The 112,609-nt window shown below is 61.2% G+C and carries 112 protein-coding genes and 5 pseudogenes (1 of these 117 cut by a window edge); 54 read left to right on the forward strand and 63 right to left on the reverse strand.

From position 1 onward, the window contains the following. A partial coding sequence (locus NKI31_RS11615) for an aldo/keto reductase (protein WP_352651536.1) occupies positions 1 to 291 on the forward strand: 291 nt, incomplete at its 5' end. Between the two features lie 455 nt (positions 292 to 746). On the opposite strand, the gene NKI31_RS11620 is transcribed toward NKI31_RS11615, so the two are convergent. From NKI31_RS11620 to NKI31_RS11630, 3 genes are all read right to left on the reverse strand, one after another. Then, positions 747 to 1,943, reverse strand: coding sequence for an ROK family transcriptional regulator (locus tag NKI31_RS11620; protein ID WP_352651537.1), 1,197 nt, complete (start codon positions 1,941 to 1,943; stop codon positions 747 to 749). A gap of 125 nt (positions 1,944 to 2,068) precedes the next feature. Next, positions 2,069 to 3,091 carry an SIS domain-containing protein gene (locus tag NKI31_RS11625; protein WP_352651538.1) on the reverse strand — a complete coding sequence of 341 codons (1,023 nt, stop codon included), beginning with the start codon at positions 3,089 to 3,091 and terminating at the stop codon, positions 2,069 to 2,071. Beyond that, a complete protein-coding gene (locus NKI31_RS11630; protein ID WP_352651539.1) occupies positions 3,088 to 4,014 on the reverse strand; it encodes a BadF/BadG/BcrA/BcrD ATPase family protein in 927 nt (308 codons plus the stop codon). The genes NKI31_RS11625 and NKI31_RS11630 overlap by 4 nt, the downstream gene beginning before the upstream one ends. A gap of 152 nt (positions 4,015 to 4,166) precedes the next feature. Here NKI31_RS11630 and NKI31_RS11635 point away from each other — a divergent pair, with 152 nt between their 5' ends. From NKI31_RS11635 to NKI31_RS11655, 5 genes are read left to right on the forward strand one after another with little or no spacing between them, the layout of a single operon-like run. Next, positions 4,167 to 5,417, forward strand: coding sequence for a sugar ABC transporter substrate-binding protein (locus NKI31_RS11635; RefSeq protein WP_352651540.1), 1,251 nt, complete (start codon positions 4,167 to 4,169; stop codon positions 5,415 to 5,417). Between the two features lies 1 nt (position 5,418). After that, positions 5,419 to 6,354: a carbohydrate ABC transporter permease gene (locus NKI31_RS11640; protein WP_352651541.1), complete on the forward strand. Its 936-nt coding sequence runs from the start codon at positions 5,419 to 5,421 to the stop codon at positions 6,352 to 6,354. Next, positions 6,351 to 7,199 (forward strand): carbohydrate ABC transporter permease, encoded by an 849-nt coding sequence (locus NKI31_RS11645; RefSeq protein ID WP_352651542.1) that lies wholly within the window; start codon positions 6,351 to 6,353, stop codon positions 7,197 to 7,199. Before NKI31_RS11640 ends, NKI31_RS11645 begins: the two co-directional genes overlap by 4 nt. Before the next feature lie 31 nt (positions 7,200 to 7,230). Next, positions 7,231 to 8,163, forward strand: coding sequence for a 3,5-dioxohexanoate:acetyl-CoA acetone transferase (kce, locus tag NKI31_RS11650; protein ID WP_352651543.1), 933 nt, complete (start codon positions 7,231 to 7,233; stop codon positions 8,161 to 8,163). Positions 8,164 to 8,173: 10 nt separating this feature from the next. Beyond that, the gene (locus NKI31_RS11655) at positions 8,174 to 8,359 is read left to right on the forward strand and encodes a hypothetical protein (protein ID WP_352651544.1); all 186 of its coding nucleotides are present in this window, start codon (positions 8,174 to 8,176) and stop codon (positions 8,357 to 8,359) included. A gap of 77 nt (positions 8,360 to 8,436) precedes the next feature. Here NKI31_RS11655 and NKI31_RS11660 read toward each other — a convergent pair. Beyond that, a pseudogene (locus NKI31_RS11660) lies at positions 8,437 to 8,577 on the reverse strand (transposase); the annotation flags it as partial. Positions 8,578 to 8,870: 293 nt separating this feature from the next. Between NKI31_RS11660 and NKI31_RS11665 the strand changes: the two are divergent. Then, positions 8,871 to 9,065, forward strand: a complete 195-nt coding sequence (locus NKI31_RS11665) for a hypothetical protein (RefSeq protein WP_031244300.1) — start codon at positions 8,871 to 8,873, stop codon at positions 9,063 to 9,065. A gap of 43 nt (positions 9,066 to 9,108) precedes the next feature. Beyond that, entirely contained in the window at positions 9,109 to 9,303 is a 195-nt protein-coding gene (locus tag NKI31_RS11670) for a KTSC domain-containing protein (RefSeq protein ID WP_352651545.1), read from the forward strand. Between the two features lie 1,089 nt (positions 9,304 to 10,392). Here the strand turns inward: NKI31_RS11670 and NKI31_RS11675 are convergent. From NKI31_RS11675 to NKI31_RS11690, 4 genes are all read right to left on the reverse strand, one after another. Continuing rightward, complete coding sequence (locus NKI31_RS11675) at positions 10,393 to 11,010, reverse strand: outer membrane protein (RefSeq protein WP_352651546.1); 618 nt, start codon at positions 11,008 to 11,010, stop codon at positions 10,393 to 10,395. A gap of 145 nt (positions 11,011 to 11,155) precedes the next feature. Then, positions 11,156 to 11,938, reverse strand: coding sequence for an alpha/beta fold hydrolase (locus NKI31_RS11680; RefSeq protein WP_352651776.1), 783 nt, complete (start codon positions 11,936 to 11,938; stop codon positions 11,156 to 11,158). Positions 11,939 to 12,077: 139 nt separating this feature from the next. Continuing rightward, positions 12,078 to 14,462, reverse strand: a complete 2,385-nt coding sequence (locus NKI31_RS11685; RefSeq protein ID WP_352651547.1) for a thiamine pyrophosphate-binding protein — start codon at positions 14,460 to 14,462, stop codon at positions 12,078 to 12,080. Positions 14,463 to 14,514: 52 nt separating this feature from the next. Further along, a complete protein-coding gene (locus NKI31_RS11690; protein WP_352651548.1) occupies positions 14,515 to 15,534 on the reverse strand; it encodes a 1-aminocyclopropane-1-carboxylate deaminase in 1,020 nt (339 codons plus the stop codon). A gap of 141 nt (positions 15,535 to 15,675) precedes the next feature. Here NKI31_RS11690 and NKI31_RS11695 point away from each other — a divergent pair, with 141 nt between their 5' ends. Beyond that, the gene (locus NKI31_RS11695) at positions 15,676 to 16,152 is read left to right on the forward strand and encodes an Lrp/AsnC family transcriptional regulator (RefSeq protein ID WP_352651549.1); all 477 of its coding nucleotides are present in this window, start codon (positions 15,676 to 15,678) and stop codon (positions 16,150 to 16,152) included. Between the two features lie 29 nt (positions 16,153 to 16,181). Here the strand turns inward: NKI31_RS11695 and NKI31_RS11700 are convergent, their stop codons facing one another. The 4 genes from NKI31_RS11700 to NKI31_RS11715 form a co-directional block, all read right to left on the reverse strand. Beyond that, positions 16,182 to 17,333: a helix-turn-helix domain-containing protein gene (locus NKI31_RS11700; RefSeq protein ID WP_352651550.1), complete on the reverse strand. Its 1,152-nt coding sequence runs from the start codon at positions 17,331 to 17,333 to the stop codon at positions 16,182 to 16,184. A gap of 362 nt (positions 17,334 to 17,695) precedes the next feature. Next, positions 17,696 to 18,547: an alpha/beta fold hydrolase gene (locus NKI31_RS11705; protein ID WP_352651551.1), complete on the reverse strand. Its 852-nt coding sequence runs from the start codon at positions 18,545 to 18,547 to the stop codon at positions 17,696 to 17,698. A gap of 80 nt (positions 18,548 to 18,627) precedes the next feature. Further along, positions 18,628 to 20,265 (reverse strand): GMC family oxidoreductase, encoded by a 1,638-nt coding sequence (locus NKI31_RS11710; RefSeq protein WP_352651552.1) that lies wholly within the window; start codon positions 20,263 to 20,265, stop codon positions 18,628 to 18,630. A 402-nt stretch (positions 20,266 to 20,667) separates the two neighbouring features. Then, positions 20,668 to 21,582 carry a LysR family transcriptional regulator gene (locus NKI31_RS11715; protein ID WP_352651553.1) on the reverse strand — a complete coding sequence of 305 codons (915 nt, stop codon included), beginning with the start codon at positions 21,580 to 21,582 and terminating at the stop codon, positions 20,668 to 20,670. A 166-nt stretch (positions 21,583 to 21,748) separates the two neighbouring features. On the opposite strand from NKI31_RS11715, the gene NKI31_RS11720 reads away from it, so the two are divergent. The 3 genes from NKI31_RS11720 to NKI31_RS11730 all read left to right on the forward strand — a co-directional run bounded on the left by NKI31_RS11720 (position 21,749) and on the right by NKI31_RS11730 (position 23,466). Beyond that, positions 21,749 to 22,528 carry an SDR family oxidoreductase gene (locus tag NKI31_RS11720; RefSeq protein WP_352651554.1) on the forward strand — a complete coding sequence of 260 codons (780 nt, stop codon included), beginning with the start codon at positions 21,749 to 21,751 and terminating at the stop codon, positions 22,526 to 22,528. A gap of 45 nt (positions 22,529 to 22,573) precedes the next feature. Further along, on the forward strand, positions 22,574 to 23,044 hold the full coding sequence (locus tag NKI31_RS11725; protein ID WP_352651555.1) for a hypothetical protein: 471 nt from the start codon (positions 22,574 to 22,576) through the stop codon (positions 23,042 to 23,044). Between the two features lie 92 nt (positions 23,045 to 23,136). Then, positions 23,137 to 23,466 carry a nuclear transport factor 2 family protein gene (locus NKI31_RS11730; RefSeq protein WP_352651556.1) on the forward strand — a complete coding sequence of 110 codons (330 nt, stop codon included), beginning with the start codon at positions 23,137 to 23,139 and terminating at the stop codon, positions 23,464 to 23,466. Between the two features lie 314 nt (positions 23,467 to 23,780). Here the strand turns inward: NKI31_RS11730 and NKI31_RS11735 are convergent, their stop codons facing one another. Beyond that, positions 23,781 to 24,686, reverse strand: a complete 906-nt coding sequence (locus NKI31_RS11735) for a LysR family transcriptional regulator (RefSeq protein WP_352651557.1) — start codon at positions 24,684 to 24,686, stop codon at positions 23,781 to 23,783. A 156-nt stretch (positions 24,687 to 24,842) separates the two neighbouring features. Between NKI31_RS11735 and NKI31_RS11740 the strand changes: the two genes are divergently transcribed. The 5 genes from NKI31_RS11740 to NKI31_RS11760 all read left to right on the forward strand — a co-directional run bounded on the left by NKI31_RS11740 (position 24,843) and on the right by NKI31_RS11760 (position 28,550). After that, positions 24,843 to 25,469: an FMN-dependent NADH-azoreductase gene (locus NKI31_RS11740; RefSeq protein WP_352651558.1), complete on the forward strand. Its 627-nt coding sequence runs from the start codon at positions 24,843 to 24,845 to the stop codon at positions 25,467 to 25,469. Positions 25,470 to 25,895: 426 nt separating this feature from the next. After that, positions 25,896 to 26,726, forward strand: a complete 831-nt coding sequence (locus NKI31_RS11745) for an SDR family NAD(P)-dependent oxidoreductase (protein WP_352651559.1) — start codon at positions 25,896 to 25,898, stop codon at positions 26,724 to 26,726. A gap of 28 nt (positions 26,727 to 26,754) precedes the next feature. Beyond that, complete coding sequence (locus tag NKI31_RS11750) at positions 26,755 to 27,135, forward strand: SDR family NAD(P)-dependent oxidoreductase (RefSeq protein ID WP_352651560.1); 381 nt, start codon at positions 26,755 to 26,757, stop codon at positions 27,133 to 27,135. Positions 27,136 to 27,199: 64 nt separating this feature from the next. Continuing rightward, positions 27,200 to 27,949 carry an SDR family oxidoreductase gene (locus NKI31_RS11755; protein WP_352651561.1) on the forward strand — a complete coding sequence of 250 codons (750 nt, stop codon included), beginning with the start codon at positions 27,200 to 27,202 and terminating at the stop codon, positions 27,947 to 27,949. Between the two features lie 172 nt (positions 27,950 to 28,121). Further along, positions 28,122 to 28,550 carry a DoxX family protein gene (locus NKI31_RS11760; protein ID WP_352651562.1) on the forward strand — a complete coding sequence of 143 codons (429 nt, stop codon included), beginning with the start codon at positions 28,122 to 28,124 and terminating at the stop codon, positions 28,548 to 28,550. A gap of 402 nt (positions 28,551 to 28,952) precedes the next feature. Here the strand turns inward: NKI31_RS11760 and NKI31_RS11765 are convergent. Next, positions 28,953 to 29,400, reverse strand: a pseudogene (locus NKI31_RS11765) (TIM barrel protein); the annotation flags it as partial. Between the two features lie 79 nt (positions 29,401 to 29,479). Between NKI31_RS11765 and NKI31_RS11770 the strand changes: the two are divergent. After that, positions 29,480 to 30,069: pseudogene (locus NKI31_RS11770) on the forward strand (ATP-binding cassette domain-containing protein); the annotation flags it as partial. On the opposite strand, the gene NKI31_RS11775 reads toward NKI31_RS11770, so the two are convergent. The 3 genes from NKI31_RS11775 to NKI31_RS11785 are packed head-to-tail and all read right to left on the reverse strand — an operon-like array spanning position 30,053 to position 32,769. Then, a complete protein-coding gene (locus NKI31_RS11775; protein WP_352651563.1) occupies positions 30,053 to 30,571 on the reverse strand; it encodes a DUF5943 domain-containing protein in 519 nt (172 codons plus the stop codon). The pseudogene NKI31_RS11770 and the gene NKI31_RS11775 sit on opposite strands and share 17 nt — an antisense overlap. 12 nt (positions 30,572 to 30,583) lie before the next feature. Then, positions 30,584 to 31,858, reverse strand: a complete 1,275-nt coding sequence (locus NKI31_RS11780) for a metal-dependent hydrolase family protein (RefSeq protein WP_352651564.1) — start codon at positions 31,856 to 31,858, stop codon at positions 30,584 to 30,586. 26 nt (positions 31,859 to 31,884) lie between these two features. Continuing rightward, positions 31,885 to 32,769, reverse strand: a complete 885-nt coding sequence (locus tag NKI31_RS11785) for a fumarylacetoacetate hydrolase family protein (protein ID WP_352651565.1) — start codon at positions 32,767 to 32,769, stop codon at positions 31,885 to 31,887. 145 nt (positions 32,770 to 32,914) lie between these two features. On the opposite strand from NKI31_RS11785, the gene NKI31_RS11790 reads away from it, so the two are divergent. Next, positions 32,915 to 33,616, forward strand: coding sequence for a GntR family transcriptional regulator (locus tag NKI31_RS11790; RefSeq protein WP_352651566.1), 702 nt, complete (start codon positions 32,915 to 32,917; stop codon positions 33,614 to 33,616). Positions 33,617 to 33,686: 70 nt separating this feature from the next. On the opposite strand, the gene NKI31_RS11795 is transcribed toward NKI31_RS11790, so the two are convergent. The 10 genes from NKI31_RS11795 to NKI31_RS11840 form a co-directional block, all read right to left on the reverse strand. Then, positions 33,687 to 34,733: an extracellular solute-binding protein gene (locus NKI31_RS11795; RefSeq protein WP_352651567.1), complete on the reverse strand. Its 1,047-nt coding sequence runs from the start codon at positions 34,731 to 34,733 to the stop codon at positions 33,687 to 33,689. 32 nt (positions 34,734 to 34,765) lie between these two features. Continuing rightward, positions 34,766 to 35,569: an ABC transporter permease gene (locus tag NKI31_RS11800; RefSeq protein ID WP_352651568.1), complete on the reverse strand. Its 804-nt coding sequence runs from the start codon at positions 35,567 to 35,569 to the stop codon at positions 34,766 to 34,768. After that, positions 35,566 to 36,435, reverse strand: a complete 870-nt coding sequence (locus NKI31_RS11805) for an ABC transporter permease (RefSeq protein ID WP_352651569.1) — start codon at positions 36,433 to 36,435, stop codon at positions 35,566 to 35,568. The genes NKI31_RS11800 and NKI31_RS11805 overlap by 4 nt, the downstream gene beginning before the upstream one ends. A 1-nt stretch (position 36,436) precedes the next feature. Next, the gene (locus NKI31_RS11810) at positions 36,437 to 37,435 is read right to left on the reverse strand and encodes an ABC transporter ATP-binding protein (RefSeq protein ID WP_352651570.1); all 999 of its coding nucleotides are present in this window, start codon (positions 37,433 to 37,435) and stop codon (positions 36,437 to 36,439) included. 179 nt (positions 37,436 to 37,614) lie between these two features. Continuing rightward, a complete protein-coding gene (locus NKI31_RS11815; protein WP_352651571.1) occupies positions 37,615 to 38,706 on the reverse strand; it encodes an ABC transporter ATP-binding protein in 1,092 nt (363 codons plus the stop codon). A 4-nt stretch (positions 38,707 to 38,710) separates the two neighbouring features. After that, positions 38,711 to 39,640, reverse strand: a complete 930-nt coding sequence (locus NKI31_RS11820; RefSeq protein WP_352651572.1) for an ROK family protein — start codon at positions 39,638 to 39,640, stop codon at positions 38,711 to 38,713. Further along, entirely contained in the window at positions 39,640 to 40,683 is a 1,044-nt protein-coding gene (locus NKI31_RS11825; RefSeq protein WP_352651573.1) for an SIS domain-containing protein, read from the reverse strand. Before NKI31_RS11825 ends, NKI31_RS11820 begins: the two co-directional genes overlap by 1 nt. A gap of 32 nt (positions 40,684 to 40,715) precedes the next feature. Next, positions 40,716 to 41,573 carry a carbohydrate ABC transporter permease gene (locus NKI31_RS11830; RefSeq protein ID WP_352651777.1) on the reverse strand — a complete coding sequence of 286 codons (858 nt, stop codon included), beginning with the start codon at positions 41,571 to 41,573 and terminating at the stop codon, positions 40,716 to 40,718. Between the two features lie 26 nt (positions 41,574 to 41,599). Beyond that, entirely contained in the window at positions 41,600 to 42,484 is an 885-nt protein-coding gene (locus NKI31_RS11835) for a carbohydrate ABC transporter permease (protein ID WP_352651574.1), read from the reverse strand. Between the two features lie 98 nt (positions 42,485 to 42,582). Next, a complete protein-coding gene (locus tag NKI31_RS11840; protein WP_352651575.1) occupies positions 42,583 to 43,845 on the reverse strand; it encodes an ABC transporter substrate-binding protein in 1,263 nt (420 codons plus the stop codon). Between the two features lie 177 nt (positions 43,846 to 44,022). Between NKI31_RS11840 and NKI31_RS11845 the strand changes: the two genes are divergently transcribed. After that, a complete protein-coding gene (locus tag NKI31_RS11845) occupies positions 44,023 to 45,057 on the forward strand; it encodes a Gfo/Idh/MocA family protein (protein ID WP_352651576.1) in 1,035 nt (344 codons plus the stop codon). 5 nt (positions 45,058 to 45,062) lie between these two features. After that, positions 45,063 to 45,824 (forward strand): GntR family transcriptional regulator, encoded by a 762-nt coding sequence (locus NKI31_RS11850; RefSeq protein WP_352651778.1) that lies wholly within the window; start codon positions 45,063 to 45,065, stop codon positions 45,822 to 45,824. A gap of 356 nt (positions 45,825 to 46,180) precedes the next feature. Here the strand turns inward: NKI31_RS11850 and NKI31_RS11855 are convergent, their stop codons facing one another. From NKI31_RS11855 to NKI31_RS11895, 9 genes are all read right to left on the reverse strand, one after another. Further along, entirely contained in the window at positions 46,181 to 46,429 is a 249-nt protein-coding gene (locus tag NKI31_RS11855) for a hypothetical protein (protein ID WP_352651577.1), read from the reverse strand. Beyond that, a complete protein-coding gene (locus tag NKI31_RS11860; RefSeq protein WP_352651578.1) occupies positions 46,429 to 47,433 on the reverse strand; it encodes an ABC transporter permease in 1,005 nt (334 codons plus the stop codon). The genes NKI31_RS11855 and NKI31_RS11860 overlap by 1 nt, the downstream gene beginning before the upstream one ends. A gap of 25 nt (positions 47,434 to 47,458) precedes the next feature. Continuing rightward, positions 47,459 to 48,985 (reverse strand): sugar ABC transporter ATP-binding protein, encoded by a 1,527-nt coding sequence (locus NKI31_RS11865; RefSeq protein WP_352651579.1) that lies wholly within the window; start codon positions 48,983 to 48,985, stop codon positions 47,459 to 47,461. A 111-nt stretch (positions 48,986 to 49,096) separates the two neighbouring features. Next, entirely contained in the window at positions 49,097 to 50,191 is a 1,095-nt protein-coding gene (locus NKI31_RS11870; RefSeq protein ID WP_352651580.1) for a substrate-binding domain-containing protein, read from the reverse strand. A gap of 244 nt (positions 50,192 to 50,435) precedes the next feature. Beyond that, positions 50,436 to 51,146 carry a ribose-5-phosphate isomerase RpiA gene (rpiA, locus tag NKI31_RS11875; RefSeq protein WP_352651581.1) on the reverse strand — a complete coding sequence of 237 codons (711 nt, stop codon included), beginning with the start codon at positions 51,144 to 51,146 and terminating at the stop codon, positions 50,436 to 50,438. A gap of 38 nt (positions 51,147 to 51,184) precedes the next feature. Continuing rightward, positions 51,185 to 52,018, reverse strand: a complete 834-nt coding sequence (locus NKI31_RS11880) for a MurR/RpiR family transcriptional regulator (RefSeq protein ID WP_352651582.1) — start codon at positions 52,016 to 52,018, stop codon at positions 51,185 to 51,187. 14 nt (positions 52,019 to 52,032) lie between these two features. Continuing rightward, entirely contained in the window at positions 52,033 to 52,728 is a 696-nt protein-coding gene (locus tag NKI31_RS11885; RefSeq protein WP_352651583.1) for an HAD family hydrolase, read from the reverse strand. Then, positions 52,728 to 54,248: a xylulokinase gene (gene xylB / locus NKI31_RS11890; protein ID WP_352651584.1), complete on the reverse strand. Its 1,521-nt coding sequence runs from the start codon at positions 54,246 to 54,248 to the stop codon at positions 52,728 to 52,730. The genes NKI31_RS11885 and xylB overlap by 1 nt, the downstream gene beginning before the upstream one ends. Before the next feature lie 5 nt (positions 54,249 to 54,253). Continuing rightward, positions 54,254 to 55,717: an aldehyde dehydrogenase family protein gene (locus tag NKI31_RS11895; RefSeq protein WP_352651585.1), complete on the reverse strand. Its 1,464-nt coding sequence runs from the start codon at positions 55,715 to 55,717 to the stop codon at positions 54,254 to 54,256. Between the two features lie 307 nt (positions 55,718 to 56,024). Here NKI31_RS11895 and NKI31_RS11900 point away from each other — a divergent pair. Next, a pseudogene (locus tag NKI31_RS11900) lies at positions 56,025 to 56,803 on the forward strand (SDR family NAD(P)-dependent oxidoreductase). Positions 56,804 to 56,820: 17 nt separating this feature from the next. Then, positions 56,821 to 57,853 (forward strand): annotated as a pseudogene (locus NKI31_RS11905) (NAD(P)-dependent alcohol dehydrogenase). 384 nt (positions 57,854 to 58,237) lie between these two features. Here the strand turns inward: NKI31_RS11905 and NKI31_RS11910 are convergent. The 18 genes from NKI31_RS11910 to NKI31_RS11995 all read right to left on the reverse strand — a co-directional run bounded on the left by NKI31_RS11910 (position 58,238) and on the right by NKI31_RS11995 (position 77,524). Continuing rightward, positions 58,238 to 59,143 (reverse strand): LysR substrate-binding domain-containing protein, encoded by a 906-nt coding sequence (locus NKI31_RS11910; protein WP_352651586.1) that lies wholly within the window; start codon positions 59,141 to 59,143, stop codon positions 58,238 to 58,240. 81 nt (positions 59,144 to 59,224) lie between these two features. Then, entirely contained in the window at positions 59,225 to 60,610 is a 1,386-nt protein-coding gene (gene argH / locus NKI31_RS11915) for an argininosuccinate lyase (RefSeq protein WP_352651587.1), read from the reverse strand. A 28-nt stretch (positions 60,611 to 60,638) separates the two neighbouring features. Beyond that, on the reverse strand, positions 60,639 to 62,009 hold the full coding sequence (locus NKI31_RS11920; RefSeq protein WP_352651588.1) for an MmgE/PrpD family protein: 1,371 nt from the start codon (positions 62,007 to 62,009) through the stop codon (positions 60,639 to 60,641). Continuing rightward, positions 62,006 to 62,890 carry a polysaccharide deacetylase family protein gene (locus NKI31_RS11925; protein WP_352651589.1) on the reverse strand — a complete coding sequence of 295 codons (885 nt, stop codon included), beginning with the start codon at positions 62,888 to 62,890 and terminating at the stop codon, positions 62,006 to 62,008. Before NKI31_RS11925 ends, NKI31_RS11920 begins: the two co-directional genes overlap by 4 nt. Continuing rightward, on the reverse strand, positions 62,887 to 63,768 hold the full coding sequence (locus NKI31_RS11930) for a polysaccharide deacetylase family protein (RefSeq protein ID WP_352651590.1): 882 nt from the start codon (positions 63,766 to 63,768) through the stop codon (positions 62,887 to 62,889). Before NKI31_RS11930 ends, NKI31_RS11925 begins: the two co-directional genes overlap by 4 nt. 158 nt (positions 63,769 to 63,926) lie before the next feature. Continuing rightward, a complete protein-coding gene (locus NKI31_RS11935; protein WP_352651591.1) occupies positions 63,927 to 64,754 on the reverse strand; it encodes an ABC transporter substrate-binding protein in 828 nt (275 codons plus the stop codon). A 38-nt stretch (positions 64,755 to 64,792) separates the two neighbouring features. Next, on the reverse strand, positions 64,793 to 65,554 hold the full coding sequence (locus NKI31_RS11940) for an amino acid ABC transporter ATP-binding protein (protein ID WP_352651592.1): 762 nt from the start codon (positions 65,552 to 65,554) through the stop codon (positions 64,793 to 64,795). Continuing rightward, positions 65,554 to 66,432, reverse strand: coding sequence for an amino acid ABC transporter permease (locus NKI31_RS11945; RefSeq protein ID WP_352651593.1), 879 nt, complete (start codon positions 66,430 to 66,432; stop codon positions 65,554 to 65,556). The genes NKI31_RS11940 and NKI31_RS11945 overlap by 1 nt, the downstream gene beginning before the upstream one ends. Before the next feature lie 270 nt (positions 66,433 to 66,702). Next, entirely contained in the window at positions 66,703 to 66,864 is a 162-nt protein-coding gene (locus NKI31_RS11950; RefSeq protein ID WP_352651786.1) for a hypothetical protein, read from the reverse strand. Positions 66,865 to 66,868: 4 nt separating this feature from the next. Further along, positions 66,869 to 67,807, reverse strand: a complete 939-nt coding sequence (locus NKI31_RS11955; protein ID WP_352651594.1) for a phosphotransferase — start codon at positions 67,805 to 67,807, stop codon at positions 66,869 to 66,871. Positions 67,808 to 67,818: 11 nt separating this feature from the next. After that, positions 67,819 to 68,748 carry a phosphotransferase gene (locus NKI31_RS11960; RefSeq protein WP_352651595.1) on the reverse strand — a complete coding sequence of 310 codons (930 nt, stop codon included), beginning with the start codon at positions 68,746 to 68,748 and terminating at the stop codon, positions 67,819 to 67,821. Beyond that, entirely contained in the window at positions 68,738 to 70,003 is a 1,266-nt protein-coding gene (locus NKI31_RS11965) for a Zn-dependent hydrolase (RefSeq protein ID WP_352651596.1), read from the reverse strand. The genes NKI31_RS11960 and NKI31_RS11965 overlap by 11 nt, the downstream gene beginning before the upstream one ends. Then, on the reverse strand, positions 69,996 to 70,754 hold the full coding sequence (locus NKI31_RS11970; RefSeq protein WP_352651597.1) for a DeoR/GlpR family DNA-binding transcription regulator: 759 nt from the start codon (positions 70,752 to 70,754) through the stop codon (positions 69,996 to 69,998). Before NKI31_RS11970 ends, NKI31_RS11965 begins: the two co-directional genes overlap by 8 nt. Next, positions 70,744 to 72,552 carry a dipeptide ABC transporter ATP-binding protein gene (locus NKI31_RS11975; RefSeq protein WP_352651598.1) on the reverse strand — a complete coding sequence of 603 codons (1,809 nt, stop codon included), beginning with the start codon at positions 72,550 to 72,552 and terminating at the stop codon, positions 70,744 to 70,746. The genes NKI31_RS11970 and NKI31_RS11975 overlap by 11 nt, the downstream gene beginning before the upstream one ends. After that, complete coding sequence (locus NKI31_RS11980; protein WP_352651779.1) at positions 72,552 to 73,460, reverse strand: ABC transporter permease; 909 nt, start codon at positions 73,458 to 73,460, stop codon at positions 72,552 to 72,554. The genes NKI31_RS11975 and NKI31_RS11980 overlap by 1 nt, the downstream gene beginning before the upstream one ends. 10 nt (positions 73,461 to 73,470) lie before the next feature. Beyond that, a complete protein-coding gene (locus NKI31_RS11985; RefSeq protein ID WP_352651599.1) occupies positions 73,471 to 74,451 on the reverse strand; it encodes an ABC transporter permease in 981 nt (326 codons plus the stop codon). Between the two features lie 66 nt (positions 74,452 to 74,517). Beyond that, positions 74,518 to 76,083 carry an ABC transporter substrate-binding protein gene (locus NKI31_RS11990; protein ID WP_352651780.1) on the reverse strand — a complete coding sequence of 522 codons (1,566 nt, stop codon included), beginning with the start codon at positions 76,081 to 76,083 and terminating at the stop codon, positions 74,518 to 74,520. After that, complete coding sequence (locus NKI31_RS11995; protein WP_352651600.1) at positions 76,073 to 77,524, reverse strand: amidase; 1,452 nt, start codon at positions 77,522 to 77,524, stop codon at positions 76,073 to 76,075. Before NKI31_RS11995 ends, NKI31_RS11990 begins: the two co-directional genes overlap by 11 nt. A gap of 427 nt (positions 77,525 to 77,951) precedes the next feature. Between NKI31_RS11995 and NKI31_RS31850 the strand changes: the two genes are divergently transcribed. Further along, on the forward strand, positions 77,952 to 78,230 hold the full coding sequence (locus NKI31_RS31850) for an N-formylglutamate amidohydrolase (protein ID WP_502899119.1): 279 nt from the start codon (positions 77,952 to 77,954) through the stop codon (positions 78,228 to 78,230). A gap of 803 nt (positions 78,231 to 79,033) precedes the next feature. On the opposite strand, the gene NKI31_RS12000 is transcribed toward NKI31_RS31850, so the two are convergent. Continuing rightward, the gene (locus NKI31_RS12000) at positions 79,034 to 79,414 is read right to left on the reverse strand and encodes a YybH family protein (RefSeq protein WP_352651601.1); all 381 of its coding nucleotides are present in this window, start codon (positions 79,412 to 79,414) and stop codon (positions 79,034 to 79,036) included. A 57-nt stretch (positions 79,415 to 79,471) separates the two neighbouring features. Here NKI31_RS12000 and NKI31_RS12005 point away from each other — a divergent pair, with 57 nt between their 5' ends. The 16 genes from NKI31_RS12005 (at position 79,472) to NKI31_RS12080 (ending at position 93,349) form a co-directional block, all read left to right on the forward strand. Next, entirely contained in the window at positions 79,472 to 79,852 is a 381-nt protein-coding gene (locus NKI31_RS12005; RefSeq protein WP_352651602.1) for a winged helix-turn-helix transcriptional regulator, read from the forward strand. Between the two features lie 315 nt (positions 79,853 to 80,167). Continuing rightward, positions 80,168 to 81,310, forward strand: a complete 1,143-nt coding sequence (locus NKI31_RS12010; RefSeq protein WP_352651603.1) for a pyridoxal phosphate-dependent aminotransferase — start codon at positions 80,168 to 80,170, stop codon at positions 81,308 to 81,310. Positions 81,311 to 81,316: 6 nt separating this feature from the next. Next, complete coding sequence (locus NKI31_RS12015) at positions 81,317 to 82,498, forward strand: monodechloroaminopyrrolnitrin synthase PrnB family protein (protein WP_352651604.1); 1,182 nt, start codon at positions 81,317 to 81,319, stop codon at positions 82,496 to 82,498. A gap of 71 nt (positions 82,499 to 82,569) precedes the next feature. Beyond that, positions 82,570 to 83,538, forward strand: a complete 969-nt coding sequence (locus NKI31_RS12020; RefSeq protein WP_352651605.1) for an ABC transporter substrate-binding protein — start codon at positions 82,570 to 82,572, stop codon at positions 83,536 to 83,538. 109 nt (positions 83,539 to 83,647) lie between these two features. After that, positions 83,648 to 84,571 (forward strand): ABC transporter permease, encoded by a 924-nt coding sequence (locus NKI31_RS12025; RefSeq protein WP_352651606.1) that lies wholly within the window; start codon positions 83,648 to 83,650, stop codon positions 84,569 to 84,571. Continuing rightward, positions 84,568 to 85,362 carry an ABC transporter ATP-binding protein gene (locus NKI31_RS12030; protein ID WP_352651607.1) on the forward strand — a complete coding sequence of 265 codons (795 nt, stop codon included), beginning with the start codon at positions 84,568 to 84,570 and terminating at the stop codon, positions 85,360 to 85,362. Before NKI31_RS12025 ends, NKI31_RS12030 begins: the two co-directional genes overlap by 4 nt. A 95-nt stretch (positions 85,363 to 85,457) precedes the next feature. Further along, the gene (locus tag NKI31_RS12035; protein ID WP_352651608.1) at positions 85,458 to 86,177 is read left to right on the forward strand and encodes a GntR family transcriptional regulator; all 720 of its coding nucleotides are present in this window, start codon (positions 85,458 to 85,460) and stop codon (positions 86,175 to 86,177) included. A gap of 192 nt (positions 86,178 to 86,369) precedes the next feature. Beyond that, positions 86,370 to 86,789 (forward strand): cupin domain-containing protein, encoded by a 420-nt coding sequence (locus tag NKI31_RS12040; RefSeq protein WP_352651609.1) that lies wholly within the window; start codon positions 86,370 to 86,372, stop codon positions 86,787 to 86,789. Then, positions 86,786 to 87,847 (forward strand): Ldh family oxidoreductase, encoded by a 1,062-nt coding sequence (locus NKI31_RS12045; RefSeq protein WP_352651610.1) that lies wholly within the window; start codon positions 86,786 to 86,788, stop codon positions 87,845 to 87,847. Before NKI31_RS12040 ends, NKI31_RS12045 begins: the two co-directional genes overlap by 4 nt. A gap of 10 nt (positions 87,848 to 87,857) precedes the next feature. After that, entirely contained in the window at positions 87,858 to 88,259 is a 402-nt protein-coding gene (locus NKI31_RS12050) for a RidA family protein (protein WP_352651611.1), read from the forward strand. 5 nt (positions 88,260 to 88,264) lie between these two features. Next, complete coding sequence (locus NKI31_RS12055) at positions 88,265 to 89,167, forward strand: fumarylacetoacetate hydrolase family protein (RefSeq protein WP_352651612.1); 903 nt, start codon at positions 88,265 to 88,267, stop codon at positions 89,165 to 89,167. Next, the gene (locus NKI31_RS12060) at positions 89,164 to 89,901 is read left to right on the forward strand and encodes an SDR family NAD(P)-dependent oxidoreductase (protein ID WP_352651613.1); all 738 of its coding nucleotides are present in this window, start codon (positions 89,164 to 89,166) and stop codon (positions 89,899 to 89,901) included. Before NKI31_RS12055 ends, NKI31_RS12060 begins: the two co-directional genes overlap by 4 nt. A 1-nt stretch (position 89,902) precedes the next feature. Continuing rightward, positions 89,903 to 91,462 (forward strand): FAD-dependent monooxygenase, encoded by a 1,560-nt coding sequence (locus tag NKI31_RS12065; RefSeq protein ID WP_352651614.1) that lies wholly within the window; start codon positions 89,903 to 89,905, stop codon positions 91,460 to 91,462. A 3-nt stretch (positions 91,463 to 91,465) separates the two neighbouring features. Then, positions 91,466 to 92,446, forward strand: coding sequence for an amidohydrolase family protein (locus tag NKI31_RS12070; RefSeq protein WP_352651615.1), 981 nt, complete (start codon positions 91,466 to 91,468; stop codon positions 92,444 to 92,446). Between the two features lie 4 nt (positions 92,447 to 92,450). Next, complete coding sequence (locus tag NKI31_RS12075; protein WP_352651616.1) at positions 92,451 to 92,765, forward strand: cupin domain-containing protein; 315 nt, start codon at positions 92,451 to 92,453, stop codon at positions 92,763 to 92,765. A gap of 110 nt (positions 92,766 to 92,875) precedes the next feature. Continuing rightward, positions 92,876 to 93,349, forward strand: a complete 474-nt coding sequence (locus tag NKI31_RS12080) for a nuclear transport factor 2 family protein (protein ID WP_352651617.1) — start codon at positions 92,876 to 92,878, stop codon at positions 93,347 to 93,349. A 314-nt stretch (positions 93,350 to 93,663) separates the two neighbouring features. Here the strand turns inward: NKI31_RS12080 and NKI31_RS12085 are convergent, their stop codons facing one another. The 7 genes from NKI31_RS12085 to NKI31_RS12115 form a co-directional block, all read right to left on the reverse strand. Continuing rightward, the gene (locus tag NKI31_RS12085) at positions 93,664 to 94,758 is read right to left on the reverse strand and encodes an LLM class flavin-dependent oxidoreductase (protein ID WP_352651618.1); all 1,095 of its coding nucleotides are present in this window, start codon (positions 94,756 to 94,758) and stop codon (positions 93,664 to 93,666) included. Positions 94,759 to 94,827: 69 nt separating this feature from the next. Then, entirely contained in the window at positions 94,828 to 95,499 is a 672-nt protein-coding gene (locus tag NKI31_RS12090) for a GntR family transcriptional regulator (RefSeq protein WP_352651619.1), read from the reverse strand. Between the two features lie 218 nt (positions 95,500 to 95,717). After that, positions 95,718 to 97,019, reverse strand: a complete 1,302-nt coding sequence (locus NKI31_RS12095) for an NAD(P)/FAD-dependent oxidoreductase (protein WP_352651620.1) — start codon at positions 97,017 to 97,019, stop codon at positions 95,718 to 95,720. Continuing rightward, the gene (locus NKI31_RS12100) at positions 97,016 to 97,990 is read right to left on the reverse strand and encodes a branched-chain amino acid ABC transporter permease (protein WP_352651781.1); all 975 of its coding nucleotides are present in this window, start codon (positions 97,988 to 97,990) and stop codon (positions 97,016 to 97,018) included. The genes NKI31_RS12095 and NKI31_RS12100 overlap by 4 nt, the downstream gene beginning before the upstream one ends. Then, a complete protein-coding gene (locus NKI31_RS12105) occupies positions 97,987 to 98,895 on the reverse strand; it encodes a branched-chain amino acid ABC transporter permease (RefSeq protein ID WP_352651621.1) in 909 nt (302 codons plus the stop codon). Before NKI31_RS12105 ends, NKI31_RS12100 begins: the two co-directional genes overlap by 4 nt. A gap of 9 nt (positions 98,896 to 98,904) precedes the next feature. Continuing rightward, complete coding sequence (locus NKI31_RS12110) at positions 98,905 to 99,630, reverse strand: ABC transporter ATP-binding protein (RefSeq protein WP_352651622.1); 726 nt, start codon at positions 99,628 to 99,630, stop codon at positions 98,905 to 98,907. Then, positions 99,627 to 100,418 (reverse strand): ABC transporter ATP-binding protein, encoded by a 792-nt coding sequence (locus NKI31_RS12115; RefSeq protein ID WP_352651623.1) that lies wholly within the window; start codon positions 100,416 to 100,418, stop codon positions 99,627 to 99,629. The genes NKI31_RS12110 and NKI31_RS12115 overlap by 4 nt, the downstream gene beginning before the upstream one ends. 117 nt (positions 100,419 to 100,535) lie before the next feature. Between NKI31_RS12115 and NKI31_RS12120 the strand changes: the two genes are divergently transcribed. From NKI31_RS12120 to NKI31_RS12175, 12 genes are all read left to right on the forward strand, one after another. After that, positions 100,536 to 101,261 (forward strand): GntR family transcriptional regulator, encoded by a 726-nt coding sequence (locus tag NKI31_RS12120; protein ID WP_352651624.1) that lies wholly within the window; start codon positions 100,536 to 100,538, stop codon positions 101,259 to 101,261. Positions 101,262 to 101,263: 2 nt separating this feature from the next. Next, positions 101,264 to 101,749: a DUF3830 family protein gene (locus tag NKI31_RS12125; protein ID WP_352651625.1), complete on the forward strand. Its 486-nt coding sequence runs from the start codon at positions 101,264 to 101,266 to the stop codon at positions 101,747 to 101,749. Then, a complete protein-coding gene (locus tag NKI31_RS12130; RefSeq protein WP_352651626.1) occupies positions 101,750 to 102,172 on the forward strand; it encodes a DUF4440 domain-containing protein in 423 nt (140 codons plus the stop codon). Between the two features lie 33 nt (positions 102,173 to 102,205). Then, the gene (locus NKI31_RS12135; protein ID WP_502899120.1) at positions 102,206 to 103,462 is read left to right on the forward strand and encodes an ABC transporter substrate-binding protein; all 1,257 of its coding nucleotides are present in this window, start codon (positions 102,206 to 102,208) and stop codon (positions 103,460 to 103,462) included. A gap of 114 nt (positions 103,463 to 103,576) precedes the next feature. Further along, a complete protein-coding gene (locus NKI31_RS12140) occupies positions 103,577 to 104,098 on the forward strand; it encodes a VOC family protein (protein WP_352651628.1) in 522 nt (173 codons plus the stop codon). Then, on the forward strand, positions 104,095 to 104,499 hold the full coding sequence (locus NKI31_RS12145) for a RidA family protein (protein ID WP_352651629.1): 405 nt from the start codon (positions 104,095 to 104,097) through the stop codon (positions 104,497 to 104,499). Before NKI31_RS12140 ends, NKI31_RS12145 begins: the two co-directional genes overlap by 4 nt. A 7-nt stretch (positions 104,500 to 104,506) precedes the next feature. Beyond that, positions 104,507 to 105,445 carry a dihydrodipicolinate synthase family protein gene (locus NKI31_RS12150; protein ID WP_352651630.1) on the forward strand — a complete coding sequence of 313 codons (939 nt, stop codon included), beginning with the start codon at positions 104,507 to 104,509 and terminating at the stop codon, positions 105,443 to 105,445. Beyond that, positions 105,442 to 106,644, forward strand: coding sequence for an NAD(P)/FAD-dependent oxidoreductase (locus NKI31_RS12155; RefSeq protein ID WP_352651631.1), 1,203 nt, complete (start codon positions 105,442 to 105,444; stop codon positions 106,642 to 106,644). Before NKI31_RS12150 ends, NKI31_RS12155 begins: the two co-directional genes overlap by 4 nt. Continuing rightward, positions 106,641 to 106,925: a (2Fe-2S)-binding protein gene (locus tag NKI31_RS12160; protein ID WP_352651632.1), complete on the forward strand. Its 285-nt coding sequence runs from the start codon at positions 106,641 to 106,643 to the stop codon at positions 106,923 to 106,925. The genes NKI31_RS12155 and NKI31_RS12160 overlap by 4 nt, the downstream gene beginning before the upstream one ends. Further along, positions 106,922 to 108,388 carry an FAD-dependent oxidoreductase gene (locus NKI31_RS12165; protein ID WP_352651633.1) on the forward strand — a complete coding sequence of 489 codons (1,467 nt, stop codon included), beginning with the start codon at positions 106,922 to 106,924 and terminating at the stop codon, positions 108,386 to 108,388. The genes NKI31_RS12160 and NKI31_RS12165 overlap by 4 nt, the downstream gene beginning before the upstream one ends. A gap of 285 nt (positions 108,389 to 108,673) precedes the next feature. Continuing rightward, a complete protein-coding gene (locus NKI31_RS12170; RefSeq protein WP_352651634.1) occupies positions 108,674 to 109,204 on the forward strand; it encodes a flavin reductase family protein in 531 nt (176 codons plus the stop codon). 91 nt (positions 109,205 to 109,295) lie between these two features. Continuing rightward, a complete protein-coding gene (locus NKI31_RS12175) occupies positions 109,296 to 109,934 on the forward strand; it encodes a hypothetical protein (RefSeq protein WP_352651635.1) in 639 nt (212 codons plus the stop codon). A 125-nt stretch (positions 109,935 to 110,059) separates the two neighbouring features. On the opposite strand, the gene NKI31_RS12180 is transcribed toward NKI31_RS12175, so the two are convergent. Continuing rightward, positions 110,060 to 111,019: a cyclase family protein gene (locus NKI31_RS12180; protein ID WP_352651636.1), complete on the reverse strand. Its 960-nt coding sequence runs from the start codon at positions 111,017 to 111,019 to the stop codon at positions 110,060 to 110,062. Positions 111,020 to 111,219: 200 nt separating this feature from the next. Between NKI31_RS12180 and NKI31_RS12185 the strand changes: the two genes are divergently transcribed. Both NKI31_RS12185 and NKI31_RS12190 read left to right on the forward strand, forming a co-directional pair. Further along, positions 111,220 to 112,047: an ABC transporter substrate-binding protein gene (locus NKI31_RS12185; RefSeq protein WP_352651637.1), complete on the forward strand. Its 828-nt coding sequence runs from the start codon at positions 111,220 to 111,222 to the stop codon at positions 112,045 to 112,047. Between the two features lie 71 nt (positions 112,048 to 112,118). Beyond that, on the forward strand, positions 112,119 to 112,609 hold the 5' portion of the coding sequence (locus NKI31_RS12190; RefSeq protein WP_352651638.1) for an amino acid ABC transporter permease. The gene runs 187 nt beyond the window's last position; only the first 491 of its 678 coding nucleotides appear in the window; it begins with the start codon at positions 112,119 to 112,121; its stop codon lies beyond the right edge, outside the window.

Consider the following 112,609-nt stretch of genomic DNA (forward strand, 5'->3'; position numbering starts at 1 on the left):
GCCTTCGATGTCGGCGAGACATTTTCGGGCGTGCCCTATGACGTCGGGCTGGCGGCGGTCGAGAAGGTGCGGCCGCTGGTGTCAGGCGACACCACCATGGCGAAATTCGCGCTGCGCTGGATCCTGATGTTCGACGCGGTGACGGTTGTCATCCCCGGCGCCCGCAATCCGGCGCAGGCGGTTTCCAATGCGGAAGCGGCGAACCTTGCGCCGCTGTCGAACGAGCTGATGGGCAAGGTGAAGGCGATCTACGACCAGCACATCAAGCCCTACGTGCATCAGCGCTGGTGACCTACCGATGCTATCGAGCCTGTCATCCTTCGCGCTGCCTTGATGGTTTCTGGCAGCTCTTGCCACCACAATCCGCGACAAGTCAAGGCAGGCTTTGTTCAACCGCACGGCAGCTGGTCGGCGGGTTGAGGCGACGATAGATAAGCCGAGCGAAGCGCCTTGACTGACACAGACGCACTCAGTGCTTGGCATCATCACGCCCTTCGAATTCGTTATCAAATGGCGCTGAAAAACAGGCAGCATGAGGCCAACAATCAGCTCAGGACTTTTCGTTGAACTGGCGAGAACAAGGCTCTCAGCTGAACGCGCCGCGCTTCGCCACGGCCACTGCGCATCACCTTCTCCGCCTTCTGAGAGCCAACAAGTATCCTGCTTCCTTGCATCCGAGTACCTCCGGTAACAAGGAATTAGACACTGACATCGACAGCAGCTAATTGAGTTTCGAGCCCAAATCGCTATTTGACACCCTCAAACTCTGACAATGGCGGTAGCACCACAGCCGGGTGCCGGCCTTCGTGCAGCATCAGCCCGAGACTATAATCAACCGCTAGCTTCATGGCACCGAGCGCAGTCCCGTCATCCCCGAGAGAACTGACGGCAATATTTGTAGGCCAAGCAAGCTCTGCCGCTACTCGTTCGACGGTTTCGGTCATTAGCGGATTCCTGCCGACGCCGCCCCCAAGGACGATCAGGCCGGGGTCAAGCATGCCGATGCAGCCGGCTGCCAGCCTGCCAATATCAGCGGCATGGCGCGCGACCGCCGCCCCCGCCGGCGTTGAGTTTTCCAAAGCACGCGCGAACAGATCCTTGGCCGAGTCCGGCGGTGCTCCTTCTTGTGCTGGCCAATCGAGTCGGCAACGCTCGATCAGCGCCCGTGAGCCGAGATAATGTTCGAGCCCTTCACGAGAGGGAGTCTCGCTTGCCGACCACGGAAACGGCATGCGGCCAATCTCGCCGGCAGCACCGCCGGCGCCACGAAACAAGCGCCCTTCGGTGATGAAGCCGAGGCCGACCCGGACTCCAACCTGCAGAAAGGCGAAGGTCTGGTGGCCTTGAGCGGCGCCAAAATGCATCTCGCCGATAGCCGCGCAATTGACGTTGTTTTCCAGGATAATCGGAACGTCTACACTGCGACGCAGCAGGCCAAGCACGGCGGAGGGTCCGCCCGGGCGGTCAAAACTGTCATTGGCGACGATGCGCGGCACAGCAACCGCAATGCTACGTAGCGCGCGAAAATGCCTCCCAACCCTGGCCATGGTGGCACGCGCCACCGACAACACGACGGCGCCCAACTCGTCGGCATCACCAGCGATCGCTTCCGGTATCGGCCCTTCCGCCGACGCCAGCTTCTCGGCATCCATCGAATAAGCGACGGCGCGCACCTGGGCGGCGCCGACATCGATGCCGATCGCGTAGCCCGCACCTGGACCGATGCCATAGACAGTCGCCGTGCGGCCAATGGCGCCGCGTTCCAGCCCACGCGAGGCGACGAGGCCGAGCGCGCTCAACTCCGACACCGCCGCAGACATGGTCGGCTTCGAGAGGTCGAGCATGGCGCCGAGCTTCGGCCGCGTCACCGGCCCATGCGCGGCGAGCACGCGCAGCACAGCGCGGGCGCTGTCGGTCAGGTTAGGGATTTCCGCAGCCGCCATCTATTGCCCTGAAATCCTGTCTCCAGTCGGAAAGCGCAATCGCCGCCCCGACTCGAAAGCCGCATCCTGTCCTCAATGCCTCATGGACAGGCGGTTTGGCAATTTCCGCGATCCGTACACAGGCGTCAGACTTCAGTCCGCGACCATGGCTTGAGCTTGGTGTCCGTCTGCCGGTAGCGGAACACGATGTCGCTCAGGCCAGCGGCATCCTGCATGTCGCCGACGACGAGCTGGATGGCGATGATATCCAGTATGGCATCGGCGATGGCGTTGCCAAGCGCCGGAAGGGAGATCACCACCAGCCTGTCGGCTGGAGCGGCATCGCTGCGCCGCGTCACCAGCACGGAGGGGCAGCCTAGGGCGGCAACATCCTGCGCGATCTTGACCTCACGGCCATCGCCGATCGCGATCAAGCCGGTCGCCGCATCCTGCGATTCCATCGGCCCGTGCAGATAGTTCAGCGTGTCCCATCCCGATGCCGGTACACGAACGGCCTCGCGTATCAGCATCGCCGCCTCGCCGGCATTGGCGAAACCGACACCGGCGCCGACGATATCGATGGATGTTCTGCCCTGCAGCAGCCGTGCCGCCTGTCCGGCAGCCTTTTCCGCACCGGAAAGCACGGTGGCGACCGCAGGTGGCAAAGTCGTCCAATCGAAGCTGTTGCCGGCAAGTCTGTCGATCAGCATGCCAAGCGCCAGCAAGGTTCCGGTATAGCCAGTCGAACTGGCGCCATTATCGGCGCCCGAATCCGTGGCAAGCACGGCGCCGGTGAGAGACGCCAGCGGATTGTCGCTGCCACGGCAGATCGCCAAGCGTGGCGAGGCCGATGCTTCCTGCATGACATCGGAGATTTCGCGACTCTGCCCGGAGGCCGACAGCGAGATGAACGCATCGGCGGCGGCATCCGAGCGGCCATAAAGATCGGTCGGCGTATATGCAAAAGCCCTGATGCCTGAGGCGCGCAGATAAAGCGCGCCGGCCAGCGCCGCCTGATAGCTGGCGCCGATGCCGGCAAGCCCGATCGTCTTGCCGGCAAAAGCGCCGAGATCGAGGTCGTCAAGCGACGAGGCCACCGAACGCCGGCCGATTTCGAGACTTTCCGTTTGGCGCGCCACCGCCGGGCGATAGCCGATACGCTTCATCATTCAAACCGCTCCAATTTCCGAAGATTGGCCTGACCGACCAGCAGTCGTCTTGCCAAGGCGACCGCACCCAGCACCGGCGGCTCGCGCAGCAGCAGCACCTGGCTCGACGGCGAGACCTTTGCCATGGCCTCGACGAATGCCGCCATCAACATCGGCTGCTCCGAGATGACACCGCCACCAGCCACGACAAGGGCGGGATTGGCGCCGCGTTCGATCAAGAGTTCGACCAGCGCTGCCAATCCTGCGCCGCCTTCCCTGATGACGCGGACAGCCAGAGCCGAGCCGGCGATCGCTGCGTCGAACACGGCATTGGCATAGCGGCCCCAGACCGCCGCGCCGCGCGTTTCGTTGAGCAGGATGCCAAGCTTGGTCTGGTCGTCTGTACCCAGTTCGCGCATCAGTGCGGCAATCAGCGGATCGCCATCCTGGCCCCGGTCGAGGCTGTGGCGGATCGCCTTGGCCGCCTCGCGCACCAAGGCCGGCGCGCTGCCCTCGTCGCCCAGGATCCAGCCCCAGCCGCCGGCGGCCAGCATCTTGCCATCGGCCGTGCGTGCCACCGCGATGGAGCCTGTGCCGGAGACGACGCCGATGCCATCAATATAGCCGGCGGCGGGAACCATCAGCTCGGCATCATTGACCACCCGCACCGCACCGCTGGTCCTGCTGCCCAACAGCGCTTGGAAGCGAAGACATTGCTCACCCGTGTCGCAGCCATGCGCGCCAACGGCCAGCGCAGCGGGCGCGACACCACCGCACAATCCGGCGACGATGCTGGCCAGTGTCGTGGCATCGGCCTCCATCTGGCGAATGCGCCAGCTCTCCGTCACCAGCACCTCGTCGGCGATCATGCGCTCGCCCTGGCACGCCATGATGCGTGTCTTGGTGCCGCCTATATCCACGCCTGCAATGATTTTCTGGGTCACCGATATCCACCGCGCAAGCCGGGACGAAGCCGGGCTGCCGCGTCCACTCCACGTTAGTTAGGAAACTTTACAAACTATCTTTCCAGACGGCAAGAACTATGATTTGATAATCGTCGTAAAAAGCGCATCAAGCGCGATTGGGAGATTGCAACATGAGCAGGAGAAGGATTGGGCTGGCCCTCGCGGCCGCGTCTTTCGCATGGGGATTGGCAGCCGGCGTGGCACATGCCACCGACATATCGTTCTGGACCTGGCGCCAGGAAGACAAGGCCGCCTACAACGAACTTTTCGCCGATTTCACCAAGGCCAACCCGGACATCCATGTGAAGTTCGAGTCGTTCCCGGACGAGAACTATCCGACCATCGTCTCGACTGCGCTTGCTGCCGGCAAGGGTGGCGACGTCATCCATACCCACGCCTATGGCTGGCTCGAGCAGTTCGTGAAGGCTGGCTACTTCGAGCCCCAAGACTTGACCACGGTGCCTTCGCTCGCCAACCAGCCCGCCGACGCGCTGGTGGCCGGCACCTACCGCGCCGACAAGAAGGTCTATTCCCTGCCCTTCGCCTCGCAGACGCTCGGCCTGTTCATCAACAAGGACGTCTTCACCAAGGCCGGGCTGACCCCGCCGACCACCTGGGGTGAGTTCATAACCGTCAGCAAGGCGCTGAAGGAAAAGGGCATTTATCCCTTGGCCAACGGCATGGGCACCAGCTGGTTCAACGAGATGTTCGTGGCCATCTTCACCAACCCGTTCCTCGGCCAAGACTTCGTCAGCGACCTGACGGCGGGCAAGACCACCTTCAAGGATCCGCGCTATGTCGCGGCACTTGGCAAGCTGCTCGAATTGCGCGACTACATGCCGCCCGGCTTCGAAGGCATCGACTATGACACCGCCGGCCAGCTGTTCATCAGCGGCAAGGCGGCGATGCTTGCCGGCGGCAGCTTCGATATCGCCAGCTACCGCACCCAGAACCCGGCTATCAACATGGACTTCGTCGCCCCGCCCATGGCCAAGGCCGGCGACACACCGCAAGTGACCAAGTTCTTCGACGGCGGTTATGCCGTCAACGCCAAATCGGCCAACAAGGAGGCCGCGCTCAAGCTGGTCAACTGGATGGGCACCAAGGAGTTCGGCGACAAGTTCTCCGCCCTGCTCGGCAACATCTCACCGATCAAGGGCGTCGTCATCAAGGACGAGCTTCTCGCCCATGTCGCCAAGTTGAACGAAACCGCCATGCCGCATATCAATGTCGTCTACTTCCGTTTCGAGAAGCCGACGGGATCGGAGCTGCTGCAGGGCGACATCACCAAGATGATGTCGGGTTCGATCACCCCGGACCAGCTGGCCGCCGACCTGACCGACGGCCTCGCCAAATGGTACCAGCCTTTCCAGGGCAAGTGACATGAACAGCGGCCGGCGCCACACCACAAAAACCTTTCCGTGGCGCCGGTCACTCTGGATCGCGTCCCTGCTGACACCGGCCCTGGTGGTCATGGTGCTGTTCGTGCTCTGGCCTCTGCTGTCGGCCTTCCGCCTTGCCTTTTATGAGTTCAACGGCTTGCAGCCGGCCGGATTCATCGGCTTCGAAAACTTCCGCAAGGTGCTGTTCGAACGGCCTTATAGCGACTGGACCTACAATGCATTGAAGCACAACATCATCGCCTTCGTGGTGCTGATGGTGTTCGAGAACGGCACCGCCTTCCTGCTCGCCTACGCCTTGCTGAAGGCTCTGCCCGGCCACCGCATCCACCAGGTCATCGTCTTTCTTCCCGTCGTGCTGTCGGCAGTCATCGTCGGCTTCCTGTGGAAACTGTTCCTGCATCCGCTGTTCGGACTGGTGAACCAGACGCTGGCGCTGATGGGTATCGGCGCCATCCCGTGGCTCGGCAATGAACACACGGCGTTGGGCAGCGTCCTGTTCGCCAATGTCTGGCACTGGCTCGGCTTCCCGACCCTGGTGCTTTTGGCCGGCATGCAGCGCATCAGCAAGGACGTGATCGAGGCCGCCCGTCTCGACGGAGCGGGCGATTATGTGCTGATGACAAAGATCATCTGGCCGCTGATCGCGCCGAGCGTCACCATCGTCACCATTCTGACCTTCATCGGCAGCTTCAACTGGTTCGAGATCCCCTATGTCATGGCCGGCCTCACCGGTTCGCCCGGCGGCGCGACAGACGTGCTCGGCCTCTATTTCTACCGCACCGCCTTCGGTTCGACGACGACCGGCATCCAGGATTTCGGCCAAGGCAGCGCGCTGGCCGTGATGATGTTCATCATCGTTGCCGGCGTCACCGCAATCGCGCTTCGCTACCTGCGCCGTCGCGAGATCGAACTGTGAGCGCGACAGCCCGCACCGGGCAACCCGCGGAGTTGCTGAAGAATGGTGCCATCCAGCTGATGCTGGCGATCAACGCCGTCATCATGATCTATCCGCTGTTCGTCATGGTGATGTCGTCCTTCAAGACCAATGCCGAGATCTTCAGCTCGCCCTTCGCCCTGCCGGCGCACTTCTCGCTGGCCAATGCCGAGCGGGTGTGGAGCGAAACCAACTTCGTCCGCTACCTCGCCAATTCGGTCGGCATCACAGTTGCGGCGGTTGCCCTGATCCTTCTGTTCAGCACCATGGCGGCTTACGCGATTGCCCGCTACCAGTTCAGGCTGAGCGCGGTGGTGCTGATGTTTTTCCTGAGCGGCATGACCGTGCCGCTGAAACTGGCGATCATTCCGCTGTTCATCCAGCTGGATACGCTTGGCCTGGTCGACAGCTACGCCGGCCTGGTGCTGGTCTATGTCGCCATGGGAATTCCTTCGGCCGTGTTCATCATGACTGGCTTCCTCAGGACCTTGCCGCGCGAACTGGAAGAGTCCGCACGCATGGATGGCGCCAGCGAATTTCGCATCATGCGCTCGATCATGCTGCCGCTGGCGCGCCCGGCGCTGGTCATCGTCGCCATCCAGAACGCCGTGCCGATCTGGAACGACTTTTTCTTCCCGCTGGTGCTTATCACGTCGGACGAGCTCAAGACCTTGCCGCAGGGCCTCACCGTCTTTGTCGGCGAGTTCACCACCGACTGGGGCGTGCTGTTCACCGGGCTGACGCTGGCCGCGCTGCCGATCACCCTGCTTTACATCGTGCTGTCGAAGCAGTTCATCTCCGGCATCACCCAAGGCGCGGTGAAATAAGCCGCGGTCAAATAGACGAGGATTCATTCAAGTGGCGAACCACAACAAGATCATTATCACCTGCGCGGTCACCGGCTCGATCCACACGCCGTCAATGTCGCCGCATCTGCCCGTCAGCGCGCAGGAGATCGCCGATGCCGCGATCGGAGCGGCCGAGGCCGGTGCGGCCATCGTCCATCTGCATGCGCGAAATCCCGCCGATGGCCGGCCCGACCAGTCGACCGAGGCCTTCGCGCCCTTCCTGAAGGTGATCAAGCAACGCTCGAACTGCGTCATCAACATCACCACCGGCGGCGCCGCCACGATGAGCGTCGAGGAACGGGTCAAGCCGGCCGCGACCTTCGCGCCGGAGGTCGCCTCGCTCAACATGGGCTCGATGAATTTCGGCCTCTATCCGATGCTGGAGCGCTTCAAGAGCTTCGAGCATGACTGGGAACGGCCCTACCTCGAAAGCTCACGCGACCGCATCTTCCGCAACACTTTTGGCGACATCGAGCACATCCTGCGCACCTGCGCTGAGAACGGCACGCGTTTCGAGATCGAATGCTACGACATCGGCCATCTCTACACGCTCGCCCATTTCGTCGAGCGCGGCCTGGTCAAGGCGCCGTTCTTTGTCCAGAGCGTGTTCGGCATACTAGGCGGCATCGGCACCCACCCAGAGGACGTCGCGCATATGAAGCGCACTGCCGACCGCCTGTTCGGCAACGACTATCACTGGTCGGTGCTGGGCGCCGGCCGCTGCCAGTTGCCTATCGCTACCCAGGCGATCGCGCTCGGAGGCAATGTGCGCGTCGGGCTGGAGGACTCGCTGTGGATCGGCAAGGGCCAGTTGGCGAAATCCAATGCCGAGCAGGTGAAGAAGGTCCGCCAGATCATCGAGGGGCTGGGCGCCTCGGTGGCCACCCCTGATGAGGCGCGGCAGATCCTGCAGCTCAAGGGTGGCGACAAGGTCGCTTTCTGAGGAAACGCTAATGAGTGCGGCCACCATATCGGGCGTCGAGAAAGGCTATAGCAAGGCGAAGGTTATCCAGGGCGTATCTGTCGACATCGCGTCGGGTGAGTTCGTCGTCGGGCCGTACGGCTGCGGCAAGTCGACCTTGCTCGGGATTACCGGGCCGAAGGACACCAGTGCCGGCGAGATCGCGCTCGAAGGCTAGGTCATCAACGAGATCGCGCCGAAATCGTGCGACATCGCCATGGTGTTCTAGGATTATGCGCTCTACCCGCAAATGAGGGCGCAACCCAGCGCCTCGTCCATCTCGGCCTCAAGCACCTCCTGCATCACCGCACGGAGCACTTCGTGCAATCCATCCGGGTTCGAAAGCAAAATGTCTTTGACGGCAGCGCTGGCGGTCTTAACTTCAGTCTTGGTCATGGTGGCGTTCCTTCGCGGGAATCAGGTGACGTGAACAATCACCAGCCTGCCATGACCGCCCCCTCTCAGCGAATTTGCAGAACTCTCAGCACACTACCTTCGTTCGAGCATGACCAGAATAGCCGACCTTGGCCCACTCATCCCCGGCAAACTACATTCGCCGGCAGACGGACACGACCGTTCCACCTATGCCCGATTTGCGGACAGCAGGTTGACCGCCGCGATTTCCGGCAGGTGATGTGGCACGAGCAGCGGGATCACCAGCCGCTTGAATTAGACGCTTAGGAACAAAAGTGCCGAAATACCACGTTGAGGAAATGGACGGCGATACTGTGACGGCTACCCACATCGTCCACGCGACAACGCCGATCAGGGCGGCGCGGGAAGCGACAGAGCGCGACGTCACTCTGCGCACCAGCGAGCCCATCTGGATCAGGGTTGCCGACGAAAAGCGCGGCCACATATTCGAATACAGTTTCAGCCTGTAGCTGGCGATCCAACTCGGCTAGCTGAGTTTTTGAATGGCATACCATGCCGTCGACCTCGATACGCAAGTTCGACTATGACCCCAACACGGTTTGGTTTGTAGCGAGCGGGAAGCATTACGAGTTTTTGGACGTACCTGCTGAGGCCGTTGCCGCGTTCAAAGCTGCCTTTGCCAAGGGCGTCTATTTCAACACTCAAATCCGGAACCGTTATGCATTCCGGCTCGCGCCAAAGCGCTGACATCTGGAGATGCCGGGCTTGTGCGGGGACGGCCCGCGCCTGCTTCCGAGCGCGGGCCGACCATGATTAGTGAGGGGCCATCTTGGTCACCGGCAGGACCGCTGAGACGAGCCGGGTGTGACCGAACAGCCTCGGAGCGAGGATGTTCCCGGCTGACGCAAAAAGGCCGAAGGGCGCAATTAGCACCGACTTAACTAGGTCCGACATTTTAACGGTTCGTTGACCGCGCTGTCCCAGAATAGGACGGCGCGGTCAAACCCCAACCTTGGCTGCGCAGGCGGCTTCGGCACTCAGTTCCACACCCGAGCTGTCGGAGCCGCCACCCACCCCACACTTATACCAGCAATGGTTGAATCAACCGTTACTGCACGTGCTTTCCATGGCGCTTCCCTGATCGTTAGACTTTGACGGAACAAACAGGGGATTCTCAGATTCGGCTTTCGATCTTGACTCGACCGATGGAAACGATCTTCGATGACATCGCCAACGCCCTCAAGGAGCCCCGCCAGGACGTTTGGCCCCCTGTTCGCCCTCGATATCGCCAGCAAGCTGTTCCTTGGCCCTCACTATCGGCCTTGGTGTTGGCATTGGAATGGCGCTGGCTCGTTAGCTGCCCTTCGCCTTGCCATAGGCGTTCGGGCTGGTGTCCGGCGAGTAGATCAGCCCCACTTTGTTACTGCCGCACTTGGCGCATTTCAGCTTGGGAATGAGGTCATCGGTCATGGCCGGCGCGCCTCTTGGCTGAAAGGTCGCGGAGCTTCACCAGTTCAAGCTCCCTGCTTATGATGGCTCGCTGGGGTGTGGCAGTACGCCGTGACCGTCATCTTTTTGTCGATCAGCGATTGGAACGTCCATCCTTTTCCCATCCGGCCGATATAGAGCTAATGCAGTCAATCCGCCAAGCTGGACGCACGAAGGAGCTCGGAATGTGGCGGTAAACAGAACTTATGTTGCCACGGGGCCCGGGGAGGATGGACCGCCAGCGACAGCCGACAGTTTACCGCGCTTCGCCAACGTTGGCTTCAAATAGATTTTCTTCACCAAGGTTTTCTCCTTCAAAATAAACGGACGACAGAAAGGCGTAGAGCCTCAGAAATGATAGTTGATGCCTACGCGCACCGTGTCGAAGTCGATATTGTCAGTCGATGGGACAGAAGAAGGCGTGTTGAACTCGGGAGTGCCCAGGTCGACGTGCATATACTCAGCCTTGAACGACAGCTGCTGGTTCAGCGCCCATTCAAGTCCTGCGCCGGCCGCCCAGCCCCACCTGGTCTCGTCATAGCCGCATGTTGGCGTAAAGCCGCAGGCTCCCAGGTCAGCCGTGCCCTTGACCTTACCGACAGCAAAGCCGCCCGTGAGATATGGAAGGAAATTCTCGAACGCATAGCCAACGCGCACGCGGCCCGTCCCGTACCAGTCGACATCGGCTGTACAGCCTTCATTGCCGCATGGCGGCACAAACGGAACCTCAAGGGCGCTACCGTGAATATTGGCGTATGACACGTCGCCCTCAACGCCGGACACGATCTGGCCCCGCTGCCAATTGTACCCTGCGGTCAGGCCGCCAATGAAGCCATCCGAATCAATATCGACACCGGGGGGCCGAAATCGTAGTGATCGCTGTTCCGACCATATCCGGCTACGGCTGTGGGACAAGATTTGCAGTAGGCTCTGGCCGGAGGCGATGTGCGACCGACGCAGGGACACGGCCCCGGATAGGGCGGCGTCCCTCGCCCGCCTCTTCGGACTTTCAAAAGGTAAACAAATCCTTTAAGGGCAGCCTTCCACGGGCATCTGCGACCCGACGCGTGTTTGCCACTCGCCTGTTGGTTCTGCTAGCCTCGCAACACAATCACTGCGCCGCTGCCTGCGTGCTCCTGGCGGCGTCGTCAATTACATCGGCGACGACCTTAGGCTGGGTCATGAAGAGCGCGTGGCTGGCGTCGACCTCGGTAACCTTCGCACCGATTCTCTTGGCCATATGCTGCAGCATGCGGGCGTCGAAGGCCTTGTCTTGCCGGGCGATCACAGCCCAACTCGGCTTAGTCCTCCATGCTGCGTTCTCGAGTTTGGTGGCGAAGGCCGACAAGTTGATCGGAACCTGGGAATCGCTCAGGAAAGCAGCATCGGCATCGGTCGTGTCGGCAGCGAAGCCTGCTTTGAAATTCTCTGGCTTCACGAAACCAAAGCCATCGGATGTCGGGTCGATCACAAATTCAGGCGGGCTCGTAAAACCTTCGTATTGCTGGGCCGTCGTCTCACCGGCATCTGGCGATAGGGCCGAGACATACACGAGGCCTTTGACTTTTGCGTCGACGCCCGCCTCGGTAATCACCACGCCACCCCAGGAATGGCCAACGAGTACAGTCGGGCCGTCCTGACGATCAAGCGCTCGTTTGGTCGCAGCAACATCGTCAGCAAGTGACGTCAAAGGATTTTGTACGATCGTCACCTTATATCCACGCCCAGTCAGTTCCTCATAGACACCGCGCCAGCCTGAACCGTCGGCAAAAGCACCGTGGACGAGGACGACATTCCTGACGGCTTGGTTATCTGGGATCTTATCGGCGGCGTAAGCAGAGGCGGCGGTTGCGATACCTGCTGCGGCTGCCAGGATAATTTTTGACTTTGTCATTTTGTTTTCCTTCGGAATTCCACGATACTTGCTATCGCGATAATTTTTCATTCGATGGATCTGATCGTTGAGAGGAACGGCTCGTTGTTGATTTGTTAAGCCATGACAATCTCCTTCCCTCATGGTTTGGACCTCGACGTCAGGGAAAGAGGAGTGTCTCGGATAACATCGCCCGCTTACCGGATGTGAGCGCCATCACCGAAGCCGCGATAGCGTTCCGGTCGATCCGGAAGTGTCGATATAGATCGTTGATCATTCCGGTCTGGCCAAAATGCTCGACACCGTGCGGGATCGTCCTGTGGCCCGCCACAGCGCCAAGCCAGGAGAGCGTCGCGGGATGGCCGTCGATGACGGTGACGATGGCGCAATGACCCGGCAGCGGATCAAGCAGGCGTTCGACATGACTTATCGCGCGCGGATTGCCACGGGCGCGCTCGCGCTGCGCCGCCGTCCATCCGGCATTGAGCCGATCGGCAGAGGTCACTGCCAAAACACCGATATCTCGACGATATTCGCCGAGCATGCCGGCGGCGGCGATGGCCTCGTCGGCCACTGCACCCTGATAGGCGATGACGACAGAACAATTTGGCCCTGGCTTTCGGAGCCAGTAGGCGCCGTCGATCGCCCCCTGTCTGAAATCGTCGTCGACACGTTTCAGAGGCTGTTCGAGCGGCTTGGTCGTAAGCCGGAGGTAGACCGAACCGCCGGTCTCGTCGCGCAGCCAGGTTCGCTCGTCGGGGTCGTTTCCGCCGTCGCGCTGAAGATAGCCAAAGGCCCATTCCATGATGATGGCGAGTTCGTCGGCGAAGGCGGGTTCGAAGGCCGCCAGCCCGTCCTGGCTCATACCGATCAGCGGAGTGCCGATCGATTGATGCGCGCCACCCTCCGGCGCCAGCGTCACGCCAGAGGGCGTGCCGACGATCATGAACCGGGCGTCTTGGTAGCAGGCATAGTTTAGCGCATCGAGACCACGACAGACGAAGGGATCGTAGACAGTGCCGATGGGAATCAGCCGCTTGCCGAACAGGGAGTGACTGAGCCCTGCCGCGCCGAGCAGGAGGAAGAGATTCATCTCGGCAATGCCGAGTTCGACATGCTGTCCGTCGGGCGTGAATTCCCATTTCGCTGTCGACGCGATGCGGTGCTCGATGAACGCGTCGGCGGCGGGCTTGCGGGCGAAGAGTTTGCGCCGGTTGACCCAGGCGCCAAGGCTGGTGGTGCCGGTGACGTCGGGCGACGTCGTCATGATCCGCTCAGAAAGCGAAGATCTGCCCTTGGCGAGATCGTCGAGGATTTTGCCGAAAGCAAGTTGCGTCGAGATTTCCCGGTTGGAGTCGAATTCTATACGCGGCACTTCAAGCTGGCGGTCGGAATAGCGCCGCGCTCCCTCCGCGAAGAACGGTGTCAGGGCCAGAAACGCCTTGAGCGCGGCAGGGTCCGGCACGCTCGCAAAGGGCTCCCATTCCTCGCCTGCCGCGATGCCCATCTCGACTTGCCAGTCGGCGAACTGCTTGGTCGTCATCAACCCGCCGTGATTGTCCTTATGCCCAGCGATCGGCGTGCTCCATCCCTTGATCGTGTAGGCGAGAAAGCAGGTAGGCCGGTCGTGGCCGATGGCCGCAAAAACCTCCGCCATAGTCGCTACGCAATTGCCGCCGAGATTTTCCATTAGTGCCGCGAGCTCGGCGTCGCTCCGCCGTCCAATCAGCGCCGAGACGTCGCCCTGATCGCCGAGATCGTCCATCAGCCGCTTGCGCCACACGGCGCCGCCCATGAAGGTCAGCGCGGAATACTCCTGGTTGGAGCAGCTATCGATCCAGTCTCGTAGCTTGGTCCCGCCGCTCTCATTGAAAGCCGCGCGTTGCAGAATACCATATTTGACCCGGACGACATCCCAATCAAAGGCCTCGAAAATCTTCTCGACGCGTTCGAAGAGGCCCTCGCGCACGATGCCGTCGAGCGACTGCCGGTTATAGTCGATGATCCACCAGCAGTTCCTAAGCTCGTTCTTCCATCCCTCTTGCAACGCCTCGTAGATGTTGCCCTCGTCGAGTTCGGCATCGCCGACCAGTGCGATCATACGGCCCACCTTTCCTTGCCCCCAGGCTTTGGCTCGGACGAAATCCTGCACGATCGAAGCAAGCGCGGTAATTGCCACGCCGAGGCCCACCGACCCCGTCGAAAAGTCGACGTCGTCGATATCTTTGGTCCGGCTGGGATAACTCTGCACGCCGCCTAGCCCGCGAAAATTCTCCATCTTCTGGCGCGTCTGCCGGCCCATAAGATACTGGATTGCATGGAATACCGGCGAGGCATGCGGCTTCACCGCGACGCGATCCTCCGGCCGCAGCGCAGAAAAGTATAGCGCCGTCATGATTGACACCATGGAAGCCGAACTCGCCTGATGTCCGCCGGTCTTGATGCCGTCGACCTTTGGCCGGATGTGGTTTGCATGGTGGATCATCCAATGGGAGAGCCACAGTAGGCGCTGTTCAATTGTCTTGAGATGCCTCGTATCGGTCATCGTCAGGTTCCGTTGCGGAAGGGCAAAGGGAATGGCTGGGCGATGGAGGGGCTCAGCCATCTTTGTAAAAATAGCTGTAGCCATTGAGCGCCGGCGCACCGCCAAGATGGGCGTAGAGAACCTTCGATCCTTCAGGGAAGAAGCCCTTGCGTATGAGGTCGATCATCCCCTGCATCGACTTCCCCTCATAGACGGGGTCAGTGATCATCGCCTCGGTGCGCGCAGCAAGCCGAATCGCCTCATTGGTGTCTTCGGATGGGACCCCATAGGCCGGATAGGCATAATCCGGGTTGATGACGATCTCGTTCTCACGAACCGCGCGGCCGAGTTCGACGAGTTCCGACGTCGCGTTGACGATCTTCCGTACTTGATCGCGCGTCTGCTGGACTGTACCCGAGGCATCTATGCCGATCACCCGGTCTGCGCGATCCTGCGCCGCAAACCCCACGATCATGCCGCCTTGGGTCGATCCGGTGACGACGCAGACTACGATGTAGTCGAAGGTGAAACCGAGTTCTCCTTCCTGTGCCGCGACCTCTTCGGCAAATCTGACATAGCCGAGTGCACCGTATTTGTGCACGGATGCGCCTGCCGGGATTGGATAGGGCTTGCCACCCGCATCTTTCACCGACTGGATAGCGTCTTCCCAGCTCTTGCGGATGCCGATGTCGAAACCGTCATCGACCAGCCGGCTGTCAGCGCCCATTAGCCTTGTCATCAAGATATTACCAACGCGGTCGTAAACCGCATCGTAATGCGGCACCCACTTTTCCTGGATGACGACACATTTCATGCCGATTTTGGCGGCCGTCGCCGCCACCATGCGCGTGTGGTTGGACTGCACGCCGCCGATCGACACCAACGTATCCGCACCGGAGGCGATTGCGTCAGGCACGATATACTCGAGCTTGCGGAGCTTGTTGCCGCCCATGGCGAGACCGGAATTGCAGTCCTCGCGCTTGGCATAGATCTGCACCTTGCCGCCTAATGCATCTGTCAACCGAGGAAGATGCTCGATCGGCGTCGGGCCGAAGGTAAGCGGATAGCGTTCGAATTTTTCCAACAGTGTCATTGACAGGGCCTCGGTGCCGATTTGCGATCAGAGGCTAGTCGAAAACCGATGAAAGGTGCTCTCTAAGCTGACTGATGAATCTCCCATCTTTCGACTGAATTTAATGATAGACCCCAAATCTTCGACATTGCGAGGCCAAAAATGAAAGATTCTTCCGTCGGGGATTTTGACCGTATCGACCTCAAGATACTACGCGCCCTGCAATCCGAGGGCCGGCTTAGCAACGCCGATTTGGCGGATCGCGTGAATGTTAGCGCCGCGACCTGCCACCGGCGGACTCAGCGGCTCTTCGAGGAGGGTTATATCACCGGCGTGCGGGCGGAAGTCGCGCCCGCCGCCGTCGGCCTCGGCGCGCTGGTAATGGTCGGCGTGGTGCTTGATCGCTCGACACCGGAGAGCTTCGGCGCCTTCGAGGGCGCGGTCATGGAAATGAAGGAAGTGCTAGACTGCAATCTGGTCGCAGGCGACTTCGACTATCTTCTAAAAATCCGCGTGCGCGATATGGCCGACTTCAACAAACTGCACGGCCAGAAACTAATCGCCCTGCCCGGTGTCCGACAGACGAGGACCTTCTTCGTGATGAAGGAAGTCAAGGAAAACGCGCGATTGCCGTTCTAGCGTGCCGACAGACATCGCTGTTATGGCGTCTATTGTTCGCTTCTGCGCAGATTTTGCACTTCGTGTTCCAAAACTCTGGTGCGAACTAGGCTTGAGGCCGCATCAGCAATCGTCGTCAATGCTTCGCGTTCGGCTCCACTTAATGTTCGCGGCACCATGTCGATGACGCAGATTGAGCCGAGGACAAAACCGAGGGGGTCGCGAACTGGGGCACCGGCGTAGAACCGAAAGCCATACGGTGCGCACAGCGTGGGGTTCTGGGCCAGATTTTCGAGTTTCGTGAGGTCTTCGAGTACCGTTAACTCGTTGGCGATGAGCGTCTCATTGCAGAATGCCCAGTCTCGTGGTGTTGCGTTCCCGTCGAAACCTACACGAGATTTGAACCACTGCTCGGTCTGTGTGATTAGCGTGAACATGGCAATGGGGGCGCTGGTGGAGTGCGCTGCCAGTCGAACGAGGCGGTCGAATGCGAGATCCGGCGCGGACCCGACCAAGCCCATAGTCGCCACGGCTTTCAATCGTGCGTCTTCATTCCACGGCGTTCGGAATGCCAGACGCTCCGTCGCCCCACCGCCGTTCGACAGCAGGTACCCGACAATCGTAGCCGATGTCGCCGAGACGTCGGGCAACATTTTGGTCCGAATACGGTTCGCACCAACCGCGACTGGATTAAGAGCGTTTCGAATGCTTGAGCTGATGATAACAGTATTCTTGAATCGGACATCATGCTCAAGAGAATAAGCCAATCTCCTGCGAGACTTTTCATCTGTGTTTTCGATGATGACAAGCATGGGCGGGATAGATGCGAGCGAAGTGCGCAAAGTCTCGATGTTTTCCGAAACATCGACGATTAGACCCAATGCCGGCAGACCGGCAGCGCGCCACCGCTCGCCCCGGCCTTCACCAGCAAATATCATCGCGTGCGCTCGGACACCAAGATCCTCGTGGACGGCATCTTCTATCAAATCCAATACCGCTTGACGTGGTATCCGCCGATGTCCACCGGGTGTCTTCCAGGACGGCAGTTGGCCACTTTCCACCCATAGCTGCGCAGTTCGGGTTGACACACCCAGCAACTCCGCAGCGTTGGCTGTCGTCAAAACCTCTTTCACGTCATCGTCCACTTTTGCAGCAATGATATAGTAAAAATGGTAAATTTGCAAGAAAATGCAATTGCTCACAGGGCCACCAAGTGCTCATTCGTCGCTACGGTGCTCGACGCGCAATGCGTCCGGAGCGACGATAGATGGACTCCTTGTGCCTTCAAACCGCGGCAGCCCGGTTCTCCAGGCTCGGACAACCAACGCAACTTATCGCGAGCGGAACCCCGCGACGGACCCATCCGACACGCTGCTTCCGCCTTGCCTCGTAGCGAGCGAGTGCTGATGTCTTCCGTCCGCGCCAGTTCGTCGGCGAGAAGGATGGCGTCTTCTACTTGCATCCCCGCCCCCGCCATGTTGGACAGGCGATGCGTGGGGGGCTGTCTTTTTGCAGTTCTGAATCCTTGGTCCACGCCACTCGCTCAAGGAGTGGCGATTCCTATCTAGACTTTTTCGTGAGACCGGGCCGCAGGCTCACGCGGCGAGTCGACCAAATCCGTCAAGAACTCCGACAAAAGGATGTTGACGACGTCAGGCGCTTCCCAGAATGGCGAGTGCGATGCGTCGGCAATCCGGTAGCATTTCCCGCGCCAAAGACTTGAGTAGGGAACACTTTCGATGTAGTCGAGGTTGACAATTCGGTCTTCAACGCCGTTGACGATGGCTGTTGGCACGTTGGTGCTGGTCAACATCTCGCGTTGATTTGCCCCTGCACCTCGCGCTGCTCCAGCAAATAGCGTGCCCCTGAATTCCCGGTCAGTTCGTTCGACTGCACGCTGCATGAAGGGCTCGTAGTCGGGACCGAAGACAGTTTTCGCAAATCTTTCCGCTTGCTCTACGGTAATCACAGGCTGTGAGCCTAGCCCATCCAAAGGCTTGCCAAGGAAACCGTCGCCCATATTCGTTCCCACAGCTGGCGTGCCCATAAGAAACAGCCCTTGGGGGATCGTCGACTGAGCAAGCAACTCAATCGCCAAATGCCCGCCAAGGGATGCACCGACGATGGCAGCAGTGCCTACACCCATCTTATCGAGAAGTTCAATGACGAGATCGGCGAGGCCAGGAAGGGTGTAGGTTCGCACCGGATCGGTCGCATCGCTTGAATCGCCATGGCCTGGTAGGTCGAACGTGATCAGGTGGTGGTTACCGAGCAATGGGGAAGTGAGCTGTTTGCGGAAGACCTGCCTGCAGGCCGAATTTCCATGGATGAAGACGACGGCTTCGCCCTGCCCTTTGCTCTCGACGGCAATCCTGCCATGGGATGTTTCGACGTCCTGACGCTTTGTAGTTTGCATAACTATGATCTCCTCAAGCCAATCCTGTCGCGCTGGAAGTTGCGATGGGGCGGAGCCTCCCCCGCAAAAACGAACAGTTTTCAAGGGTGAATTTCGCGGCCGGGGCCACTAGCGACTGCGACGTCGTGCGTCTGCGTCATGCCGTGTTGCGCGCGGATCAGATCCGCGGCCCGCTCCCCTATGACCACACACGGCGCCATCGTGTTTCCGATGGTGATGCGCGGCATGATGGAGGCATCCGCGATGCGGAGGCCATGTATGCCATAGACCCTGAGTTCGCTGTCGACCACCGACATGCTGTCGAGACCCATCTTAGCCGTGCACGATTGATGCCAATAGGTGACCGCAGATTTGCGAATAAAATCGATCATCCCGGCCCGATCACGCGGACCCGGCGCCACTTCGCTGGCAACCAGCGGGGTGAAAGCCTGACTGTTTCCGACTTCACGGCACAACTCTACTGCCGTCAGGGCCGCGACCATGTCTTCGGGCTCGCTCAGCGAGTTAGGCTCAATGGAAATCGGGGCTCCCGCGTCGGGCCCTGAAAGACGCAGGCGTCCGCGGCTCTTAGGCTGCGCGAGGCCGGCAAACATTGTCCAGCCATACTCCGGCGTGGCTATCTGCGCCTCTGCAGGCGCCGGTACAGGGAACTCGAGCTGGCATTGCAGGATGTCCGGGTGCCTAAGGCTGGCATCGCTCTTCCAATAAAGCGTTGCCTCGCAGCCACCGCCGCCGACTCCCTGCGGCTCGCGGTATGCCCAAGTGCAACCGAAAGCGAGATGATCCTGATGGTTACGACCAACACCGGGAAGGTGCTGGATAATAGAAATCCCATGGGCTCGTAGTTCATCCTCAGGGCCTATGCCGGACTGCATCAGAACCTTCGGCGTATGCACGGCCCCGAGGGATAGGATCGTCTCGTATCGCGAACGGAATCGGCGACGCTTACCGCCGACGAAGGCCTCAACCCCGACCACCGTCCGGCCCTCAAAAAGAAGCCGTGTGACCAGCGCGTCGGTGAGGACTGCCAGGTTCGGATGCGTCATCATTGGCGAGACGTATGATCGGAACACCGATTCCCGCTTGCCACCGTTTATGCGCAGTTCTGCGATGGAAGCACCACCTGTCCCCTCCATCATTTCTCCATTGGGGCTGTCGAAAACAGGTATTCCTGCGAGGTCTGCTGCATTGACAAGCGCCTGTGCGACCGGCTGGGGCGCGCTTGGCTGCGCGACATGGACCGGGCCACCGGTGCCCCGGCGGAACGGATCGGGCGCACCCTTCCAGTCTTCGATCCTGCGGTAGTAGCCGAGGACCGATTTGTAACCCCAACGCTCGTCACCTGACTCCGCTGCGAAATGGTCCCAGTCTTCCCTATGGCCACGCGCCCACACCATGACATTGATGCTCGAGCCGCCGCCAAGGCCCTTTCCCATACTTAGCGGCAGACGTCGGCCGGCAAGTTCCGGCGCGGGTTGGCCGACAAAACCCCAATCGCGCTCGCCGCCGAGATTGAGCGGCCATTGCAAGGGGTCCGAGACTGTCTCGGCGACGTCGTCTCCCCCTGCCTCCAGCAACAGCACCCGCGCATTGCCGTCTTCGGCGAGGCGAGCTGCGACCACCGATCCGCTGGAGCCGGAACCGCAAATGATGAAGTCGAATTCCTGGTGATCATGCACGGTGGGTGTGCGGGTCAGCTGCTGTGTTTTCTGTTCCAAAGGTCTCTCTCGATGTTCATGTCACGGGGTCGCTAGATAGCCGCACTAAGTTTCAAATACAACAGGATTATCAAATCTATCATATTTTACGAGTTTGCGAGTTCGCTAACTCGGGTCATCGCTCTGTCTAACGACGACACGAGGCTATCTGGAGTGGAGGATTGCGACACCCCCGCGGCTTTGGTGTGTGGCCTGTGCCAAGCGGGCCCGCAATCCGCGGGATGAAAGCAGAGAACGCGACTCATAGATCGGCCCAAACCAGTAAGAACCACGGAGAATGGCATTTGGCCGAATCCAACCCACATACACTTTGCCATTTGAGATCTGAGACCGGCAACGCCAAGCGTCGCAGAATGAATCGGACATGAGGCGCCTGAGCTTCGGTTTATGCTCGTCCCAGGGTCAGTCGCTATTCCTGGATCGGGCCGCAGCATGGACCCTGGCCATTGCCAGGAATGCTTTCACACCCGCCGACAGGTTTCGGCGACCCGGGTAGTAAAGGCAGAGTCCGGGAAACGGTGGCGTCCAGTCTTCAAGCACGCGAATGAGGCTCCCGGCCTCGATATCCTCGATGACACTTTGTTCCATGAAAAATCCGATGCCTGTGTGTTCCAGGACGGCCACCCGTGAGAGGTTTGCCTCATCGAGGATTATGGAGCCCCGGACATCGATCTGCGCCGACTCTCCGTCCTTCTCGAAGCGCCAGCGGAAGAGCGACCCATCCGGCAACCGGACTCGGATGCATTGGTGATTGAGGAGATCCGGCGGCACCAGCGGAGTACCATGCGTGTCGAGGTATTGGCGAGAAGCGACGGTGGCATATCGCTGCGGACGTCCGAGCGGGACCGTAATCATGTCAGTGGGGACGAGACCCGCGACCCGGACACCAATATCGAAACCGTCAGCCACAATGTCGACCAGCCGGCCTTCAGTCACGATATCGACGACCATGTCCGGATATCGACGAAGGAACTCGAGGACCAGCGGCGAGATGACGTCTCGCGCGGCAAATGGGGCTGCGTTGATTCTTATCGTGCCCGACGGCGTGTCACGCTCCGAACGCACCGCCTCAAGCGCGCCCTCAATGTCCCGGAGGGCGGGACCGACCTGGTCCACAAACAGTCGGCCTGCGCCGGTCAACGAAAGGCTGCGGGTTGTGCGATTGAACAGACGTACGCCCAGGCTGGCTTCGAGCTTTCCTATCGCGAGGCTCAGCGCAGTCGTGGACATATTGAGATCGATAGCCGCCGCCCGAAATGTGCCCCGTCGCGCGATGGCGATCACGGCATTAAGTTCGGTCAAGCCAGCTTTCTCCATTGTCCCGCCTTTCGATATTCCTCATCCCGCTTTGTCCCACTTATCTGCATAATTGTCGAGTGCTACCTTCCTTCATGAACGAACGATCCATGAGGAAGACAAACATGAATATCCACGATGCAGGTCACTTCGCCTTCGAGCGCGACATCGCGTCGGGAGCACGGTGATGGCCGATTTTCTCAACCTCAAAGGCAAACGTGTGCTTGTCACGGCCGGCACCAAAGGGACCGGCAGAGCCACTGTCGATCTGTTGCGTAGTCTGGGTGCCCAAGTGATGGCGACTGCGCGTTCGAGACCGGACGGCTTTCCGGAGAACCTTTTCACCGGGGCCGATCTCACCACTGCGGAGGGTGCTTTGAAAGTGTCGAATGCAGTTCGAGAACGCCTCGGCGGTCTCGACGTCATCGTGCATATGCTCGGTGGTTCATCCGCCCCCGGCGGCGGCTTTGCCGCGTTGGACGACAGCCAATGGGAAAATGAGCTGAATCTGAACCTGTTTCCGGCCGTCCGTCTCGATAGAGCACTCGTGCCAGACATGGTCGCTCAAGGCAGCGGTGTCGTGATCCACGTCTCGTCGATCCAAAGGATGTTGCCCCTGCCGGAGTCAACGACCGCTTACGCTGCGGCGAAGGCCGCTCTGTCAACTTATAGCAAAGCCCTGTCGAAAGAGGTTTCGCCGAAAGGCCTGCGGGTGGTGCGCGTCTCGCCAGGGTGGATTGAAACTGAAGCTTCGGTTCGCCTCGCCCAGCGCCTGGCCGAACGGGCTGGTAAAGATTACGAGGCCGGAAAGCAGTTGATCATGGATGCACTGGGCGGCATCCCCCTCGGCCGCCCTGCGAAACCCGAGGAGGTCGCAAATCTGATCGCCTTCCTGGCCTCCGACCGCGCCGCGTCGATCACAGGCACCGAATACATCATCGATGGCGGGACCGTCCCGACGGTGTGAGCAGGCGATTTCTCAAGAAACCTTAACAGAGCGAAGGAAAAACACATGCAGTACTATCAAGTCTTGATCAGTGCCGAGCAGACCGTTCAGGCAAACCGAATTCTGGACGCGTTAATGGCCAGGCAGCTGGTGCTCGGCGGTCCGGTCGTTGGCGGCCCTGCCAAGTTTCTCTGGAACTTCAATGAGAGCGATGTTGCGGAGGGCCTGCGTGAGCACAAGCTATTTACGGTAGAGCAGGATTACAACTACATTATTACCTATACTCGCGAAGACCTGAAAGACGAGTTGATCGATGTCGCTGAGTCTGCATCGCTCGAAGAAGTCTGCATGATCTCGTTGATGCCGATGGAGATGAACAGGGCACTGCGCAACCTCCTCGACAGCACATTCGAGGGTCGCGGCCACGGCGGCAACCCTGATCCGGTCGATGCGGTCGCGGCGCTGACCTTCGTGGCGAAAGACATGGTTTCATCGCGCACCAAGAGCTCGACTGGTGAGCTGGGTAGCCGTCGCTAGGCTTCCCTTTAACCTGAGGCGCGATGGCAGTTTGCGTTGCCGCCGCGTCCCTCGCGTCCACCCATCCAAACACGTCATCGAGGAGAATGATCATGGCTATCGAACTGCCAAAAGCGATTGCAACCTATTTTGCGGCGGACGAGAAAAACAACGCCGACGAGGTCTCGCGGTGCTTTGTCGAGACCGCTTTCGTCAAGGATGAAGGTAATACCTATCTGGGGCGGGATGAGATCCGAGATTGGAAATACAACTCATCCAAGAAGTACGAATACACGGTCGAGCCGTTCGAGATCACGACTGACGGCAGGCGGACGGTGGTCACAAGCCATTTGACTGGCAATTTTCCCGGCAGCCCAGTGGACCTACGTTACTTTTTCGTCATCGACGGCGACCTTATCCAAGAGCTGGAGATCACCACATAGTCTAACGCGGTTGATGTCACACCAGAATTTGGGCGAGACTGCCAAACAATCGGTCCGCACTCTGAAGTCCGAAGGAGGAGTGCCATCCTCCGGACTTCGCTCTAAAATCGCTTGAAAGCCTTGTCATCTAAAACGACAGAAGACATCCTTGGTGGTAGTGACCCATCGCTAGGTTCAACAGCTTGAATTGGGCTACCGGAAAAGGTCCGCTGGGGCCAATTCCTGAGCTTGGCGTGGAGTACCCAAAATGTCCGCTGTTTCGTTGGGTATATGCTGACCCGCCGCTCCGTTAGGGCTCGGTCTGCCAGACGCGGTCACGGCGCGGCCGGGACGGTTTCGTCGACCGCCGAGTGTCGCGCCGCTAGATGCCGGATGAGAAAATTCGTCATCACCGCCACTTTACGCGGTGTGTTGCCGCCGCCCGCGCGCACTACCTGGAGGGGCGTGGGAGGCGGCTCATTGGCGGGAAGCAATCTGACCAACTCCCCTCGGCTGATGTGATGATCTGCCAAGAAGTCGGGCAGCATGGCAATACCCATACCCGCGACCGCCGCTGATAGTATGGCAAGGCCGCTGTCCGCTTGAAATCTGCCATGGGGATGCAGTTTCTTGACCTTTCCCCGGTATTTGACGTACCAGGCGCTCGTCCCCAGCAGCAGCGCGTCGTGGTGCTGTAAGTCATCCAGCGACTCCAACGTACGGTGCTGGGCGAGATAGTCCGGGCTGGCGACGATCCTGCCTTCGACTTGGCCAATGCGCCGGGCGACCAATGTCGAATTCGGCATCATGCTTATGCGCACAGCAGCATCATACCCGCCCCCGACCAAATCCACGAGCGCGTCGCTGAAGGATACTTGAAACTGAAGCTTGGGATGGGCTCGTACCATTTCAGCCATGACCGGCGCCAGCGTCGAGCCGAACGACAGGGGCGCGGCGAGCCTTAGAAGTCCCCTAAGCTCGCCGTCCGATGAGACCGCTTCTCGAGCAGCTTCCAGTTCGGCGATGACACGGGCGGAATGATCGCGAAAAGTAGCCCCCGCCTCCGTCAAGGTTGCGCCGCGGGTCGTTCGACGAAGGAGTTGAGTACCGAGTTCTTGTTCGAGTCGAGTAAGCCGCCGGCTTACGATCGATTTCGACAGCCCGAGGTGACGTGCACCCGGCGTTATCCCGCCATATTCGGCGACGGCGACAAAGCTGCGCAGTTCCTCAAAATCGAACATGGGGGACGCCTGAAGAGGTTGCCAATTCTCGCCCTCTGAAGCGTCGCTCTTACTTCAGCGTTGCCGAAATTGCAACATTGAAAGCGGAATCCTGGGGCTAACCTGCTGAGCTCGCCTTCCTTACGTCTGCTCTGACATCTGACAAAGGAGGCTCTCATGCATAATATTCTTGTTATCAATAGCAGCGTGTCGGGCAACGACAGCGTTTCTCGCCTGCTTGTCGCCGACGTTGTTGCGGCGGTTACCCGGCTCAATCCCGGCGTCCGCGTAACGGAACGCGACCTAGGCGCGAAGCCTGTTCCGCATCTCACGGCCGATAATGTCGAGGGGGTGCGTGGTTCGCCCGCCACGGACGAAGAGCATCAGAGCCGAAAACTTTCAGACCAGCTTCTTGGGGAACTGCGCGCCGCCGATACCATCATCTTTGGCGCGCCCATGTATAATTTCGGGCTGCCAACCGGCCTACGCGCCTGGTTCGATTATGTGCTCCGGGCGGGCGAGACTTTTTCTTATTCCGAAGCGGGCCCGAAGGGCCTCCTGGTAGGTCGGCGAGCGATCGTGGTCGAGAGCCGGGGCGGCTTCTATTCGGACGGTCCTAGCTCGGCGATAGATTTTCAGGAGCCCTATATCCTGCATTTGCTCGGCTTCATGGGCATCACCGACGTCACCTTCATCAGGGCCGAAAAGATCGGCTTCGGGCCCGAGGCCCGCGAGGAAGCCATCGCTGGCGCGCGCGAGGAAATCGTGAGGCTCGCCCGGCGAGTGGCCGCTTTGGCGGCTTAACTCCAATGGAGAAAACCATGACACGAACGCCATACGGGTACGTGGCGCCGCCCAACCCCACCTCGCGCGCAAATCCCGAGCGTGGTCGCCTTCACCCGATTTTTCGGCACCGGGTCTCCCATCAGCAACACGAACGGACCCCTGTCCTCCGGTCGCCGGGGCGTAACGATCTCGACGATGGTGTAAGAGCTGGCGACCAGGGTGCGCGCGTCGTGCTCTGTGCCGGTCAGCGGCTTCACGAGCGCGTCCTGGAACGGCCCGTTCGTACCCAGATCACTGGCGAAATCGCCGCCTCTATCTTGAATATCGCGAGGCTCGTTTCAAGCAGCGAGGTGGCCGCGAGTTCTATGCGTGCTCCGCGCGAGCGCGGCTCGGGCGATCTCGCGCCCGCTTGTGGGCATGCATTTTTATCCAAGGAGTAGAAAGATGAGTAAGATTTGGCTTGTTACGGGGGCTGCCTCTGGGCTTGGCCGAGAGATAGCGCGAGCAGCGCTGGAACAGGGTGACACCGTGTTGCTGGCCGACCGTCGTACTGATGGCGCTGCCGAACTTGTCACCACCTATTCAGATCGCGCCATTGCGGTAGAGATGGACGTCACGAACCAGTCGCAGGTCGATAATGTCGTTGCCGATGCGATCAATCGGTTCGATCGGATCGACGTTCTGGTCAATGCAGCAGGTCGTGGGCACATCGGCTCAGTAGAGGATACGCCCGAAAGCGACCTTCGATCGCTTATCGAGTTGGTACTCTTCGGTCCGGTGCGCCTTACCAAGGCCGTCCTGCCTCACATGCGGAGTCGTCGCACCGGTGCCATCGTTCAGATCAGTAGCCAGGCGGGCCAGATGTCGGTGCCAGGTATGTCGAGCTACTCCGCTGGCAAGTTCGCCCTGGAGGGCCTGTCCATCGCGTTGGCGCAGGAAGTCTCGGCGCTGGGGATCAAGGTGATGATCGTTCAGCCCGGAGCGATGAGGACCAATTTCGCCGGACCCGCCATCAGTGAATCGCCCATGACACCGGATTACCGCGATAGCGTAGGCAAGCTGCGCCAGCATGTGGACGAGGTCGCTGGCAAGGAGCCCGGCGATCCGGTGAAGATCGCACATGCGATCTTGGCTGCGCTTGCCGCTGAGAACACTCCGGTGCGCCTTGCGATGGGCAACAGCGCGCTCGACACGCTGCTCGCTGCAGATCGGCAGACCCATAACGAACGCATCAAGTGGGAAGGCCTGAGCCGAAGCACCGACTTCACGGCCTGACCGTCGTACCAACAAAAGGAGACCTGAGATGACGCGCATGGAAGGAAAGACTGCGATCGTCACCGGCGGCGGCAAAGGCATGGGCGAGGCCGCGGTCCGCCTCCTTGCCGCCGAAGGCGCCAACGTCGTTATCGCCGTTGTCGATGCTGACGCTGCCGATGCTCTCGCCTCGGAGCTCGGCCCGAAGGCGCGGTTCGAGAGACTGGACGTCCGATCGCCGGAGCAATGGGATGAAGTGGCCGATAACACCGAAAGCTTCTTCGGCTCGGTCGATGTCCTGGTCAACAACGCCGGCATCGCGATCCCTTCAATTCACGTGTCGGGGGACGCCTTGATCATAAGCGAACGCCGCGGGGTGACCCGCACCCTCACCACAATGAGGATCGCTGAGCCATCACAGTGCACATGAAAACCAGCCTGCAAGGCGCCACTAGCCGCGCCTGGCGGCAAGAGATACGCAAAAGGAAATAACCATGGGACGTGTAGCCGGAAAAACAGCGATCGTCACGGGCGGCGCGATGGGCATGGGCGAAGCCTCGGTCCGGCGCCTCATCGCCGAGGGCGCGAACGCAATCATCGCCGACGTGGACGCTGATGCAGGGAGCAAGCTTGCGTCCGAACTGGGACCAAATGCCGTTTTCGAAAAGCTCGATGTGCGATCGGCCGAGGAATGGGTCGGCGTCGTCCAGCGCACGGGGAAGCGGTTCGGCACCGTGGACATTCTCGTCAACAATGCAGCGATCGCGGATCCCGCGCCGCTAGAGCAATGGGACGTCGCGCGGCTGCAGCGCACCTTGGACGTGAATCTGATCGGGGTCTTCAACGGCATCCAGGCCGTGGTCCCGGCGATGAAGCGGGCTGGCGGCGGATCGATCGTCAATATCGGCTCCGTCGGCGCGCTGCAGGGCATTCCCAGGATGTCCGGCTATGTCATGTCTAAATGGGCGGTCCGTGGGCTGACAAAAGTCGCCGCGCTTGAACTCGGCGCGTACGGAATCCGCGTGAATGCGGTGCATCCCGGACAGACCAATACGCCGATGACCCGCGGCGTCACGTTTGACGTAAGCAATATTGCGCTCGGTCGCGTGGGCGAGCCCGACGACATCGCCGCTATCGTCCTATTCTTTGCTTCCGACGATTCCCGCTTCGTCACCGGCGACGAAGTGGCCGGCGACGGCGGCCAATCGGCCGGCCCGGCCGGCTATCAGGGCCTACCCAAGTGATCAGCGCAGGCCGGTTGCATCGTCCCGTACGAAAATAGAAAAGAGGTTCCCATGCGACAGCGCTTTGCACGAACCCCGGTTCGTGCCGGCGTGCTTTCTCAGCGCACGCAAGCACCTCGCCACCATTTTGGAATAATGACGACCCGGTCGTCCCGTTCAAAAGGAGTATCCAATGAAGTTTCTCTATAGATTCGGTGAACCCGCTTATGCGCTGGTCCGCGTAATGAGCGGTCTGATGTTTCTAGCTCATGGCGTCCAGAAATACTTCAATTTTCCAACTGACTACCCCTATCCGCCGCTCAATCCGTTATTGTATTCCGCAGGCGCGATTGAATTGGTCGCAGGCAGTCTGATCGTGCTCGGACTGTTCACTCGGCCTGCCGCGTTCTTGGCGAGCGGAATGGCCGCAGTCGGCTATTGGTACGGTCACGGTCTGAACAGCTTCTCTCCAATTGTGAATGGCGGCGAGACCATCGCACTATATTGCTTCATCTTTCTTTATATATCCACGGCTGGGGGCCGACGTTTCAGTATTGATGCGATGATTGGGAGAAGCTCGAAGGGATCAGGACTGCCTTCAACTTCAATCGGAGGGGCGTGATGGCTAAGGACAAAATGGCTCGCCACTGGATTGACGAAGAGTGGCATAACGGCGGAGACTTGGAGCAGTGCTCCGATCGATAGTCGAAGTCCGGCAAGCCGGCGACCAGCGGGTCATCCAAGGTGGTAGCCAGGCAGCCGTGGTAGCCGCCGAGGCCGAGGCCGCGGCGCACCGCGTCCCCAGATTGTGCGCAGGCATCCCGCACGAGCGTCTCGCCGGTGATGATCGGCAACACTAGGTCGGCATCGTGTAGCGTCTTCGACGCAAGATGTTGAGGTCGTTGGCGCGCCAGTAGTTCGCTGACGATGTGGGCACTGGCTTAAGGCTCGTGTCGTTTCCACCGCCCCAGACGATGATGGCCTTGCGCATGGGTTGACCCTGCCTGCCGGAAATGTTGCCTCGACATACCGTGCGGAACTGCTCAACGCAAGGGTCGAGCGCCTTCGCCGCCCTGCCGTTTCCAGCAGTCCTCCGCTGAGAATATCTCGACTTCCTGCGGTCCGTGATAGCCGGCCTGTTCGATCAGCGCGCGGATGCCTTTCAGGTCGATGATGCCGTCGTCCATCATGCCGCGGTCGAGCAGGAGATCACGGGTCGGCACCAGCCAGTCGCAAATATGGTGAGCCAAGATTTCCCGGCTGCGCCGCCCTTGGCCTTGCGCTGCAAGCTTCGGGGTCCCACCAGACATGGTAGACGTCGAAAACGACGCCGATGCCGTCGCCGAGCTGGTCGCAGATGTCGAGCGCCTGCTCTAGCGTGTTCACGCAGGCGCGGTCGGCTGTACAGATGGGTGCAGCGGCTCGATGGCCAGCCGCATGCCCGCCGCGCGGGCGAAAGACAGCAGCTCCGCGGAAAGCGCCGACTTTGATTTTTCTTCTCCCATGGCTTCAAGACCTCCAATGCCTGGATCGCAAAGCCGGGCAGCATTAGTTGCGCTGGTCGGGCCGACCGGATCGGGCGAGTCGAGCTGCATGGCGCTGGTGCACCGCTTCTACGGTGTCTGGTCGGGCGAGGTGCGGGTCGGCACGCGAGGAAATGGTGCGCGCCGCGCAGGCTGTCGGCGCGCACGACTTCATCGAGCATCTGCCGGACGGCTACGACACTGAGCTCGAGCAGCGCGGCGGCAATCTCTCGCTCGGTCAGCGCCAGCTCATCAGCTTTCGCGCGCGCGGGTGGCGGATGCAAAGATCCTGGTACTCGACGAGGCTACGGCCAGATCGATTCCTACACCGAGATGTTGATCCAGAACGCGCTGGTCACGCGGCTGGAAGGCCGCGCTGGGCTGGTGATCGCCCACCGGCTTGCGACCATACGCGGCGCCGAGCGCATCATCGTGATGCAGAACGGCGAGATCGTCGAAAGCGGCAGCCACGACCAGCTGATGGCCAACAAAGGCCTCTATGCGCGCCTCTACAACATGAATTACGCTCGTTTGACGACACAGCCGCGCCTGCCGGCAAGGCGACGTAAAGGCACGCAGGTTGAACCACTGCCCCCTATCCTCAGGCCGCGAACTTGAAACGGCAACGGTCATGCCGACCATCGCAGGCGCAGTAAGTCTCCTCGCAGTCAACTGCTGTCGGGTCCGCAAGGCCGAGCAGGAAGGAGAAGGCGCCGGTGACAAAGCCTTCGAACATGTAGCAGACGAGCTGTCTGCGCTGCTGCCCCGCTTCGAGGGCGAAGATCGAATTCCTGAGGCTGATGCTGCCGCGACGGCCGGCGACATCCAGCACATCGATCGAGAACTGACCCCAGCCGCGCTGCGACAGGCGCTGAAAATAGTGGCGAACCGTCGCCTCACGGTCGAGGCCCTTGTCGCGCACCTGCGCCTCGCACCATTCGGCTGCGGATTTGGCGGTCGCCGGCCGCAGGATGGCGCGATAGGCCTCGCGGCCGAGGGCTGCCTCGACCGCGAGATGATTGTTCACCAGGAAATGCCTGGGCAAATAGACCATCGGCAGCCCGTCGGTCCGCCAGATGCCGCTTAGCTCATCGACATCGATCGGAACCACGGGCTGCATGGCGGCTGCCGATTAAGCCGCTTGCCGCTGCGAGGCGACCGAGGCCGACTGGTCCTTGTAGAGCTCGCCGTCCTTCATGATGACGATGAGGTTCTTCTCATGCACCATCATGTCGACATCCTTCAGCGGGTCACCATTGACCAAGAGAAGGTCGGCGATGAAGCCTTCCTTGACCATGCCGAGTTCGTCGCCAAGCCCCATCACCTGGCCGCCGAGCCGCGTGCCGCACTGCAGCGCTTCGCTGGGCGAATATCCCAAGAGGTCGACGAAGTGCTTCAGGTCGCGCGCATTGGTGCCTTGCGGCGTCTGCGCGAAACCATAATCGCCGCCGATCAGCGCGCGCACGCCGCGCTTGCGCAGTTCGGTGTAGACCTTGCGGCTGTCATCGAGGATGCGCTGCATGCCGAACTTCACCGCCATCTCATGCGTGAAGCCGAAGGGCTCGCCCTCATAGAGCGTGCCGTAGATGATGCCGATCGCCGGGCCGACGAAGATACGGTCCTTGGCCGATTCCAGCGCATCGAGTGCTTCCTCGTCGGCGGACTCGCAGTGGTAGATGACGTCGACGCCGCACTTCACCGCGCGCTTCACGGAACCGGCGGCGCGGGCATGGCAGTTGATCTTCTTGCCGAAGTCACGCGCCACCGACACCGCCGTCATCACTTCGGCCTCGCTCATGACGGTCAGGCCGCCGTGTGCTGCGGGGCTGAGGTCGTCACCGGAAATGTTGATCTTGATGTTGTCGGCGCCTTCGCGGCAGCACAGCCGCACCGCCTTGGTGATCTCCTCGACACCGTCGGCGATCATGCCGAAGCTCTCGTGATACATGTGCTGCTGGCGCTCGTCGCCGAGACCTCCGGTGACCGTGATCTCGGGGCTACCGGCGCGCATGCGCGGCCCCGGCAAGCGGCCTGCGTTGATCTCGTTGCGGATGACGATGTCGAGCCTGAGTTTCGAGGTCGCGGCGCTGTAGGCGCTGGTGAAGCCGTGATCGAGCAATGTCTTGGCGTTGCGCATGGTGAGCAGCAGATGCTCCTCGGGCGGGATCAGGCCAAGATCGGAATCCTTGATCGCGCCGCCGAAGGAGATATGGGCATGGCCTTCGACAAGGCCCGGCATCAGCGTCATGCCGCGGCACTCGACGGTCGTTGCGCCCTCGCCCGACAATTGCCCGGGTGTGCGCGCGATGGTGACAATGCGGCCATTGTCGACCAGCAGATCGGCCGGATAGGCGTCAGCCCCCGTGCCGTCCCAGATCATGGCATTTCGAAACATCACTCTTGTCATGACATCGTCCTTTCGCGTTTGGCGGGTTACTGATTGACGGCTTGCCGGGCGGCGACGTCGTCGGCCACGACATTGGACAGGATGCCGACGCCTTCGAGCTCGATCTCGCAGACATCGCCATGCTTCATGAACAGCTGCGGCTTGCGCGCCATGCCGACGCCGGCCGGCGTGCCGGTGACGAGGATGTCACCAGGCTCCAGTGTGATCGCTTCGCTGATGATCGAGATCAGTGAGGCGACGTCGAAGATCATGTCGTTGGTCGAGGCGTTCTGGACGACCTCGCCATTGAGCCGCGTCTGGATGCGCAAGCCCTTGCCGCCCGGCGGCAATTCGTCCGCCGTCACGAAGATCGGTCCGAACGAGCCGGTGCCGTCGAAATTCTTGCCGACGGTCCATTGCGGCGACTTGGTCTGGAAGTCGCGGATCGAGGCGTCGTTGAAGATGGAATAGCCGGCGACGTGGCTGAGCGCCTGGGCCAAGGGAATGTGGCGGCCGGCCTTGCCGATGATGGCAACCATCTCGCCTTCGTAGTCGAGCTGAATGGAGGCTTCCGGGCGGCGGATTGCCGCGCCATGCCCGATCAGGCTGCTCGAAAAACGCGCAAACAGCGTCGGATAGGCCGGCGGCGTAAAACCGCTTTCGATCGAGTGGTCGACATAGTTGAGGCCGACGCAGATGATCTTGCCCGGGGTCGCGATCGGCGGCAGCCATTCGACCGTCTTCGCATCGATCTTGCGACCGCAGGCCAGCTTCTCGCCGGCGGCGTGGAGCGCTTGCCCGCCTTCGGCGATCAGTTCGTCCAGCCAGCCCGGAAACATCGCATCGCTGGCGTCGATGCCGCGGAACTCGCCTGCCGGCAAGGCGATCGCCAGCCCAGGTCCCTGCGACGATTTATAGACTGCAAATCGCACTGGCCACATCCTCGTTTGTGAAGGCTGGACTTTGTTGAGAAATTATATATCTGTCAACAGAGAATATATTATTTTGCATTCTGATTTCTGGCTGAGATAATGTATCAAGGCTCCTCAAGGAACGGATTCGGCCGCGGGCAAGCGAATGGCTAGGGAAGGCTCGATCAATCTCACCCAGGGCGCGTATGAAGATTTGCGCGCCGACCTGTTGTCGTGCCGGATCGCGCCGGGCAGCCGGCTCAAGGTCCAGGAGCTCTGCGACCGCCTGTCCGTCAGTCTCGGCGCCATCCGCGAGGCGCTGTCGCGGCTGACCTCGGAAGGCCTTGTCGTGGCCGAACCGCAGCGCGGCTTTCGCGCCGCTCCGATCTCGGCCGAGGACCTGCTCGACCTCACCAAGACGCGCATCCAGATCGAGACGCTGTGCATCCGCCGCGCCATCGAGGTCGGCGATGTCGCTTGGGAATCGCAACTGGTCGCCGCACTCCACCGGCTGTCGCGAACGCCCGAGCACACGCCCGACGATCCGGTGCATTCGAGCGACGAATGGGCGACCGCGCACGCGACCTTCCACAAGGCGCTGGTGGCCGGCTGCGACAGCCACTGGCTGCTGCGCCTGCGCGACCAGCTTTACGACCAGAGCGAGCGCTATCGCCGCCGCTCGGTCTCGCTGGCGCCAAAGGCGCGCAACATCATCAAGGAACATCAGGACCTCGCCGCTGCCGTGCTCGACCGCAATGCCGAGAAGGCCGCCGAATTGCTGGCGGCGCATCTGGCTGTCACCACCGATATCCTGCTGGCGGCGGAGGCCTCCGACCTGCCGGCGCCAAAGACGAAGGTGCGGGCGTAGCGCTGCATTTCCAAATCCCTCCGGCAACAAAACGCCGCCCGTGCAAACGAGCGGCGTTTTGCGTCACTGGTTACTGGCGCAGATTGGTCCAGATCCGGTCATAGGCGCGGATCGCCTTCTCGTCGCAGGACGGCGCGAAGGTGATCTTCAGGTGGGCCGGCGGATTGAACTCCGGCGAACCGCCAATGTCGGGCGCCAGGAACTTGTTGGAGCCGGCGATCGCGCTCTGGTAGCCGGTGTATTTCTGCTGCAGCGCGATGTTTTCGGGATCCATCAGGAAGTTGAGAAATTTTTTCGCGTTCTCGACATTGGGCGCGCTGGTCGGCACCGCGACATTGTCCATCCAGCCGACAACGCCTTCCTTAGGATAGACGTATTTGACCGTCGATTTCTGCTGCCGTGTTGCCAGCGCCTTACCGGACCACTGCTCGTGCATGACCGTCTCGCCGGCAACCTGGCGCTCGACGATGCCGTCGGAATTGTAGACTTTGACGAAGGGCTTCTGCGCTTCGAGCAAGGCGTTGAGCTCCTTCAGATCGGCCGGATTGCTGTTGCACTGATCCTTGCCGAGATAGACCAGCGCCAGCGACATCACCTCGGTCGGCGAGCCGAACATGCCGACCTTGCCCTTGAGCTCCGCCGGTGGATCGAACAGCGGCTTCAAACTGTCGGTCGGGCCTTTATAGACGGCGGTGTCGACGGAATAGGAGGTCGTGCCCCACACCCACGGCACGGTGTATTTCGCATCGGGATCCCAGGGCCGGTGCTGCCATTCCGCATCGACGTTCTTGAAGTTCGGCATAGCGCCTGCGTCGACTTCCTGGAACAGCTTCTGCTTGACGAAGATCGGCACGAAGTCGTTACTGATGATCATCACGTCATAGCCGGCGGCGCCGGAGCTGAGCTTGGCGAGTGCGGTCTCGTTGGAATCGTAGGTATCGATGGTGACCTTGATCCCGGTCTCGGCCTCGAACTTCTTGATCATTTCGTCCGACGTGTAGTCGGTCCAGTTGTAGATGTGCAGCTCGCCGGCATCTGCGAGTGCCGTGGTGGTGATTGCGCCGAGCATGGCGGCGGCAAGCGCGATCCTCGAAAGTCCTTCTTTCCATTTGGTCACGGTCGTTCTCCTCTGGTCTGTTTTCTTGTTTTCTAGGCAAATCTGTTGCGCCGTCCGACGAGCAGCGCCGCGGCGACGAAGACGATGGAAACGGCAAGCAGGATGGTGGAGATGGCGTTGACCTCCGGCGTCACGCCAAGCCGCATCATGCCGTAGATGTAGACAGGCAGCGTGGTCGATCCGGCGCTCGACACCATCATCGAGATCAGGAAATCGTCGAGCGAAACGACGAAGGCCATGATGGCGCCGGCAGAGATCGCAGGCAGCAGCAGAGGCAGTGTTATCAGGCGAAACAGCCGCCACTCATCGGCATAGAGATCGCGTCCCGCCTCCTCCAACGTGCCGCCCATGTCGCGCAGCCGCGCCTGGATCGGCAGCAGCGCGAACGGGATGCAAAAGACGGTGTGGGCGATCATCAGATTGAGCAACCCGTGATGCATGCCGAGGCCGGAAAAGAAGATCAGCGTGGTGATCGCCACGACGATCTCCGGCACCACCAGCGGCATCGCGATCAGCGCAGTTGCCGCCCCGCGCCCGAAACGCAACCGGCCGCGCTCCAGCGCAATCGCGCCGGCCGTGGCAATGGCCGTCGAAGCAATGGTCGCGACAACGGCGACGATGACGCTGTTGTAGGCGGCGTCGCGGATCGCACCATTGTTGGCGACCGCGACGAACCATTTGAAACTGAAGCCCGCCCACACCGTGACCAGCCGGCTCGAGTTGAAGGCATAGATCACCAGGATCAGCAGCGGCGCGTAGAAGAACAGAAAGATCAGCGCGGTGTAGGCTGACAGGCCGGGCGTGTGGCGCCAGTCGAAAGGCTTTGCGCCGGTCATCGCTGGTCCTCCTGTGCACGGCGCGAGCGGATGACGAAGACCGTCAGCACGACGACCGTCACGACGGTCGAAAGGGCTGCGCCAAACGGCCAGTTGCGCGATGAGGTGAACTGCATCTGGATCAGGCTGCCGATCAGCAGCTTCTTGCCACCGCCGAGCAGGTCGGGCGCCAGGAATGAGCCGAGCGCCGGCGCAAACACCAGCGTGGCGCCGGCCAGCGCGCCGGGCCGCGCCAAGGGCCAGACGATGCGGCGGAAGACGGCGGCGCGGCTGGCGTAGAGGTCGTGCGCAGCCTCGATCAGCCTGATATCGATGCGCTCCAGCGTCGAATAGATCGGCAGCACCATGAAAGGCAGGAAGGTGTAGACGAGGCCGAGCAGGATCGAGCCGTCATTGTAGAGCAGCGGCAGCGGATCGGAGATGATGCCGGCATGGCGCAGCGCACCATTCGCCAGCCCCTCGTCGCGCAGGATCAGGATCCAGCAATAGGTGCGGATCAGCGTGTTGATCCAAAACGGCAGCGTGACCGCGAACAAAAGGATCCGCCGCCGCTCCGGCGTCTGGCAGACAATATACCAGGCAACCGGCAGGCCGAGCACGAGGCAGATCAGAGTGGTGGCGACGGCGAGATAGATCGAGCGCAGGATGATCAGCGCATAGCTCGGCGAAAACACCAGGCTGTCGTCGAAATCGCGCTGGTAGAGGAACTGCAGATAGGCGTCGAAGGTCGCCGGCTGGGTGACGCCGCCATAGGGATTGGCGGTCATGAAGGAATAGCCGACCGCCAGCAACAGCGGCAGCACCATGAAGATGCCGATCACCAGCATGGCCGGCGCAATCAGGAGCCAGGTGCGGTTCGGACCCATCTCAGTTGGCCAGCTCGCGTTCGGCAGCCCGCGCCCAGTCGACGACGACCCTGTCGCCTGTCGAAAGTGCTGCACCACCGCGCGAGCGCGAATGCAGCTTCGCCCCCTCCTCCAGCACGACCTCGTAGAGCGTGTCGGAGCCGAGGAAAGTGATGGCCGAGACCGCGCCCCTGGCGTGCCCCTTGGTGCCGTCTGATGCAGGCGACACCACGATGTGCTCCGGCCGCACGACGATGGTCTTCGCCGGATCCCGGCCAAGCGCAGCGCCCGGCAAGAGGTTGGACTCGCCGATGAAGTCCGCGACAAAACGGTCCTGCGGATTGTCGTAGATGTCGCGCGGCGTGCCGACCTGTAGCACGTCGCCGCTGCGCATCACCGCGATGCGGTCGGACATGGCGAGCGCCTCTTCCTGGTCGTGTGTGACCAGCACGAAGGCGATGCCCGTCTCGCGCTGCAGCCGCTTCAGCTCGCTCTGCATGCCCTTGCGCAGTTTGAGGTCGAGCGCCGACAGCGGCTCGTCGAGCAAAAGCACGCTCGGCTTCGGCGCCAACGCACGCGCCACCGCGACGCGCTGCTGCTGGCCGCCTGACAATTGCGCCGGGCGCCGTGTGGCGAAGCCTTCGAGCCGCACCATTTCCAGCGCTTCCTTGACCCGCTCGTCGATCAGCGCGTTCGGCGCGTTCTGCATTTGCAGCCCGAACGCGACATTCTCGGCGACGCTCATATGCGGGAACAACGCGTAGCTCTGGAACACCGTGTTGACCGGCCGCTTCTGCGGCGGCAGCGCGGCGACATCATTGCCGGCGATGCGGATGGCGCCCGTGCTCGGCGCCTCGAATCCGGCGATCAGCCGCAACAGGGTTGTCTTGCCGCAGCCCGACGGCCCCAGCAGCGTGAAGAACTCATTGTCGTAGATTTCGAGGCTGACTTCCTTCAGCGCGTGGACGGGCTCGGCATCCCTGGGCACGAAGGACTTTGACACGCTGTGGATGTCGATCATGACCGGCACATTCCTGGACTGCGTTTGAGATGGCCTTGAGGGCCATCACGGTCGTCTGGCGCCGCATCTAAAAATTCGCTCCAAAATTATATTTGTCAACGGATAATATATTGTTTTTGCGGTTCGACAGGCGAATGTGTGGCGGACACCGTTCTGACCTGCCCCAGAGCCCTTTGCGCTCAGAGCACCTTGCCGCTTTCAGGGTCGAGCAGGTGCATGTGACCCATGCCGAGCGACAGCGTCGCCATCTCGCCGGGCTTCGGCGTCGCTGCCGGATCGATGCGCGCCGTTGCCTCGGCACCGGCGACCAGCACATGCAGCAGCGTCTCCATGCCCATCGGCTCGACGACCTCGACCGGCACCTTGATGTCGACGCTATCGGGCCGCTCGCGTTGCTCGGTGATGTGCTCGGGACGCAGGCCGAATTCGAGCTCGCGGCCGACATGGGAGGCATAGCGCGCGGTGCGGGAAGCAGGCACGGCGAGCGCAGTGCCATCGCCGAGCACCACCGCTTGCCTGTCGCCACGCGCTTCCAGCCGGCATTTGAAGAAGTTCATGCCGGGGCTGCCGATGAAGCCGGCGACGAAGCGGCTGGCCGGCTCATGATAAAGATCGTTGGGCGGCCCGATCTGTTCGATGCGTCCCTTGTTCATGACCACCACACGGTCGGCGAGCGTCATCGCCTCGACCTGGTCGTGGGTGACATAGACCGTGGTGGTGGCGACCATCTGGTGCAGCTTCTTGATCTCGGCGCGCATCTTGACCCGGAGCTTGGCGTCGAGATTGGAAAGCGGCTCGTCGAACAGAAAGACCTTTGGTTGGCGCACCATGGCGCGGCCCATGGCGACGCGCTGGCGCTGGCCGCCGGAGAGCTGGTGCGGCTTGCGGTGAAGAAGCTCGCTGAGGTCGAGAATGTCGGCGACACGGGCGATGCGTTGCTTCACCTCGGCATCCGGCACTTTGCGGATGCGCAGGCCGAAGGACATGTTCTGCGCCACCGTCATTTGCGGGTAGAGCGCGTAACTCTGGAACACCATGGCAATGTCGCGGTCGCGTGCCTGGACGTTGTTGACGAGCTTGCCGCCGATAAGGATCTCGCCGCCGCTTGGCCGATCAAGCCCCGCCACCATGCGCAGCGTCGTCGACTTGCCGCAGCCGGACGGACCGACGAGGACGACGAACTCGCCTTCGGCAATGTCGAGGTCGATATCGTGCACGACCTTCAGGTTCTGATAGCTCTTGGAAATCTTGCGCAGTTCGACATCGGCCATGGCGCTATTCCTTTGCCGTCGGCGCGAACATGTCGAGCGCCAGTGCCGCAGTGCCGATCACGCCGGCATCGTTGCCATGCTCGGCCGCCACGATCACCGGCGGCCGGCCCGGCTTGAGCAGCACGAAATCCCGAACGTTCTTGGCAATGCGGTCGGTGAAGAACGGGCCGGCCAGCGACAGGCCGCCGCCGATGATCGCCGCCTCGATGTTGAGCATGTTCGACATGATGCCGATCATCTGGCCGAGCCAGCGCGCCACTTCGTCGACGACCTGCAGCGCGATCGCATCGCCTTGCTTGGCGAGATCGACGACGGTCTCGGCGTCCTTGGCATCGGTATCAGGCTTGAGCTGACGGTAGCGGTTGACCAGCGCGCGGGCACTGGCGAGGTTCTCGACCATGCCCGGCACCGGGTCGGCGATGTCGGTGCGGGCCGGGTCGAGCGAGATGCAGCCAAATTGCGGCGGCAGGCCATCCGGGCCATCAATGACCTTGCGGTCGATGACCATGGACCCGCCAATGCCGGTGCCGAGCGTCAGCAGCGCAAAGCGTGAGAACGGACGCCCGGCGCCATGGCGCATTTCGCCATGCGTGGCGCTGACGGCATCGTTGCTGACAACGGCCGGCACGCCGAACCGGATGGAAAACAGTTTCGACAGCGATCCTTTCAGCAGCGCCGGGATCGCCGGGCAACGGCCGTTGAGCGTGCCGGTCACGGGATTGGGCGTGCCCGGCACGCCGATGCCGATGGCCGCGATGTCGGGATAGGCTTTTCTCAGCGTCTCGGTCGCTTCTGTGACCAGATGGACGAAATCCGCGAACTCGATATCGCGGTGTACAGGCACGGCACCACGTGCCAGCACCTTGCCTGAACCGTCGACGGCGCCGAGCTTGACCAGGCTGCCGCCAATGTCGATTCCGATCGCGGTAACCATCACGCCTCCTTGCGGATGCGCACGTTGAGCCGCCGTCCGAGGTTGGGGTAGATCATCTTGTCCGGGTCGATGCCGCGCGCGATCGCCAGCTCGCAGCCATACCATTGCAGCGGCATCGGCGCCCAGCTTCCGGCGAGCCACTGTTGTTCCGGCGCGGTCGGCCAGCTGACATCGAGGTCGAAACGGGTCGGGTGGCCGGAGAGGTTGAGGACGACCGTGCGCGGTCCAAGCTCGGCCAGCGCTTCGCCGAGATTGGCGGCAACCTTGGCCTCGGTTTCGGTCTGCGCGATAGCGATCACCAGGCTGTTGTCCGTCGTGCCGTAGACATGGCCGTGCAAGGCCTCTTCGGTGTCGAAGGCAGAGGTCGGCACGCCACTGATCTCGGCGATCTTGAGCGATGCTTCGAGCGCGGTGCCGAGATGCGTCGCCTGGCCTGCGACCAGGATATAGTCGGGTACGCCGAAGCGAGTGACCAGATCCTTCGCCGCGGCAAGACCGGTTTCAGCCGTCTGCTCTAGTTGCGTGAGCAGGCCCGACACATCGAGCTTCTTGCCGGCGAGCTTCGCCGCAACCGCCAGCACCGAAATGACCGTGGCGGTGTAGCCCATGGTCTTGGGGCCGACCGTCTCCGGGCCGATCGGCATGACGATGATCTCGGCCCCGGTTTCGGTAATCAGGCTGCCGGCCTCGCCGGTGACGACGAGCGTTGGAAATCCCAGCTCCACCGAGAGACGCACCGCTTCGATCGTGGTGATGCTCATGCCGGACTGCGACGCCGCCAGGACCAGCGTGCGCTGGTCCGATGCCATGGGCGGCAGGCGAAGGAACGCTTCCGGCTCCTTGGCGATCACCGATGCGCCCGTGCCCTCTTCCAGCGCCTCGGCGCCGGCCAGCAGCGCATTCATCGACGAGCCGGTGCCGAGCAGCACGATCCGCTGCGGCGCCTGGCGCAGGCTCGCAAAACCGTCGAGCTCCGCGCCGATCGAGGCGGGCAGGCTGGTGAGCGTCGCGGGCTGCCGGCGGATGTATTTGCCTATCTGCATCTCAATGTTCCATCAGTTCGAAATGTCGGAAATTACTTGCTGTAGCCCTTGCTCAGGCCGCTGATGAATTGCCGCGAGAACAGGGTGAACAGCAGCACCAGCGGCACCGCGCCAAGCGTCAGCGCGGCAAGTAGCGCCGGATAGTCGTTCATGAATTGGCCGACGAATTGCTGCACGCCGAGCGTCACCGTCTGGTTCTGCCGGCTTGGCGCCAGGATCAGCGGAAACCAGAGGTCGTTCCAGACCGGCAGCATGGTGAGTGCCGCGACCGCGGCGAGGCCAGGCCGGACCAGCGGCAGCACGATCCAGAACGTGCGCAATTCGCTGGCGCCGTCCATGCGCGCCGCCTCCTTGAGATCGGTCGGCACGGTGCGGAAATAGGTGACCATCAGCGTCACCGCGATCGGGATACTCATGGCGGTGTAGACGAGGATGAGCGCGGCCAGCGTGTCCATCAGCCGCCAGGCGAGCATCATCTGGATCAGCGGGATGGTGCCGAGCCGGATCGGCAGCATGATGCCGAGCACGAACAGACCGCCAAGCAGCGACGCCAGCCGCACCCGGTATTCGACCAGCGCAAAAGCGGCGAGCGTCGACAGCACCACGGTCAGCCCGATCGTCGTCACCGTGACGATCAGGCTGTTGCGGTAATTGACGATGAAATTGCCGCGGGTGAAGACGCGCTTGTAGCCCTCGAGGCTGAAGGTTTTGGCCGTCGGCAGATCGAACGGCCCGCCAAAAATCGCCGGCGTCGTCTTCAGCGAATTGATGATGACGATCAGCACCGGCCCGATGGCAAGCAGCACGAAGACGATCAGCAGCGCATGCACGATGATGCGCTCGACCGTCCAGGGTTCGCGGTCCTGGCGGCGGCGGGTGGCGCGTATCATGAGGTCCGGGGCGCTCATCTCAGCTCCTAGACCGAATAGGATTTCAGGCGGCGCTGGATCAGCCAGAAATAGGCTGCGGTGACCAGCAAGACCGTGAGGAAGATGACCGTGGCGACCGCCGCACCCAGATCGAGATCGGCAAGCTGCCCGCTCGAGCCGAAGAAGGTGCGGTAGAAATAGGTGCCGAGAATATCGGTGCTGTAGTTCGGCCCGGGCGCCGAGCCGTTGAGCGCGAACACCAGGTCGAAACCGTTGAACGTCCAGATGTAAGTCAGGATCGCGATTAGCCCGAATTGCGGCGCAATCAGCGGGAACTTGATCTTCCAGAAGGTCGTCCAGCCATTGGCGCCGTCGATGTTGGCCGCTTCGACCAGCTCGTTGGGCACAGCCAGCAGCGCGCTGTACAGGAACACCATCGGGATGCCGAAATACTGCCAGACCGACATCAGCGAGATGGTGGTGAGCGCGGTCCATTCCGTGCCCAGCAGCGGGAAGCCGACCAGTCCCCAGAGCGGGTTGATGATCAGCCGCCAGACGAAGCCGACGATGACCACCGACAGCGTCGCCGGGATGAACAGCAACGTGCGATAGATGCCTTCCGAGCGCGCCAGTTTGCCCGAGGTCAGCAGCGCCGCCAGCAGCAGGCCCATCGGCACTTCGACGATCAGATGGATGGCGAAATATTGCATGTTGTTGAGCAACGCATTCCAGAAGCGGGCGCTGATGGTCGGGTGCGTGAACAGGCGCTCGTAATTGGCGAAGCCGACAAAGACGTCACCCGCGCCGCTGGTCTGGAAAAAGCTCATGACGATCGACGTCGCCAGCGGCAGCACGGCAAAAACCAGATAGACGGCCAGTGCCGGCAGCACGAACAGCAGCAGGTTTCGATAGGCGGCAGCGGGAGATATCAACGTAAAACCTCATCTTCACGCCGACCATCATGGCCGGCGTGCCGTCAGGCTTGCGCATGCCCCGCCTCGTGGCAAGGCATGCGCGAAGCGGTGCCGGATTACTTCTTCTGCGGTCCGTACCAGGAGGCGAGGCCGGCCTGGAGTTCGGTCGCAACCTGCTGCGGCGTGACATCGGACTTGGTGAACATCACCTGCAGCAGGCGCCAGGTCTCGTCGTCGAGCGGCGGCGTGCCGGCGCTCAGCCGATCCAGCGCCAGGCGCGGCGTCAGCTCGGCGCCCTTCTTCAGGTTGGCGAAGTCCTGCGCCAGCTTGTTCTTGTAGGTCACCGGCTTCGAGCTCATGGCAAAGAAACCGGGGGCGGCGTTGACATAGAGTTCCTGGAATTCCGGTCCGGCGACCCAGTCGAGGAAGGTCTTCGCCGCATCCTTGTGCGCGCTCTTGGCGTTGATGCCGATGCCCATGTCGGGCATTTCCTGGAGATAGCGCTTGTCGCCGGCCTTCGGCACCGGCGGACCGAACACGCCGACATTGAGGCCGGTCGAAGTCGCCTGGTTGATGTCCCATGAACCATCGGGAAGGATGGCCGCTTTGCCGAGCGTGAACAATTGCGTCATGTCGGCATAGTTCAGGCTTTCCTGGCCGGATGGCAGGAACGGCTTCCAGGCTGCGAAGGCGGCGATGGCGTCGACGAATTCCGGATCGGTCAGCTTCTTCTTGCCGTCGATCAGGCCAAGCCGACCCTCCTCGCCTTTCCAGTAGGCCGGACCGATCGAGTAGAGGCCGTTATAGGCGAGCTGCCAGGATTCGGCCGAGCCATAGGCGAGCGGCGTGTAGCGGCCGTCCTCCTTGATTGCGGTCAGCACATCGATGAACTCGGCGCTGGTCGTGGGAACCTTGAGACCCAGTTCCTTGAAGATGTCGGCATTGTAGTAGAAGCCGGCGAGCACGGCGGCGACCGGCAAGCAGTAGGTCTTGTCGTCGGCGCCGGTCCAGGCTGCGCGGGACGTCTTGTCGAAGTTTTCCAGGCCCGCCAGGCCGTCAAGCGATTCGAAATAGCCTCGCTTGATCCATTCGCGGTTCACGTCGAACGGCCGGCAGGTGATCAGGTCGCCACCGGCGCCGCCTTCGATCTGCGACTGGACAGCGGCATTGTATTCATTGGTGTTGATCGGCGCGAACTCGACCTTGATGTCGGGGTGCTTGGCCTCGAAGGCCGGCAGGATGGTGTCCTGCCACACCGCAATGTCCTCGGTGCGCCAGCTGTTCAAGGTGATGGTGACCGGGTCGGCATAGGCCATGCCGGTGGAAAACATCGCGCTCAGCGTCGCTGTCAGCGCGATCGATATATGCATCGAACGCATTCGGGGCTCCTCCCTCAACACGGTGCCTCGTGTGGATTCACGAGTTTGCACTGTTGCCTCGGACCATACCTACTGATACATCTTGTGACAAGTGGTATTGTGTTGTCTTTTCCTATCAAGAAGCCTGTTCGCCTCGGGCACAGCCAAATTGATGGCAGGAAATCTGGGAGGATTTGAATGATTGGAGTTGGAATTCTGGGCTCGGGCTTCATCGCCGAGACCTATGCGGACTCTCTACTCGACGTGCGCAATGCCAAACTCGTCGCCTGCTCGTCGCGCAGCTTCGAGCGCGCCACGGCCTTCGCGACGAAGTGGGGACCCAAGGTTACCGCGCACAGGGATATCGACGCGCTATGCGCCGATCCTAAAGTCGAGCTGGTGGTGATCGCGCTGCCCAACGAAATCCATCTCGAAGCCGTCAGGACAGCAGCGAAACACGGCAAGGCCGTGATCTGCACCAAGCCGCTGGCGCGCACCGGCAAGGAGGCGCAGGACATCCTCGACATCGTCCAGCGCGCCGGCATCTGGCACGGCTATGCCGAATGCGCGGTCTTCTCCCCCAACATCGCCAAGGCCCACCAGATGGTCCAGGCCGGCGGCATCGGCGATCTCTTGACCATGCGCGCCCGCGAAGCGCATTCCGGCCCGCACGCACCGCATTTCTGGAATGCCGAGCTTGCCGGCGGCGGCGCTTTGCTCGACATGGGCTGCCACACCGTCGAAAGCGCCCGTCACTTCTTCGGCAAGGACAATGCGATCACCGAGGTGTTCGCGTGGGGCGCGACGCTCGTCCACGGTGATAAGACAACTGGGGAAGATACCGCCATCGCACTGTTGAAATTCGCCGGCGGCCAGCTCGCCACGATCGAATCGTCGTGGATCGAAAAAGGCGGCATGCAGTTGCGCCACGAACTGGTCGGCTCGGCCGGACGCATCGTCACCGACACTTCGGTCGGACCGGTCTGGGGTTTTATCGAGAAGCCGGTGGGCTATCTCGTCGAAAAGGCCGATTCCGAAACCGGCTGGGTCTACCCGGTGCCCGAGGAAACCCGTGCCTATGGTTTTTCGCAACAGATGCGCCATTTCGTCGACCATTTCGCGGCCGGGACGACGCCGCTGGAAACCTTCGAGGACGGCGTTATCGTCAACCACATAATTGACGCCTGCTACCGTTCGATGCGAACGGGCATGTGGGAAAGGATCAAGGGGTGACCACGATGGAGGGCTCGCCACTGCAGTCGGACGGACCCGAACCACTCTGGCGGCAGGCCGCCGATGCGATCCTGCAGGAGATCGCCTCAGGCAAGCTTGCCTCTGGCGCGCGCCTGCCAGCCGAGCGCGACCTGTTTACACGCATGTCGATATCGAGGGTCACCTTGCGCCGGGCCTTGCAGAGCCTGGTCGAGGAAGGCGTGCTAACGCCCTCGCACGGGCGCGGCTGGTATGTCTCGACCAAGGTGCCGAAGGAATTTCCCAACACGCTGGAATCCTTCAGCGAGACCGCCAGGCGCCTTGGCCTGACGCCCTCCTCCGACGTGTTGCGCGCCGAGCATGCGCCGGCCTCGCTGGACGAGGCCGAGGAGCTGTCGATCGCGCCGGGTGCTGCCCTTTTCCACCTCGAGCGCATCCGCCGCCTCGACCAGGTCCCGGTCGCCGTCGACACCTCGTTCTTTGCCGCGAGCCTCGTTCCGGATCTCAGCCACATCGACTTTAGCAATGCCTCGCTGTTCGGCCTGCTGATCGATGCCGGCGTCGACCTGGCGCACGCCGAAACCACGATCGAGGCGCATGATGCCGATGCTGTTCTGGCGCGGCACCTCGACATCGATGTCGGCAAATCCACTTTGGTGATGCGCCAGCTCATTGTCGACACCGCCGGCCGGCCGCTGCTCTCCTCGACGATCCGCTACGCCGGCGATCGCTACCGCCTGCGCACATCATTTTCGCGCACAGGGCGGGCCTCGGGCCGCAGTCCCTGAACAGTGGCCTCGTTGCCTGGTTCCTCTTGAGCCGACGCGACGGCGCAGACCACCGCGACCGTCGCCCATGCTGTGGCAGAGGGCCGCCTGGTCAGAGCGAGGGTCGTCGATCAGGGTGCCCGTTTTCTGCGGGCGATGTCGTCAACGAGATCAATCCGATCGCGGTCGCATTCGGGCCGCGCCATCGCGGCAACCGACATGCACAATTATCTATCCGACGCCGACAGAAATTGAACGCGTAATTTTGGCCGAACGTTTCTGCTGGTCGTCAAAGGCGAGGCCATTAGTGGGCCGGGCATGCCGTTACGTCCCGATCAAGGAACCTTTCCGATGCTTCATCCTTTTCCACGTGCGATTCACATTTCTGTGAAGGGCAGCCGCTGCAACATTCGCACCAACGGAGAGATGCGTACCAGCGCCTGCACCTCCTCGACCGATCTCGGCCGTAGGATGGCAAGCGCCGTGGCCCGATAGTCGTCCGTCCAGTCATGCAGGTAACGCTCGGCCTCCAGCGCCGATCCGTCGATGAACCCTGCGGCATCGAGAGCCCCGCGAAGGGCTTCAATCGCGGCGCCAGTGGCGATTGGTAGCGCGGCGGGTGACATCAGCCGAAATAGCGCACGCGGATCGCGTCGATGGCGACGGCGATAAAGATCATGAAGCCGCCGATCATGCCGACATAGAAGGACGGCACGGAGATGATGGCGAGGCCGACCTGGATGACGGTGAGCAGCAGCACGCCGCCCAGCACTCCGATAATGTTGCCGCGCCCGCCAAACACGCTTACGCCGCCGATTATCGGCGCGGCGATGGCGTAAAGCAGGTAGCTGGATCCCTGGTTGGAGGTGATGGCCATCTGCCAGGAGGCGAGCAGAAAGCCCGCGATCCCGGCGAGGAAACCAGCGATGGTAAAGGTGATGATTTTGATCCGGTCGACGCGGATGCCGGCCGAATTCGAGGCGACGGGATTGCCGCCCACCGCATAGATGCTGCGGCCGAGCACGGTGTTGCGCAGCAGCACGGCCATGGCGACGAGCGCCGTGATGAAGACGACCGGCATGATGGGCCAGCCGCCGCCGATGGCGGCCTGGCCGATCCACACATAGGCGTCCGGCAGGTTGGTGATGGTGCGGCCCTGGGTCAGCGCCAGAAGACCGCCCTGCAGGATGATCATCATCGACAGGGTCTGGATGAGCGAGACCATCTTGAGCTTGGTGATGCACAGGCCATTGAAGAAGCCGATCAAGGTGGCGACCGCGATCCCCACCGGCATCGCCAGCGGCCACGGCAGGCCGAGATCGGAATAGGCCATGGCGCCGATCGCCGAGGAGAAGCCGAGGTTCGCCGGAAGCGAAAGATCAATCTCGGCGACCAGCAGCGGAAGCGCAACCGCAAGCCCGATCATGCCCAGCACGGTGGCCTGTACCATGATGTTTTGCAGGTTGAAGGTGGTAAAGAAGAACTCGTTGAACAGGCCGAAGATCACAACCAGCGCGATCAGCCAGATCCACACGACGTTGTGCAGCACCCAGCCCAGCACCGACTTCCCGCCTTGCCGCGGAGCGGAGGGCGTGGTCGGCGAAGCAGCGGCTGCGGTCGTTTGGCTCATGGTGTCTTTCCTTGTCCGGTGGCTGTCATCCATCCGCCCGCTCTTTGGTTCCCTGGCGCAGGCGCTCGCTGGAGATCGCCTCGCCTGAAAATTCTTGGCGGATCGCGCCGTCCTCGAACACGCAGACCCGGTCGACGGCGCGCACGATCTCGTCCGTATCGGTCGAGACGATGATGACGGACACGCCGCTGCGGGCGAGCTCGTCGATGATGCGCAGCACGTCCTGCTTGACGCCTATGTCGATGCCGCGCGTCGGCTCGTCGAGAATGAGCAAGCGCGGCTTCGTGGCCAGCACACGGCCAAGACAGACTTTCTGCTGGTTGCCACCGCTCAGCGTGTGGACCACCGCCGCGGGGCTCGCGGCCTTGATACCCATGGCACGGAAGTAGCGGTCCGAGAGCAGCTTCTCAGCCTCGGACCGCAGGAAACCGGCGCGCGCGACGACCGAGAGCGACGACAGCGAGATGTTCTCCCCGATCGTCATCTGCGCCACGAGACCATCGCGATGCCGGTCGTCGGAGAGAAAGGCGATGCCCATGTCGAAGGCGTCACGCGGGGTGGCGGGCAGCGGACGCGGCGTTTCCGTCCCGAACGCAATGGTTCCGGACTGGGTGGGCGCGAGCCCGAAGATCGCGCGCGCCAGTTCCTTGGCGCCTGCTCCCGGCAGTCCGGTGAAGCCGACGATTTCGCCGGCACGCAGGTCGAACGCCTTGACGCTGATCGCGCCGCTGGACACATCGCGCAGTCGAACCGCAGGCTCCTCGGCCGCGAATGTGCGGCGTTCGCGCTGAAACAGCACCAGTCCCCGGCCAAGCACCAACTCCGAAAGCTGCTCGGACGTCAGGCTGCCGACATCCTCCATACCGCCGGCCAGCGCCCCGTCGCGCAGCACCGAGCAGGCGTCGCAGATTTCGAGGATCTCGTCATTGTAGTGCGAGATGAAGATGAAGGTGACGCCCTGCGCCTTCAGATCGCGCATGAAGGTGAAGAGATGGTCGCGGTCCTCGACCGTAAGGGCGGCGGTCGGCTCGTCGAGGATGATCACCTTGCCGCCGCTGAACATGGCGCGCAGGATGTTGAGCTTGCGGCGGGCAACCGCGTCCAGCCTGCCAGCCATCACCTGCGGATCGATGCCCGTGCCCTCCAGCATGCGCGAAGCATCGGCCTTGAGCTTGCGCCAGTTCACGAAACCGATCCTGCTCGGCCAAATGCCTAGCATCAGGTTTTCCGCCGCCGTTATATGATCGATGATCATCGGCTCCTGGGTGACCAGGAACACGCCGGCTTTCTCCATCTCCTTCACGTCGACATTCTCGATTGGCCGGCCGTCGAGATAGATGGTGCCGCTGGATGGCACGCGTTGACCGGAGATCAGTCCAACCAATGTGGACTTGCCGGCACCGTTCTCACCCAAGAGCCCATGGATCATGCCGCGCCGGATAGCGAGCGACACGTCGCGCAGCGCGAGGGTTGAACCGTAGCGCTTGCTGAGGTTCTCGACCCTGAAGATAAACGGGTCCTCGCCGGGCTGTCTGGCGGAATCGGCTGTCAATACGAACTCCCGATCGGTCGGGCTGCTATCATGCGGAGCGATCCCTCACGCCACAAGTGCCACGCCGGCAGGAACCGGCGTGGCACGGGGAGGACGCCTTTGCGCAGTTGATCAAGTGTAGGGAATGCCCCATTCCTTTTCGGAGATCGCACCCCAGTGACGCGCGTCGCCGGAATTGGACCCGTCGATGACGAAAGGCGGGATGATGAGCGTCGGGCCAGTCGCGCCGGCGACGATCTCACCCTTCTCCCAAAAGTATTTCTTGTTCTCATAGGTGCCGATCGGAACGGCTTCGCTCTTGAGGGAGTGCTTGACGAGCATCTCGACCGCAATTTCGCCGTAGGCGATCGGGTCCTGCGACACGCAGGCGTCCATGAAGCCATCCTGGATCCACTTCAGCGCCACCGGCTCGCCGTCGATGTTGATGAAGATGACGTGACCGTCTTCGCCGACCTTCTTCCAGCGACTTTTTTGCTGAAGCGCGGTGACGATGCCGCGCGAGGGCGAGTCCGACGGCGCATGGACAGCATCGAGATCGGGGAATTCGGAGAGCGTCGAAAGGGTTACGGCCAGCATCTGATCGAGCTGTCCCTCGGTCGGACGCGCCAGATACTTGATGTCCGGATATTTCGCGAATTCCTCGTCCATGCCTTCCTTGCGCAGACGCCAGGCCACACTCTGGAGTGCGCCGAAGCAGTTGAGCACGGTGCCCTTCGGGCTGCCATGCCTCTCGGTCAAGCGCTTGATGATCTCTTGCGCGGCCATGACGCCGCCGAGCTTGTTGTCGAAGCTGACGGTGATCGCCACGTCGCCGCCATCGGACGGGGTGTCGATGATCGCGACAGGAATCTTCTTTTGGTTGTAGCGGCGGATCGCCGAGACGATCGCCTGGCTGTCGATCGGATCCGATACGATCGCCAAAGGCTGGTTCAGCATGAGGCTCTGCCACTGCTCGAGCTGACGCGTATTGTCGAAGCTGGCGTTGGTCGCCTGGAACTTCATCTTGTTCGCCCCGACGGCCCTCTTCACCGCCTCCTCCTGGATGACGAAGAAGTAGTAGTCGAGGCTCTTGTTGCTAAACGGGATGAAGCCTGCATCCTGCGCCCAGGCCGGCCTACCCACAAGCGCGCTCGCGCCCATAGCCACGCCGAGTGCGCCGCCCGCTTTTAGCAAGCCGCGCCGCGTCAGTCCGTTCAATCGACCCATCTATTTTCCTCCCAAGATGTGATTTATCTAGCAATACTAGCTTTTCGAGCTCAATACAAGAGGCAAGCTTGCCCTATCTTGGAGATTTCCGATCATTGAGCTTGGCTTCAAGGGTTCCGGAAATCCATAAAAACCCAAGTATTTCATATTGTTAGGTCAATTGCCAAAATGATACAGACCTCTGCGTGGTCGATCGCGCCCGATCCGACGCTTGTCGATGGCATTGATCAAAATATAGGCTTCACTACGCGACACGCATCACAATGTCGGTCGTACCATCGAGGCGGCCGACAACCATTCCTCGCGACTCGCGCGTGAACAGGCCGTTCTCCACCACGCCGGGAATGCGGTTCAATTCCGTCTCCAGCCTGGCCGGCGACGGGATGGCACCGCAGCGGCAATCAAGGATGAAGTTGCCACTGTCGGTCACGACCGGCTGGCCGTCGCGCATGCGACGCTCGATGACCGCATTCTTGATGCGGTGGTCGGTTAGCGCCTCAGCAACCATTCGCTCTGTCTGCTTCCAGGCAAACTGCACGACCTCCACCGGCAACGGAAAGCCGCCGAGCCGCTGCACGATCTTGGACTCATCGCAGATGGTGATCATGCGCTTGGACGCATGGGCAATAATCTTCTCCCACAGGAGGCAGGCCCCGCCGCCCTTGATCATGTTGAATTCGTGATCGATCTCGTCCGGACCGTCGATCGTCAGGTCGAGCTCGCCGATCTCGTTGGGATCGGTAAGCGCAATGCCGACCTGGCGGGCAACGTCATTGGTGGATCGCGAGGTGGTCGTACAGGTGAGTTTCAGGCCGTTCGCGACATGTTTGCCTAGCTCGCGAACGAAGAAATGCGAGGTCGTCCCGGAGCCGAGGCCGAGCTTCATGCCGTCCCTGACGAACTCCTCGATCACACGGCGTCCCGCCGCCTTCTTGGCTTCGTCCTGTGCGCTCATTGTCGTCTCTCTTTCGTCGGCTCGCATGCTGGTGTCGTTCAGATCTTGTCCGTCTGCCAGGAATCGAGAGCCGGCAACTGATCAGGGAACTCGCTGCCGCTCGTCATGGCGATCGCCGTCACCAGCATGTTGACGACGAGGTGGTGGTTGAGACGCGACGCCAGCGGCGTCATGATCTCGGTCCGATCGTAAGGCAGCACCGCAATCAGCACGTCCGATACGTGCGCGAGCGGGCTCCCCGCGGCGGTGACCGACAGCACGCGCGCTCCCTTGGCGCGAGACGCCGTCGCAACGTCGACCATCTGCTTGGTGTGCCCCGACTGGGAAAAGATCAGCGCGACCTCGTTCGGTCGCGAGGTCTCCGCATGCAGCCATTGCTTCTTGCGCCCGATGAGGGCCGCGCAACGCATACCGAGGCGCTGGAACTTGTGCTCGGCGTCGAGCGCCGTGATCTCGGAAATTCCGCTGGCATAGATGCCGACCCACGAAACGGCAGACAGCAGTTTCGCGCCCGCTTCGACTTCGCCGGGATTGAGGTCTTCCAGCAGCCGCTGAATGGCGTTTAGCGAGTTGCGCGCCGTTTTCCGCACGACGTTCTGGATCGAGTCGCCTGGAACGATCTGCTCGTAGGCGAAGGGCGCCGAGGGCACCAGGCTCTGGGCGAGGTTGAGCTTGAAGTCCTGGTAGCCCTGGAAGCCGAAGCGCCGGCAGAAGCGCATGATGGTCGGATCGCTTACCGCGCACTCCTCTGAAAGGCGCGCCATGCTCATGTGGATGACGTCGCTCGGATTGGCGCTGACGAAGCGGGCCACCCTGAGCTCTGCCGAGCCCATCTCCCCGCTCTCCTGCACGATGCGTTGCAACAAGCTCATCGCCGCTGGCCTCCCTACCTGCCCTGAACAGAATTGCTTGCCAGATCGATCAGGCGGTCAAGGCGCCAATCGGATTCCACGGCGACCTCTCCGCCGCATCCCCAGGAAACGGCATAGAACGGCACGCGAGCCGCGGTGGCGGTCGCCTGATCGACGGCGGTGTCGCCGACATATGCCCAGGCGTCACCAATGATGCCCATGCGCTCGGCGACCGCGAGCAGATGGCTCGGGTGCGGCTTGCATGCGGGCGCCGCATCCGCGCCCACGACCGCCTCGAACAGCGGCGCGACGCCAAGGATTTCTAGCACCTTCAGCGAAAGCCCTTGCGGCTTGTTGGTGCAGATGCCGAGGCGCACGCCCGCACCATGGAGTGCCTCCAGATCCTCGCGGACATGTGGATAGAACAGCGTGCGTTCGGCAGGCTCTTGGTTGTAGTTGTCGAGATACTCTTTCACCGCCTCGTCCACCGTCGCATCGTCGCTCGGCAGGCCGAGGGCCACGAGCATGTCGAGCAGCAATCTGCGCGGCCCAAAACCGATGAACTTCTCGACGAAGGCGACGCTCTGTGTGGGCCAGGCGCGACGTTCCAGCACCTTGTTTACGGCGGCGGCGATGTCGGGCGCGCTGTCGATAAGCGTGCCGTCAAGGTCGAAGACAAGCGCCTTGTAGCTGTCCTTGCGTGGGCTCATGCGACGCCGTCCTTCCGCCATCAACGGTCAAGTCCAGCCTTGCCGATCGCGGCAAAGCTTGGAGCCAGCGCGCCATAGAGGCCGCCATAAATCTCGAAGGCCTTGCGGAGCAGTTCGCCCGCGGCCTGATCCGCTGTCTCGCGGGTGACCGGACGACACACTCGTGCCGCCTCGATTGCGCTCGGCCAGACGCCCACCCCGACCCCCGCAATCAGAGCCGCACCAAAGGCGCCGCCTTCCGCCGCCCCTTCCGTCGTCACCACGTCGCAGCCAAAGAGATCCGCCTGCATCTGCCGCCACAACGCCGAGCGTGCGCCGCCGCCTGAGGCCTTGATCACGGCACGGCCGATGTCGACCCCCTTCATCAGCGCATAGATGTCGAACAGCGAATGAGTCACGCCTTCCATGACGCTGCGGGCCATGTCCGCCGCGCCGTGGCGTGCTGTCAGCCCGACAAAGCCGCCACGCGCGGAGGGGTCGGGATGCGGACAGCGCTCACCATTGAGATAGGGCAGGAAAAGGAGGCCTCGCGACCCGGCCGGCGCGCCGGCCGCAATCGCTACCATCCGCTCGGCGGACGGTGTATCGCCGCCCGCGAAACCGCCGAGCAACGCCCGGAGCCACTCGATCGCGCCGCCGGCGTTGAGCGAAACGCCCATGCAGTGCCATTTGTCCGGCGCCACGTTGCAGAAGACCTGCAACCGGCCGTCGGGATTGGCCACCGGCTCGTCGAGCGCCGCCGCGAGGATGCCGGCCGTGCCGATGGTGGTCTGCAGCTCACCCGGCGCGATGACCCCCGAGCCGATCGTCTGGATGACGCTGTCCCCGCCACCACCGGCCACCGGCGTGCCGGCCGGCAGCCCGAACAGCGCCGCGCCAGACTTGCTGACACGCCCGCTGACGACATGCGACTCATGGCACGGCGGCAGGAGCGTCGGGTCGAGCCCGAGCAGACCGAGCAGGCCGGTTGCCCAGACACGCTTGCGCGTGTCGAACAGGCCGGTGCCCGATGCATCCGAAACCTCGGTCGCGAGTTCTCCTGTGAGCACCAGACGGAGATAGTCCTTGGGATTCAGGACGTGACGCAGCCGGCCGAACAGCTCCGGCTCGTGGTTGCGCATCCACAGGATCTTGCCGCCGGTATAGCCCACCAACATCCGGTTGTTGGTGCGCGCCAGCAATCCCTCGAGCCCGCCCGCCCGGTCATTGATCTCGTCGCACTCGGCCCCGTTGCGCTGGTCGTTCCACAGGATCGCCGGACGCAGAACCTTGTGCGCCGCATCGAGTGGGGTCAGGCCGTGCATCTGACCGGAAAGACCGACGGCTGCGATCTCGACATCGGGCTTTTGCGCAAGGATGCCAGCGACGGCAACCCGCGCGCCCTCGACCCAGAGCCGCGGATCCTGTTCCGTCCAGCCGGGATGCGGGTGCGAAAGCCCATAGATCTCGGCGCAGCTTGCCAGCACCATGCCGTCTGCGTCGATGAGCAGCGCCTTGCAGCCGGACGTGCCGATGTCGATGCCGAGGAGAGCCTGTGTCACCGCGCTCACCTCCCCTTCGGCTCGTCGTAGCGGATGCGGACATGCTTGAAGTTGAGGTATTCGAGCATACCTTCGCGGCCGTGCTCATAGCCGACGCCGCTCTGCTTGCGGCCGCCATAGGGCGCGTTCATGATGCCGGCGTCGACATTGTTGACGGCAACGTTGCCGTAGTCGAGCCGGCTCGAAAGATAACGGATCTCGTCCATGTCCTTGGCATAGACGTAGGCGGCGAGACCGAAGGGCGTGTCGTTGGCGAGTTCCACCGCCTCGTCAAGCCCATCAAAGGCCATCACGCCGACGAGCGGCCCGAAGGTCTCCTCCGTCATCACCTTCATTTCGTGCGTGCATCCGGCAACCACGGTCGGGCGGAAGAAATAGCCGCGGGCGAAGACGTCACCCTCCGGCGCACTGCCGCCGGCGATGAGCTTCGCGCCCTTGGCAAGCGCGTCGGCGAGATGGTCCTTCGTCTTGTTGAGCGGCTCGACGGAAGCCATCGCACCGACATCGGCATCGGGGTTCTCGATGCCATTGCCTATGACCAGCTTGTCTGCCGCCTCTCCGAGGCGAGCCACGAACACGTCAGCGATCAGCCGCGCGACATAGATGCGATTGATGGCGATGCAGATCTGGCCCATGTTGCGGAACGAGCGGCGGACCGCGCCCTTCACCGCTGCATCGAGATCGGCCGAAGAGGTGACGATGAGGGGACAGTTTCCGCCGAGTTCCAGCGACAGTCGCTTGACGGTGGGACATGACTGCTGGATGTGGAGGCCCACTGCGCTGGAACCGGTGAAGGCGATCTTGTCCACACCAGGATGCTCCACAAGCGCCTGACCGACCTTGGACCCGGAACCAGTGACGACATTGACGACGCCGGCGGGAATGTTGGCCCTCGTGACCATGCTGGCGATGGCAAGCGCCGTAAACGGCGTCAGTTCGGCCGGTTTGATGACGATGGTGCAGCCTGCGGCGAGCGCCCCGCACAGTTTCCAGCCGATCAGCTCCGCCGGGTAGTTCCAGGGCGTGATGGCGCCGACCACGCCGATCGGCTCGCGCATGACGAGGCTGTCGATGTCGGTCGTGCTGTTCGGGACGATCTCGCCATGGATGCGCACCGCCTCTTCCGCGTAGAAATGGCAGGCTTCGGCAAGCTTCAGGATTTCGCCCCCGGCCTCGTTGAGCGGCTTGCCCTGCTCGAGCGTCATGATGCGGGCCAGGACGTTGGCCTCGCCGGAGATGGTGTCGCCCAGACGATGAAGAGCCTTCGAACGCTCGATTGGAGCGACGCGCGACCAGCTCTTGAAGGCCTTCCGGGCGGCCGCGACAGCCAGATCGACCTCGGCCGGCGTCGCGGCGGCGATATGGGCGAGCACTTCGCCCGTCGCGGGATTCTCAACCGCAATACGGGCACCCTCGCCCGCCTTCCAGGCACCGTCTATGAAAAGCTTCTCGGCAAGTTCCGTTATCAAGGACGGCTTCCTCTACCTGCCCCGCGCCTCCGGGGTCTGATCCACCGATCCTCATAAACTAGATTTACTAGTTGGCGCAACCTCTTCCCCGCTGCAGCTGCAGCCAATCACCAGATGTTGTCCTTCTGCATCTAAGCCTTTGCTTTTCATAAGTGAACCAGCTACCTTTCGGACGATTGGTCAGGATTTCATTGCGTTTTCGGTTCTACGACCGCTTTGCAGAGGACCATGGCCATAACGGCGTCAGGGCAAAATGGTAGTTCTACTACTATAAGCGGGAACGCGGAGGACGAACATGAAGGAACCCATGTCGTACATATCCAAATTCCATCTTTCGGATCGAATCGCGCTGGTAACGGTAACGGTAACGGTAACGGGAGCGGGCAAGGGCATTGGTGAGGCCTGTGCGATGGCGTTGGCGGAAGCCGGAGCCCATGTCCATGTCACCGACATCGACGGCACGCGCGCAAGGGCGGTTGCCAGCAAGCTAGCGGGCCGCGGCCTGAAGGCCGACGCGCATGAACTGGACGTCACAACGAGCGAGGCCCTCGGCACGCTCGCCCACTCCCTGCCGCCCTTCGATTTCCTGGCTGCCAACGCGGGTATCGTCTCCAACATCGGCCGAGGATTTGACGGACGAAGAATGGGACCGGATCATCGGCGTCAACCTGACTGGCGTCTTCAAGTGCTGCCGCACCTTCGGGCGCAGGATGCTCCCAGGCCGGCCGCGGCTCGATCATCAACATTGGCTCGATGTCGGCGGACATCGTCAACACGCCACAGCCGCAATGCCACTACAACGCCTCCAAGGCCGGCGTGCATCACCTGACGCGATCGCTGGCAGTCGAATGGGCGCAGCGTGGCGTGCGCGTGAACGCCGTGGCGCCCACCTATATCGGGACGCCGTTGCTCGCAAACCTACAGCAGAGCAAGGACATGATCGATCGCTGGATCGACCTCACGCCCATGAAGCGGATGGGTAGGCCGGACGAGATCGCGTCGGTCGTTCTCTTCCTGGCGTCCGACGCCTCGAGCCTGATGACCGGGAGCATCGTCAGCGCCGACGCGGGGTACACCTCGATCTGAACCTTGGGAGAACGTTCATGCCGATAGCACTGGTCTCGAAAGGCAGCGGGAACTCGCCCTTTCGCAACATCGAACTCGACCAGACGATGGGCGAGAACGACGTTCGCATCCGCGTGGAAGTCGTTGGCATTTGCGGCTCTGACGTCCACTACTACATGCATGGGCGAATAGGACCATTCGTGGTGACCGAACCCATGGTGCTCGGCCATGAAGGGGCCGGGAGAGTGGTCGCCAAGGGCGCCGGGGTGACGGAACTCGCGGTCGGCGACCGGGTCTGTGTGGAGCCCGGCATTCCGGACTTCTCCTCGCCGGCAGCAAGCTCGGCTTATACAATCTCGACTCGAAGCTGACCTTCTGGGCGACACCACCGGTCCACGGCTGCCTGACGCCGGAGGTCGTTCATCCCGCGGCGCTCACCTTCAAGCTGCCCAGCAATGTCAGCATGGCCGAAGGTGCTATGGTCGAACCGCTGGCGGTCGGCGTTCAGGCTGCGGCAAAGGCTCGCATTCAGCCGAGCGACCAGGCGCTGGTGCTGGGCGCCGGCCCGATCGGCATTCTGGTTGCGCTGACGGCGCTCGCCGGAGGCTGCGCGGGTATGATGATCGTGGACCCACAGGAGGCCAAGCTGCCCATCGCCGAAACCTATAGCGGCATCAAGGCAATACGCGCTGCGAACGGCACGCTGGCAGAGAAGGTGCAGAGGGCAACGGGCGATTGGGGCGTGGATGTCGTCTTCGAATGCTCCGGTGCGGGCGCCGCTTATCACGGCATCGCAGATTTCTTGCGCCCCGGCGGCGCGCTCGTGCTGGTGGGCATGCCGGCCAGGACCGTCGAGGTCGACATCGTGGCATTGCAGGTCAAGGAAATCCGCGTCGAGACGGTATTTCGCTACGCAAACATCTACGATCGCGCGATCGCCATGATCTCCGGCGGGAAGATCGACGTGAAGCCGCTGATTGCCGCGACATTCAATTCGAAGACAGCGTAGCGGCCTTCATCCGCGCGGCCGAAGGTCGCCCGACGGACGTCAAACTGCAGATCCTCGTCTGAGAACTGTCGGGCACACGGCGCTGGTCTGCGAAGTAGTTAAGCGGTGTTTGCCTCGACCGGCTCGTCCGAGCCTCGGCCTAGGCTTGCGATCTTGGTTGGCGGCCCATCCAATTTCTATCCGGCTCTAGGACTACGCACTATGCTCGAGCCCTTCCATCGTCGCGTAACTGATCCCATTCATTTCCGTATGGTCGCGTGATTGAGAATTCGGGAGCGTTGTGGTGCCTGATAGATCGTACTGTCAGGCGGATCGCCCCAGAGCGCTACCCTCTGCGAGCGGCACGGTAGCGATAGCTGACTATACGGATGGAGAACTCGATAGATAGGGTCTTTTGTTGATAAAGGCCGCGTATGATTTCGCACTGCTCTTTTCCGACCCCAACTCTACGTATCGCTGACGGATGCCTGTCGCAACCATTCCACGAAATCCGATACTTTGCGCCGGGCATCCGCGCGCGCGGGGTAGAGCGCGTAGTAGCCGTAGCCGCTTTCCACGGTGCGTTCGAAAGGCGCCACAAGGTCGCCGGCATCAAGGTCCTGCCGGGCGAAATTTAGATCGCCCATGGTGATGCCGTAACCGCTGGCGGCGGCGGTCATGGCGAAATCCTGGGTGTCAAAAACCTGGTTTCGCATCGGCTGCAGCGAATAGGCCCCTTCCGCCTGCAGCCACAGCGCCCAGTCGCTGTGGCGCGCATTCGAATGCAGCAGAACGCAACTGTTCAGCTTTTCCACGCGCGGCGGATCGCCGAGCCTCGGCAGCATCTGCGGCGAGCACATCGGCGTCAGCCTTTCGTCAAGCAACTTTAGCACATCCATGCCGGGCCACTGCCCGTTGCCATAGGTGATAAGCATATCGATGTCGCCGACGGAGAAATTCGGACGCACGAACCAGGCCGTGTCGATGTTGATGTTCAGATCGTCATATTGGCGGTGAAGATCGGTCAGCCGCGGCAGGAACCATTTGCGGGCCAGCGTCGGCGGCATGCGCACGGTCAGCGAACGCACCTTGGTGCGCGTCGCCTCGAACGAACTTTTCAACGAGGCAAGCAGGCTGTTGACCACAGGGAACAGTGCCATGCCGCGCTCGGTCAGGGCCACCTTGCGCGTGTGGCGTTCGAACAGGCTGCAGCCAAAATAATGCTCGAGCTGCTGGACCTGCCGGCTGATGGCGCTCTGGCTGAGATTGAGTTCGGCCGCCGCCGCCGTGAAGCTTCCGGTTTCCGCCACGACGGAAAAAGTCTGCAGCGTCTGCAAAGGCGGCAACCTGTTCTGGCTAGACCTTGGTTCCATCGCTCAGCCTCACATCAATTGCCGTCCTGTTGGGGCACTCTGGCATGAAAGCAGCAGCCGGCCTAAGGCCAAGTCCGGCTGCTACCCCAGAAGCTCTCTTATTTCAGCGATGGCCCGCCTGACCTGCTCGGGGGCGGTGCCACCCTTATGGCTGCGGCTGGCGACTGAACCCTCGACCGTCAGCACGTCAAACACCTCCGGCCCGATCGCCGATGCGATGGCCTGCATGTCCGCCAGGGGCATCTGCGCCAAGGTTGCAAGGCCGCGATCGCGGGCCAGCCCCACAATGGCGGCCACGGCATGGTGGGCGTCCCGAAAGGGCACGCCGGCGCGCACCAGATAATCAGCCAGGTCGGTCGCTGTCGAATGGCCCTTGTCGGCGGCCGCCAACATTTTGTCCTTGCGCGCCTTGATCGTCGCAATCATCTGCGCGGTGACGGTAACCGCCGCGCGAACCGTCTCGAATGTATCGGTCAGCGGTGGCTTGGACTCCTGCTGATCCTTGTTGAAGGCCAGCGGCTGGCTTTTCATCAAGGTGATGGCAACCGCGAGATTGCCGATGACGCGCGCCGCCTTGCCGCGCACCAATTCGGCCAGATCTGGATTGCGTTTCTGCGGCATGATCGACGATCCCGTACAGAACTGATCGCCGACTTCGATGAAATCGAACATTGGTGTGCACCACAGGATCACTTCCTCGCTGAAGCGCGACAGATGTCCCATGACGACCGCCCCGGCGTTGCAGATATCGATGACATAGTCGCGGTCCGACACGGTATCCATCGAATTGCGGAAAGCTGCCGCGAAGCCGAGTTGGGCCGCGCTATAGTCGGGATCAATGGGATATCCGCTGCCGGCCAGTGCCGCGGCACCGAGTGGACAGACATTAAGGCGCTCACGTGCCTGAATCACGCGCTCGAGATCGCGCAGGAACATCTCGACATAGGCCATGAGATGATGGCCAAACGTCACTGGCTGGGCAACCTGGAGGTGGGTGAAGCCGGGCATTATGGTTTCGGCATGGAGTTCGGCAAGATCGGTGAAGGCGCCTATCAGCACCCTCAACTCGCCAGCCAGAGCATCGAGTTCGGCACGCGCGTAAAGACGGATGTCGGTCGCCACCTGGTCGTTGCGCGAGCGGGCCGTGTGCAGCTTCTTGCCGGCATCGCCGACCAGCACCGTTAGCCGGCTCTCGACATTCATATGGACGTCTTCGAGCTCCTTTTTCCATGCGAACGTGCCAGACCGCATCTCCTCAGCGATCTGGTTGAGGCCGGCCTGGATATCCACATTTTCGCGCTCAGTGAGGATGCCGGCGCGCGCCAGCATGGCGGCATGCACCTGCGATCCCGCCACATCGTAAAGGGCGATGCGCTTGTCCTGGTCCAGGCACTCATGGAAATCGCGGAAATCCGTCGATACCGCCTCCTTAAAGAGAGGCGACCATGTCGATGCGTTTTGGTTCATCGTCTCTGTCTCACGCTTTGGAGTTGGATCATCCCGGCTTTTGCAGCAGGGGCAGCAATTGGCGCGCATCGCCATAGCCGTCGAGGTCAAGGACGATGTCACGGATGGCAGCAACCCTGGTGGCGGGCAGGACGGCGCCCGCTAGGTCGCTATATTTGGCGATAACCTGCGCGTCGCTCAGAGGATTGAGCGGACCGCCGAGCGGAAACTCCACCGTCGCGTGATGGCGTTGCCCGTCCTTGGTCACGATGGCGATCGAGGGCTCGTCCTCATCCTTCATCGCGGTGTCGACGCGAACGGAGATGCGGTCCAGCCAATCGGCGATACCTGGGTCGGACCACGCCTTCGTCTCCAACTCAGCCAGGAAAACCTTGCCGTAGCGGAGCCGTGCAGCGAGGGCATAGGGCAGGCTCATCTGGGCCTGCGCCCGTGACTGGATCACCGTGCCGCCGCACATGCCGAACTGGAAGCGGCTCATATCGGCCTCGACGGAAGCGACATCGGATGCGTTCAACCCGTGCCGGGTGAAGATCAGGTCGATCGCGTCGATGGCCGCGTGCGTGCCACGGCAGGTGGCGTAAGGCTTGATCGAGCAGCGGTTCATCCGCCAGTTCTGACCGAATTCCGAAACCAGTGCCGAGGCGTCAGCCTTTCCAGCGCAGAATGTCGCGAAGAAGCTGCCCCACACCGCCGGCTGGAACACCGCGTCGGGCCCCTCAAACCCTTGCGCGGCTAGATGGGCGGCGATAACACCGCCTTCGGCCGCACGCCCCGGATGCAGCTTCTTTGCCGGGCTGCCGTTCCTAATGAATGCCCAGTTACCGCCGGCATAGGAACAGGCCGTGCCCAGCGCCGATGCCATTTTCGGCGCATCGAATTCCAGCAGCATGCCGGCGGCGGCCGCAGCGGCGAAAGGGCCGCAGGTGCCGGTCGAATGCCAGCCGAGATCATTGTGCACCTCATAGCCGCCGGCGGCCTCCAGCACGCGCCGGCCGACTTCGTAGCCGATGAGAACGCTGCGCAGCAGGTTGCGGCCGGAAACCGGCCGTGCCATCTCGCCCAGCACGGCAAGCGCCGCCGGCAGCACCACCGCGCCCGAATGATCGCAGCCGCCGCTATCGTCCAGTTCGAAAGCATGCGCCGAAACGCCGTTGACAAAGGCTGCCGTGCGCGCGTCGGTGCGGACGCACGATCCCCAGATCGCGGCACGTCCTTGCCCTTCGCCAAGACCGAGCGCCGCCATCGTCATTCTGGTTTCACTGGAGGCCGAGCCCGCAAGGGCAACGCCCAGCGTATCAAGAATATGCAGCTTTGCCTTGTGCACGGTCGCGTCGGAAAAGTCCTCGAACACCGTCGCGCAAATCTTCGCGGCCAGCTGCCCGGCCATACCAGCACTCATCTCGAACGCTCCTGGCGGTAGGCGGCATAGACGTTGATCGGATGCTGCGTCGGGGTCGGTACCGCATTGGCGGCGTGCCACGCGGCAATCTCCGCGCCGGTGGCGACCCAGACATCGTCGAAGCCGCCGATATGGCGCAGCAGTGCTTCCAGAATGTGGATGCGCCCCGGCGTGCCCGTCCATTCCGGCCGCAGCTGCAGGACATAGCAGAGGCCAAACTTGCGATAGGCATCGAACTCGGCGATCCAGTTACCGAGCACCCCGTCATAGGCGGGAATGCGGCCCTGCCCCTTTGGGAAGGCTGGGGTGAAGTTGAACTGGAAATAGGGCCGATCCTCGAGCTCGATATGCACCGGAATCTCGGTCAATCCCGATGCGTGCGGATAGGGCACATCGTCGCCATTGAGGGAGGCCGACCAGCTGTAGCCGGCCCCTTGCAGCATCGCGTCGAAGCCGTGCGGCCAGTTTCCCGCCGGCAACCGGAACCCGTTCGGCAGGCGGCCGGACAAATCGCCCAGCACGTCACGCGACCGTTGCAGAAGCTCGAGCGCTTCAGTCTCCGGCAGCGCGTCATAGCGCTCGAAGCCCCAGCCATGGCTTTCGATATCGTGGGCTGCACCAGCGACGGCGCGTACCAGATCGGCATGGTTCGACGCCACGCTGCCCGGCACGAACCAGCTGGCGCGAACATTGGCGGCGACAAAGGCCTCGCACAGGCGCTCGACACCGCGCGCCCCGCCATATTTCCACACCGAAAAGCTCTTGCTGCGCTCGAGCAGAGCCGGCTCCTGCGCAGCCGCATCCATACCGTCGTCGAAGATGACGGAGATCATCACCGCGCAGCTTTTTCCCTGGGGCCAGGCGAAAGGTGCCCTCGTCATGGCGTCTGCTCCAGCCCGGCTCCGTGACGGTCGATCCACCATTGGGCGACGTCCTGGCACTTGACGGTCCAAACGGCGTCGCCATGCTCGCGGATGCGCCGAAAAAGCCCTTCAAGAATGCCGAGGCGTCCCGGCTTGGCGCAGACTTTCGGGTGCAGGATGGTGGTCCAGCACAATCCTTCCCGGTTGTAGCCCTCGAATTCGGCGCACCAGTTGCGCTCGACGGCGCGGTAGTCGGAAATCCGGTCGAGGCCGATGGGGAAGTCCGGCTCTTCGGTGTAGGCGAGCGCGGTATAGTCATCGATATCCCAGCGCGCCGGGATCTCGACCAGGCCGGGGCCAGGCCCCTGTGCCGGATGGAAATAGGGCCGGTCGTCGCCGCGCATCGAACTGGAATAGATGACGCCGAAAGCGCTGAGCAGCGCTGCCGTCTCCTCGCTCCAGTCGCCGGACGGCGTGCGGAACCCCACCGGGGTCACACCGAGGCGTTCCTGGAAAATGGCGCGCGACCGCTCCATGATCTCGAGCTGCTCTTGCGGCGAGCAATCGATGAAAACCTCATGGCGATGGCCGTGATAGGCGATCTCGCAGCCTTCGCACAGGATCCTCGCGCAGATGTCGGTCCAGTGCAGGACCACCCAGGTCGGCACGAAAAAGGTAGCCTTGAGTTCATAGGCGGCAAGCAGGTCGAGCAGCCTGGGCAAGGCGCGCCACGGGCCATAGGCGCCTTGGGTGAAATAGCGCGGGTTGGACAGGAGCGAGCCGTCGAGCATGGCGTCGCCGGTCGGGCCATCGACATCGAAGGCGAGCGCGACGGCGGATTGCCGGCCTTGCGGCCAGACCGGCCGGGTTTGCTGGAAGAGGGTAGGCATTGGCATTGCACGGCTCTGTTGGGCGCTGCCGAGCCCGGGCTGTCCGCGGGCTCGGCGTTGGCAGTAAGCAGGGGTTGCCGCGAAAGCCGACAGCTTCCGCCAACTGGTCTTTTCGGGCAGTAAGCTTTCAGCGTTTCGAGAGACGTCTGGGCGCCGAGGGGCGCTTACTTCACGCCGTTGATGACGGCCTTCGGCACCGCGTTGTGGACCAGGCCCCACTTCTTGAGGATTTCCCCATAGATGCCGTCCTTGATGACTTCGTCGAAGGCGTCGGCGACGGCGTCGCGAAGGGCGGTGTTATCCTTCTTGAAGCCCATGCCGAACGTGTCGTTGCTGAGCAGCGGATCGCCGACGAGAATGAACGTGTCCGGTTCGAGCTTCATCTGGTAGGCGATGGTTTCGATGCCCTGGACTACGGCATCATAGCGGCCCTGCTTCATGCCGAGGCGCGCCGCGTTCGAATCGGCCGTGCCTTCGAACTTGATCGCCGGCTTGCCCCTGGCTTCGCAATTGGCCGCGCTCCAGTCCCTGACATTGTCGCCGAAGCTGGTGCTGCGGCTGCCGGCAACGGTCTTGCCGCACAGGTCCACCGTCTGCTTGTACTGTTCCGCATTGGCCTTGGTGGTGAACAGGATCGGCCCGCTGGTGATGTAGTCGACGAAATCCATGCTGGCCTGGCGTTTTACATTGTCACTCATGCCCGAAATGATCATGTCGGCGCGGCCGGTCTGCAGGCCGCTCTGCAGCTCCTGGAATGCGGAGGTGACGAACACGGTGGTGAGATTGAGCTTCTTGGCGACGGCGTTGGCGAGGTCGACGTCGAAGCCGTCGATCGTGCCGCTGTCGGGATTGACGAACTCCATAGGCGGATAGATCGGGTTGGTCAGGATGCGGATTTCACCGTCGGTGATCAGGTTGAGCTTCGTTTCAGCGGACGCGGCGCTGGCCGTGAGCAAGGCGATCGCCGAGACGATCAGATGGGTGATTTTCATTGATGTTCTCCTCATTGGGTTTCTTGATTTGAAGGGGCCTAGAGCACCGCGGAGATGAAGTTGCGGACTCTCGGGCTTTTCGGGTTTTCGAAGATCTCGGCGGCGGTGCCAGCCTCGACGATGCTGCCCGCATCCATGAACAGCACGCGGTCAGCCACCTCGCGGCAGAAGCCGATTTCGTGGGTGACGACGATCATCGTCGTGCCGGAAGCGGCGAGCTCCTTCATGACGCCGAGAACCTCGCCGACCAGTTCGGGGTCGAGCGCCGAGGTCGGTTCGTCGAACAACATCGCCTTGGGCTTCATCGCCAGCGCCCGGGCGATGGCGACGCGCTGCTGCTGGCCGCCGGAAAGCTCGCTTGGATAGGCGTCGGCCTTGTCGGCAAGTCCGACGCGCTGCAGCAATGTCCGCGCCTCGGCGAGGCAATCTTGCAAGGGCCGCTTTTGCACGCCGACCGGCCCCTCGACGATGTTGCGCAGCACGGTCAGGTGCGGAAACAGATGGAAGCGCTGGAACACCATGCCGACCGATTGCCGCTGCCGCGCGATCTCGCTGTCGGCGAGCGGATAGAGACGGTTGCCGTCGCGGCGGTAGCCGATGATCTCGCCATCGACGGCGACATAGCCCGCATCGATGGTTTCGAGCTGGTTGATGCAGCGGAGGAAGGTGCTCTTGCCCGATCCCGAAGGGCCGATGATGCAGACCACCTCGCCCTTCATGATCTCGAACTCGATGTCGCGCAGCACATGGAAAGTGCCGAAATATTTTTGCAGGCCTTTGGCGGTGATGATCGCTTCCATCACGCCGCCTCCGCAATGACTGGCTGCGCGGCTTGCGTCTGGTTGCGGCGGCCCCAGCCCTTGGAAAAATGCCGTTCGATGTAGATCTGGCCGATGCTGAGCACAGTAACGACGACCATGTACCAGGCGGCGGCCACGATCAGCAGTTCGATGACGCGCGAATTGACGTAGTAGATGTCCTCGACGCTTCTCAGCACCTCGGAATACTGGATGACGCTGGCGAGCGAGGTCAGCTTGACCATGCCGATCGTCTCGTTGCCGATCGGCGGCACGATCACCCGCATCGCCTGTGGCAGGACGATCTTCATCATCGCCCGCAGCTTGGTCATGCCGATCGATTGAGCAGCCTCCATCTGGCCCTTGTCGATGGAGAGTATACCGGCGCGCACCACTTCCGCCGTGTAGGCGCCCTGCTGGATGCCGAGCCCGAGGAAAGCGGCGACGAAGGGCGTCATCACATCGACGGTGCGCACGGAGAACAGCCCGAAGAAACCGATCGTCGGGAAGATCAGTGCGAGATTGAACCACAACAGCAGCTGAAGCAGCGCCGGCGTGCCGCGGAACAGCCAGACATAGCCGACCGCTATGCTGCGCAGCACCGGATTGACGGACATGCGCATGATGGCGGCGACGACGCCGAGGAGAATGCCGAGCGTCATGGCGAAGAACGTCATGACGATGGTGTTGACAACCCCCCTCATTACCGATTTCGAGAACAGGTTCTCGGCGACGTAGTTCCAGCCGATATCGCCGTTCCAGAAGGCGCGCAGCAGAAGCAGCAGCAAGACAATGCAGACGGCGGCCATGATCTTTGTGCCGATCTGGCGGCGAGGCACGATGACGAGGCTGCCTGGATCGGCAAGCACGGAAGTGTCCATCTCATTCCCCTGAGCTCTTTTCGAGCTTCAATTTATGTCAGGGGCCAGCTTATGGGTGTTTAAGGAATGCCAACAAACGAATTATGGACATGCGATTTATGATGGAAACGCATCAATGCATAACGCCAGCCTTGCGGTCGGACGAGCCGATTTGCGCAGCTGCGCGCAACTTTTCCTCGCGGCGCGGCGAGTGCTCGAGCGCGTGACCATGGGGGCCCTCATAAAATGCCCCGCTGCCAGTCGCAAAGGATATCGGAGCGGATCAGTGGTCTATGCCTTTTCGGTTTCGCGGTCGGCATCGGTGACTGGGTCAAAGCCCACGGCGAGCTTGTTTGAAACGGCGCCCGGCAGTCGGAATCGTGGCAAGGTTTCACGGGCGGCAACAGCCGCCACGCTGCGAAAAAAGTCGGGTAAGTTGTCGGAACTTTGCATGCTTTCAAACCGCCTTGAGCCAATCCGGCCATTTCCGATCACTCATGACGAAACGCGCGCGCATGTGCTTCCAGAAGCCGTATTTGAAGAAATCGAAATCAAGGCGCGACACCTGGTTCTGGACCATGGCCCACGTTGACCACTTGAGATCGACGAGCGCCTTGAAGAGCGAGATGCGCGCCAAAATGGCAGCGTCGGCACGACCGTAATATTCCTCAATAAGCTCCCTCTCGACGTCAGGGGGAAAGCACATTTCGCTGAACCAGAGTGCAAGCTCTGCAGCCCGATCGTTGGTCGACGCATATTCGAAATCGACAAGCAAGACGCGATGGTCTGGGTGCAGCAGGAAATTACCGGCAAGGGTGTCATTCATACAGGGCGCCAGGTCGAGACCTGCTGCTTCCAGCGCACTCCGCGCTTCGCGATAGCGCGCATTCAGCCAGGCAAAATCGTTGGGGAACTCGCCGCCCAACGCCAGGACCTGCTGAAAGTGCTCGTCAATCATGTCGAACGTGGTCTTTTGTTCCGAAAGTGGGGTGCTGTCATTGAATGCCTTCAGAGCGCGGAGACTGTTCTGCCGAACAACCGGATTGAGAAAGTCGACGTTGGTCGCTGTCTTGAGCCCCTCGACGAACTCGCTGACCTCGACGCCAGTCTCGGGGAAGAAATGGAGGATGCGAGCGCCGACACCTGCCGAGTGCGCTTTGCGGCCGGCCTCGTTCGCTGTGTTGCGATCGATGAACATTTGCGTTCCCTCGCCCGGGATCTTCACGAAGAACCGATGGGGAGCGCCAGCGACTTCGACGCGCCAGTTCGGATTGCTGATGCCGCCAAGAACCGGCTCATACGAAATCTCGCGGCCTCGCCAATCCTGCACGGCCGCGATGGCGCTCTCGATCGCCAGTTCAGCCACGGAGTTGCCTTCACCAAACCTGCGACGCATCGATCGCTCCGTCACGCCTGCTTGAGCCACGTCTCGAAACGCGGCCCCTCCGTCACGGTGCGCGCCCTGAGAAGCCGCCATTCGGCATATTTGAAGAACTCGACGTGCTTGCGGGGCGAGCGGGCGGCGCTGACAAATCCCCAGACGGCCCACATCAAATCGTCTGCAGCACCATAAAGTCGCGCCCGAGCGAGGGTCTGCGTATCCGGCCTTCCGGTCGCAATCTCAATGGCGAGTAAGGCTTCCCCGTCGAAGGGCAGCAATTCGGAAAGCACGGTTCCGAGGTCGTAGGCCGGATCGGCTTGTCGCGCCCACTCGAAGTCTACCAGCCGAACGCTGTTGGCCGGCCCCACCATGACGTTGGATGAGACCCCATCGGCGTGGCATGGAACGGTGTCGACACCCGACGCCGCAATCGCCGCGGCCATACGGTCGACCTCGGCCGACACGCTTAGTACCGATGCGGGCAGGATCACGCCTGGCGCATTGGCCAGTTGAGTATAGGCCGTGATGAGATCGAAGACGCTGCGCGTTTCCTCGAGCGGCGCAGTCTTCTGGAAAGTTCGCTTCGCCGAGAGCAAGTTCTCGAGGACCTGCGGGCGCCGCAGGACGTCGAGGTGCCCCCACGCCCATTCATCATCGAGTGCCTCGAAAACCAGAATACCGTTCCCAGTATCGGCGTGCAGGAGCCTGGGCGCGATGCCAACTTCTCCGGCGTTGCGGCTTGCCTCGGCCACATATTCCGGTGTGATGAAATCGGACATGTCATGATAATGGCGCTTGACGAAAACCAGTGGTCGATCCGCGCTAGCCGCAAAGCAGCAAGTGTTCTCGACGGCTCGGTGAATAGGCGACGCCACGCCGCCAATTGCTGGCGTCAGTCTTGCACTGGGGAGGCCGACCGCCTCGAGCGCGGCCGTCACTGCGGCGTCACCCTGCATGACAGCCTCCCTCGGAAAGCCGCCGAAGAACAGCGGTGAGGACCACGAGGCCGGCCTCAACGTCCTCCGGCTGGGTCAATTCTTCGGGATGGTGGGCGATGCCATCGACGCTTGGGACAAAGATCAACGCGGACGGGATGCCGCTGTTTTGCAGCGCCACAGCATCATGGCCGGCGACCGAATGCATGGTGAGCGGCTCAAAGCCTCGCGTTCGTGCGGTTTCTTCCACAAGCGCCAGAAGGGCGGTCTCCATATTCGCGGCAGCCCGAAGCGTGTCGGCGGCGATTTCCATGCGTGTGCCAGTGTCCTCGGCCGCCTTTTTGAAGGCGGGCACGATCAACTGCCAGGCTCGATCCAGGTCTTCCGCGTTCGGTCCACGCAGCTCAAACCATACTGTCGCGCGATCGACGACGACATTGGGAGAATTGGGCTCAACGACGAGGCGCGCCGCCGACCGGTGCAAATGGGGAAAGCTGCTGGCAACCGCCGCCTCGAATGCCACGATCCCAAGAGCCGCTGCAAGCAGAGCATCGCGACGATCGGCCATGGGAGTCGGACCTGTATGTGCCGCGCGACCGGTCCATTTGATCGTGGTCTTGCGGGCCGCCCACGTTCCTTCAACGATGCCAATACGGCGGCCCGCCTCCAGAAGCTTCCGCCCTTGCTCGGCATGCAGCTCAATGTAGGCCTCCGGTTGCGGCGGTACCTCGCCGTTCTCGCCATCGATACCAATTGCCGCGAGAGCGTCGCGAAGCGCGACAGTCCCCACATCTTGAAGGGCGAGTGCATCCTCGAGAGCCAGAGCACCGCAGAATACGGCGCTTCCGGTAAGGCTCGGCTGAAACCTAGCCCCTTCCTCATTGGTCCAATTCACAACAGCCAGGTTCCGGATGGGATCAAGGCAGCCGGCAAGGAAGTCAGCGTGCAGATCGCGCGCAGCGTACCCGGCGGCAAGGACGCCGAGCGAACCGTCAAAGCGCCCGCCTCGCGGCTGGGTGTCGAGGTGCGATCCCGCAAAAATCCAGGGGGCGTCCTTGCCGGCCCATTCAAAGCAGGCGAATTGGTTGCCGACGGCATCGTGTGCGATGCGCGCACCACCCTCCGCCATCCAGTTTGCAAAGACGCTACGCGCCATCCCATCTTCGGAACTGGCCGCCAACCGGGTTACACCTTCTCCCGGTTGAGCGCCGATAGAAGCAACCTCATCAAAGATCGCGGGGAAATTGGAGCCGGGTGACTTCCCGGCACTAAGCATGGATGATCTCCAACTCGTCGGCCCGAACGCGCCCAACGATGCTGTCCGGGGGACGACTGTCGGTCACGAGCGTACTAATTTGGCTGAACGGAGCAGTGATGACATTGCCGACCTTCCCGAATTTGGAATGATCGGCAAGCATGACGCCTCGCGACGTCTGCTTTAGAAGCACCTGGCGAATACGCGCCTCATCCTCCTCAAAATCCATGAAGCCATAGTCGGCATTGATTGCTGCAGCACCCATAAAGACCATGTCGAAATGGAACTGTTGGATGTAGGCATGCGTGTCGTAGCCCACGAGGTCCTGCTCGATCGGGCGGAGGTTTCCAGGCGTCACCTGCACCCGCACACCGAAATGCTCGCAGGCGGCCTGCGCGATCAGCAGCGAATTGGTGTAGAGCCGGAGTTTCTTGAAGCCAATCAACCGCCGGGCCAATGCCAGTGTAGTAGTGCCCGTATCCAGGAAGATGACGGAGTCGTCCTTGATAAGCTCGCGCGCCAGTCCCGCGACCTGGTCCTTTTCCAAGGCGTTGAGCTTGATCCGCTCGGTGATCGGGGTATCGGAGGTGCGTCCAGCAGGAATAGCACCCCCATGCACCCGCCGCACGGCGCCCTCGGCTTCCAGGTCCTTCAGGTCACGTCTTATCGTTTCGCCCGAAACGCGGAATTCTGAAGAGAGATCAAGCACGCTGACGCGCTGATCGCGTCCCAGACGTTCCAAGATGACTTCCTTTCGGACATCACTCGACATTGGCATTTTCCTCGTGACGATGCAGGCAGGCGGCGTAGTTGTTGCTCGCAAGCGCGAGCAGCGGGGGGTCGATACTTTGGCAGTCGCTTTCTGCGCGGGGGCAGCGCGAGCGAAACGAACAGCCCTGCGGTAGATCAATGGGGCTTGGCGGCTCGCCGTCCAGGAGATACTGGGGACGCGGAAAACGGTTGTCCTCCAGCGTCGGTATGGCACTCAGAAGCGCCCGCGTATAGGGGTGGTGCGGATGTTCGAACAGGGTAGCGTTATTGGCAAGTTCGACGATGCGTCCCAGGTACATCACCGCGACGCGGTGGCACATTCGTCGCACGAGCGCGAGATCATGCGAGATGAACACATAGGAAAATCCGTGCGAGGCTTGGAGCCGTTTGAACAGGTCAAGAAGTTCAGCCTGCTCGACCTGATCGAGCGCCGAAAGTGTTTCGTCGAGGATCAGCAGGCGCGGCTCGAGCACCAGTGCACGCGCGATATTGATGCGCTGCCGCTGACCGGCGCTCAAACCCACCGGTAAACGTTCAGCTAGCTCCGCATCAAGCCCCACCTCAGCCATCGCCTCTTGCGCCAACCGCGCTGCATGCCGCCGGTCGACGCCGTGGATCAAGAGTGGTTCCTCGATAATGCGTTGAAGAGGCATCCCGGCCGGCAATGAGCCGTAGGGATCCTGGAGCAGAAGCTGGAACGACTTGCGCATCTCCTTCATCGATCGCGCAGAAAGAAGCGACAGGTCCTTTCCCAGGAAGGCGATGCGTCCCCCGTCGGGCTGTTCTAGCCAAGAGAGGAGCCGGGTCAGCGTTGACTTTCCGCAGCCGCTTTCGCCGACGATGCCGAAGTTTTCGCCTGCCTTCACGGTGAAGGAAACATCCCGCACTGCTTTTACTTCGTTGTAGGCGTTGAAGGCGTCACGCCGACGCACCCGATAGGTGCGCGTAACGTTCTCGACCGTCAGCACGGCCTCGCCCTCCGTCGAGATCGGCGGGGCTACATCTTTCCAGATCGGTGCAATTCGGGACAACAGCGTTCGCGTGTAGGGCTGCTGCGGATTGGTAGCAATCTCTGCGGTCCTGCCTTGTTCGATAATTCGGCCGCGCTGTATGACGAGCGTGCGTTCCGCAATCTGTGCGACCACAGGCAGCGAGGAGGAGATGAACAGGAACGCCGTATTCAGGCTCTCCCGCAAGTCATCGATGAGACGGATGATCTGCGCCGCGACCGTGACGTCGAGCGCTTGGGTAATGTTATCAGCAATGACGAGTGACGGTTCGGAAACGAGCGCGTCGACGATCATTACGCGCTGCATCATGCCACCCGAAAACTGGAACGGTGCCTCTTGGAAACGCGCGCTCGGCGACGGAATTCGGACGCGGCCAAGCAGGTCAAGCACCTTGTCCCGTGCCTCCGCCCGCCCGATCCCGGGCTGCACGCAACGCAGCTTCTCGATGATCTGGTGCCCTATGGGTAGGCGGGGATCGAGCGAACCCATCGGGTTCGCCCCGATGAAGCCAATGCGATTTCCGCGCACCGAGGTAAGCCCACGCCGATCGAGGGACAAGACGTCTCTTCCCTCGAAGACGATCTTTCCACCGGCGATCTCAAGCGGCGACGCGATCGCCCGAACCAGTGCGCGGGCAAGTACCGACTTCCCGGAGCCCGCCTCGCCGACGAGACCGATTACCTCGCCACGTTCGAGCGCGAAGCTGACATCGTCGACGATCCTTCGCCTTTGGTCTGCCAAGTGCAAGTCCACGCTCAGATTGGAGACGGCGAGAATGGGATCTATCATCACGCCTCTCCTCGCAAAATAGCGTTGCGGGCTCGCTCCAGTGCCGACCCCATCAGGTTGAGGAAGCTAAGCGAGACCAGCATAAAGAGGCCGGGCATGGTAGCGATCCACCAGGCATTGAGCAGGTACTTCCGGGCATCGGCGATGACATTGCCAAAGGTCGGGGTTGGGGGCTGTACCCCGAGGCCGAGAAATCCCAGGATGGATTCGAAGATCATCATGCGGGCGATATCCAGAACTGCGACGAACGCGATCGGCGGCAGCACGACCGGCGCGACGAAGAGCAGCATGATCCGGAGATCGGACGCCCCGAGTACCCGTTCTCCAAGCACGTAGCCGCGGTTGCGTTCGCCGAGCGCGACCGACCGCGCGACGCGGGCGTAGAGCGGCCAGCCAGAGAGACCGAGGACAAGGATGATTGCCGGGACAGTCGGGCGAGAGACGCCGAGGATCGTGATGGCAAGGATGATCATGGGGATCGACAATTGCGCATCGGTGAGCCGCATTATAACCGCATCGACCCAGCCGCCGCGAAAGCCGGCATAGAGGCCAAGGCTGCACCCGATGAAGAACATCAGCACCACCGTGGTGATACCGATGAACAGGGAATACCGCAGGCCCACAAGACAGCGCATCAGCACATCGCGACCCAGTTGGTCGGTGCCGAGCAAATGGGGCCAACTCCAGCCATCCACGGGAAACGGCGGGAGCAGCTTGGAAGTGTAAGCGATCTTGATCGGATCGATAGAGCTGAACAGGGGCAAGAAGATCGCCAGCCCGACGAGCAGGCCGAAGCCGATGAGGCCTATGCGAAAGTCCATACGCGCGTACGCGATCTGTAGCATGCGACGGGTCGGAGTGACGCCGCGTTTTGCGACGGCTCGGAGAGCGACGCTCTCATGAACGATCTCAGCCACGTCAATACTCCAGTCTCGGATCGATGGTCATCGCGATTAGATCGACAAGAACATTGATCAATACGAACATCACGGAAATGAAGACGGCGATACCTTGGATGAGCGGGAAGTCGCGTTGCAGCACGGCGTTGATGGTCAGCAGACCGAGGCCGGGATAGTCGAAGATGAACTCAATAACGAGCACACCGCCAAGCAGCGTACCCAGTTGCACGCCGAGCAGGTTAATAAGCGGGACTGCTGAGTTGCCGAGCGCGTGCGAAAAGATCGTACGGCTGCGACTCAGGCCTCTGATCGGCGCGAGGAGGATGAAATCCTCGCGCATGACACTGGCGATTGAAACGGTTAAAGTGCGGAGGATGAAGGGCACGATCTCCACCGCCAGCACGATCGCCGGCAGGATTGTATAGCTGAGCCCTCGATAGCCAATGGCCGGCAGGAGCTTCAATTTCACTGACAGCAACAGAGTGAGCACGATGCCGAGCCAGAAATTCGGCGTCGATACGCAGATGCTGCCGAAAGCAAGTGCCAACCTGTCCGGCCACCGACCAGGATAGAGCCCGCCTGCCAAGCCAAGCGGCACCGCGACCGATAGAGCAAGAGCGAGTGCAACCGCGGCAAGCTGGAGGGTCATGGGCAGCGTGGCAAGGATTAGATCCAGCACCTTGGCGCGTTCCGCACGGGTATCGTCGTCGAATGCAGCGCCGCCGAGACTGGCGCCACTCTTTGGGCGGACGAACGACGTGCCCAAGTTACCGGTCGCGAGTTTTCCAAGATAGGCCAGAAATTGCATGGGCATCGGCTGGTCCAGGCCAAGTTCCTTTGCCTTCATTGCCACCACGGCGTCAGGCGCCATGCCGCCGACGATGAGGCGCGCCGGATCGCCGGGTACCACACGCAGAAGGGTGAAGATGAGGAAGGTCACCAGCAGGATGATGAGTATCCCCTGCAGGAGTCGTCTCGACAGGAACGACAGGACGAACATGGTTTCCTCGCGCGCCAACAGGTAGAGGGAGCGGCCGCCAGGTATTGGCGACCGCAGCTTTTGATATCAGGCCAAGGTAGCTTTGCTCGCGTCCATCATGCCGTTGGGGTAGAAGTACATGCCGTCGAGCCCCTCCCGCATGGCGTGGATGAAAACGGAGGTGAACAAGGACAGCGCTGGCACCTTGTCCGCCAGCATCGGCATCACCTCGTTCTGGATCACCGCTTTGCGGGCGGCAGGATCGAGCGTGTTGCGCTCCTTGTCCAGCACCGCGTCCAGATCCTTGTCCTCGATGCCGCATATCCGCTTCGAACTGGAATGGAAGTGGGTCCGCAGCACCAGATCTGGTTCGGGCGAGCCTGTCGACCAGCCGCAATCGATCATATGGCCTGGGCCACCACCCGGACGGTCATAGAGCCGATCGTTCCATGCTGCGACTTCCATGACGTTCAGCTTGACCGGGAAACCCTGTTCCTGGAGCATGGCGGTGATAACCTCGCCATATTCCTTGGTCTTGGGATAGAAGCCGACCGAGGTAATGTATTCCAGCTCCGGCAGGCCTTCGCCCTTAGGGAAACCCGCTTCAGCGAGCAATCGCTGGCATTCCTCGGGATTGAACTCCGGATAGCTGGGCGTATCGACGTAGCCGAACTTCACCGGCGAGATCCATGCCTTGGAGGCATGACCCGAGACGCCGAGGATATCGAGCACCACCGCTCGGTCGATCGCATGGGCGGCCGCCTTGCGTAGGCGCGGATCGTTAAAGGGCGGTTTGGAGCAGCGGAACCAAAGATACTTGTTCTCGACAGACACGGCCTTGTTGAGCTTGAAACCGCCGGTCGCCTCGATTGTCTGCACCTGCTCCGCCTCAAGCCGCTCGATCAGGTCGGCTTCGCCGTTGAGGAGCGCAAGGGTGCGGGTCGTGGAATCGCCGACAAAGCCGAAATTGATCCCGGGAACAACTGGCTTTCCAAGATAGAAGCCATCGAAGGCCTCCAGCACCGTCGTGTTACCGTCTTGTCGCATGAACTTGAAGGCGCCGGTACCGTTCGGACGTGAGGAGAGCAACTTGGGATCGGCCACGTCCTTCGCCGACATGATCGGTAGGAAAGCCGAGAGGAACCAGAAGAGGCTTGCTGGATATCCACCCTTGTCCGTCTTAACGCGCGCGACATGGTCGCTCACTACCTCGACCTCGCAGGGACCGGGATACCACGCTGCCGGCCGGTCTGCCTGGCTTGCATATTCGAAGGTCGCCTTGACGTCTTCAGCCGTAAACGGCTTGCCGTCATGGAAGGTCACCTCTTCGCGCAGCGTGAATTCGAGCGTGTGCTCGTCGATCAGCTTCATGTTGGTGGCCAGTTCCATAACCAACTCATCGGGATTGTCGGGCCGCATAGGCGCTCGGGTCAGATAACCGAACACAAAGCTTTCAAGATTGATCTGGGCCAGCGTCGTATGCGAGGAGGGATCCCAGTTGCCGGTGAGATTCTCGGCCGACATGAAGTTGAGAACCTTGCCCTCCGCGGCGCTCGCCGGGTTGACCAAGAACGCGGTATTCAGAACAGGCACGCTAAGTGCAACACTCGCAAGCGCCGAACTCTTTAGAAATGCTCGTCTATTAAAGTCCATGACGATGACTCCTCGTTGATTTGCTGGGGTTCCCCATTCCGCCTTTGTCGCCAGCAACGACAATTGGCGGTATCTTGTCTTGAAAGAGGTGATCCTCGGCCTGCTGGCAGAACGCCATTACAAGCGCATCGGCGTGGCGGCGGCCGACAACCTGCAGGCCGACCGGCAGACCGTTCTCGGTCAGCCCGCAAGGAAGCGAGGCTGCCGGGTTGCCGGACAAGTTGAATGGATAGGTGAAGGGCGTCCAACCCGTCCACGCAAGCACTCTTGAAGGCGAGATGAGACCTTCTGGTCCTTCACGATCAGCAGCAAACGGCTCGACTGGAACCGTCGGGAGAAGGAGGAGATCGATGTCCTCAAAGAGCGAGTGCACGCTGCCAGCAAACTCAGCTCTGGCCCGCGCCGCGGAAAGGTGGTCAGCCAGGCTATAGCGCGCGGATGCTTCGACAAGACCGCGGAAGCCACTGCCGAAAAGGGAGACATCGGCTTGCCCGCCATAGGCGACGCCACGACCCGCAACCCACAGAGTCTCGAAGGTCCGGATCGGATCCTCCCAATCCGGGCAAACCTGACTTATGTTCACGGCGAGCGCCTCGGCGAGATGGGTCACTGCCTGTCTAACGACGCGGTCGACCTGCGGTGCGACCTCGAAACCGAACAGGGTCGGCGCAAATCCGATCCGCAACGACCTGATCGACTGAATGTCGGTATAATCGGCGCCGTCGTCGGGCAGCGCTTGGTGGTCGCGCGGATCGGGTCCCTTTGCGATATTGAAGAGCAAGGCGCTATCCTTTGCCGACGTGCTCATTGGGCCTGCATGAGACAGCGTTTCAGTCGCGCTCCATGGCCAAGTCGGCACGCGCCCCAGCGTTCCTTTCATGGCGAAGACCCCACAGAAGGCCGCCGGGATACGAACGGAGCCGCCGCCATCAGACCCCAGCGTAAACGGCACCATGCGCGCGGCGAGTGCCGCGCCCGACCCCGAACTGGAGCCGCCACTCGTGAGTTCGGGGTTCCAGGGGTTTCGTGTTGGGCCGTAAAACTCGGAGTGGCCGGAGCCTGACCATCCCATTTCGGTTGTGGTCGTCTTACCGATCATGATCGATCCAGCTTCGATCATCCGCTCGACAAGAGGCGCAGTCGCGCTGGGAGTGAAGTTTTGGTAAGCGGCGGACCCGCGCTGGCAAAGCCGGCCCGCGACGAAAAAGAGGTCTTTGACGCCCATTGGGATGCCATGGAGCGGCCCGCGGAAACGACCCTCCGCCGCCTCGCGGTCACAAGCCTGCGCCTCTGCTAGCGCCTCCTCCTCGAACACCTGACTGAAGGCGTTGACGATCGGATTCAGCCGCTGAATGCGCGCTAGGCTTTCCCGCACAAGTGCCTCTGATGACAGATCACCCGAAGCAATCCCCGAACCCAACGAACGAACTGAAAAATCCACCGGTTCAAAGCCTCCTTTGGTGTGGAGTTAATGTTGATTATTTGGACTTGTCAACGACATCGGCAAGAGAAAATCAACGCCTCAGCTACGACCGCGAGCCAAGGCACGGTGTGTGATTCTTTGACTCTGCACGACGTCTCGGGCAGTCCACAGCAAGAAGAATGTTCACCTACTAATTGTTTTACAAGATTTTTTCAAACCAACCGCCCTTGTATCGCACGCGATCGCCGAGGAGCCCCTACGCCTTGCGGGCAATGCAGCTGCCCTGCGAGCTGCAATAATTAGCTGTGACATTGTGTGTCTTTTGTTGTTTTTGTTGACGTGGTGTGTGAGTCACAGGGGGCTAGCTAGATGGACGAAGCCACTTTGCTAGAACCCGGCGAAACGCCGATTGCGATCGAGATGTGGCCGCTAGTGTCGTTCTAGTTTGCGAGCAAGCGTCCCGTCGCATACCGAAGAAGGTTGGAGCCCTCGGCCTCGATGCCACGGCCCTCGAAGCCATATCGCGTGGGATCCGGGCGCTATCGAACTTTCGAGGTACCTTTCATCGGCTCTCGACGCATCCCTCTGCTACCAGCGCTTTTCGCGATTGGTCTACGGCTGCAACCGGCCGCCGGAGGCGGCATCGGCAGCGTGGAAAGGAGCGAGACGTTCGACGTCCCTGGCAACAACGACATTTCTGCTGCAGAGCGCGCTGCACGTGTAAGTGAGGTCTACCTGCCATTTCGAAAAGGCCTTTCCGAACTGCTTTCGCTGGCCCGCCCACCTTTCTTCATTTTGACCGCGCTACCAGCCTCCAGCCTTCGAATAACGGCACGTTTCGCACCCTGCAGCACCAGACAAACGGTCCGGTTCGTAAATCCGGCTGCAACGCCGTGGGATGGTCCATCTGCGCAATTTCCAGCCGCGCGATGTCCCTTCCAAGTGTTCTGTATCCTCGGGAAGGCACAGAGATGGCTGGGACACTTGGCCTGGATATCGACGGCGGGGAACGATCCCACAGGTGGCGCGTTCGCGTTCGAGGCAATCATGAGGTTCGGTTCTGGAGTATTACCTCCATTGTGGGGCCGCGCCAATCGCGGCCCCGTATACGAGGTCCGCAAAAGCGGAGTACGTAGGCAGGCCGCGCACCCGCAGGGCCGAAACGAAGTGGAGGACGGCAACGCCGTTGCGCTGGAGGCCTGCCAAGGGATTTGCTCGTGCAGCTCAAAGAGATGACCCAAACGGAGCTGAAGGCGCTGCTCTCGGTTTCAGATCGGATAGCCGAAGCGGACAGTGGACGGACCGCCAGTTGGCACCTACGGCCATATACGACTGAAGTTCGTTTATCTATCCAAAGACGGACCAGCCATGGCCTAGGCCGTTGCCCCTTCGAGCAAGCCGCGCAGATCGCAGGGGATCTATAGGGAATAGCAAGCATGTTCTTGACTGACAAGAGGACCACGGTGGCTATTGGGTGGAATGCAAACTCGGTAGCTTCCCCCTTCCTGTGGACTCCTCACATATGCATCAAACCGGCGGAATACTTGCGCCGGCTGCATGGTCAATCACATAAAGCCAGGAACCATCCACCTGCCTTCGTATCAATTCGGCCGTGCTACCTGATGCGATGACAGTGTCGCCATCGCGTAGAGCAAAATCTGCACGCAGCAGGGCGACATCTCCATGAACCACGCAGAAATTATTCTGGGACACCATTATTCCCGGCGCTTGCAGCAACTTTGTCAGTTCTCGACCGATCGCCTCAAGCCCGGTCGCGCGCGCACCGCTGCCGTCGACTAGGAGAATGGCATCCGGTTCGTAGAGCGAGAGAAGGTTGTTGAGGTCTCGTGAGTTGAACGCTCGTGCGAAGGTTTCATTCATTTCGTTGGGCGTGTAGGTTTTGAACATCCGAGCTCCTGCTTGATACTTCAGGTGCTTTAATCATGTGCGATCTGCACTATCCAAATGGGAAGCGGCACCGTGCCCTCGATATCAGGAATTGCGGCCCTCGAAATTCCGTCCCCGCGTCACCCATCTGAATGCCCTGTAGAAGATTGGCTGTCTTTCCTTGGTCATCGCTGGAACGCGCTCATTCTCTGGCACCTTTCGACCGGAGATAAGCGGTTTTCAGAGTTGATGACGGTTCTCCCTCACATCACGTCAAAGGTGATGACAGACCGGCTGCGTGCCTTGATGGAGCGAGATCTTATTTCCCGATCAGCAGTGCTTACTTTTCCGCGCACAACTACCTACCAGATCACAGCTCGCGGCAGGGCGCTCACCCCAATACTTGACCAGATCGAGCAATGGGCGGCGAAATCACATCGTGCCGTTCCACCCTCGTGATCCGTATCGGTCTGGGCTGCGTCGTCCGTCACTGCATTCATGCAATGGGTAGGTGAAGTTGCAAGCTGGTGCCTCGTTTCCCTCAGCCGACCATAGGACAACCTAAGCGCACTTAACAAATCACTTGAAATATCACATGAATTCTTTTACGTCTCCCCCAGAGCGGCGGGGATAGCGGCCTCGCCCGCGGAAAACCCTTGAAAGGCAGGTGCGCCCTAACGGCGAAACCGCCTTCTGACAGCAGCTTCGTGGAGACTTGAGCCGATGAAATGGCCAGCAACCCGGATTTCCTCCAGCTCGCCCAAGAGCTTTGGCATGTATGAGAAGGCCACGCGTCTTTTCGGCGACGATCCGCAGGTCATCCATCTTGAAGTCGGGCGCCCCGACTTCGATACGCCTGACCCCATCAAGGCGGCGACCATTGCGGCGCTCGAAGCGGGCAAGGTCCACTACGGCGAGTTCGCCGGCGAAAGCGACCTTCGCCAGGCCATCGTTGACGATGTTCGCGTCCGAAACGGCATCGATTTGACGCTGCGGAACGTCATCGTGACAAACGGCCTGACCCACGCCGCGTTCGCCGTCACGCTGGCCGCCATCGACCCCGGCGACGAAGTAATCATCCTGGAACCGTACTATCCGCAGATCATCAACAAGATCGAACTCGCGGGCGGTGTCGTCGTTTCCGTGCCACTCAACGCGGACAACGGTTTTGCCATCGATGCTGAACGCATCGAGCGGGCTGTGACCCCCCGGACACGGATGATCTACCTCGTCAATCCAAACAACCCGACGGGTCGGGTCTATTCCCGGCAGGAACTTCAGGCCTTGGCGGATGTCGCCATCCGCCACGACCTTCTGGTCTGTTCCGACGAGGTCTACGAGCGCATCGTGTTCGACGACGCCGAGCATATCAGCATTGCCGCACTGCCCGGCATGGCCGAGCGCACCTTCACGCTCTTTGCCTTCACCAAGGCCTATGCCATGGACGGCTGGCGCATCGGCTATCTGATCGCGGACGCCCGGTTCATCCCTGCCCTTTTGAAGATAACCGCCAACGACGTTTCTCACGTCAACGTCTTCATCCAGGCGGGCGCCGTTGCCGCATTACGCGGCGACCAATCGATCGCCCGTTCCATGGTCGAGGAGGATCGGCGGCGACGCGATATGGTCTGCCAGCGTTTGAACGCCATGCCGGGCGTCGTCTGCCCGGTGCCGCCAGGAACGATCTATGTCTATCCCGACATTAAAGGCACCGGCTACTCCAGTCAGGAGCTGGCGGATCTCTTGCTGCAGGAGACGCAAGTCGCTGTCGAGTCAGGTGCATTTTATGGACCTGCCGGCGAAGGCTATCTCAGGCTGTGCATCGGCTGCGAACCCTACGCGCGGATTGCTGAGGCGATGGACCGCATCGCTGCGTTCATCGACCATATCCGTCAGCCGCGCTCGGCGGAGGCGTGAGCGTCGATGCGGGGTGTGCCGGCATTCGATCATTGGCTCAGGAACCGCTTCAAGGATCTGAACACCGAGCTTGAAGAGACCTATTTCAAGCTCGACGATCCAGCGTCCGTAGACGGGGTGCGCGACGACCTGAAAATAGCCATCCGTGAGGAGGGCCGTGGGCATATCGCGGCTATCCTGTGCGGCGCCCTGCCCCTGCAGAACACCGATGCTGCCTATGACCTGCTTGGCAGCGTCGGTCTTTATATGGCTGCGCTGCGGCGGCATGAATTGACCAATCCGGAGCGGGAGATGCGTTCACCGCTTGTCGAAGCCAGCGCGCTTGCCCAGACCCTCAGCGCCGCCATCGGCGTTGCGCCCCGCTTTGCAACCGCTCATGTCAACCTCTCCAATCTCGCCATTGAAGGGCACCACAAGAGCTTTACGCATCTGGCTGAAGAGCTTCTCTTCATCAAATACAATTGCTTGAGCATCCTCGGCTACATCCGCACAGCCGACATCCTGCGGCGCGTCTTTCCCCTTGGTGTGACCCATCCTGTTGCTGAGTACCTTTTCGACAAAGCGGCCGCCGCACTCGAGGACGTCGAAAGGTCAAACACCGAGCTCGACGAAAAGCTGGACGTCCGCCGCTTCTTCTACAACGTTCGCCCCTACTTCAAGACCTATCGCGTCGGGCGCTCGGAATATCGCGGCGCCAATGCCGGCGACTTCGCCGCAATCAACGAAATAGACCTGATGCTTGGTCTTTGCCGTTCATCGGATCCAACCTATTCGGCCCTGCTCATTGAGAAAATGCCGTTCATGACGGCCTCGGATCAACAGCTTCTGCAGGCCAGCGCCCGGCAGGTCAGCCTGCTGGACGAATTCCTGGCGGTTGTCGACAAGACGGGCGACCTGCCTGAACTGGCGGTCGCGCCACTTAGCGCGTTCATCCGTGCCTGCGACATCCACGGCCGCACGGCCGCACAACATCACGATCGCCTGGTGCGGCGCTTCATTGAGCAGCCATCGATCGACATGCCGCAGCAACACATGGCCCAGATCACCGCAAGTGGCCCGCCACTTCCGGTGCTCATGAACGCGCTCGAAGTCCTGCGGGACAAGCGGCTGGCGGCCAACCGCCAGGGCATCGACAGCAGGTATTCCGACCTGGAAAGGCTTCGGTCTCTCTGCAGCCAGAATGTGTGACGGAACACCAACGAAAGCCGTCATGAAGGGGAACTGAACGCGGGAAACCCGACAACACAGAAGGAGGATTTATGCGCCTTATCTCATCTCTGGCAAGAAGCGGACTTGTATTGGCCATTCTCGGCTGCGCCAGTGCGTTTGCAACTGACAAGGTGACCGTTGCCGTCACGGCCATCGTGGAGCATCCTTCGCTGGACGCAGCGCGTGCCGGCATCAAGAAGGCGCTTGGGGACGCAGGCTACAAGGAAGGCGAAACCCTCAATTTCGAATTTGAATCGGCTCAGGGACAGCCTGCCACGGCAGCGCAGATCGCACAGAAATTCGTGGGGGAAAATCCCAATGTAATCGTCGCCATCGCGACGCCGTCCGCGCAGGCAGTGGTGTCGGCAACGCAAGATGTCCCGGTGGTGTTCACGGCGGTCACTGACCCCGTCGCCGCACAGATCGTCAAGGACCGCGATCACCCGGGTGGAAACGTCACCGGCATCTCGGATTTCTCGCCGATCGGCGTACATCTTGACCTGATCCGCGAAATCCTGCCGTCCGCGGTGAAGATCGGTGTTCCTTTCAATCCCGGCGAATCCAACAGCATTGCGCTGCTAAAAGCCCTCAAGGACCTGGCGCCTGCGCGCGGCTTCGAGATCGTCGAGGCTCCTGCCACCAAGTCCGCGGATGTCGCCGGCGCGGCGCAAAGCCTCGTCGGCAAGGTCGATGCAATCTATCTGCCGACGGACAACACGATTGTGTCGGCGCTTGAGACTATCCTCGCGGTCGGTACCGAGAACAAGCTTCCCGTCTTCGCTGGCGAAACCGATACTGTAGCGCGTGGCGCGATCGCATCGGTCGGGTTCGACTATTTCCAGGTCGGTGTTCAAACCGGTGAAATCGTCGTGCGAATCCTGAAAGGTGAAAAGCCGGGGGACATTCCGGTGCGCAACGCCAGCGGAACGGATCTGGTCGTCAACGCCAAAGCCGCAGCGGCCATGGGTGTCACCGTTCCGCAACCTGTGCTCGACCGCGCCAAGCGGGTCATCCAATAGGCTGTGTTCTAAGAAACCAAGCCCCGCAGGGGGGAACTGGACTGGCGACGCGCTATCCGCGTCGCCGGTTGCCTTCCGGCCCTCGATTTGACCTTAACGGAGCGGTTTCATGAATCTCATCTCGCTTATCGGTGCCATTGAGATCGGCTTGATCTTCGCCCTCGTGGCGCTTGGCGTCTATATTTCATTTCGGGTGCTCGATTTTCCGGACCTGACGGTCGACGGCAGCTTCCCTCTTGGCGCCGCCGTCGCCGCAGCGATGATCGCGGGCGGCATCAATCCGGTGCTTGCAACCGGTGTTGCGATCGTTGCCGGCTGCCTGGCGGGCATGACAACCGCGTGGTTGAACATTCGATTCGGCATCCTGCATCTGCTCGCCGGCATTCTGACCATGACCGCACTGTTTTCCGTCAATCTGCGCGTCATGGGTCGTCCTAACATTCCCCTGATTAACCAGCCTACCGTCATCGATCTGTTCTCATGGCTAAATCCGCTTGTCGCTGCAGTCGGGTTGCCCGGCCGGCCGACGCTGAAGGTGCTGGCCTTGCTGATCATCGTCACGGCCGTCGGTGCCTTGCTGGCGCGCTTTCTGACATCGGAGTTCGGGTTGGCCATGCGGGCAACGGGAGCAAACCCGCGTATGGCGCAAGCGCAAGGCATTCGCACGGATATGCACACCTATGTCGGAATTGCACTGTCCAACGGCCTCGTTGCCTTGGCCGGGGCCCTGTTTGCCCAAACAGCCGGCTTTGCCGACGTCACTGTCGGCACAGGCACAGTCATAGCCGGTCTGGCGGCGGTCATCCTTGGAGAAACAATGTTTCGAACGCGGCCAATCGTTCTGGCGATTTTCTCCTGCGTGGTCGGGGCGATCACCTACCGCATCGCCATTGCCCTGGCACTCAACACTGGCTGGCTCGGCCTGCAAGCGTCCGATCTCAACATTGTCACAGCGGTGCTCGTGGGGCTGGCGCTCATCATGCCGAGCGTTGCCAACCCAATGCGCAGCCTGCTCAAGCGGAGGACGTCATGATCAATGTTAGAGATGTTTACGTCACCTTCGGACGCGACACCCCAATGGAAAACAAGGCATTGCGCGGTCTGGACCTGACAATCGAACAAGGCGAGTTCGTCACCGTCATCGGCTCGAACGGCGCCGGCAAATCGACAATGCTGAATGTGCTCGGCGGCAATGCGCGCACCGACAAGGGGTCAATCGTCGTCGACGGCACCGATGTAACACGATGGCGCGCGCCCAAACGGGCAACGCTCATTGCCCGTGTGTTCCAGGATCCGATGGCAGGCACCTGCGAGCGGCTTTCAATCGAGGAGAACATGGCACTTGCCTTCTCGCGAGGACGCACCCGTCGCTTCGGTCGTTCGATCGACGGTGCCCGGCGCGCGCTGTTTCGTGAAAAACTCTCGATGCTTGGCCTGGGCCTTGAGAACCGCCTCGGCGATTCCATGGGTCTGCTTTCGGGCGGGCAGCGGCAGGCGGTCAGCCTGCTCATGTCAACGCTGGCCGGTATGAAAATTCTGCTTCTGGACGAACATACTGCGGCGCTTGACCCGCGCACAGCAAGCTTCGTCCTCGATTTGACCCGCAGGATCGTCGAGGAACAAAAGCTGACGACCTTGATGGTGACGCATTCCATGCGCGATGCGCTGGACTATGGAACACGCACCGTGATGCTGCATGAGGGCAAGGTTGCCTTCGATATTTCCAGCGACAAGCGTCAGAATATGGGCGTTCCAGACCTGCTCAACCTTTTCAAACAGGTGCGTGGCGAAGAACTCTCGGACGACAGCCTGCTGTTGAGTTAGGGCGCAGCCGCGGCCAGATACGGAGATCAATGGGCAACGCCTCGGCAAGGGTGTCGCCGCCCATTTCAGGACGGCCGGGGAAGATGGGAACGAGCGTGAAATCCAAAGCAGGATCCATCGATGCACGGCTTGGCAAGCCGCAGTCGCTAGCGTTGCAGGCGTATGAGGCAATCAAGGAGCGGATCATCACCTTGCATTTCCTACCTGGCCAGTATGTCAATGAGGCAGACATCGCCGCATATCTGCATTTCGGGCGGACCCCCGTGCATCAAGCCCTGCAACGGCTCGATCACGAAGGCCTGGTGCAGGTTCTGCCGCGCAAGGGGATCATCATTCGCCCGGACAGTCTTCAGGAGATCCTGCGCATCCTCGATTCCAGAATCACCGTAGAACCGGAGCTGGCACGTCTGGCCGCCCAGTTGGCATCAGGGGAGCAGGCCATGGCCTTGCTGAACCTTGCAAGCGTCACCGATGCGACGCCCGGTTCTCCCGACATCGCCGCATTCACCATCGACGATCGGGCCTTCCACCGCATGATTGGTGACATGTCCGGCAATCCCGTCATGGCGGATTTTGGCCGGATGCTGCATGAACGCTCGACCCGGTTCTGGTACCTGCATCTGTGGCAGACCATCAATGTCGAGCTGTCCAACCGGCAACATCTCAAAGTCGCCACAGCGATCGCAGCCGGTGACGGCGCCGTAGCCGTGGAAACTATGTCCGAACATATCGGTGCGCTGCGCGAACGGCTGAAGAAATTGCCGGGGAGCGTCTTTGGTGCGCCATCTGCTTTCGCACCGCGAATTGGAAATTAGCGTGCGCCGCCGATCGACCGACCGCCACCGGCGAGGCATCATCATGCGCCAGACAGTACAACGAAAACCGTGCCGTTACCGGGCCCTCTCTCGGCTGAGCGGTGCCAAGAATCTGTCGAAATGCCGTTTTTGCGTCTTCACAAAATACTTCATGTGAAATATCACTGCTTGATTGACTAAGGGAGTGCGTGCGTGACCGACAAAATCCTGTCTGGGGCCTGTGAGAACAAAGCGCCATCGCTGACCGAGATTCTCATTCAGAGCAAGGACATCGCCTGGAGGCCGAAATCCCTGGCTGGAGTCCATGAGAAGATGCTCTGGCGCGACGATAGCACCGGCGCGTCTATTGCCCTGATCAAATTCGAGAAAGGCGTGGGCATTCCCCAACCGCATCTTCATGCCTCGAACCAGTTCATGTTCTGTCTTGAGGGCCATTATGAATACACCGCTACCGGTGTCACGCTGAAGCCCGGTTGCTTCTACTGCAACCCCAAGGGCAACGTGCATGGGCCGACGATCGCGCATGAAGAAACCGTCGTCGTAGAGATCTATGACGGCCCGCACTATCCGGTCCGGCCGTCCTGGTACACGAACGACGAGGACGCACAATGACGGCGCCTGGCCAGACGATCGCGGCGGACCGGCTGGAGAAGACCGTCGCTTCGATCTTTGTCGGCTGCGGCATCGACCCGGCCGAAGCCGCGGTGACCGCTTCCGACCTGGTCGCGGCCGATCTCGAAGGTGTTGCCTCGCATGGCGTGATGCTGGTGCCGATGTACGTCAAGCGGCTCAAGGCCGGTTCGGTCTCGACGCGCTCACGCGGCGCCATCGTTTCGGAGGCCGCGGCGATAGCGGTTCTGGATGCGGGTGATGTGCTTGGCCAGGTTGTCGCCAGGCAGGCCGTGGCACTGGCCGTCCAAAAGGCGGCAAGCGCCGGTGCCGGCATCGTGGCCGTGCGCAACGCATTTCATTTCGGAACGGCCGGCCGCTATGCCCGGTTGATAGCCGAGCGCGGCTGCGTCGGCATCGTCGCTTCGAACACAAGGCCCTTGATGCCGGCGCCGGGTGGTGCGGAAGCCCTCGTTGGCAACAATCCGATCGCGATCGCGGCACCGGCGGATGGAGACTTCCTGCCTGAAGTCGACATGGCACTGAGCGCGTCCGCCATGGGCAAGGTCAGGCTGGCCGAGGCCGAAGGCCGATCCATCCCGCAGGGCTGGGCCGTGGACGACCAGGGCATTGCCACCACCGATGCTGCAGTTGCGATCCGCGGCATGCTGCTGCCTGCTGCCGGTCCCAAGGGGTTCGGTCTGGCCTTCATGATCGACCTGTTGTGCGGCGGTCTGTCTGGCGGCGCGCTTGGCGCAGAGGTGCGCCCGCTCTACGGCGACCCGGCTGAGCCTTATCGCTGCAGTCAGCTTTTCATCGCGCTTGATGTTGGCACGTTCGGCCCGCTCGAAGCGTTCCGGCATCGCACCGCAGCCCAACTCGAGCGGGTAAGCAACTCGAAAAAGGCACCTGGTGTCGAGCGCATTTTTGCACCGGGTGCGCTGGCGCATGCCGCCAGGACCGCAAGTGCCGGACGCCTGTCCCTGCCTGCATCGACCATCGAAGGGTTGCTGCAGGCGGCAGGGCTTGCCGGCGTCGAAATCGACAACTGCAATAGCTAGGGGAAGCAGCATGGCCAAACAGCAGGTTACGACCGGCAACCTTCGCGAACCAAACGGGCATTTCTCGCAAGCGACGACGATCGAGGCGAAGGGCAAACTGGTCTTCGTTTCCGGCATGACCGCACGCAAACCCGATGGCACCATTGCCGGCATTGGCGATGTGAGCGAGCAGACGCGACAGGTCTGCGAAAACATCAAAGCGGCGATGATAGCCGCTGGCGGAACGCTCGACGATGTGGTGCGCGTGGACGTTTATGTGCGCAACATGGAGCACTTCGACAAGATCCATGCGGTTCGCCGGGAGTATTTCAAATCGCCACTTCCGGCATCCACAATGGTCGAGATCTGCAAGATGACCTCGCCGGACTACCTGATCGAGATCAACGCCATAGCCGTGCTGCCGGAGGGCTGAGAGCGATGCGATATATCACCTGCCGATATCGCGGTGCCAAAAGAATTGGCACTTTGAAGGGCGATGCCGTCGAGTTGCTGATGCAGGATGAAGGCGACATGCTGTCGCTCGTTCAACGCCTGGGCGACGACCCCACCGTCCCGTTGAAGACTGCTGCCACGGTGTCGCGCGACGAGGTCGAACTGCTGGCGCCGATGCAGCGCTTCCGGCGCGACATCCTGTGCACCGGATGGAATTACTGGGATCATTTCGAGGAGAGCCGCGGCAAGCGCGATGGTCAGGATGTCGACAAGCCGGCCGCGCCGACGTTCTTCACCAAAGCACCCGACACGGCCATCGGCCCCACCGACCCGATAGCCTACGATCCCTACATCTCGGCCAAATGGGACTATGAGGTCGAACTGGGCCTCGTCATCGGCAAGACAGGACGCAGCATCGCGCGCAGCGATGCTCTATCGCACGTCTTTGGCTACTTCCTTGCCAACGATGTTTCGCAGCGCGATCTGCAACGCCGGCACGGCGGCCAGTGGCTGAAGGGCAAGAGCATTGATGGCACGATGCCGATGGGACCAGTGATTGTCACACCCGACGAGTTGAATGTTCCCGAACTGCGTCTGCAGTGCAGCCTCAACGGGCGCGTGCTCCAGGACGCCCTGGTGAAACAAATGGCGTTCCCGATCGAAGAGCTGATTGCCGAATTGTCGTTCGGCATGACGCTGCACGCCGGTGACGTCCTCATAACCGGAACGCCGTCGGGAATCGGTAATGCGCGCGAACCGCAGATATTCTTGCAGGACGGAGACGAAGTGGTGTCTCTTTGCAGGGGGCTGGGGGAACTGCGAAACGTGCTCGTCGCGCGTGACCTGCATGGAGCGACCAGCGTGCCAAGCATGAGTGTTGCGCTATGAAGGTTACTTTCGACGCGACCGGGTATGTGTTGGTGATCACCGGCGGTGCCAATGGTATTGGACGGGCCCTCGCGCTGGCGGCGGTCGCGGCGGGAGGCCGTGTAATCGTCCTCGATGCCGATGGCGACAGCCTTCGGGCTTTGATGACCAGTGCTCCGCTAATCGAGGGCATCGCCTGCGATGTCTCCAACCGCCAAGCCGTCTTCGAAGCCGTTGGCTCGATCGAGAGCCGCCACGGTAAAATCGACGGGCTGGTGTGTGGCGCTGCGGTGCAGCCCCGAACCCTGGTCCATGAAATGGAAGCCCAGGAATGGGAGCGCGTCCAGCGCATCAACCTCGATGGTGTGGTCTGGTGCTATCAGGCGGCGGTTCCCGGCATGATCCGGCGCAAGCGCGGCAGCATTATCGCCTTCACCTCCGGGCTTGCCGCCCAGGGGTGGCCGCAGGCGTCGGCATACGCCTCGACCAAGGCGGCGGTCGCGGCCTTCGCCAAGAGCGCGGCGAAGGAGATCGTCGGACATCGCGTTCGCTTCAACGTCGTCTCTCCAGGCGTCATCGATACGCCGCAGTACCGCGTCGCCAATCAGGGTGCCGACAACGAAAGCTGGAAGGCGACGCTGGGCGTCGGCGAGCCGGAGGATGTCGTCGGCCCCTTGCTGTTCCTGCTGTCCGATGTCGCGACGATGACGGGCTCCGTGCTCAGCCGCGACATGGCCTACGCCCGGGACAAGTGAAATGACGGACATGAAACCGGTGCTGATCGCAGGGGCCGGGCCGATCGGCCTGACGACCGCGCTCGCCTGCCGCTTCTACAAAATACCGTTCATCCTGTTCGAAGAGGATGACAGTTTCTCGAGCGACACCAAGGCCGGCACGATCCTGTCGCGTACCCTGGAGGCGTTTCGGCGTTACGGCGTGGCGAACGACGTGCTGGCGCAAGCCTTGCGTGTCGACGAGATCGGCGACATCGACCGGGCAACCAACCAGGCTCGGCGCCCGGTCCGGCCGAGCCTGCTGGTGGACGAGACTCGCTTTCCCTTCGTCATCAACCTGCCACAGCATCAGCTCGAACCGATCCTCGGCGAAGCGGTTGCCTCCGGCGAGCCCGGCAGCGTCCGCTTGCGCCACCGTCTAACGGGCTTCACGCAGCATAGCGACGGCGTCAGCGTCGATTTCGACACGCCGGATGGCCCGGTGCGGATCGAGGGCTCGTATCTCCTGGCCTGCGATGGGGGACGTAGCACCGTGCGCGGCCTGCTTGACATCCCGGTCGAGGGCATGTCGCTCGATGTGCGCTACATGCTGGTTGACATCAAAATCGATTTCGATGTCGCCAACCCACGCGACTATCCCTACCTCGCCTATTTCTCCGACCCGCAGGAATGGATGATCCTGGTCCGGCAACCGCATTGCTGGCGGTTTCTGTTTCCGCTGGCAGCCGGCGCCCAGGAGGCGACGCCAGACGAGCTCGCAGAGAAGGTGCGGCGCTTTGTCGGTGACGTCGGCAAACTCGAGGTCATCAACACGGTCATCTATCGCGTCCACCATCGAATCGCCAGGCAGTGGCGGCGCGAGCGTGTCTTCCTCATGGGCGATGCTGCGCACCTGATCACCCCGATGTGGGCACTCGGGCTCAACACTGGCATCCTCGATGCACTCAATCTGCCCTGGCGTCTTGCATGGGTCGCCCGCGGCTGGGCAGCGGACGGCATCCTCGATGGATATGGCGCCGAGCAGAAGACGCTGGCGGCGCAAGGCTCGGGCGAGATGGCGGAGGCGGCGCGCGCGATGATGGGCGGCGATGCCTCGCACGCCGACCCATTGGCCTCCGACGACGTTGGCGTCGCATTGAGCCGCACGATGCTTGGCGTGCGCCTCGATATCGAAGGCACAGGCAACTGGTCGATCATCAAAACCGGCCGCCTGCCGGTCGAGGTAGGCGACCGTATGCCCGACATGGACATCTTCACTGGCGACGGCCGCGTCCGTCGCGTTCACGAGCTTTTCGACGACAGCTTTGTCGCGCTTCATTTTGCCGATGCGCGCCGGCGCCCGCAACTTCCCGACAGCGACCTGCCCGGGCTCAAGCATTACCTCGTCTCGCGCTGGGATGCCCCGCATGATTCAGGGTTGCGTGACCGGTCCCTGTTCGATGTCGATGATCGGCTGCGCAAACGGCTCGGCGTTGTTGATGACAGCGTCGTTCTTGTACGGCCCGATGATCACATAGCGGCAATCGTGCCGCGAAGCGGGCCTGCCATCGAAGCGACCTATCGGCGTATCGTGGGACTCTGAGCCATGAACCAGCAAGCGATAGCATGCGACGTCCACACCCATCTAATCCCCGTGCACGAGGGCCAGCTCGCCTCGGAACTGGGCGTGGCGTGGGACATCGACAAGAAGGTCCTTACCGTCGATGGCCACCGCGTCGCGGTGCCGGCACTGTTCGAACGCGATCAACTGGTGCGCTGGATGGACGACAATCAGGTGGCCCGTGCCTTTGTCTCGGTGCCGCCCCCAGTCTACCGCGACCACCTGGGGGAAGCCGAAAGCTTGCGCTGGGCCGGTAGACTCAATCGCGGTCTACAAAGAATTGCGGACAAGCATCCGACCCGGCTGACGGCACTCTACCACATCCCGATACGATGGCCGAAAGCCGCCGCCGCCGTCGCCGCTGAAGGCATAGCGGCGGGAACAAAAACCTTTGCGGCGCCGACAGGCGCCCCTGGCGTCCAGATCGCCGATGCCGCGTTCCGGCCCTTGTGGCAGGCATTGTCCGACGCCGGGTCTTTCTTGTTCATGCACCCCGGCTCATGCGCGGATGGCCGTCTGGATTCCTTCTACATGGGCAATCTCGTCGGCAATCCGCATGAGACCGGCGTAGCGCTGGCCAGTCTGGTTCTGGGCGGTGTGTTGGCGAAATACCCCGGCATCCAATTCTGCTTTGCCCATGGTGGCGGCAGCGCACCGATGCTCGCTGCACGCCTGCAGCGCGGTTTCGCGACAGCCCGTCCTGACGTTGATCTTTCCCTTCCGTCTCCGCAGAGCCTGTTCGGCAACGTGATCGTCGATTGCATAACGCACAGCGAACCAGCGCTTGAACTGGCCGAAGCCGTTTTCGGCAAACAGAATATCGTCTTTGGTTCTGACTGGCCTTTCCCGATGGGAATCATGCAGCCCAGCCAGCAACTCGCCAGCATGGACCCCGAACGTGTCCAGCGCCTGTGCTGTTCAGGCGCGATCCGGCTTAAGTACAACCACCCCGCAAATCAGGAGTGACAGAATGGCCAAGACGATGCCCGCCGACATCAAGCTGGGCGAGATCGGGCAGGAGATTCTGTTCGAGAACGAGAAAGTCAGGATCTGGGGGCTATCGCTGGAGCCAAAGGAAATCCAGACATGGCACCAGCACCACCTACCATATGTGATCATCCCGTTGACCAAGGGCGACAACATCATGCGGTTTGCTGACGGACGCGAAAAGCAAACCAACGAAACCGTCGGCGGTGTGCTGTGGCGCGAGCCTGGTGTGCCGCACGAATTGGAGAATTGCAGCGACTGGACGTATCAAAACGTGTTGATCGAGATCAAATCCTAGAGAGGTCAGCACTGCCGGAATAGACCATCCTATTCAAGATACTGAGATCAAGCAATCAAACCCTTCCGCCCGCGGTTCACTGTGTCGACTTCACACCAAAGGAGAAACTGATGCTCAAAATAGGCAAACTATTGGCCGCTGCCGCGTTTGCTCTGACCGTGGTGACGGGCGGGCAAGCATTGAGCCAAACGACATCACGAGATCTGGCCGCCGAGGAAGCGAACCGCCAGTTGGTGGTCGACTTCTACAATCGGATTTTCACCAAGCATGATATGACAGGCGCCGATATTATGGCCGATGACTACATTCAACATAACCCGAAGGTGCCAAATGGTAAGGCACCATTCGTAGAACACTTCACCCGCTTTTTTGCAGCAAACAAGGATTCCCGCAACCGGATCGTACGCAGCGCGGCCAATGGCGATCTTGTCTGGCTGCATGTTCATGCAAGGGGTAAAGAGGACGGTACCGGTGGCATAGCCATTGTCGATATCTTCCGGGTGGAAAACGGAAAGATCGTTGAGCACTGGGATGTCGCACAGCCGGTTCCTGACGAGTCGGCCAACGGCAACACCATGTTCTGATCTTATTGGCCGACCTCAATTCGGGTCGGCCAATTCGGCACGAAGGAAATCATGCTCGCGGGTCGCAGTTCATGCCTTCGACCTTGTTTGCGAAACAGTTCGCAATGCGAGTCGCCCCCGCAGCCAAAACCTTCCCTAAGATCGACCGACAGAGCTTCGACATATCTACAGGCCCCAGGCAGATCGCTTGAATCAGCCTCGCGCCGACGTTCCAACTCTGATCCAGTAAGCTCGGGTCACGCTCTAAACAGCGGTATCGCCTAGTCCGCGCACAGTTCGAGTTGCGGTTGCCGCCCAGCTGTCCACGTCCGAAGCTAGGACACCCGGCGCATCTTTTCCATGCGCGGAACAACCGTTTGGCAAAAGTAGGGAAGCTCCTGCAGGTAATTTACGAAGGAAAGCGCGATGCCTGAAAAGCCGGCGGCAGCTATCTTTTCAAGCTCCTGTGCAATCCGATCGGGCGTGCCGACAAGGGGATAGCTCCCCGTGCCGGCGGCGAAACGTTGCCGGTGGAGTTTGAAAGCGGCCTCGTCATGGCTGTTTGAGAAGGCTGCCTTTTGCCGGACGTGGTAGTCGACGGCGGCATCGTCGACACAGGTTCGGGAGTAGCGTTCATAATAGTCCTCGGCTTCCGCCTGTGTCGGCCGGCAAACCACGTGACCGACCGTGAACACCCCGACATCTCGACCCTTTGCCGCAGCCCGGCCGCCAATATCGTCAATATGCTTCCGGCCGGCATCGAGGTCGCTGAAACTGGTGAAGATGTGGTCGCAATTTGCCGCTGCAAACTCTCGACCAGGCGGGCCAAAGGCTGCGTTCATGGACACCGGACGCGGCCTCTGGACCGGTTTTGGGTCGGTCATGGCGCCTTTGACACGGTAGTATTTGCCCTCGAAATCAACCGGTGTATCGCTGGTATAGACGCGGTTTATGATCTCGAACCATTCCGCGGCACGATCATAGGGCGCTTCGTCGAGCGTTATCCCGAACATCTCGAACTCATCGGGGTTCCAGCCACACACGATGTTGAGGCCGGCGCGGCCGCCGCTCATCTGGTCGACGGATGCCAGTGCCTTTGCCGCATAGAGCGGATGCACGAGCGGGACGTGCACGGTCATGAACAGAGCCATGCGCTGCGTTATCGTTGCCAGGCCCGCGGCGAAGGTGAAGGTTTCGAACGAGCGACCCCTGACGTTCGTGGTGCCGCCGAAACCGCGCCAGCGGGCAATGGGCAGGAAGAAATCGATGCCGCCCTGATCGGCAATGCGGGCCGCCTCGGCGATCTCTTTCCATTCGGCCCGCCATTGCTCCTCGACGGTGGTGAACGAAAGACCACGGTCCGCATTGGCCGAAAACACGCCTATGCGAAAGGCGCCATCGGACAGGTCAGCCATCGGATTCGTTGCCATGGTCATCTCCATATAGTATACAGTATTCTATTTAGGAGGACGCCACAAAACTGTCAAGCAGGCATTTTGCTAGCCGTCCGTCAGGCTGGCGACAAAAGCCGCCAGGGCCCCGTCCAGCTGCCTGGCGACCGCCGATGCGACCAGCTCGCGGTCCGAAGCGGCAAAGGCCGCAACGATGTCCTCGAGCCGGCGGACCGAATCGGCACGGTACCCCGGATCCTGCAAGGTCATTAGCCTGACGGCTTGGACATAGTCGGAGAAACGAACGATTTCCTGGCGCAAATGGGCGTTGGGAACAAGGTTCAACCAGGCGTCCCTGAAGGCTGCATTGGCGATGATGATCTGCTGGACGCTGCCCTGTCGGCTGGCGTTGCTGGCATCGGCGAGAATGGCCCCAAGCCGTTTGAGTGCCGCGCCAACGACGAATGGCAGCGCCATTACAGCGGCGGCTGGCTCAAGCAGATGCCTTATCTGGAAAACCTCTTCTATTTCCTTGACCGTGAACCGGCGAAGCACAAAGCCCCGTGAACTGCTGTCCAGCACCCCTTCGCTGACAAGCTGAAGCAAGGCCTCGCGAACGGGCATGCGCGAGACCCCAAGCTCCGCGGCAAGGTCGTTGTCGACGATGCGGTCGTCATGGCCAAGCACGCCGCAGTGCAGGCGTGATCTCACCTCGTCATAGACCTGCTCGCGCAGACTTCGTTTGCGGACCGATCCGGCCGTCTTCAAATTGGTGCTCAAACGCCCACTCCCGGTTCAAGGGAAGATCGCCAACTGATGGCCTCCCTTGGTAGCCCTTCCTCTTGGCCGAAGTCTATCGTAGTCCGACTGCCGGGACCTTCTGGGTTTGTCGATTTGCAAGCCAGCCAGACGGCTATGCTGACGACTGTAATTGCCGATCGAGATAATTCAATGCCGCTGCGCCACGGCATTGAACTGGCACCTGCACCATTCGCCCATCAGCGCAATGGCGATTCCAGCCTGTCCCGGGCAATGCTCAAGGGCAAAAGCGCATTAGGCGCATACTTTGCCAATGAATGAAATGGGATGGCCTGAACCGGCTGCAAGGGCACTGGCAAGCCATTTGGCGTTGTCCCCATGGCCCACTTCGCCAAGGCCTTACCCATCATCGTCGTCATGGCAATGCCGCGACCGTTGCAGGCGAAGGCGGCGAGCAGCGACGGGCCGACTTCCACAAGACGTGGCAGGAAGTCGGTCGTCACAGCCGCCAGTCCGCTCCAGGCGAATTCTATTGGCGGCAGATCAATCTCCAGATTGCGGGCAAGCCGGCGATGAATGGCTCTGGGAACGCGGCTGCCGGAACCAGCATCAAGAATATGCATGCCGCCACTGATCAGCCGATTGGCCGCATCGAAGCGGAACGTGAACAGGTTGCGGCGCGAATCAGACATGCAATGGCCGTGCGGGAGAAACCGCCGTCTGACCACTTCCGGCAGCGGTGCGGTGGCGATCTGGAAGATCTTCAAGGGAATGTAATTGCGCGCCAGTTGTCGGTTGAGCGTTCCACCATATGCGTTGGTGGCAAGCAAAACTTTCCTTGCGGTGACTGCACCGCGTCCGGTTTCGACCCGCCATCGGCCAGCTCGTCTGGCCATGCCGCAAACCGGCGAATGCTCAAACAGACCTGCACCAGCACCACAGGCAGCGCTCGCCAGGCCACGCGCATACGCGACGGGATTGACGGTGCCGCCAGAACGATCGAGAAGGCCTCCCAGATAGCCGTCGATACCGCACAGTTCGCGAACCTGGTCGCGGTCAAGCAGCTCTACGGGCCTGTCGCGGGCGGCAAGCTGGCCGATGACCCGTTTAACCCGCTCAAGGGCCTCTGGCGAATGCATCGGATGCACCCACCCGGCCTGTCGCCCGTCGCAATCGATGCGATGGCGTTTGATCAGCCCGAACACAAGATCCGCGCTTTTTGCCGCAAACATGACCAGTCGTTCCCCGGCAACCGCGCCCAACTCAGCAATGATGGCGTCAGGATCCTTCCTGGCAAAGTTCGGCACGACGAAACCTGCATTTCGTCCGCTCGCACCCCAGGCGATCGTCTCGGCCTCGACCACGACGACCGACAGGCCGGCCTCGGCCGCATGCAGGGCTGCAGACAATCCCAAAAACCCCGCCCCGATGATCGCGACGTCCGCGCTGACTTCTCCCTCGAGTGCAGGATAGGCAACGGCGTTGCGGCTCACCATGTGCCATAGCGAGCGCGACTTGTACGGCGATGCCGCTTGCATCATGTGGCAGACCCGGGCTCACCTTGCGAGGGGGATTCATCTGGCTGACGCGCGGCGCGGGGCCCGAACAGTCCCTTGGGCTTGACGAGAAGCACCACGCACAACAACACTCCGATCAAGACGATCTGCAGGGAGGCTGCCCTCGCCTGCTGATCGGTTGGCACCAGCATGCTGATGAACGCGCCGGACCCGGCCCAAATCGCCCAAACCAGAACCGTGCCGACAATTGCGCCGCGGTTGCTGCCGGATCCGCCGACGATCAGCATGACCCATATCTGGAATGTCAGCGGCGGCAGGTAGTTGTCGGGCGCAATAAACCCTATGAAATGCGCCTGGATCGCTCCCGCCAGCCCCATGATGGCGCCGCCAACTGCAAAGGCTTGAATGCGATAGGAGCGGGTGTTCTTGCCGAGTGAAATTGCTGCCCGCTCATCCTCCCGCAATGCGGTGAGAACCCGGCCCCACGGGCTCTTGGCGAGATATTCGAGAACAAGGTAGACCAGCAGCGTCATCACCACGACCACTGCCAGATTGAGGAGATTGAAGACCAGCGGTGTTGCCGCGTAGGAGGCAAACGGCCTTGGAATAAAGGCAATCCCCAGTGGCCCGCCGGTAGCCGGCTGCGCATTTAGCGCCACGAGTTGGACGACAATGGCGACGCCGAACGTTGTAATCGCCAGGTAGTCGGCTTTAAGGCGTAGGGTTGCATAGCCGGTAAAGGCAGAAGCCAGGCCGGCAACCAGGGCCGCAGCAACCCATCCGACAAGGATGGGCATGCCAAAGCCACCAAGGCGATCGGCGACATCAGGCGTTGTCAACAAGGCCGAGGTGTAGGCACCGATCGCAACGAAGCCGGCAACGCCGGCATTGAACAGTCCGGTAAGGCCCCATTGCAGATTCAGACCTAACGCAATGATGGAGAAGATCAGCGCTGTGGTCAGAAAGAAGGAACCGTAGCTGACAAGATCCATTATCTTTCCTCCACGCCAAACAGGCCAATCGGACGCACCAGCAGCACCGCGATCAGGGCCACGAAGGCGACGCCCAGGCGCCATTCCGCACCGATCAGCTGGACTGTAGCGGCTTCGGCAAGGCCGATGATTATGCCGCCGAGAACCGCGCCTGGCACGCTGCCGATGCCGCCAAGTATGGCGGCCGCGAACATCGGCAGCGTCAGATCGAGACCCATAAGAGGTCTGATCTGCACGAGGATGCCGATCATCACCCCGGCAAAACATGCCAGGGCACTGCCAATGACCCAGGTCACACGGAAGATATGCGAAACGTCAATACCGACCACCTTGGCCAAGGCCGTATTCTGGCTGACAGCCTGCATGGCTCTGCCAACCTGGGTGTAGGTCAAGACGAGGTGCACGACGAGCAGGATGACGGCCGTCGCAATCAGCAGAGCAATCTGATCCGGCGTTACACGCATGCCGCCGCCAATTGGAAAAGCGATCTGGATGGCGCGGCTGAAATAGGTAGGGCTTGAGGTGAAGATGAATTCAAGCAGGCTCCGCAAGGCCATCGACGCACCGAAGCTTGCCATCACCACGATGATCATTTGCCCTTTCGCCCGCAGCCGGGCGAACAGAGCAATGTCGATGGCCAACGCCAGCAAAGCCGTGCAACCCATTCCAATCAGCACCGACGCAATCAACGGCCAGCCAAAGGAGAGCGGTCCGATCGGTGCAACTTGTCCCAGCAAAGCGCCGATCGCCGTGCTGACAAGCAGGGTAAAGTAGGTACCCCAGGCCATGAGGTCGCCATGGGCGAAATTCGAGAACCGGAGAATCGAATAGGTCAGCGTAACGCCAATGGCGCCCAGGCCGATCATTGAGCCCGACAGCAATCCATCAATGAGAAATTGTAAGCTCAAGTGAGCCTCCTATGCTGGCCGGTGCCCAAGATAGAGTGCGGCGACCACGGGATCGTGCCAAAGTTGCGCGGCCGGTGCTTCGTGACGCTCGCGCCCTTCGACCAGCACATAGGCGCGGTCGCCAATTGCAAGCGCGGCCTTGGCGTTCTGCTCCACCAGGACCATCGTTACGCCGGTCGCCCGGATATCGCTCAGCATGGAGAAAACCATGCTGACGAACTTTGGCGACAGACCGGCTGACGGTTCGTCCAGCATGAGGACTTTCGGCTTCACGATGAGCGCGCGCGCAACAGCGAGCATCTGCCGTTGCCCGCCTGAAAGGCTTCCCGCGAAAAGTCTTCTCTGCCGAGCCAGGTCGGGGAACAGCTCGTACATTTCGGAGATTCGTTCCGATATGCCGCGAGACAGCAGGACTCTGACTGCAAGGCGCAGATTGTCCTCGACGCTCATCAGCGGAAACACGTTCTCGGTCTGCGGTACAAATGCCAACCCCTTGCGGATCATGTTGTGAGGGGGAACTTTTGTGATGTCGTGGCCATCCAGAACCACACGCCCGGAGAACCTCGGAATCAGGCCGGCCACGGCTTTGATGAAGCTCGACTTGCCGGCGCCATTGGGGCCGAGGATCACCACGATCTCATTCTTCTTCACGGTGACGGAAGCACCCCGAACGATTGGAACGCCCGGCTCGTAGCCTGCCACCAGGCCGGTCACATCCAGCACGATGTCGCTCATGCCGCGCCTCCCAGATAGGCTTCAATGACCTTGGGGTCGCGCGAAACTTCTTCGGGCCGCCCTTCGGCAAGAATCCGCCCGCTGGCCATGACGAGAACCCGGTCGCAAAGCCGTGACACCATATCGATGTTGTGTTCGATCAACACGAAGGTGACGCCCCGACTGTTGATCTCCCGGATGCGGTCGATGATGGTCTCAAGCAGTGTCGGATTGACGCCAGCCGCGGGCTCATCGAGCAAAACGATTTTGGGATCGGCCATCATCACACGAGCCAGCTCAAGAAGCTTGCGCTGACCGCCAGACAAAACGCGCGCCTTCTGGTCCCGCAGTTTGTCCAGCAAAAGCAGGTTGATGAACTCATTGGCCTTCTGGCGCAGCGCTTCTTCCTGCAACCGGACTTTCGCTGGATAGAGAAGGGTCTGGAGAAGAGCTTCGCCTGCCTGCTGCTGACCGGCGACCATGACATTTTCCAACACAGTCATTTCCGGGAACGGCCTGGCGATCTGGAAGGTCCGCCCAAGACCCGAGCCAATGCGCCGGTGCGCGAGTTGCCGCGCCACATCCACGCCATTGAGGACGATGTCGCCGCTGGTTGGCGTCACGGTTCCCGCCAGAAGATCGAACATGGTGGTTTTGCCGGCGCCGTTGGGACCGATGAGCCCGAGAATTTCACCCTGCCGCACTTTGAAGCTTACGCCGTCGACGGCTGTGACGCCGCCGAACCGCTTCACGACAGACCTGGCCTCCATGACGCACAGCTGGGCGTCAATCGATGGTGCGTCAGCCATTTCCCCTCGGCTTCTTTTTGAATGGCCTGTGATCACATAAAATGATCAGTGATCACTATTGCATTGATCACATATTGATGTTTAAGAACGTGCGCAAGTGAAAAACGTGAGGAAGGCATGAAGGACGTGGGCGTCAAAGGCGGCCAGCCGGGCTTCTCGGGGCAACTCGCATCCGTTGGCCGCGAGACCGTTCAAGACAGGGTCTACCTGGAGCTTCGACGCGCGCTGATCTGCGGTATCTTCGAATCGGGACAGGTCCTGACCGTGCGTGGTCTGGCCGAAGTGTTGATGACGAGCACGATGCCGGTTCGCGAGGCGCTTGGTCGGCTTGTCGCTGAAAAGGCACTTGAGCCGCTGCTCAACCGCTCCGTTCGCGTGCCCACGATAACAGTCGAAAGGCTGGATGACCTGCTGCGAGCGCGGATTCTGGTTGAGGGCGAGGCAGCAGCATTGGCCGCAAGCCGCATCTCAGACGCCAAGGTCGCCGATGTCGTGAAGATCCTCGACCAGTGGGAAGACATGCGCACCGCCGCTGGCCGCGACGTCGACGTCGAGGTTCGCCTCAACCAGACATTTCATTTCACGATCTACGAGAACTGCGGGTCGCCAACGCTCATTCCGATTATCGAGAGCCTCTGGCTGCAGTCAGGCCCCTGCACCCGCTACGCCATCACAGCGGCGACCGCGGGCGGCGACATCGACGCAGACCATTACCACAAGCAGATCACCGAGGCGCTGATCGCGCGCGACGCCGTCAAGGTCCGCGAGCTGATCATCGCCGATATGACCCACTCCTTCGGCTTCCTGCGCGAGAAGCTCAAGGCAGACGAGGCAAGGGCCTGAAAATGCATAAGCAGACCATTCGTATATCTGAAAGCCATTCCGGACTGGACGTCGCCGTGGAATTGCTTGGTGACAAGGCGCCTGGCAATGTGGCCTTCCTGTGGGACTATCTGCGCGAGCCGCGCTCGATTCCAAGCATTCATGCGATCTGGACAGGGCCTGAAATCTCATGTCCGATCCCGATGGCGCATCTGATTCCGGGCGGGGCCGATCCGCTTCCACTCGAGAATGCCGCCCTGACGCCCCAGCCGGGCGATCTGGTCTTGAGCTACGTGCCAGCCCGCGTTTGGGGCGGTGGCCCTGACCCGATCTTCGACATCGGCTTCTTCTATGGTCCAGGCGGGCGGTTGTTTTTCCCGATCGGATGGCTTCCAGGAAGCGTCGTCGGACGCGTGCCAGCCACACAGATCGAGGCACTGGCAGCTGCCTGCGGCAAGATTCGCCGCAGCGGCGCCTGCGATATCAAGATGTCACGGGTGGAGGCCTAAATGCTTCCGATCATGGCCGATGGCGCACTACTCCTGATCGTCGAGCGCGAGATCGTTGAGCAGCATCGCTTCTTCGTCGACTGGTACAATGGCCAGCTCAAAGCGGACGATTTTGCGAGATTCGAGGACAGCCTCGCCCCCGGCTTCCTGATGTTGACGACGCGAGGAACCGTGCTTTCGCGACCATCCGTCGTGGCCTTTGTCCGCGCCAATTGCGCATCGGAGCCTGGCGCCTTCGCAATCGACATTCAGGACGTGCGCATCGGCTATCGGGACGGTCGCACGGTGGTAGCCACCTATTTCGAAATTCAGCACCGCGGGACATCACAGACGAAGCGGATATCGACCGCCGTCTTCTCCCGCGGCAGCACAAGAACGACTGGGCTGGTGTGGGAGCATCTGCACGAAACCTGGGCGGAGTAAGGGGACTTTTGTAAAACAATGGGAGTTGTAAAAATGCGCATCAGAGTTTCTGGAATGGCTGCAGCAATCGCGCTGCTGGCTTCGACGTCGGCCTACGCCGCCGGCTGTGAGGTCACTGTCGGCGTGGTCATGGAGCTTACGGGGCCGGCAGGAAAATACGGACAAGCCGGCGCCAAGTCGGTGGAAATGGCTTTCCGAGACCTCAATGAGGCGGGCGGCATCAATGGCTGCACGCTCGCCACCGATATTCGCGACTCACAAAGCCAGGGCAACATCGCCGTGGATGCAGCAACACAGCTGGTCCAGGTCAAGCATGTCCCGCTGCTGATTGGCGGTATCATTTCGTCGGTGTCGATTCCGATCCTGACGTCGGTCACGGCACCGGCCAATGTGGTGCAGATCTCGCCGGCCGCCTCGTCGCCGACGCTGACGCAACTGGGCAAGGACGGCAAAACCAACGGCGTGTTTTTCCGGACAATCCAGTCCGATGCATTGCAGGGCGTGGCGGCTGCCAAATATGCGATTGATCTTGGCTTCAAGAAACTTGCCATCATTCACGTCAACAACGATTTTGGCGTCAACCTCGTCGCGGAATTCTCCAAGGCCTACAAGGCGCTGGGTGGCGAGCTGATTTCGGATACGCCCTACAATGAGAAGCAGTCCAGCTATGCCGCGGAGGTCACCGCTGCCCTGAGCAGCAACCCCGATGCGCTGTATCTCGTCAGCACCCCTGGAGACGGCGCAACCATTGCCCGCACCTGGATCTCCCAGGGCGGCGTTCAGAAATTCCTTCTCAACGACGGGATGCACAGCCCGGACTTCGTGTCCTCCGTCGGCGCGCAATACCTCAACGAGGCGTACGGCACTTCCTCCGGCACCACCAACACCGCCTCCACCGACTATTTCATGAAGACGTACGAGGCCTTCTCGAACATTCCACCGCAGAGCCCGGCCGCCGATCGATCATATGACGCCGCCGCGATCGCAGGCCTCGCCTTGGCTATTGCCGGGCCAGACAACGCTGCCGGCCTCAGCAAAGCCGTCCATGACGCAGTCGACCCCAACGGTACGCCGATTTTCGCCGGCAAGGACGAGTTCGCCAAAGCCCTCGCGCTCATCAAGGACAAGAAGCCCATCAAATACGAAGGCGTTATCGGCCCCATCCATTTTGACGAGTACGGCGACGTGACGGGTCCGTTCCAGCTGTGGCGCATCACCGACGGCAAGGTCGTCACCGTTGGTGAAATGAAGACCGACGAGGTCGACAAGCTAAAGGCCCAGATCAAGTAGGCCAAAAGCATGACGCAGGGGACCGCTCCCGGCCACTGCGTCAAGGTTCCGGGCGCGAGCGCTGGCGCGATTTCGCGCCCGGATCTCTGAAACACCCAGCTTGGAATGACAACGATGACCGACAATCCATTGCGCATTCGAGGCGTGGACCATTTCTCGTGGACCGTGGCCGAGATCGAACCGGTGTCGGAGTTCTATCAGCGCGTGTTTGGCGCTGAGGTCCTCTATCATGTCGGCCCTGTCGACGCAGCGATCATGCCGCGGGACGATGGCGGCAGAGATTGGACCGAAGCTCGTCTTGGCATAGCCGGTGCTCAGCTGCAGTTTGTCATGCTGAGCTTGCCCGGCAACATCAAGATCGAAGTAACCAGATTTGCCGCACCTGCTGGCAGGTCGGTGGCGCCCTTGGCAAACAACGAAATAGGCGCAAGCCATCTCGGGCTCGAAGTCGACGATCTGGAGACTGCCGCAGGCCATGTCCGGGACAATGGCTGCACCGTTTTCGAGCGTATCGATTCCCCGCCCGACAGTGCCACTGCCGGCATCAGCTACCGCTTCTTCCGCGACCCATGGGGTAACATTTTTGAGCTGTGCGGCCGTTACGCGCCGAACGCAACTGAAGGACAAGCGTCATGATACGCAATCCCGTCAATCCCGCGTCGCTGTATGACAGCCTTTCGCTCGGCTTTTCGCACGCCGTCGAGCAGCACGGCGGTCGAACGCTGCACCTTGCAGGTCAAGTCGCCTATGACAGCGCGCGCGCCCTGGTCGGCGCCGGCGACTTGGTTCTCCAGACACGGCAGGCCTTGAAGAATCTCCGCCTGGTACTGGCCGAAATGGGCGCCACGCCGGCCAACATCGTTCGGCTTCGCACCTATGTCGTTGACCACAATGCCGACAAGCTCATTCCTGTCGTAACCGAGATCAAGAATTTCTACGCCGGCGCGACGCCCGCAGCCAACACCTTCATCGGCGTGCAGGCGCTCGCGCGACCTGAATTCCTCGTCGAGATCGAAGCTACTGCCGCCCTGGATTGAAACCGTCATGAATCGCAACGACATCAACTGGCGCGGCTATATCCCGGCGATCACCACACCCTTCGACAGAGGCGGGGCGTTCAACCCGACATCTCTGGAAACGATGGTCGAGTGGTACGTCAAAAACGGGATGCATGGCCTGGTGCTCGCCGGGACGTCCGGCGAATGGTTCAGTATGAACGGCGATGAACTGGCCCTGCTCTTCACCGTGGGCGCCAGAGCCGTTGCGGGCCGCATCACAGTGATAGGCGGGTGCAATGCCTTCACCGCCCGCGACGCGATTGAAAAGGCGCGATCTGCCGAAAGGGCGAAGCTGGATGGCATCCTTCTGACGCCGCCTCCCTACATAGTTCCTGGCCGGTCCGAAATACTGCGTTTCTACAAGGACGTGGCGGCAGCAACCAACATTCCGATCTGCGTCTACAATTGGCCGCGCGGTTGCGTGGTCGACATGGATATCGACTTGCTCGAGGAACTGTCCGAGATCGACCGGGTTGTCGCAATCAAGAACTCGACCGGCAGCCTCGCCCTGTTCCTAGAGGGAGCCTACAGACTTCGCGACAAGGTGCGCTATTTCAACATGCCTTCCACTGCTCTGGGGGCTGACCTCGTCATGCAAGGTGTGAGCGATGGGCTGATGGGGGCCGGCGGCATCCTTGGCAGCGATCATCCCGACTTCTGGAACCGGGCATGGGCCGGCGACAAGGCCGGCGCAATCGAATTCGGTGAGCGCGACCGCGTGTTGATGAAAGACTGGGTCAACAAGGATTTTGCCGGCAAGTTCGGCAGTCTGCAGGCGATCCTGAAAACAGCCCTGAGGATGCGCGGCCTTCCGGCTGGTTATGTCCGAGCCCCTTTGCTTGAACTCGAACCGCACGAAGTCGAGATCGTCAGATCGACATTGCTCAGCCTGGGCATCGAGATCGACACAGCTTATTCTCCATGACGTCCGCAGCCGTGCCCAGCAATGCGCTGCCGTCACGCTTCGATGTCGTGGTTGTTGGCGGCGGCCTGCTGGGTTGCGCAGTATCCTACTATCTGGCTGGAGACGGTCTGAACGTGCTGCTTGCAGAGCGTGATCAGATCAACCGGCAGGCCTCCGGTCAAAACGCAGGCAGTCTTCATTTCCAGCTTGAATACCGCATGATCGAGCATGGCGAGGCGCAGGCGCGCAAAGCGGCCGAGGCCATGCCTCTGCATCTGGACGCCCAACACCGCTGGGCCCTTGTAGAGAGCGAACTGGGCGCGGATCTTGGCGTGGTGCAGTCGGGCGGGCTGATGGTCGCGGAAGAAGCACCAGACATTGCCAAGTTAGAAAAGAAAGTCGCGATCGAACGCGAAGCCGGGCTCACGGTCGACCTTCTCGACCGCGGGGCTGTGCGCTCGACTGCGCCTTATCTGAGCGACAAAATCAAAGCGGCTGCCTATTGCCGATCCGAGGGGAAAGCCGATCCGCGCCGTTGCGCTCTGGCTTTTGCATCGGCGGCACAGGCCAAGGGGGCCACCATCCGCTCGCGTCTGGGCGTCGCATCCGTAAGCCGCGTCCGGTCGCATTGGCTGGTCTGCTTCGATGACGGAACCAGTTGTACCACGCGCGCCATTGTGATCGCCGCAGGCGCATGGTCAGGCCAGGTCGCTGCGATGCTCGGCGTCCAGATACCATCGATGCCACACGGTCTGATGATGACTGTCACTGCGAAGACCGAACCCGTCATCCGCCACCTGGTACAGCATGTCGGCAAGCGTCTTTCGCTCAAGCAGAATGGTTCCGGCAACATCGTGATTGGCGGCGGCTGGCCGGCCGCCATGGTGATGCGTGACGGTCAAATTGACCTGAATTTCAAGCCGATTCCGCTTTTGACCTCTATATCGGGAAACATGGCCGCCGCGATCGGTGTCGTACCTGGCCTGATCAACCTCCCGGTTCTTCGCGTCTGGACCGGAACGACCTCGGCCATCCCCGACCAGCTTCCGATGATTGGCAACCTGGCAGGTTGCTCCGACTGCTATATCGCCACCGGTGGCTCGGCGTTTACGCTTGGACCGACATATGCGCGCATCCTGGCGGACCGGGTTCTCGGAAGACCGGACAAGTTCAACATCGCGGCCTACAGCCCCTCTCGTTTCACAGGGGGCGCACCTTGAGTGAGCGCATGCGCATCGAGCGAAACGTCCACCGGCCGGATCCGTTTGACATCGCCGTGAATGGACAGCCCGTGCGTTGCCATCAAGGGGAAATGTTGGCCACAGCCTTGCTTGCCGCAGATATCAAGGTGTTTCGTCGCATGCCCTCCAAGGCAGCAAGAATGCCGGTGTGCAACATGGGAGTCTGCTTCGAATGCCTGGTCGAGGTGGATGGGCTTGGCCTTGTGCGAAGCTGCCTCTTGCCTGTCGAACGCGGCATGACCATGGTGCTACCACCTTGAGCGTTCTGCGCGAAGCAAATGACGCTGGCCAGCCGTACGAGCTGGTGATCGTTGGCGCCGGTCCTGCCGGCCTGTCGGCGGCAACAACCGCTTCGGCTCTAGGCATGCGAACTGCGATCATCGATGAACAGCAGGATGTCGGGGGCCAGATCCTGCGCCAGCCTCCAGCCAGCTTTCGGACTGCCGTCAAGGTCATGCCGCCCAGCCTGCCTGGCGCTGCTGCACTTCTGGCGCGCTTCCGGGAGTCACGCCAGATTGACACATTCTTTGGGAAGAGCGCCTGGGGGGTGTTTCAATCGGCCGATGCCAACATGGTTGAGATCCCGGTAAGCGGCCCTTCCGGCAGCGGGCTTCTGCGGGCAAAAGCCCTGCTGTTGGCCACCGGTGCCTACGACCTGCCCGTCGCTTTTCCCGGCTGGACCCTGCCGGGCGTCATGGCCGCCGGTGGCGTGCAGACACTTCTCAAGAGCCAATTCCTGCGCCCGGGACGACGCTTTGTGCTTGCGGGGTCTCACCCGCTCCTGCTGCTGGTCGCCGACCTGCTGCTGGCGGCCGGAGCCGAGATCGCCGAGATCGCCGTCGCGCGGCCTCGGCCGGCTTTCGGCGAAATTCTGAAATCCTTGCCGGCGGTAGCCGGCCACAAGAAACTGTTCCTGTCATTGGCTGCACAACTCTACCGGCTGAGCCGGCACAAGGTCCCGGTGAGTTTCGGGACCACGGTGCTTCAAGCACAAGGCAACGACGCCGTCGAGCGCGTCATCCTCGGCAAAGTCGATGCCGAGTGGAACCCGCAGCCAGGTAGCGAACGCAGCGTCGCGGCGGATTGCCTGGTAAGCGGCTATGGCCTGCTCGCATCGAGCGAACTGGCACAGCAGGCGGGTTGCGCTGTGCGATGGGCGCCCGAGCGGGGCGGGTGGATTGTCTCGCACGACGAAGACATGCGCACGTCGGTAGCAAACATTTTCGTCGCTGGCGAGCCGGCTGGGGTGAAGGGTGCGGAGATGGCATTTCTGGAGGGCCGCAGAGCTGCCTTATCGGTTGCGCTCCAGGCCGGCTTCATCGAGGCAGACAACGCACGCAAGCAGATCGACGACGTGCGCACAAGGATTGCCAGAGCACGCATCTTTTCAGACATGGTCCTCAGGTTCTTTGCACCCCGTCTGGACAAGCTCGCGCGGCTCGCGACCGACGTCACGCTTATTTGCCGCTGCGAGGAAATTTCAGCCGGCACCGTGAGGCGCTTTCTGGACGAAAACCAGCATGTCAGCGACATCAACAGCGTCAAGCTTGGGTGTCGGACAGGGATGGGGTTCTGCCAGGGCCGCTATTGCCAGCATACAACGGCGCAATTGACAGCCGACATACGCAATATGGACATAGCGGCGCTGGGCGCCTTCTCCGCGCAGGCGCCGGTAAAGCCAGTGAGTGTGCGGGCACTGATGGATGCCGCAAACGGCGGCTAATCCAGTTCGTTTGACGTGGCCAGTTATCCCCCGTTTCATTCGGCGAGTTTATCGGCAGCCACGACATCGAGACGCCACCCACGATCGACGAGCCAGATTCTGCGGTTCGTCGCTGTTTCCCACCAGGCAATTGGCACTGGCTTCCGTTCAGCCTTGAGAGGCGACCGCTTGACAGCGGCACCATATCCACCCTAAAAGTATACTGTATTCTGTTGTTGCTTTTTTGGCGCCATGACGCGCCTGCCCCGCAATGAAGGAGGTGCGCCTGCAAGGGCGCAATTAGCCATGCAAAAAGCCTTGAAGACACACTTGGCGAGCCACCTGTCGGATTTGACCATCGTTGGAGACGATCGGTTTAAGGCTGGTATGCGCAAACTGGTTGCCGGCGTAACCGTGGTCACAACCGCTTCCAACGGACGTTCCACGGGCATGACCGCAACGGCGGTCTCATCGCTTTCGGCATCACCGCCATCGTTGCTGGTCTGCGCCAATCAGGCCGGTTCTTTCGCCGCGATCATCCGCGAGGGAAGTCCGTTTTGCGTCAACCTTCTCGCAGCCGACCAGGTCGCTCTGGCAAAGGCGTTTGGCGGCGGCGGTGGCGGCGAGAAGAGCTTCAATGAACCCGAGTGGCTGCAAGACGAAGACGGCGTGCCCTATCTGCCGCGGGCTCGCGCACGGTTCCATTGCACGGCATTCCAGATTGTCCCTGTTGCCACCCATCTCATTGTCGCCGGACTGGTTAGACGCGTCGAGGTAGAGCCTTCGTCAGCTGAAGCCTTGGCCTATTCCGACGGCAATTTCAGATCCATCGCCTAACAGGAGACCACCCATGAGCATTTCCTGGTTTTGCCTCTGGGACGCCCCAAAGGATGGCGATGTCCGGCTAGATGCCTTCGATCGCGGCGCGATGACGGCGCTCGTCAAGGACTGTTCAGGTGTCGATGCCGGTTTCCTCATGGTTCCGGCGGATGGCCACGATCCCTATTTTCCAGACAGTCGAAACCCTTCGGCGCTGTTGCTTCAGCTCGAATTCCGCGACATCTGCGCTCTCGAGAGAGCCCTTTCCGTGAAGGGCTGTCTTGAGCCATTGGCGGATCAAGCCCTGTGGCCAAGCCTTGCAGGCTGTTCGATCTCTCATCAGGCGATGATGACGCGACGCTATACCGTGCCAGATGCCACCATTCGATCCGAAGATGGCTCTTCGCTCTCCTACATGGTGGAATATCAAGGCCCTGCGGAAGACGCGAACGCCTGGCATGTTTCCTACATGGCCAGACATCCGCTTTTGCTGGCGAAATTCCCAGGCATCCGAGCCATCGAGATCTATACGCCGCTGTCAGTTGTCACGGGACTGCCGTTCAGGGACCGCGGCGCCATGCAGCGCAACAAGACTGTCTTCGATTCAACAGAAGCGATGAACACGGCGATGGCCTGTCCAGCGCGAGACGAGCTGCGCGCCGACGCACTGAAGCTGCCGCCCTTTAGCGGCGCCAAGGACCATTTCCCGTTCCGGGCAGATATGATCCGTGGCGGGCCAGCGCGCTAACAATGCCATTCTCCACGGACCTATCGAAACCAATGCGGCAAACAGCAAAGACGCCGCCAGCCAGTTGGCGGCGTCTTGCTCGAATGCTGCAGGTCGGCCTGGATTTTGCCATACCCCGGTGCGGATCAGCCAGGGGAACGAAGCACCCCGTCGGCGTCGCGGCGAAGCGGCTGGGTGTAGGTCGGGAGCGGCGCACCCGGCTGCTGCTCGATCGTCACGCCATACTTCCAGTCGCTCGGCGCAATGCCGATAAAGCGCGCGAGTCCGCCGGTGCCACCTTCCGGCTTGGCGAAACCAATCTCGATCAGCCCGCCACTTTCCGGCATCTGGTCGAGGTTCGCAACGCCCTCCGCCTGCGCGAAGCTGTTTCGCATCAGCCAGGTCTCGCTGGCGTAGTTGGGTGTGTTGTCGGTATCCAGCGGCTCGTGGCCATGGAACAGGATGTGCCGTTCGAGATGCAGATACTTCAGCACCTCGAGCTGCGTGCCAGGAAATGGCCTGGTTTTAAAGCGTTCCGGGTTACTCCAGTTCTTGTACCAGTCCGTTCGGAACATGACGACCGAACCCTGGGGGATCTGGCCATGCTGTTTCTCCCAGTCATGGATGTCGTCCATCGAGGCCTGGTAGCCCGGATCCGCCTTGACCTTGTCGGCGACATTGATCACGACCAGCGGCCGCACCGAGAATGTCGGCGGAAGATCGCTGATGGTGGCACCGTGTTCATTGCCATGGGCCGGCGGGTCGAGCTGGGTGCCGATCTGATCGGTCGACAGCTCATAGCCGCTGATTTCATAGCCCTGTGTCTCATAGATGATTGGTTCTCCGGCCTTGATGACGTTGGGGATCGTGCGTGCCGACAAAGTCGGGAAGAACTTCAGCTTGGCGAAGTCATTCCCGAGTGGCGTGTTTGGCGAAAAGGCGTGGGTCAGATCTACGTATTTGGCGTGCAACAGCGCGGAATTGTAGGCGCCCCACAAACCCTGGTCGGCCGATATATCGTGCGCCCGCGCAGCCGATGGGCAACCCATCACTACGCCACCGCCCAGGGTCAGGACCAAGGCAACAGTCAGTTTCATTTTGGACATGGTTTTCTCCTCCACTCGCCCATACCACATATGATATAAGCTGATATTTCAGATAAAATATCTGTTCGACAATGTCAATTTCGGTGCTATGGGAGGATCGGTACGTCCATCACAATCTCGTGAGACTCATCTCGATTGCACAAAGATATATCATCTGATATTTCATCTAGCTGCACAGCCGCTGCGATGCATCATTCGCCTTGGGAGAGGCCGGTGCGAACTGCCTGCAAGGAGGGAAAATGAAAACAAATAGCTTCTTCGCTGCCGCCGTCTTACTCGCTGCATCAGTCTGCAGCGTCGCAAACGCGGCCGAACCATTGATCATCGGTGCCGACTCTTCGAACCCACCATGGGAATACAAGGACACGGACGGCAACTACATCGGCTTCGAGATCGATCTCTGCAACGAGATCGGCCGGCGTCTCAATATGGACGTCAAGGTCGAGGACTATGGATTTCCTGCGCTGTTTCCGGGCGTCAGTTCGGGCCGAATACAAGCGGCGATTTCCTCACTCACCATCACCAAGGAACGTCTGAAGGGGGCGAGTTTTACCCAAGGCTACTACGACAGCGACCTCGCTCTCGTCTCGCGCACGGGCTCTGGTATTGAAAAGCTCTCCCAGGTGAGCGGCAAAACCATCGGCGCCGTGTCGGCATCGGTCGGCGAAAAATGGGTCAAGGACAATACGCAAAAGTATTCGATCGGCGACTATCGCGGATACAACACGCAAGATCCTCTCCTGCTCGATGCCAAGGCAGGACGGATTGACGCCGCGATCGGCGACATCAGCGGCATCCAGTTCGCGATCAAGAAGATCAAGGGGCTAACCGTCTACGAGAAAATCCCCACCGGCGACCAGTTCGCCATCATGCTGCCGAAGAACAGCCCCCTGCTGCCGAAAATAAACGACGTCATCACCCAGCTTAAGAAGGATGGCTACATGGCCGAGCTTCACAAGAAATGGTTTGGCGTAGCGCCGGATGCAAACTCATCCACGGTCCAGGAACGCCCGATACCGACACCCTGACATGTTGCTGACCAGCGCCGCCGAAGGGCGGCACTGGTTCTTTCTCGAGGCACGGTTCAGGGATCATGTAAATGCAGGACTTGGTCGACACATTCTTCAACGGCGAAGTGTTCCTGTCGTCGCTGCCCTTGCTTCTCAAAGGCCTTGTCAACACGGTTCTGCTCGGCGTCACCGTCATCGTGATCGGCTCTCTTGCCGGCGTTCTGATTGTCCTGCTTCGATTGTACGCCTGGAAGCCGGTTCGTTTGATCGCGATCCTGTACATCGACGCAATGCGCTCCCTGCCGACGCTGGTTGTGCTGGTCGTGGTCTATTTCGCGTTGCCTTTCGTCGGGATCACTTTGTCCCCCTTTGTCGCTGCCACGCTGGCGATGTCCGTCGTCGTCTCGGCCTACACTGCGGAAATCTGCCGGGCCGGCATCGAGGCGATCCCTAAGGGACAATTCGAAGCCGCCGCCGCCCTGGGCCTGCCATTCGTCGTCACCCTGCGAAAGGTCATCCTGCCCCAGGCGATCAGGATCGTCATACCCCCACTCGTCAGCAACGCTATCAGCGCCCTCAA

Source organism: Mesorhizobium sp. M0659, from assembly GCF_040320605.1.
GTDB lineage: Bacteria > Pseudomonadota > Alphaproteobacteria > Rhizobiales > Rhizobiaceae > Mesorhizobium.

What these genes read in the sequence shown, in the direction of transcription:
- NKI31_RS11620 (WP_352651537.1), bottom strand. Translation starts at nt 1,943, where the DNA reads ATGGCGGCTGCGGAAATCCCTAACCTGACCGACAGCGCCCGCGCTGTG.
- NKI31_RS11625 (WP_352651538.1), bottom strand. Translation starts at nt 3,091, where the DNA reads ATGATGAAGCGTATCGGCTATCGCCCGGCGGTGGCGCGCCAAACGGAA.
- NKI31_RS11635 (WP_352651540.1), top strand. Translation starts at nt 4,167, where the DNA reads ATGAGCAGGAGAAGGATTGGGCTGGCCCTCGCGGCCGCGTCTTTCGCA.
- NKI31_RS11640 (WP_352651541.1), top strand. Translation starts at nt 5,419, where the DNA reads ATGAACAGCGGCCGGCGCCACACCACAAAAACCTTTCCGTGGCGCCGG.
- NKI31_RS11655 (WP_352651544.1), top strand. Translation starts at nt 8,174, where the DNA reads ATGAGTGCGGCCACCATATCGGGCGTCGAGAAAGGCTATAGCAAGGCG.
- NKI31_RS11670 (WP_352651545.1), top strand. Translation starts at nt 9,109, where the DNA reads ATGCCGTCGACCTCGATACGCAAGTTCGACTATGACCCCAACACGGTT.
- NKI31_RS11680 (WP_352651776.1), bottom strand. Translation starts at nt 11,938, where the DNA reads ATGACAAAGTCAAAAATTATCCTGGCAGCCGCAGCAGGTATCGCAACC.
- NKI31_RS11685 (WP_352651547.1), bottom strand. Translation starts at nt 14,462, where the DNA reads ATGACCGATACGAGGCATCTCAAGACAATTGAACAGCGCCTACTGTGG.
- NKI31_RS11690 (WP_352651548.1), bottom strand. Translation starts at nt 15,534, where the DNA reads ATGACACTGTTGGAAAAATTCGAACGCTATCCGCTTACCTTCGGCCCG.
- NKI31_RS11695 (WP_352651549.1), top strand. Translation starts at nt 15,676, where the DNA reads ATGAAAGATTCTTCCGTCGGGGATTTTGACCGTATCGACCTCAAGATA.
- NKI31_RS11705 (WP_352651551.1), bottom strand. Translation starts at nt 18,547, where the DNA reads ATGCAAACTACAAAGCGTCAGGACGTCGAAACATCCCATGGCAGGATT.
- NKI31_RS11715 (WP_352651553.1), bottom strand. Translation starts at nt 21,582, where the DNA reads ATGGAGAAAGCTGGCTTGACCGAACTTAATGCCGTGATCGCCATCGCG.
- NKI31_RS11720 (WP_352651554.1), top strand. Translation starts at nt 21,749, where the DNA reads ATGGCCGATTTTCTCAACCTCAAAGGCAAACGTGTGCTTGTCACGGCC.
- NKI31_RS11725 (WP_352651555.1), top strand. Translation starts at nt 22,574, where the DNA reads ATGCAGTACTATCAAGTCTTGATCAGTGCCGAGCAGACCGTTCAGGCA.
- NKI31_RS11730 (WP_352651556.1), top strand. Translation starts at nt 23,137, where the DNA reads ATGGCTATCGAACTGCCAAAAGCGATTGCAACCTATTTTGCGGCGGAC.
- NKI31_RS11735 (WP_352651557.1), bottom strand. Translation starts at nt 24,686, where the DNA reads ATGTTCGATTTTGAGGAACTGCGCAGCTTTGTCGCCGTCGCCGAATAT.
- NKI31_RS11740 (WP_352651558.1), top strand. Translation starts at nt 24,843, where the DNA reads ATGCATAATATTCTTGTTATCAATAGCAGCGTGTCGGGCAACGACAGC.
- NKI31_RS11745 (WP_352651559.1), top strand. Translation starts at nt 25,896, where the DNA reads ATGAGTAAGATTTGGCTTGTTACGGGGGCTGCCTCTGGGCTTGGCCGA.
- NKI31_RS11750 (WP_352651560.1), top strand. Translation starts at nt 26,755, where the DNA reads ATGACGCGCATGGAAGGAAAGACTGCGATCGTCACCGGCGGCGGCAAA.
- NKI31_RS11755 (WP_352651561.1), top strand. Translation starts at nt 27,200, where the DNA reads ATGGGACGTGTAGCCGGAAAAACAGCGATCGTCACGGGCGGCGCGATG.
- NKI31_RS11760 (WP_352651562.1), top strand. Translation starts at nt 28,122, where the DNA reads ATGAAGTTTCTCTATAGATTCGGTGAACCCGCTTATGCGCTGGTCCGC.
- NKI31_RS11775 (WP_352651563.1), bottom strand. Translation starts at nt 30,571, where the DNA reads ATGCAGCCCGTGGTTCCGATCGATGTCGATGAGCTAAGCGGCATCTGG.
- NKI31_RS11780 (WP_352651564.1), bottom strand. Translation starts at nt 31,858, where the DNA reads ATGACAAGAGTGATGTTTCGAAATGCCATGATCTGGGACGGCACGGGG.
- NKI31_RS11790 (WP_352651566.1), top strand. Translation starts at nt 32,915, where the DNA reads ATGGCTAGGGAAGGCTCGATCAATCTCACCCAGGGCGCGTATGAAGAT.
- NKI31_RS11800 (WP_352651568.1), bottom strand. Translation starts at nt 35,569, where the DNA reads ATGACCGGCGCAAAGCCTTTCGACTGGCGCCACACGCCCGGCCTGTCA.
- NKI31_RS11805 (WP_352651569.1), bottom strand. Translation starts at nt 36,435, where the DNA reads ATGGGTCCGAACCGCACCTGGCTCCTGATTGCGCCGGCCATGCTGGTG.
- NKI31_RS11810 (WP_352651570.1), bottom strand. Translation starts at nt 37,435, where the DNA reads ATGATCGACATCCACAGCGTGTCAAAGTCCTTCGTGCCCAGGGATGCC.
- NKI31_RS11815 (WP_352651571.1), bottom strand. Translation starts at nt 38,706, where the DNA reads ATGGCCGATGTCGAACTGCGCAAGATTTCCAAGAGCTATCAGAACCTG.
- NKI31_RS11820 (WP_352651572.1), bottom strand. Translation starts at nt 39,640, where the DNA reads ATGGTTACCGCGATCGGAATCGACATTGGCGGCAGCCTGGTCAAGCTC.
- NKI31_RS11825 (WP_352651573.1), bottom strand. Translation starts at nt 40,683, where the DNA reads ATGCAGATAGGCAAATACATCCGCCGGCAGCCCGCGACGCTCACCAGC.
- NKI31_RS11830 (WP_352651777.1), bottom strand. Translation starts at nt 41,573, where the DNA reads ATGATACGCGCCACCCGCCGCCGCCAGGACCGCGAACCCTGGACGGTC.
- NKI31_RS11840 (WP_352651575.1), bottom strand. Translation starts at nt 43,845, where the DNA reads ATGCGTTCGATGCATATATCGATCGCGCTGACAGCGACGCTGAGCGCG.
- NKI31_RS11845 (WP_352651576.1), top strand. Translation starts at nt 44,023, where the DNA reads ATGATTGGAGTTGGAATTCTGGGCTCGGGCTTCATCGCCGAGACCTAT.
- NKI31_RS11850 (WP_352651778.1), top strand. Translation starts at nt 45,063, where the DNA reads ATGGAGGGCTCGCCACTGCAGTCGGACGGACCCGAACCACTCTGGCGG.
- NKI31_RS11855 (WP_352651577.1), bottom strand. Translation starts at nt 46,429, where the DNA reads ATGTCACCCGCCGCGCTACCAATCGCCACTGGCGCCGCGATTGAAGCC.
- NKI31_RS11860 (WP_352651578.1), bottom strand. Translation starts at nt 47,433, where the DNA reads ATGAGCCAAACGACCGCAGCCGCTGCTTCGCCGACCACGCCCTCCGCT.
- NKI31_RS11870 (WP_352651580.1), bottom strand. Translation starts at nt 50,191, where the DNA reads ATGGGTCGATTGAACGGACTGACGCGGCGCGGCTTGCTAAAAGCGGGC.
- rpiA (WP_352651581.1), bottom strand. Translation starts at nt 51,146, where the DNA reads ATGAGCGCACAGGACGAAGCCAAGAAGGCGGCGGGACGCCGTGTGATC.
- NKI31_RS11880 (WP_352651582.1), bottom strand. Translation starts at nt 52,018, where the DNA reads ATGAGCTTGTTGCAACGCATCGTGCAGGAGAGCGGGGAGATGGGCTCG.
- NKI31_RS11885 (WP_352651583.1), bottom strand. Translation starts at nt 52,728, where the DNA reads ATGGCGGAAGGACGGCGTCGCATGAGCCCACGCAAGGACAGCTACAAG.
- NKI31_RS11910 (WP_352651586.1), bottom strand. Translation starts at nt 59,143, where the DNA reads ATGGAACCAAGGTCTAGCCAGAACAGGTTGCCGCCTTTGCAGACGCTG.
- argH (WP_352651587.1), bottom strand. Translation starts at nt 60,610, where the DNA reads ATGAACCAAAACGCATCGACATGGTCGCCTCTCTTTAAGGAGGCGGTA.
- NKI31_RS11920 (WP_352651588.1), bottom strand. Translation starts at nt 62,009, where the DNA reads ATGAGTGCTGGTATGGCCGGGCAGCTGGCCGCGAAGATTTGCGCGACG.
- NKI31_RS11925 (WP_352651589.1), bottom strand. Translation starts at nt 62,890, where the DNA reads ATGACGAGGGCACCTTTCGCCTGGCCCCAGGGAAAAAGCTGCGCGGTG.
- NKI31_RS11930 (WP_352651590.1), bottom strand. Translation starts at nt 63,768, where the DNA reads ATGCCAATGCCTACCCTCTTCCAGCAAACCCGGCCGGTCTGGCCGCAA.
- NKI31_RS11935 (WP_352651591.1), bottom strand. Translation starts at nt 64,754, where the DNA reads ATGAAAATCACCCATCTGATCGTCTCGGCGATCGCCTTGCTCACGGCC.
- NKI31_RS11940 (WP_352651592.1), bottom strand. Translation starts at nt 65,554, where the DNA reads ATGGAAGCGATCATCACCGCCAAAGGCCTGCAAAAATATTTCGGCACT.
- NKI31_RS11945 (WP_352651593.1), bottom strand. Translation starts at nt 66,432, where the DNA reads ATGGACACTTCCGTGCTTGCCGATCCAGGCAGCCTCGTCATCGTGCCT.
- NKI31_RS11950 (WP_352651786.1), bottom strand. Translation starts at nt 66,864, where the DNA reads ATGCAAAGTTCCGACAACTTACCCGACTTTTTTCGCAGCGTGGCGGCT.
- NKI31_RS11955 (WP_352651594.1), bottom strand. Translation starts at nt 67,807, where the DNA reads ATGCGTCGCAGGTTTGGTGAAGGCAACTCCGTGGCTGAACTGGCGATC.
- NKI31_RS11960 (WP_352651595.1), bottom strand. Translation starts at nt 68,748, where the DNA reads ATGCAGGGTGACGCCGCAGTGACGGCCGCGCTCGAGGCGGTCGGCCTC.
- NKI31_RS11965 (WP_352651596.1), bottom strand. Translation starts at nt 70,003, where the DNA reads ATGCTTAGTGCCGGGAAGTCACCCGGCTCCAATTTCCCCGCGATCTTT.
- NKI31_RS11970 (WP_352651597.1), bottom strand. Translation starts at nt 70,754, where the DNA reads ATGTCGAGTGATGTCCGAAAGGAAGTCATCTTGGAACGTCTGGGACGC.
- NKI31_RS11975 (WP_352651598.1), bottom strand. Translation starts at nt 72,552, where the DNA reads ATGATAGATCCCATTCTCGCCGTCTCCAATCTGAGCGTGGACTTGCAC.
- NKI31_RS11985 (WP_352651599.1), bottom strand. Translation starts at nt 74,451, where the DNA reads ATGTTCGTCCTGTCGTTCCTGTCGAGACGACTCCTGCAGGGGATACTC.
- NKI31_RS11990 (WP_352651780.1), bottom strand. Translation starts at nt 76,083, where the DNA reads ATGGACTTTAATAGACGAGCATTTCTAAAGAGTTCGGCGCTTGCGAGT.
- NKI31_RS12000 (WP_352651601.1), bottom strand. Translation starts at nt 79,414, where the DNA reads ATGTTCAAAACCTACACGCCCAACGAAATGAATGAAACCTTCGCACGA.
- NKI31_RS12005 (WP_352651602.1), top strand. Translation starts at nt 79,472, where the DNA reads ATGGGAAGCGGCACCGTGCCCTCGATATCAGGAATTGCGGCCCTCGAA.
- NKI31_RS12010 (WP_352651603.1), top strand. Translation starts at nt 80,168, where the DNA reads ATGTATGAGAAGGCCACGCGTCTTTTCGGCGACGATCCGCAGGTCATC.
- NKI31_RS12015 (WP_352651604.1), top strand. Translation starts at nt 81,317, where the DNA reads ATGCGGGGTGTGCCGGCATTCGATCATTGGCTCAGGAACCGCTTCAAG.
- NKI31_RS12020 (WP_352651605.1), top strand. Translation starts at nt 82,570, where the DNA reads ATGCGCCTTATCTCATCTCTGGCAAGAAGCGGACTTGTATTGGCCATT.
- NKI31_RS12025 (WP_352651606.1), top strand. Translation starts at nt 83,648, where the DNA reads ATGAATCTCATCTCGCTTATCGGTGCCATTGAGATCGGCTTGATCTTC.
- NKI31_RS12030 (WP_352651607.1), top strand. Translation starts at nt 84,568, where the DNA reads ATGATCAATGTTAGAGATGTTTACGTCACCTTCGGACGCGACACCCCA.
- NKI31_RS12045 (WP_352651610.1), top strand. Translation starts at nt 86,786, where the DNA reads ATGACGGCGCCTGGCCAGACGATCGCGGCGGACCGGCTGGAGAAGACC.
- NKI31_RS12050 (WP_352651611.1), top strand. Translation starts at nt 87,858, where the DNA reads ATGGCCAAACAGCAGGTTACGACCGGCAACCTTCGCGAACCAAACGGG.
- NKI31_RS12055 (WP_352651612.1), top strand. Translation starts at nt 88,265, where the DNA reads ATGCGATATATCACCTGCCGATATCGCGGTGCCAAAAGAATTGGCACT.
- NKI31_RS12060 (WP_352651613.1), top strand. Translation starts at nt 89,164, where the DNA reads ATGAAGGTTACTTTCGACGCGACCGGGTATGTGTTGGTGATCACCGGC.
- NKI31_RS12065 (WP_352651614.1), top strand. Translation starts at nt 89,903, where the DNA reads ATGACGGACATGAAACCGGTGCTGATCGCAGGGGCCGGGCCGATCGGC.
- NKI31_RS12070 (WP_352651615.1), top strand. Translation starts at nt 91,466, where the DNA reads ATGAACCAGCAAGCGATAGCATGCGACGTCCACACCCATCTAATCCCC.
- NKI31_RS12075 (WP_352651616.1), top strand. Translation starts at nt 92,451, where the DNA reads ATGGCCAAGACGATGCCCGCCGACATCAAGCTGGGCGAGATCGGGCAG.
- NKI31_RS12080 (WP_352651617.1), top strand. Translation starts at nt 92,876, where the DNA reads ATGCTCAAAATAGGCAAACTATTGGCCGCTGCCGCGTTTGCTCTGACC.
- NKI31_RS12085 (WP_352651618.1), bottom strand. Translation starts at nt 94,758, where the DNA reads ATGGCAACGAATCCGATGGCTGACCTGTCCGATGGCGCCTTTCGCATA.
- NKI31_RS12095 (WP_352651620.1), bottom strand. Translation starts at nt 97,019, where the DNA reads ATGATGCAAGCGGCATCGCCGTACAAGTCGCGCTCGCTATGGCACATG.
- NKI31_RS12110 (WP_352651622.1), bottom strand. Translation starts at nt 99,630, where the DNA reads ATGAGCGACATCGTGCTGGATGTGACCGGCCTGGTGGCAGGCTACGAG.
- NKI31_RS12115 (WP_352651623.1), bottom strand. Translation starts at nt 100,418, where the DNA reads ATGGCTGACGCACCATCGATTGACGCCCAGCTGTGCGTCATGGAGGCC.
- NKI31_RS12120 (WP_352651624.1), top strand. Translation starts at nt 100,536, where the DNA reads ATGAAGGACGTGGGCGTCAAAGGCGGCCAGCCGGGCTTCTCGGGGCAA.
- NKI31_RS12125 (WP_352651625.1), top strand. Translation starts at nt 101,264, where the DNA reads ATGCATAAGCAGACCATTCGTATATCTGAAAGCCATTCCGGACTGGAC.
- NKI31_RS12130 (WP_352651626.1), top strand. Translation starts at nt 101,750, where the DNA reads ATGCTTCCGATCATGGCCGATGGCGCACTACTCCTGATCGTCGAGCGC.
- NKI31_RS12135 (WP_502899120.1), top strand. Translation starts at nt 102,206, where the DNA reads ATGCGCATCAGAGTTTCTGGAATGGCTGCAGCAATCGCGCTGCTGGCT.
- NKI31_RS12140 (WP_352651628.1), top strand. Translation starts at nt 103,577, where the DNA reads ATGACCGACAATCCATTGCGCATTCGAGGCGTGGACCATTTCTCGTGG.
- NKI31_RS12145 (WP_352651629.1), top strand. Translation starts at nt 104,095, where the DNA reads ATGATACGCAATCCCGTCAATCCCGCGTCGCTGTATGACAGCCTTTCG.
- NKI31_RS12150 (WP_352651630.1), top strand. Translation starts at nt 104,507, where the DNA reads ATGAATCGCAACGACATCAACTGGCGCGGCTATATCCCGGCGATCACC.
- NKI31_RS12155 (WP_352651631.1), top strand. Translation starts at nt 105,442, where the DNA reads ATGACGTCCGCAGCCGTGCCCAGCAATGCGCTGCCGTCACGCTTCGAT.
- NKI31_RS12170 (WP_352651634.1), top strand. Translation starts at nt 108,674, where the DNA reads ATGCAAAAAGCCTTGAAGACACACTTGGCGAGCCACCTGTCGGATTTG.
- NKI31_RS12175 (WP_352651635.1), top strand. Translation starts at nt 109,296, where the DNA reads ATGACGGCGCTCGTCAAGGACTGTTCAGGTGTCGATGCCGGTTTCCTC.
- NKI31_RS12180 (WP_352651636.1), bottom strand. Translation starts at nt 111,019, where the DNA reads ATGTCCAAAATGAAACTGACTGTTGCCTTGGTCCTGACCCTGGGCGGT.